The following is a 113,155-nucleotide window of genomic DNA, read 5'->3' on the forward strand; positions in this document are numbered from 1 at the left end:
CGCGCGTAGAGTAAAAAAGTCTACGCTGACTTCAGCGTGACCCTATTCCCGCAGTCTGGTCCCTCCAGGTAGTCGCTCAACGGCCTCGGAGCCCGCCTCAGCTTATGAAGACTCTTCGGATCACCGACGTCCTTCGGCGACGCTGCGGTAGCCATGGACCAGCGGCGGCAGGCGCGCGACGAAGTCGCAGCCCGGCGCGGAGACCCCACCTGGACACGGATGCCTTTGCGCACCTCGCGGGGCGAGCTCCCTGAGAGCCTGTCGCGCGGTACGTCAAATACAACCTCTTCAACTGTTAATTACCCCGCATGAGGCCCGCCCAATGAAGGTAGCCATAATCCACTATTGGTGGATGAGCAATCGCGGCGGCGAGGCTGTCTGCTCCGCAATCGCAGAGCTCTATCCCGATGCGGATATCTTCATTCACGTTTGCGATGAACAGGTCGTGCGTCAGGCATTACCTGCAAACTTCAAGGGAAACCTATACAGGACGTTCATCTCGAAACTGCCGAAGGCGCGCAAGCACTATCAGAAGTACCTGCCCCTCATGCCACTTGCGCTCGAGCAACTTGACCTCACCAACTACGACCTGATCATCAGTAGCGAGTCAGGCCCCGCCAAGGGCGTCATTACCCGTCCCGATTCCGTTCACATCTGTTATTGCCATTCCCCTATGCGCTACGTCTGGGACATGTACCACGAGTACCTGTCCGGCGCGGGACGCTTCGTTCGGACGCTATTCCCGCTCATCGCCCATTGGCTCCGGGTCTGGGACAGGCTCTCGGCGGATCGCGTCGACTACTTCATTGCGAACTCGACCTTCGTTGCCTCACGCATCCGGAAGTTCTACCGGCGTGAATCGGAGATCATCTATCCCCCGGTCAACGTCTCGGACTTCAACCCGAAGCTCGAACGCAGCGATTTCTACCTATGCCTGGGCCAACTGGTGGCCTACAAGCGCGCCGACATGGCCGTCGAAGCCTTCAACAGGCTCGGACTGCCATTGGTCGTGGTCGGCGAAGGCGAGTTGCTCGAACCGCTGAAAAAGATCGCGGGCCCGAACGTCAAGCTGATGGGTCGTCAGCCTTTCTCCGTCATCCAGGATCTTCTGCAACGCTGTCGCGGCCTGATTTTCCCGGGGATCGAGGACTTCGGCATCGTCCCGGTCGAGGCCATGGCGGCAGGTGCTCCCGTGGTGGCCTATGGCAAGGGCGGCGCCCTGGACACCGTCATTCACGGCAAGACCGGCATCCTCTTCCATGAGCAGAGTGTCGAAGCGCTGATCGAGGCGGTCGGCCGGCTTGAGCGCGGCGAGTTCGACTTTTCACCATCGGAAATGCACTTGCATGCGCAGGGTTTCGCCAAACCCGTGTTCCAGCGAAATATCAAAGCCTTCGTCGACAAGGCTCTGGCCACCGCCAACACGCTGCCTCCTGAAGAAGAACATGATTTGAATTCTTCTCACGCAGTCAGACAGCGCACTTGAGGACCGACACATGACTCTTCCCGTCATCATGACTGCGATTTGTCGGGTGATCGGCCATTTCAACACTCACCCATTGCAGGTCTGATATGCGCTGCGCCGTCATCTTCGGGGGCTCCGGCTTCATTGGCGTCTTCTTTGCCAAACATCTGCTTTCAACGGGAGCCTTTGAAAAGGTCTATCTGTTCGACAAGGAACAGGTCTCCGACAAGCCTTTCCCTTATCGCGCCCAACTGGTGCGGGAGTCCGCCGAAATCATCGAGATTGCCGGCGATGTCCGCCAGCCGATCGACTGGGTGCCTCCGGAATCGGTTTCGCTCATTGCGAACTTCGCGGCCGTGCATCGTGAACCCGGACATGACGATTTCGAGTACTACGAAACCAACCTGCAGGGTGCCCAGCACGTATGTGCCTGGGCCGAGCGCGTGGGCTGCAATGAAATGGTCTTCACCAGTTCGATCTCGCCCTACGGGCCGAGCGAAGAACAAAAGGACGAGCGCTCGCTGCCGGTACCGATGACGGCCTATGGCGGATCGAAACTGGTGGCCGAGAAGATGCACCAGGCCTGGCTTGCGGCCGACCAGGAGCGGCGGCATCTGGTGATTGTCCGTCCCGGTGTGGTGTTCGGCCCCGGGGAAGGCGGCAATGTCTCCCGCCTGGTCAAGGCGGTGATACACCATTACTTCTTCTACATGGGCAACCGTGATACGCGAAAGGCCGGCACCTACGTGAAGGAGTTGTGCTCCGCCATCTGCTGGATGCTGGAACGGCAGAAGGCCCAGGGCGAGCACTTCTCGCTGTTCAACATGTCGATGAATCCCGGCCCATCGATCCAGGACTATGTCGACACCGTTTGCCAGGTAGCGGGCGTGAAACGGCGCGTACCGGAGATTCCCTTCCCTCTTCTGCTGGGCGCCGCCCATTGCATCGATCTGGTCGCCCGCCCGCTTCGCATTCGCCACCCCTTCAGTCCGGTACGCATCCGCAAGCTCGTACGCTCCAACAACATTCATCCCGCTCGCCTCGTCGAGCTGGGATATCCCTATCAGTTCGACTTGAAGTCAGCCTTCAGCGACTGGAAGTCCAGCGCACCCGAAGAGTGGCGCTGACCATGGAACCCACCCCTCCCGGCGCGTTCCAATGCGTCGATCCTGTGCGCTGATTCACCACGCCCACGGGTTTTCCCCAACGGCCCGAGTCCGTTAATCTCCCCGCCTCATTCTCCACCTCGACGGCCACACCGGCCGCCGAGCTCCGTTCAAGGAAGTCTCGATGTTGCGAATTCCCGCTCTGCTGGCCGGCGCCCTGCTCTCGGTCAATGCCTTCGCCCTGTCCCTCTCCGACCTCAGCCAGAGCGACGCCTCCGCCGGCCTGAAGGATGCACTGACCCAGGGCGCCCAGGTCGCCGTGCGCCAGCTCAGCCAGCCCGGTGGTTTCAGCAATGACCCGCAGGTACGGATCGAACTACCCGGCAAGCTGGGCAAGGCCGCCAAGACCATGAAGCAGTTCGGCATGGGCGCCCAGGTCGACCAGCTCGAAGCGAGCATGAACAAGGCCGCCGAGGCTGCCATGCCGCAAGCCCAGGCGCTGCTGGTGGACGCGGTGAAGAAGATGACCGTGACCGACGCCAAGGGCATTCTCCAGGGCGGCGAGCACTCCGCCACCGATTATCTGAACCGCAGCAGCCGCGAGCAGCTGCGCGCCAAGTTCCTGCCGATCATCAAGCAAGCCACCGACCAGGTCGGCGTGGCCAAGCAGTACAACGCCTTCGCCAGCCAGGCCGCTGCCTTCGGCGTGGTCGACGCGAAAAACGCCAACATCGAGAACTACGTGACCGAGGAAGCGCTGGACGGTCTGTTCAAGATCATCGCCGAGCAGGAGAAGACCATCCGCCAGAACCCGACCGCCGCAGCGACCGGGATGGCGAAGAAGGTGTTCGGGGTGCTCTGAGTGACAATGCGCCGCGAGCGAAAGAGCGTTCGCGAGGTAAAAAGAAAAGCCCGGCATCTGCCGGGCTTTTTCATGCCTGGGGATTTCAGGCTTCCTTCTTCACCCTGAACCACGCCGCATACAGCGCCGGCAGGAACAACAGGGTCAGCGCCGTGGCGACGATCAGGCCACCCATGATCGCCACCGCCATCGGCCCGAAGAACACGCTGCGCGACAGCGGGATCATCGCCAGCACCGCCGCCAGCGCGGTCAGCACGATGGGGCGGAAGCGCCGCACCGTAGCCTCGATGATCGCGTGCCAGGTGTCCAGGCCGTGGCTGCGGTCCTGCTCGATCTGGTCCACCAGGATCACCGAGTTGCGCATGATCATCCCGGCCAGCGCGATGGTGCCGAGCATCGCCACGAAGCCGAAGGGCTTCTGGAAGATCAGCAGGAACAGGGTCACGCCGATCAGCCCCAGGGGCGCGGTGAGGAACACCATGATCATCCGCGAGAAGCTGCGCAGCTGCAGCATCAGCAGGCTGAGCACCACTACGATGAACAGCGGGATGCCGGCGTTCACCGAGTTCTGCCCCTTGGCGGAATCCTCCACGGTGCCGCCGACGTCCAGCAGATAGCCGTCGGGCAGCTCGGCGCGGATCGGGTCCAGGGTCGGCGATATCTGCTTCACCAGGGTGGCCGGCAGCGAGTCGTCGTAGATGTCGGCACGCACGGTCACGGTGGGCAGGCGGTTGCGCCGCCAGATGATGCCTTCCTCGAAGCCGTACTCCAGGGTCGCCACCTGCGACAGCGCCACGCTGCGGCCGCTGCTGGTCTGCATCGACAGGCTCGGCAGCTGCGACAGGTCATGCCGCTCGCGCTCGTCGCCGCGCAGGAGGATTTCGATCAGCTCGTTATCCTCGCGGTAGTAGCTGACGGTAGCGCCGGTCAGCGAGCTCTGCAGGAACTGCGAGATGTCCGCCGTGCTCACCCCGAGGGCGCGGGCGCGCTCCTGGTCGATGTCGAGGAACACCGCCTTGCTCGGCTCCTCCCAGTCCAGGTGCACGTTCACCACGTGAGGGTTCTCGCGCATCTTCTCGGCGACCTTGCGCGCCAGCGCGCGGACTTCCGGGATGTGCTCGCCGGAGACGCGGAACTGCACCGGGTAGCCCACCGGCGGGCCGTTCTCCAGGCGGCTGATGCGCGTACGCAGCGTCGGGAAGTCCTCGTTCATGTGCTTGATCAGCCACTGGCGGATTTCCTCGCGGGCCTCCAGGTTCTTCGCCAGCACCACGAACTGGGCGAAACTCGCCGCCGGCAATTGCTGGTCCAGCGGCAAGTAGAAGCGCGGCGAGCCGGTACCGACGTAGGCCACGTAGTTGTCGATGCCCGGATGCTCGGCGAGCATTTTCTCCAGGCGGTTGACCTGCTCGGTGGTGGCGGCCAGCGAGTCGCCCTCGGCCAGCTTCAGGTCCACCAGCAGCTCCAGGCGCGCCGATGGCGGGAAGAACTGCTGCGGCACCAGGCGGAACAGCATGATCGAGCCGACGAAGGCCAGCACGGTGAGCAGGATCACCGTCTTGCGATAACGCACGCACCACTCCACCACGCGGCGGAAGCGCTGGTAGAAGGCCGTCGAATACGGGTCATGGCCCTTGTCGGTGCCGCCGTGCTTTTCCGCATAGCGCTTGGCCAGGTCCGGCAGCAGCTTCTCGCCCAGGTAGGGCACGAAGACCACGGCGGCGATCCACGACACCAGCAGCGCGATGGTCACCACCTGGAACAGCGAACGGGTGTACTCGCCAGTGCCCGACTGCGCGGTAGCAATCGGCAGGAAGCCGGCGGCAGTCACCAAGGTGCCGGTGAGCATCGGGAAGGCGGTGCTGGTCCAGGCGAAGCTGGCAGCCTTCAGGCGGTCGTAGCCCTGCTCCATCTTCACCGCCATCATCTCCACGGCGATGATCGCGTCGTCCACCAGCAGACCCAGCGCCAGCACCAGCGCGCCGAGGGAAATCTTGTGCAGGCCGATACCGAAGTAGTACATGCAGGCGAAGGTCATCGCCAGCACCAGCGGAATCGACAGCGCCACTACCAGGCCAGTGCGCAGGCCGAGGGAGAAGAAGCTCACCAGCAGCACGATGATCAGCGCCTCGGCCAGCACGCGGACGAACTCGCCCACGCCCTCGCGTACCGCCGCCGGCTGGTCGGAAACCTTGCGCAGCTCCATGCCCGCCGGCAGCGTCTGCTGCAGGCGCTCGAACTCGGCGTCGAGCTTCTTGCCCAGCACCAGGATGTCGCCGCCGTCCTTCATGGCCACGGCGATGCCGATGGCGTCCTCGCCCATGAAGCGCATGCGCGGCGCGGGCGGATCGTTGAAGCCGCGATGCACTTCGGCCACGTCGCCAATGCGGAAGGTGCGGTCGCCGACGCGGATCGGGAAGGCGCGGATGTCCTCCACCGAATCGAAGCGGCCGGAAACGCGCAGCTGCACGCGATCACTCGCGGTCTCGAAGAAGCCGGTGGCGCTCACCGCGTTCTGTTCTTCCAGCGCCTTCTGTACCGCCGCCAGTGGCAGGCCCAGGGTGGCGAGCTTGGTGTTGGACAGGTCGATCCAGATTTTCTCGTCCTGCAGGCCGATCAGCTCGACCTTGCCCACGTCCTTGATCCGCTGCAGGCGCAATTGCAGGCGGTCGGCGTAGTCCTTGAGTACCGCGTAGTCGAAGCCCTTGCCCGACAGCGCGTAGATGTTGCCGAAGGTAGTGCCGAACTCATCGTTGAAGAACGGCCCCTGGATGCCCTGCGGCAAGGTGTAGCGGATGTCGCTGACCTTCTTGCGGATCTGGTACCAGAGCTCGGGGATGTCGCGGGAACGGAAATCCTCGCGGGCGATGAAGGTCACCTGGGATTCGCCGGGGCGGGAGAAGGAGACGATGCGGTCGTAGTCGCCGGTTTCCATCAGCTTCTTCTCGATGCGCTCGGTCACCTGGCGCGAGACTTCCTCGGCGGTCGCCCCCGGCCAGTTGGTCTTCACCACCATGGCCTTGAACGTGAACGGCGGGTCCTCGCTCTGCCCCAGCTTGGTGTACGACAGCGCGCCGACGATGCCCAGCAGCAACATGAGGAACAGGACGATCTGACGGTTCTGCAGCGCCCAGGCGGAAAGGTTGAATTGCATCGGGCGTTACTCCTTCGCCACCAGCTTGACCGAGCGGTTTTCCCGATCGACCGGCCGTACCTCCTGCCCTTCACGCAATACCTGCACGCCTGCAGCCACCACCCAGTCGTCGCTGTTCAGCCCTTCGAGCACCGGCACGCGGTCCTCGGCGAAGGGGCCGATGCGCACCGGGCGGCGGTGCAGGGTGGAACTCTTCGGATCGACCACCCAGACGAACGGCTGGCCGCCCTCGGCGGTCACAGCCGCCAGCGGTACCGCCAGCGGCACCGTGCCTTCGGCCTGGATGTAGACCCGCGCGCTCTGGCCCAGCTCGGCGGGCACCTTGGCGTCATCGAAGGCGACCCGCGCGGCAAATGTGCGCGACTGCGGATCGGCAGCCGGCGACAGTTCGCGGATCTTGCCGCTGAAGCGTTTGTCGCGCTGCGACCAGAGCTCGACGCTCACCGACTCGCCGATGCGGAAGCGATCGATGGCATGTTCGGGGAAGCTGATCAGCACTTCGCGATCACCATCGGCGGCGAGGGTGAAAACGGTCTGCCCGGCAGCCACAACCTGCCCCACTTCCAGCCGACGGGTGGCGATCACGCCGTCCTGGGGCGCGCGCAGCACCGCGTAGTCCGCCTGGTTGCGGGCCACGTCGTACTCGGCGCGAATCTGTTTCACCCGAGCCTCGCCGGCGCGGTAGGTGTTCTCGATGTTGTCGAACTGCGACTGGCTGACCAGCTGGCGTTCGAGCAGCGTCTTGTAGCGGGTGTATTCGGAACGGACGGTCTGCAGGTTGGCCTCGGCGGCCGCCACCTGGGCGCGGGTCGCCTCCAGTTGCAGGCGCACGTCCTCGGGGTCCAGCTCCGCCAGGGTCTGGTCCTTCTTCACGCGCTCGCCCACCTCAACCAGTCGTCGGCTGACCTTGCCGCCGATACGGAACGCCAGCTCCGGCTCATGTCGGGCATGTACCTCGCCGGGATAGGCTTCGGTAACATCCCGGGCCGGCAACGGCTGCACCACCATCGCCGGGCGCACCGCCGGTTTGGGCGGCTCGCCGGTACCGCAGGCGGTCAGGGACAGGGAAAGGACGGCAGGAAGCGCGACAGACAGAGCATGGCGGAACATGATGTGTGACCTTTCGCAAAGCGCGGTTGAATTCTTATACTCCCCGGTATAGTAAAAATACAGAACCCACCAGTCCAGTATTAGAAATGTAAAATCATGTCACTCACGACTCCCTCCAATGGGCCGGGTCGTCCCAAGGACCCCGCCAAGCGCAAGGCCATCCTCGAAGCCGCGAAGGAACTGTTCATTCGCTACGGCTACGACGGCAGCAGCATGGAAGCCATCGCAGCCGAGGCCGGCGTGTCGAAACTGACCGTCTACAGCCACTTCACCGACAAGGAGACGCTGTTCGTCGAGGCGGTACAGGCCAAGTGCGCCGAGCGCATGCCCGAGCTGTTCGCCGAGCCGCCGGCTGACGCGCCCTTCGAAAGCCTGCTGCTGGCCCTGGCGCGCGGTTTCAACCAGTTGATCAACAGCCCGGAGGCCATCTCCCTGAGCCGGCTGATGGTGGCCCAGGGCGCGGGGAATCCGCACCTGTCGCAACTCTTCTTCGAGGCCGGCCCGCAGCGCGTGCTGGACCAGATGGAGCGCCTGCTGGAGCAGGCCCGCCAACAGGGCAAATTGCAGATGGACAGCCCGCGCCGGGCCGCCGAGCACTTCCTGATGCTGGTGCAGGGATGCGTGCACTTCCGCCTGCTGATCGGTTGCGAAACACCGCCCACGGAAGAAGAAGCCGAGGCGCATGTGCAGGAAGTGGTGGCGCTGTTCCTCAAGGCGTTCCGGCCCTGAAAGCGAACGGTGCACTATCCCTGTAGGAGCGAGCTTGCTCGCGAACGGGTTTCCCCGACCACTCCGATGCTGGGCGGGTTCGCGAGCAAGCTCGCTCCTACAAGTACGACTCGCGGGCAGGCGTAGGGCGTATAACGTTCGACGTTATACGCCGTTTGACCTTGGTCTTAGCGCACTCCGAGATCAGCCCTGGCACCCACGACGTGCCAAGGTGAATCGGCGTACAACCGCGAACGGTTGTACGCCCTACGACATCAACCCTTGAGGCTCTTCAGCGGATAGATGTCGTAGCGGCTGGACTTGCCCTCGAGGCTGTAGCTCGGCTTCTGCCCTTCGATGATCGGCGCCTTGCGCGGGCGCTTGACCACCACGCGGTGGCTGGCCAGCTTCAGGGCCGCTTCCAGCAGCGCCGGGGCGTCGAGGTCATCGCCCACCAGCGGGCGGAACAGGCGCATTTCCTTCTTCACCAGCGCGCTCTTGTCGCGGTGCGGGAACATGGGGTCGAGGTAGATCACCTGCGGCGCCTCCCCTTCCCAGGCGGCCATGCGCTCGATGGCGTTGCCCTGCAACAGGCGCATGCGGGCGACGATGGCGCCCACCTCGAAATCTCCCGCCGCACGGGCCAGACCGTCTTCCAGCAGCGCGGCGATGATCGGCTGGCGCTCGGTCAGGTGCATTTCGCAGCCCAGGGTCGCCAGCACAAAGGCGTCGCGCCCCAGCCCGGCGGTGGCGTCCAGCACATGGGGGCGCACGCCCGGCTGGATGCCGACGGCCTTGGCGATCATCTGCCCGGCACCGCCGCCGAACTGGCGGCGGTGAGCGGTAGCGCCTTCGAGGAAATCCACGCGCACCGGACCGGGCGAGTCTGGCCCCAGTTGCAGCAGCTGCAAGCCCTGCTCGCCCAGTTGCAGGGCGAAGTCCGCATCATCACTCTCGCCCAATGGCAGCCCCAGGCGTTGCGCCCACTGCTCGGCGGCAGTCTGCCAGGCAGGCTCCAGCGCCTGGACGACGATGCGCGGCGGAGTGAGGGTCTCGGTCATGGCGGGGCGATCCTGGAAAAAAACCGCGATTCTAGCGCAGCGCGCCTTGCAACGGGCTCAACAGCGGCTCAACCGCGAAACAGCAGGTTGATGCGGTCGAACGGCATCGCCCCGTTCATCGGTTTCAGATCCCCCTTGGCCAACGCCTCGGCCGCGCTGAAGAAGGCGCCGAAGGCCACGCGCGCCAAGTTGGAACCGACGCTGACGCGCTTCACGCCCAGTTCGGCCAGCTCCTCCAGGTTCACCTGCAGCGCCGGCGACCCCACCAGTACGTTGACCGGCCGCGGCTTCACGGCGCTGACCACTGCAGCGATTTCCTCCCTGGTCTTCAGGCCCGGCGCGTAGAGCACATCGGCGCCCGCTTCGGCGAAGGCCACCAGGCGACGGATGGTGTCGTCCAGGTCGTTGCGGCCATGCAGCAGGTTCTCCGCCCGCGCCGCCAGGGTAAAGGGGAACGGCAGCGCACGAGCGGCCTGCACCGCGGCGCTGACCCGCTCTACGGCCAGCTCCAGCGGGTAGATCGGCGCATCCGGACGGCCGGTGGCATCCTCGATGGAGCCGCCGACCAACCCGCAGGCGGCGGCGAGACGGATGGTTTCGGCACAGTCTTCCGGTTCGTCGCCGTACCCGTTTTCCAGGTCGGCGGCCACCGGCAGCGGCGTTGCCTCGATGATCGCCCGAGCATTGGCCAATGCCTCCTCACGACTGACCGCACCCTCGGCATCGGGCCGGCCAAGGGAGAACGCCAACCCCGCGCTGGTGCTGGCAAGCGCTTCGAAGCCCAGGTGGGCGAGCATCTTCGCCGAGCCCGCGTCCCAGGGATTGGGCAGAACGAACAGACCATCGCGCTGGTGCAGCGCCCGGAACGCTTCGCCGCGCTGTTGTTGAGTGGTCATGGCGACCTCCTTGCCGAATAGGGGAAGGAGCAGGTTAGTCCTGTCGCCGGCGGCGTGCCATGCACAGTTGGCCGCTCAGAGCAGGCCGAGCTGTTCCACTTCCGGCTTCGGCTCGGTCAGCGCCGGCAAGCCCGGCAGGCGCTCGCGCAGTAGCGCGTGGAAGCGCTGCGCCTGCTCGGCGGCGCGGTGGTTGTCCGGGGTGTGCAGGAAAACGTGGGGCGTCAGGCCCTGCTCGATCCACTCCGCCACCTTGGCGATCCACGGCGTGAGGTAGGCGGCGTTGGCCCCCAGGTCCGGCCCGCCGATGAAGCGCAGCTGCGGGCTGTCGCTGAAGGCCGCCGGGCGCACCGGCACCTTCGGCTTCTTCGATTGCGCATGCAGCACTGCCGGATCGTCGGAACGGCAGGCGAACAGCGCACGGGAATCCAGGCAGATGCGCTCGACGCCGCGGTCCAGCAGCAGCCGGTTCAGCGCCCGCTCCTCCTCGCCCTTGGCGAAAAACGCCGGGTGCCGCACTTCCACCGCCAGCCGGCGTTCGGCGAAGGCATCCAGCCAGGCTGCCAGTTCGCCGAGACGATCCGGGCCGAAGCTCGCGGAGACCTGCAGCCACAGCGGTGCGACCCGCTCGCCCAGCGGCGCCAGCAGGTCAAGGAAGTCCTGGGTGTTTTCCAGTTGGCCGCGCAGGTCGCCTTCGTGGCTGATATCGCGGGGCAGCTTGGCGCAGAAGCGGAAGTTCGCCGGCATGGTCTGCGCCCAGCGCTTCAGGGTCTCGGCATTGGGCCGGGCATAGAAGGTGGTGTTGCCTTCCACCGCGTTGAAGACCTGGGAATAGAAGCCCAGCGTCTCGGCGGCGCGCAGGTCGGCGGGGTAGAAGGTGCCGCGCCAGGCCGGCTCGTTCCACGAGGGACAGCCCAGGTAGTACGGCAGACTCATGAAATCAGGCGTAGAGGTCGAGACCCAGGACTTCCTGGCCCTCGTACTGGCCGCCCATGCTGGCGGTGCTGGTGTAGCTGGCGAGCGCCTGGGCCGCGCGGGAGCTCAACGGACGCTGGTAATCGAGGTTGTCGCGCAGGGTGGCCGGCACGCTGTAGCTGCTGGCGTTGCCGGCTTCGACGCGGCGGACCTGTGGCTGCTGCTCGAAGCCCTGGCTGGCCGATGTCGGCGCGGGCTGATCGCGGCGAGACTCGACATCACGCTGCACGTCCCGATAGGGCATGACTGCAGTGCCCGTGCGGGCAGTGCGCTCAGGCGCCTGGGAAGTGGAAACGAGACCGTCGATACGCATGGCGAAAAACTCGGTGGGAATACATTCACTCTAGCGAGCGGGTGCAATCCGGGTCAATTGGCTTGGATCAGGCCTTCTTGGGTGTCGCCACGTTGTCGCGCAGATAAACCGGCTGGGCATGCTCCGCGTCAACCGCCTCGCCGCGCGCCCAGGCGAACTCGGCCAGGGTCAGCAGGTCCTCGGCGTGGGGCAGCAGGCTGGCGTCGTGGGCCGCGACTTTCACCGCCAGGCGCGCTTCGAAACCCCAGCCGGTGCCGGAGCCGAACCATTCACCCTGGGCATCACGCGGCAGCGCCACGCCTTCGGGCGGCAGTACCGCCTCGGCGCCGGCCAGGCGCATCTCGCCCTGCTCCAGGCGATAGCAACCCCAGTACACCTCGTCCATGCGCGCGTCGATGGCCGAGGCCACCTGGGTCGCGCCGTGCTCACGGTAGGCGCGCTGGGCCAGCACGGCCAGGTCGGAGATCGGCAGCACCGGCTTCTGCAATGCGAAGGCCAGGCCCTGGACCACGCCGATGGCGATGCGCACGCCGGTGAAGGCGCCGGGGCCACGGCCGAAGGCGATGGCCTCCACGGCGGACAGCTCGATACCGGCCTCGCCAAGGATGTCCTGCACCATCGGCAGCAGCCGCTGGGCGTGCAGGCGCGGGATCACCTCGTGGCGAACATACCGGTGGCCGTCATGCAGCAGCGCGACGGAACAGGCTTCGGTCGAGGTATCCAGGGCCAGCAGCGTGGGCATGGTTTTATCCAACAGGCGATGAAAAAGGGCGGGCATTATAAACGCCAAAGGCCCGCATTGTGCGGGCCTTTGGCATTGCGCGGGGCAATCAGCTGAGGGCGGCGAACACCTTGGCGGTGATCTGCTCCACCGAGCCGACACCTTCGACGCAGGTGTACTTCGGGGTGCCTTCGACGGCGGCCAGCTTCTGGTAGAAATCGACCAGCGGCTTGGTCTGCGAGTGGTAGACCGACAGGCGGTGACGCACGGTTTCTTCCTTGTCGTCTTCGCGCTGGATCAGGTCTTCCCCGGTCACGTCATCCTTGCCTTCCACCTTCGGCGGGTTGTGCTGGATGTGGTAGACGCGGCCCGAGGCCGGGTGAACGCGGCGACCGGCCATGCGGCCGACGATTTCCTCGTCGTCCACGGCGATCTCGATCACGTTGTCGATGGTGACACCGGCTTCCTTCATGGCTTCAGCCTGGGGAATGGTGCGCGGGAAACCGTCGAACAGGAAACCCTTGGCGCAGTCGGGTTGAGCGATGCGCTCTTTCACCAGGTTGATGATCAGGTCATCGGAGACCAGACCGCCGGCGTCCATCACGCTCTTGGCCTTCAGGCCCAGCTCGGTGCCCGCCTTGACCGCCGCACGCAGCATGTCGCCGGTGGAGATCTGCGGAATGCCGAACTTCTCAGTGATGAAGCGAGCCTGGGTACCTTTGCCGGCACCGGGCGCCCCGAGCAGAATCACACGCATCGATATGCTCCTTAATACTTGTTAAGCGAAATCACGGATCCGCCTCATGGGGCCAATCTCATCATGCTTTAAATGGCGCAAAGGCGCGCCGAAAGGTTGCTCACGATACACAGCGGCCCCCCACCACACAAGCCGCCCCTGGCGACCCTGAAAGCCAGTCGAGGGCCGGCGAATCACCCTCGATCAGCCATCAAATTACCGCCATTTCGCCCTTGCGCAATCCACCATTGGTGGGGGGTCTCACAGCCTCAGCCGGTGTTGCGCAGACCGGCGGCGATGCCTGCCACCGTGACCAGCAGCGCCTGCTCCAGACCGCCGCAGGCGTCGCCCGCGCAACGTCGGGAACGGGCAAGGAGCTCAGCCTGGAGCAGATGCAAAGGGTCCAGGTAGGTGTTGCGCACGCCGATCGACTCGCGGGTCTCGGCGGCGTTGCCGAGCAACTGGGATTGCCCGGTCAGCCCCAGTACCACGCGCACCGACTGCGACAATAGGTCGCGTAAATGTGCACCTAATGGTCGCAGTTCCGATTGCACCAGACGCTCGTCGTAGAGTTGGGCGATTTCCCGGTCGGCCTTGGCCAGCACCATCTCCAGCATGTCGATGCGGGTGGTGAAGAACGGCCACTCCTTGCGCATGCGCCCCAGCAGCGCGCCTTCGCCCCGTTCGATGGCGTTCAGCAGCGCCTCCTCCCAGCCGAGCCAGGCCGGCAGCATCAGGCGCGTCTGGGTCCAGGCGAAGATCCACGGAATCGCCCGCAGGCTTTCCACCCCGCCCTCGCGGCGCTTGGCCGGACGGCTGCCCAGTGGCAGGCGGCCCAGCTCCTGCTCCGGCGTGGCCTCCCGGAAGTAGTCGACGAACTGCGGGTTCTCCCGCACCACCGCACGGTAGGCGGCGAGGCCATCGGCGGCCAGCCGGTCCATCTCCTCACGCCAGGCGGGCTCCGGCACCGGCGGCGGCTGCAGCGTGGCTTCCAGCACCGCGGCGAGATAGAGGTTGAGATTCTGCTCGGCGATACCCGGCAGGCCGAACTTGAAGCGGATCATCTCGCCCTGCTCGGTGGTGCGGAAACGCCCAGCCACCGAGCCCGGCGGCTGCGAGAGGATCGCCGCGTGGGCCGGGCCGCCGCCACGGCCGACGGTGCCGCCGCGGCCATGGAACAGCAGCAGCTCGACGCCGTGGCTGCGGCAGATATCCACCAGCGCCTCCTGCGCCCGGTACTGCGCCCAGGCCGCGGCCAGGGTGCCGGCGTCCTTGGCCGAATCGGAGTAGCCGATCATCACTTCCTGCGGGCCGGCGAGGCCCGTGCGGTAGCTGTCCAGGCTAAGCAGGCGATCGATGCAGGGGCCGGCGTTGTCCAGGTCATCCAGGGTCTCGAACAGCGGCACCACGCGCATCGGCCGCTGCAGCCCGCACTCCTTGAGCAGCAACTGCACGGCGAGCACGTCGGAGGGCTGCCCGGCCATCGAGATCACGTAGGAACCCAGCGACGCCGCCGGCGCCTCGGCCACCACCCGGCAGGTCGCCAGGACTTCGGCGGTTTCCGGCGATGCCGCGTAGTTCGCCGGCAGCAGGGGGCGACGACTGGCGAGTTCTTCCAGGAGGAATTCCTGGCGCACGGCTTCGTCCCACTCGGCGTAGTTGCCCAGGCCGAGGTATTCGGTGATTTCGCTCATTGCCCTGGCGTGGCGCGTGGAGTCCTGGCGCACGTCCAGGCGCACCAGGAACAGGCCGAAGGTGGCCGCGCGGCGCAGGGAGTCGAGCAGCGCGCCGTCGGCGATCACGCCCATGCCGCAGTCCTGCAGCGAGCGGTAGCAGAGCTGCAGCGGTTCGAGCAGCTCGCGGTTGTCCTGCAGCACCTCCGCGCCCGGCGCCTCGCCGCTGTGAATGGCCCGCTCGGCCCAGGCGCGGGTAGCGCGCAGGCGTTCGCGCAGTTGCTTGAGCAGCGCGCGATAGGGTTCGGCAACCTCCCCCACCTCAGCGCGCAGTTCGTCGCTGGCCTGCTGCATGGACAGGTCCGAGGCCAGGCTGTCGACATCGCGCAGGTACAGGTCGGCGGCCATCCAGCGCGCCAGCAGCAGGACTTCGCGGGTGATGGCGGCGGTGACATTGGGGTTGCCGTCGCGGTCCCCGCCCATCCAGGAGGCGAAGCGGATCGGCGCGGCGGAGAGTGGCAAACGCTCGCCCAGCGTCTGTTGCAGGGTGGCGTCGACATGCCGGAGGAAGGCCGGCAGCGCCTGCCACAGGGAATGTTCGATGACCGCGAAGCCCCATTTGGCCTCATCCACCGGGGTCGGCCGGGTGCGGCGGATTTCCTCGGTGTGCCAGGCCTCGGCGACCAGCCGTTGCAGGCGCCCGCGCACCGCTTCGCGCTCCTCCGGCAGCAGGTCGGTGTGATCGTCGGCCGCCAGTTGCGCGGACATCGCGTCGTACTTCTGGATCAGGGTGCGCCGTGCCACTTCCGTGGGGTGCGCGGTCAGCACCAGCTCGATCTCCAGCGCCGCCACCTGCCGCGCCAAGCCTTCGGCACCCAGGCCGGACTTGCGCAGGCGGCCGAGCAGCTCGCCCAGCACGCGGTTCTCGAAGGGCTCCGGCTCCTTGGGCGTGCGCCGGCGGATGCGGTGGTATTGCTCGGCTATGTTGGCCAGGTTGAGGAACTGGTTGAAGGCCCGCGCCACCGGCAGCAGCTCGTCCTCTCCCAGCGCGTCGAGGGTCGCCGTCAGTTGCCGGGCGCCTTCCGCCGAGCCGCGCCGCGCGGCCTTGGCGCCGGTGCGGATGAGTTCGATCTTGTCGAGGAAGCCTTGTCCGTACTGGGCGCGGATGGTCTGCCCCAGCAACTCGCCCAACAGGTGAACGTCCTCGCGCAGGCGCGCATCGATATCCGGCATGACGGGTCTCCTTGTGCTGAGAGTTTTACAGTGCCGCTGGCGACACCGGCTGACAAGCGTGCGACGAACGCCAGCCATCCAGCTCGGACAGCGACTAGGCTCAAAGTGATCCCGAGGCCATCGGGAAAACCTGCCGGCGGACCCACGAGGCCCGTCCCACACGCCCGCCACGAACGGGCTACAGAGGTGAACATGAAAATCCGCGATCTGGTACGCCATTGGGAACAGAACGCCAGGGGGCGCATGACCAAGCATCACTACAGCATCCCGCTGGACGTGGAAACCGCCGCGCGGCTGGCCGCCCTGCATGACATGTATCCCAAGCGCAGCGTTGAGGAGATCCTGGGGGAGCTGGTCGGCTCGGCGCTGGAAGAGCTGGAAGCGAGCTTCCCCTACGTGAAGGGGCAGAAGGTGGTGGCGCAGGACGAACAGGGTGACCCGATCTACGAGGACATCGGCCCGACGCCGCGCTTCCTGCAGCTGTCGCGCAAGTACCTGCATGAATTGACGGAAGCCAAGGAGTCGAACCACTCCTGAAAGAAAGCGCCCCGGCAATCGCCGGGGCGTTTTGCTTTACCTGTAGGAGCGAGCTTGCTCGCGAACCCGCCCAGCCCAGGAGCTATCTGGAAGTGCGTAGGGCGTACAACCGTTCACGGTTGTACGCCGATACACCTCTACCAGCCCTGGCTCCGCAGTTGCACTCGAAGTCCCGTGAAACGGCGTATAACGCGGGGCGTTATACGCCCTTGTTCAATGCCGGCCGTGGACGCCCGGCACGTGCAGATGCCCCGCCTCCGAGCAAGCCTCCGGAATCACCGACGGCTCCGCCGGCTGCTCCAGCTCGCGCAGGATGCCGCAGTCCTCGCTGCTGCCATCGCCGCTGCAACGGGCGCGCAGGTCGCGCAATTGCTGACTGAGCGATTGCAGTTCGGCAATCCGCACCTCGACATGGTGCAGGTGCTCGTCGATCAGCCGGTTGGCGGTGCCGCAGTCGGATTCGGGGCGGTCGCGCAGGCCGAGCAGGATGCGGATTTCGTCCTGGGTCATGTCCAGCGAACGGCAATGGCGGATGAACGACAGCCGCTCCACATGGATCGCATCGTACTGCCGGTAGTTGCCCTCGCTGCGCGACGGCTCCGGCAGCAGGCCTTCGCGCTCGTAGTAGCGGATGGTCTCCACCGGGCAACCGGTCAGTTTCGCCAGTTCACCGATCTTCATCTTCGGCCTCCAGGTTAAAGACAGTCTTGACTCTGTAGTTACTACAGGGTGTGCAATCAGTGGCAACTCGTCAAACAGGAACGGACGACATGACTGCCAATCGCCAGGGGCCGATCATCCACGGCCCCGTCCAGGATCAGCAACACAGCGACGCCGCGAGTTGCTGCGGCTGCGACAAGGGCGCGCTGCTGCGCGCGCCGGCAGCTGCACCTGCCCATCATGACCACGACCACGATCACGATCACGATCACGATCACGGCGAGGATCGCAGTGCGCTGGCCCGTGATGCCGCAACCGCGGCGAGCGGCGCCGCCAGCGGCGAGCTGCGTTGGACCAGCCTGCGCATCGAAGCCATGGACTGCCCCACCGAGGAACGCCTGCTGCGCGACGCCCTCGGTCGCGTTTCGGCGGTAGAAAACCTCGACTTCAACCTGATGCAGCGCCTGCTGCGCGTGCAGCACCGTTTCGACAGCATCGAACCGCTGCAGAAACTGGTGGCTTCGCTGGGCATGCAGGCCGAGCCGCTGGACGACGACGCCCCAGTCGCAGCCCCCGCCGCCAAGCAGAAACCCTGGTGGCCACTGGCGCTGGCCGGCGTGGCCGCGGCGGCATCGGAGTTCTTCGAATGGTTCGCCATCGGCCCGCAGTGGCTGGTAGCGGCGCTGGCGGTGGCGGCCATCCTCGGCGCCGGCCTGCCGACCTACCGCAAGGGCTGGATCGCGCTGAAGAACCGCAACCTGAACATCAACGCGCTGATGAGCATCGCCGTGACCGGCGCCATGCTGATCGGCCAGTGGCCGGAAGCGGCGATGGTCGCCGTGCTGTTCGCCATCGCCGAACTGATCGAAGCCAAGTCCCTGGAGCGTGCGCGCAACGCCATTCGTGGCCTGCTGCAACTGGCGCCGGAACAGGCCACGGTGCAGGTGGACGGTGAATGGAAGGAACTGCCCGCCAAGTCCGTCACCCTCGGTGCGCGGGTACGCGTGCGCCCCGGCGAACGCATCGCGCTGGATGGCGAGGTGCTCGACGGCCGCTCCAGCGTCAACCAGGCGCCCATCACCGGCGAGAGCCTGCCGGTGGAGAAACAGGCGGGCGATACGCTGTTCGCCGGCACCATCAACGGTGAGAGCGCACTGGAATACCGCGTCACCCGCGTCGCCGACGACAGCACCCTGGCGCGGATCATCCACGCCGTGGAAGAGGCCCAGGGCTCGCGGGCGCCGACCCAGCGCTTCGTCGACCAGTTCTCGCGCATCTACACGCCGGTGGTGTTCCTCATCGCCATCGCCACCGCCCTGCTGCCGCCGCTGTTCTTCGGCGGAGCCTGGCTGGACTGGGTGTACCGCGCCCTGGTACTGCTGGTGATCGCCTGCCCCTGCGCCCTGGTGATCTCCACCCCGGTGACCATCGTCAGCGGCCTTTCGGCGGCTGCGCGCCTGGGCATCCTGATCAAGGGCGGGGTATTCCTCGAACGGGGCCGCTCGCTGGACTGGATCGCCCTGGACAAGACCGGCACCCTGACCGAAGGCCGCCCGCGCCAGACCGACTACACGACGCTGCGTGAACTGGCCGGAGCCGATGTGCGCATCCTCGCCGCCAGCCTGGCTGCGCGCTCCGATCACCCGGTCTCACAGGCCGTGGCCCGCGCCGCCGAAGCGGACAATCTCGCGCTCTACGGCGTCGGCGAGCTGACCGCCCTGCCCGGCCGTGGCGTGAAGGGCGAGATCGATGGCCGTCTCTATCACCTGGGCAACCACCGTCTGGTGGAGGAACTCGGTCTCTGCTCGAAAGCGCTGGAAGCCCGCCTCGACGCCCTCGAACAGCAGGGCAAGACGGTGATCGTGCTGCTCGATGCCGAAGGTCCGCTGGCCCTGTTCGCGGTGGCCGATGCGGTGAAGGAAACCAGCCGCGAGGCGGTTGCACAGTTGCATGAGCTGGGCGTGAAAACCCTGATGCTCACCGGCGACAACCCGCACACCGCCGCTGCCATCGGCGCCCAGGTGGGCATCGATGCGGCGCAGGGCAACCTGCTGCCGGAGGACAAGCTCAATGAAGTGAAACAGCATCAGGAAGGCGGCCGCCGCGTCGGCATGGTCGGCGACGGCATCAACGACGCTCCCGCCCTGGCCCGCGCCGACATCGGCTTCGCCATGGGCGCAGCGGGTACCGACACCGCCATCGAAACCGCCGGCGTGGCGCTGATGGACGACGACCTGCGCAAGCTGCCGTCCTTCATCCGCCTGTCGCGCCAGACCCATCGCGTGCTGATCCAGAACATCAGCCTGGCGCTGGGTATCAAGGCGGTGTTCCTGGCCCTGACCCTGGCCGGCGAGGGCACCCTGTGGATGGCGGTGTTCGCCGACATGGGCGCCAGCCTGCTGGTGGTGTTCAACGGGTTGCGGTTGTTGCGTTACCGGGGTGACGTTCTGGTCAGCGAACATCGCTGACGCCGGCCCTGTCGGCGGATCGCGGAGAAGCTCCGCTCCTACAAAAGCTGTACCGGATTCAACCCGTAGGAGCGGACTTTGTCCGCGATGCTTTTCGTTTTGTTTGGGTGTTTCTGCGCCGCTTCGGTGTGCGCTGAGAGATTTTGTTTCGCCCCCTCGGGCGACCTCCTTTGGCAAACGACCCAAAGGAGGCAAAAGTCTCTGCCCCATCATCCGGCCCCGGCTTCGCCGGGGTTCCCTCGCTCCATCGGAGTTTCAGGGGCCCGCGTCGACGGGCCATCCATGGCCCAACGACGCTCTCGCGGCATCCATGCCGCTCAACCCCTGAAACTCCGATTCCACTCGGCCTCCTGAAGGGGCGCTCCGGAGCGTGCGGATGTTTCTCTGGAAGTCTTTAAAGCCAGAGCGGTGCGGTGCGCATGCTCCCGTAGGAGCGGACTCCGTCCGCGATGAGCCGTGGTTCGCGAGCAAGCTCGCTCCTACAGGTTGGCGACAAACCCGGGTGCTGCCCTGTCAGTGCGGATTTCGCCGCGATGGTTTTCGCGGACAAGGTCCGCTCCTACAGGAGTCACGTGTATCCGTCCGCGATGCTCTTGCTTTTCGTCGGGCGAATAACGCAGCGCTATCCGCCTTGATGGGTTTCGCTTCGCTCTACGCCATCCTACGAAGAACACTCACAGTCACCGGCACGCGCAGAGTCCCGTCAGGAATGAGCCTGCGGATAAGCCCTCAGCCCAGCAGTCGCCGGTACAACTCCGCCATCTCGGCCGAGAACGCCACCAGCACCAGTTCCTTCAGCGAGCCTCCCGCCGGACACGCACGGCGCAGCTCATCGACGGCGATCTGCGCCGCCGCTTCGGCGGGGTAGCCATAAATACCGGTGCTGATTGCCGGAAAGGCGATGCTGGCCAGGCCCTTGTCCTCGGCCAGTTGCAGGCTGTTGCGATAGCACTGGGCGAGCAGTTCCGGCTCGCCGTGGCCGCCGCCGCGCCAGACCGGCCCGACGGTGTGGATGACGAAACGCGCCGGCAGGCGGAAGCCGGGGGTGATCTTCGCCTCGCCGGTCCGGCAGCCGCCCAGCGGACGGCAGGCGGCGACCAGTTCGGGGCCGGCGGCGCGGTGGATGGCACCATCGACACCACCGCCGCCCAGCAGCGAGCTGTTGGCAGCGTTGACGATGGCGTCGAGGTCGAGACGGGTGATGTCGCCCTGCCAGACGCGGATTTCAGGGTGGCTCATGCTGCTTCCTCCCTTGTCAGCGGCGCCAGGGTTCTCCCATCACTTCACTTGCTGGGGAGTCTCCTGACCCATGCAGCGTACGGCACGCTTGCGGCCGTCGACCAGCACGCCGGTCAGGCCCTTCTGGGTCATGTCGAACATCACCAGCACGCCGTCGATGCACTGCGCCTGCTGGTCGGCCGGGTCCAGCGCCAGCTTGGTGTCCTGGCCGGGAATGCTCTTCAGCATGGTGAACTGGCTCAGCTCCAGCGCATCCTCGGGTTTGGCGAAGTGCAGGTAACCGTAGTACCAGAGCGTGCCGACCGACACGAAGATGGTGGCGATGACGGTGAGAATGTACGAGATCGGATTGCGGTCGTTCATGGCTTGCCTTGTTCTGTGGAACCCGCTGGGGCGGGTTCCGGCGTTGACGAGTTCGGGACTTCGGCCAGCCGGCGCAATCCGGTGAAGTGCTGCGGATCGTCGAGGAAGCGCAACATCACTTCGCGCCAGACCGGTTCGCCGAAGGTTTCCACGTGGTTGCCGCGGGTCAGCTGGAGGACTTTCGGCGGCGGCGCGGCCTTGTAGAGGCTCAGGCCGTTGTCCAGGGGCACGATGGTATCGTCGATGCTGTGAAAGAACAGCACGGGTGCGCCAGAAAGTCGCGGGATCGAACGAATCGCACTGTCGCCATCCGGCACCACCCAGGACAGCGGCACCTGCAGCGGCCAGGTCAGCCAGGCATTACCCAGGGTGTAGCGCGCCACCTGCCGGTAGCTGGCCGGAACGCCGTCGAGCACCACGGCGTGCAACTGCTTCTGCCGCTGTGGGTGCATGCCCAAATAGTGCACCGCCATGGCACCGCCCAGGCTCTGGCCGAGCAGGACCAACGGCTTGCCCTGTACCTCCGGTGCCTTGTCCAGCCAGGCGAAGGCGGCGTCGATGTCCTGGTAGATCGCCGGCAGGCTCGGCTCGCCTTCGGAATGGCCGTAGCCGCGGTAGTCGACCATCAGCACCTGGTAGCCCTGCTCAGGCAGCCAGTACGTGCCGCCCAGGTGCCAGGCCATGTTGCCGCCGTTGCCGTGCAACTGCAGCACGGTGCCCTTCACCGGCACACCGGCCTTGGCCGGCAGCCACCAGGCGGAGAGTTTCACGCCATCGGCGGTGGTCAGCGTGACGTCGCGATACTCCAGCTTGGCGCGCGTGGGGGTGATGGCGACATCGGGGCTGGGATAGAACAGCAGCGAGCTGCAGCCGGCCAGCAGGGCCAGGCAGGTGACGAGAGCGAGACGCAGGGCGGTCATTCGGAGTTGGTCCTTACCTCTTCACGGGCACGGTAGGTGGCGTCGTAGATGCGCTCGGCCAGGCGCGAGAACGGCAGGCTCTGCAGCCAGACGGTACCGGTGCCCTTGAGGGTGGTCAGCAACAGGCCCTCGCCGCCGAACAGCATGCTGCGCAGGCCGCCGGCCAGCTGCACGTCGTAGTCGATGTCATCGGTGAAGGCCACCAGGCAGCCGGTGTCCACCCTCAGCGTCTCGTCCTTCAGCTCACGGCGGATCACCGTGCCGCCCGCATGGACGAAGACCAGGCCGTCACCCTCCAGCTTCTGCAGGATGAAGCCTTCGCCACCGAAGAAGCCCGCGCCCAGGCGCTTGGCGAAGGCGATGCCGACTTTGGTGCCATAGGCCGCGCAGAGGAACGAGTCCTTCTGGCAGATCAGCTTGCCGCCGACTTCGCCCAAGCGCACCGGCACCACGCTGCCGGGATAGGGTGCGGCGAAGGCAACATGCTGCTTGTCCTGGCTCTCGTTGGTGAAGTGGGTCATGAAGACCGATTCGCCGCTGAACTTGCGCTTGCCGGCACTCCACAACTTGCCCAGCAGGCTGGAGTCCGAACCGTCGCCCATGCGTGCGGCGAAGTGGATGCCGCCGGTCATGTAGTTCATGGCGCCGGCTTCGGCGATCACCGTCTCGCCGGGGTCCAGTTCGATCTCCACGGTCTGCATGCATTCGCCGAGGATGCGGTAGTCGAGGTCATGGCTGGGCATAGCGGGCACTCCTGGCCGCCCGTGCGAATCCGTGCGGGCGCGCCGTTCAGAGGATATTGGCGTAATCCGCCTCGATGCGGTCGAGGCTGAGGTGGTTGAGGAAGTTGGAGAAGCACATCCAGGCCGACAGCGCGTTGAGGTCGCGGAACTGCGGCGGCAGGTACTTGGGCGGCACCACCAGGCCTTCGTCCACCAGCTGGCGCAGGGTGCGCATGTCCTCCAGGGTGGCCTTGCCGCAGAACAACAGCGGGATCTGCTCCAGCTTGCCCTTGCGCACGGCGAGCTGGATGTAGTTGTAGATCAGGATGAAGCCCTTGAGGTACGACAGGTCCTTGGTGAACGGCAGGCCGTCCGGCGTCGAGCCCCGGAACACCCGGCTGGAGTTCTGGTAGCTGCTCTCCATGCTGTAGCCCTGCTCGCGGTAGAAGTGGAATACCTCGAGGAAGTCCGCGCCCTCCTCCGCCATGTGGATGGCGCGGGTACGGTTGGTGAGCTTGCGCAGGCGCGTCGGATAGGAGGCGAAGGCGATCACTTCCATCAGGATCGCCAGGCCTTCCTGGGTCACGGTGGAGGACGGCGGGCCCTTGGCGAGGAAGGTGCAGATCGGCTGGTTGAGCCCGTTCAGGGTGGTGCCCACGTGCACCAGGCCCTCGTGGACCTCCAGCGCGCGCACGTCGCGCTCGTTGAACAGCGCGTCGGCGCGCACCTTGATGTAGTCGGCGCCGGCCGCGGCGTCCGCGACGATGCCGTCGGACTCGAAGACGCGAATGGTGTCTTCCTTGTCGTCGAACACCTTGTTCAGGCGCTCCTGCAGCATCCCCACCACCTGCGTGGCGGTGAGTGTCTTGGGCTCGTCCTTGAGGTCGCCACGGTCGGCGATGTTGTTCAGGTAGTCCGAGAGCATCAGGCCGAGGTCGGCCAGGGTCGGGTCGCCGGCGTGGAAGGCGTCGGAGGCCGAGCCATAGAGCTCCTGGGAGATCAGCCCGAAGTCCTGGGTGCCGCGCGCTTCGAGCATGCGGATCACCATGCGGTATTCCTTGCACATGCGCCGCATGATCTGCCCGACCGGGTTGAACTGCCCCAGGTGGCGGGTGATGTCACGCTCGATGTTCTGGAATTCCTGCTTCTTGGCACTGGCGTCGAAGGCCAGCGGGCGCCCGTCGTAGTAGCTGCGGTCGACCTTGGGCGCGTGCTTGCCGCGGCCCTTGAGGAAGTCGTCACGGATGCCGTCGTCCCACTTGATGGCGTCGAGCACACGGATCGGCGTCTGCGCCTCGACGATGCGGTCGGACAGGCCGCGGATGATCTGCTGGTATTCGGTGGGCGAGGTCTGCTTGCGGCGCGGCGTCATTGCCGTTCTCCCGGAGTCACGCGCGAATAGCGCAGGGCTTCGACGAACACGTCCGAGTTGGCCGGGTCGTTCAGGTAGGCGATCACCTGGGCCAGCGGGCTGGTCACCAGGGCGCCCTCGCCCTGCTCGGTGTCCACCTTCTGCCCTTTCAGGGCGCCTTCGCCCATGTCCTGCAGGATGTGCTCGACATCCAGGTTATAGATCACCAGTTCGTCCTTGTCGGTGATCTCGAAGCCGGCCAGGGCGAAGTTGCCGCCCATGCTCTTGGGCAATCCGGCCGAGAGATACCAGCGCTCGCCGTGGTGGGCGACGGTAAAGCCGAAGTCCTCGACGCTGTCAGTGTTGTCCTTGCTGTCGAGGTAACTGATCGCGCGATAGACGTTGGAGCCGGAACGGGTGACCTCGAGGAACTGCTCCTCGCCGTACTCGTTCACCCGCGACCACTGGCCCAGCAGATGGGCCGGCGCAGCCTCGTTGGCCGGAATCGGGTCCTTGAACGTCACCAGGCAGCCACTGAGCAGGCAAATGCTCAACAGCAGCAGTGCACGCCAGACTTTCATCACGCCCTCCTTAGGTCCCGTCGCCCCTCATATGGGAGGGAAAATGGCGTCGGGAGTTCCGATACGAAAACCCCGCCGGATGGCGGGGTTGCAATGCTGCGATGCTTACAGGCCCATCACCAGGTCGAGGTAGCGGCTAAGGATGGCACGCATTTCGTCGACCTGCAGGTGCTCGGCCCCGTCCAGCAGGCCCTGATACTCCATCTGCAGGATGATGGCCGTCAACACCTTGGCGTCCTGTTCCGGCTGCTTCGAGCCGAGCACTTCGAAGAAATGCACGACGCCCAGGGAAAGGATGCGCCGGTGCCGCTGCGCCAGCTCCACCAGGCTCGGGTTGAGCAGCGCCTCCTGGCGGAACGCCTGTTCGGCCAGCAGGTGCTCGCGGCGCGAGGTGAGTTGCGCCTGCACGTACTTGATCGCCAGCTCGACGATATTGTCGGTCAGCGCGCGGCGTGCGCGGGGGTCGTCCTGGCTGAGGCTTGCGGCCATCGCCTGCAGGTCGTCCTCGACGCTGGCCCAGAAGGCCGAGAGCGCCTCGGCGCTGCGTTCGACGAAGAGCGCGAAGGTGTCGGTGATGAGGTCCTGGATGTCCTTGAAGTAGTAGGTGGTGGCCGACAGCGGCACACCGGCCTCGGCGGCGACGGCACGATGGCGCACGGCGCGCACGCCGTCGCGGACGATGATCCGCAGCGCGGCGTCGAGGATCGCCTGGCGGCGCTGCTCGCTGCCCTGGCGGCTGGCCTTGCGGCCCTGGTATTTGACACTTTCGGCGATGGCGCTGGCGACTTGCGCGGCGCTGTCTCGCGGGGACACTGGGGTCACTGGCATTACCTCCGGCGGCGCGGCCTGATGGCGCATTGTTCGGGCTTTTCGATGGGGAATCAATCGCCGCCTTGCGCTTGTTTCATTGCAACAGCACGGGGCTGGCATGACAACGCGGGCGGCGGAATATCCGGCCTGGGGTGTATGACGTGCTACATGACGTCCGAGCCACTTGTGCGAGTGCACGGTTCGTCGGGAGCCCTTGTAGGAGCGAGCTTGCTCGCGAACGGATTTCCCGGTGGCATCGGCGCTGGGCGGGTTCGCGAGCAAGGACTGGGCGTCCCCCTCGGTCCTACGAAAAGCGTTGTCCCGCCGCGTGCAGGGCTGGCCCCAGGCGCAAACGAAAAAGGCCGCCCAAAGGCGGCCTCTTCCACTGGTTCCAGCGCTTACGCCTGCGGGCGCATGTGCGGGAACAGGATCACGTCGCGGATCGACGGCGAGTTGGTCAGCAGCATCACCAGGCGGTCGATGCCGATGCCTTCGCCGGCGGTGGGCGGCATGCCGTATTCCAGTGCGTTGACGAAGTCGGCGTCGTAGTGCATCGCCTCGTCGTCACCGGCGTCCTTCTCCTTGACCTGCAGCATGAAGCGCTCGGCCTGGTCTTCGGCGTCGTTGAGCTCGGAGTAGGCGTTGGCGATCTCGCGGCCACCGATGAACAGCTCGAAGCGGTCGGTGACGCTCGGGTCGTTATCGTTGCGGCGGGCCAGCGGGGACACTTCGAACGGGTACTGGGTGATGAAGTGCGGCTGCTCCAGCTTGTGCTCGACCAGTTCCTCGAAAATCATCACCTGCAGCTTGCCCAGGCCTTCGTGGCCGAGGACCTTGGCGCCGGCCTTCTTGGCGATGGCGCGGGCCTTCTCGACGTCGTTCAGGTCAGCCGCGGTGAGCTCCGGGTTGTACTTGAGGATGGCGTCGAACACGGACAGGCGGGCGAACGGCTCGCCGAAGTGGAAGACCTTGTCGCCGTAGGGCACGTCGGTGCTGCCAAGCACGGCCTGGGCCAGCTCGCGGAACAGCTCTTCGGTCAGGTCCATGTTGTCTTCGTAGTCGGCGTAGGCCTGGTAGAACTCGAGCATGGTGAACTCGGGGTTGTGCCGGGTCGAAACGCCTTCGTTACGGAAGTTGCGGTTGATCTCGAAGACCTTCTCGAAGCCACCGACCACCAGGCGCTTGAGGTACAGCTCCGGGGCGATACGCAGGAACATGGCCATGTCCAGCGCGTTGTGGTGGGTCTGGAAGGGTTTGGCCGCCGCGCCGCCGGGGATGGTCTGCAGCATCGGGGTTTCCACTTCGAGGAAGCCGCGATCGGACAGGAAGCGACGGATGTGGGCGATGACCTGGGAACGCACGCGGAAGGTGTGGCGGGTTTCCTCGTTGACCATCAGGTCGACGTAGCGCTGGCGGTAGCGCTGCTCGGTGTCGGTCAGGCCGTGGTGCTTGTCCGGCAGCGGGCGCAGGGACTTGGTCAGCAGGCGCACGCTGGTCATCTCGACGTACAGGTCGCCCTTGCCGGAACGGGCCAGGGTGCCTTCGGCGCCGATGATGTCGCCCAGGTCCCAGGTCTTGATCTCGGCCAGGGTTTCTTCCGGCAGGGTCTTGCGGTTGACGTACGCCTGCAGGCGGCCGCTGCTGTCCTGCAGGACGAGGAAGGAACCGCGGTTGAGCATGATGCGACCGGCGACCTTGACCGGGATGGCTGCGGCTTCCAGCTCTTCCTTGGTCGCGGTTTCGTACTGTTTCTGCAGGTCCGCGAAGTAGTCGGCGCGGCGGAAGTCGTTGGGGAAGGCGATGGCCTTGGCTTCACGCACGGCGGCAAGCTTTTCCTTGCGCTGGGCGATCAGCTTGTTTTCTTCCTGTTGCAGTTCGGTAGCGTCGAGTTGTTGGTCGCTCATGGTCGTTCTATCTGCCTGGCGTCTATTTCAAAAGAAGGTAACCGTAGGAGCGAGCTTGCTCGCGAAGCTCTTGACGGGTTCGCGAGCAAGCTCGCTCCTACATGGGGACTCCGCGTCAGAGCCCTTGTTTGAGGCTGGCCTCGAGATACTCATCCAGGTCGCCGTCCAGCACCTTGTCGCAATCGCTGCGTTCCACGCCGGTACGCAGGTCCTTGATGCGCGACTGGTCGAGCACGTAGGAACGGATCTGGTGGCCCCAGCCAATATCGGACTTGGAGTCTTCCAGCGCCTGCGAGGCGGCGTTGCGCTTCTGCATCTCCTGCTCGTACAACCGGGCCCGCAGCATCTTCATGGCGGTGTCCTTGTTGGCGTGCTGGGAGCGTTCGTTCTGGCACGCCACCACGGTGTTGGTCGGTACGTGGGTGATACGCACCGCCGAGTCGGTGGTGTTCACGTGCTGACCGCCCGCGCCGGAGGAGCGGTAGGTGTCGATGCGCAGGTCGGCCGGATTGATCTCGATCTCGATGTTGTCATCGATTTCCGGCGAGACGAACACCGCGGTGAACGAGGTGTGGCGACGGTTGCCGGAGTCGAACGGGCTCTTGCGCACCAGGCGGTGCACGCCGATCTCGGTGCGCAGCCAGCCGAAGGCGTATTCGCCCTTGATGTGCACGGTGGCGCCCTTGATGCCGGCGACTTCGCCTTCGGACAGCTCGACGATCTCGGCGCTGAAGCCGTGCTTGTCGGCCCAGCGCAGGTACATGCGCAGCAACATGTTGGCCCAGTCCTGGGCCTCGGTGCCGCCGGAGCCGGCCTGGATGTCCAGGTAGGCGTTGTTCGGGTCCATCTCGCCGCTGAACATGCGGCGGAACTCCAGCTTCTCGAGGATCTCGCGCAGGCGCTGGACTTCGGTCTCGACGTCGCCGACGGCGCCTTCGTCGTTCTCCTCGACCGCCATGTCCAGCAGGTCGCGGGAGTCGGCCAGACCGCCGGTGAGCTCGTCGAGGGTTTCGACGATCTGCGCCAGCATGGCGCGCTCGCGGCCCAGGTTCTGGGCGTATTCGGGCTTGTTCCAGACCGCCGGGTCTTCCAGCTCGCGGTTTACTTCGATCAGACGATCATGTTTCAGATCGTAGTCAAAGATACCCCCGAATGGACTGGGTACGGTCGGAGAGGTCCTTGATGCTGTTGAGGATCGGTTGGATTTCCATGACGGGCATCTCTCACGGGTAAAGGGCGTAGAAAAGCCGGCAAGTATACGTGATTTTTCGCAAGCCTTTCAGGCTTTACGACAAAGCACCGCCGTCGATTCCTCCGCCCTCCTCCGTCGATCAGCCCGCGATTCCCACCTGGTTGCGGCCGCCGTGCTTGGCGTTGTAGAGCGCCTCGTCGGCCATCTCGATCAACTGGCGGTAAGGCTGGCCGGCCTGCGGCGTTACCGTGGCCACGCCGATGCTGATGGTCAGCGACGCGCCGGGATTCGGCAGTTCGTGGGCGATCCCCAGGTCCTCCACCGAGCGCCGCAGCTTTTCCGCCAGCAGGCGCGCGCCGCCTGGCGAGGTGCCCGGCAGCACCAGGACGAACTCTTCGCCGCCGTAGCGTGCAGGCAGGTCCGACGGGCGGCTGCAACTGGCGCGGATCGCTGCCGCCACCTGGCGCAACGCCTCGTCGCCCTGCACGTGGCCGAAGGTATCGTTGTAGGGCTTGAAGTGGTCCACGTCGATCAACAGGATCGATAGCTGGCTCTGCTCGCGCTGGGCGCGGCGCCACTCCATCTCCAGGTATTCGTCGAAATGGCGGCGGTTGGACAGCCCGGTGAGGCCGTCGGAATTCATCAGCCGCTGCAGCACCAGGTTGGTTTCCAGCAACTGCTGCTGGCTTTCGCGCAACGCACGGTAGGCCTCGTCGCGCTGCAGCAGCGCCAGGTACGAGCGCGAGTGGTAGCGGATGCGCGCCACCAGCTCGATGGCGTCCGGCAGCTTGACCAGGTAGTCATTGGCCCCGGCGGAGAAGGCCGCGCTCTTCACCGACGGCTCCTCCTTGGTCGACAGGACGATGATCGGGATGTCGCGGGTCGCCACGTTGGCCCGGTAGTCGCGCACCAGCGCCAGGCCGTCGGCACCGGGCATCACCAGGTCCTGGAGAATCACCGTCGGCTTGATCTGGATCGCCAGGGCAATCGCCTGCTGCGGATCCGCGCAGAAGTGGAAATCGATGCTGGGATCGTCCGCCAGGGCGCGGCGCACGGCCTCGCCGATCATCGGCTGATCGTCGACCAGCAGCACCATCACGGCGGAATCGCCTGGAGTGGTCACGGGGTAGTTACTCTGTGTCGGGTTCATGAAAGCTCCTAGCCGCAGACGTCGGCGAGACGGCGAGCGATGTCGCCCAGCGCACGTATCTCCACGGCGGCGCCGATCGCCGCTGCGGCCTTTGGCATGCCGTAGACGGCACTGCTGCCCTGATCCTGGGCCAGGGTGAAGAAGCCACGCTCGCGCATGTGCTTGAGTCCTTCGGCACCGTCGCGGCCCATGCCGGTGAGCAGCACGCCAACGGCGTCGCCACCCCAGTTCTCCACCACGCTGTCGAAGAACACGTCGATGGACGGACGGTAGATATGGCTGCTCGGTTCGGCGGTGTAGGCCAGCTCGCCGCTGCCCAGCAGACGGATATGGTGATTGGTGCCGGCCAGCAGCACGCAGCCGGGCTGCGGCGGCTCGCCCTGGCGGGCCAGGCGCACCGGGATGCGTGACTGGGTCGAAAGCCACTCGGCCATGCCGGCGGCGAACACTTCATCGACGTGCTGCACGACGACCACGGCGGCGGGAAAGCTCGCCGGCAACTGGCTGAACAGTTCGGCCAGCGCCGCCGGCCCGCCGGCAGAGGAGCCGATGGCTACCAGCTTGCGCGCGCCGCCACCCTTGCGCAGCGGCTCGATGGTGGTGGTCGGACGGGTATCGCGCGGCGCATTCAGCCAGACAAGGTTCTGCAGCTTGCGCAGCAGCGGACGGGCCGCCTCCTGGGCATCGCCGGTGCCGATGGCCGGGGTGTTCACCGCGTCCACCGCGCCATGGCCCATGGCGTCGAACACCCGGGTCATGTTCTGTTCCAGGTCGACGGTGACCACGATGATCGCGCAGGGGCTCTGGGCCATGATCCGGCGGGTGGCCTCGACGCCGTCCATCACCGGCATCAGCAGGTCCATCAGCACCACATCGGGCTTCTGCGCGGCGCACATCTCGATGGCTTCCGCGCCATTGGAGGCGACCCAGATCACCCGGTGCGCCGGCTCGAACGCCAGCGCGCGGCGCATCGCCTCCACCGCCAGGGGCATATCGTTGACGATCCCTATCCGCACTATGCACCTCCGATCAGGTCGACCACCGCATCCAGCAGGGCCTCGTCGTGGAAGCTGGCCTTGGCCAGATAATAGTCGGCGCCGGCGTCGAGCCCGCGCCGCCGGTCTTCTTCGCGGTCCTTGTAGGAGACCACCATCACCGGCAGCGACTGCAGGCGATTGTCGCGGCGAATCAGGGTCACCAGCTCGATACCGTCCATGCGCGGCATGTCGATGTCGGTGATGACCAGGTCGAAATGCTCCGAACGCAGCGCGTTCCAGCCGTCCATGCCATCCACCGCCACCGCTACATCGTAGCCGCGACCGAGCAGCAGCTTGCGCTCCAGCTCACGCACGGTGAGCGAGTCGTCCACCACCAGCACACGCTTGCGCGCCGCGCCGCTCAGGCGGCTGCTGGAATCGATGCGTTCCAGGCGACCGGTGGCCAGCAGCTTCTCCACCGAACGCAGCATGTCCTCGACATCGAGGATCAGCACCGGCGTGCCGTCGTCCAGCAGGGCGCCGGCGGAAACATCCTGCACCTTGCCCAGGCGCGGGTCGAGCGGCACCACCACCAGGGTCCGCTCGCCGATGAAACGCTCCACCGCCACGCCGTAGGCCATGTCGCGCTCGCGAATCACCACCACGGCGATCTCGTCGTCGCTGGCGGTCCCCTCGGGACGCTGGAGCAACTGACTGGCCGCGACCAGGCCCAGGTGCCGGCCCTCGTGCCAGAACTGCTGGCGGCCTTCGAGCTGGACGATCTCGTCCGGCGCCAAGCGGCGCATGCGCTCGATGTGCGCCAGCGGGAAGGCATAGGCCTCGCCGCCGATGGTCACCACCAGGCTGCGCACCACGGACAGCGTCAGCGGCACTTCCAGGTGGAAGCGCGCGCCCTGCCCGCTCACCTGCTCCATGCGGATGCCGCCGCGCAGCTGGCGCACCATGTGCTGAACGGCGTCCAGGCCGACGCCACGGCCGGAGACCTCGGTGACCTGCTCGCGCATGCTGAAGCCGGGCAGGAACAGGAAGGTCAGCAGCTCGTCCTCGGTCAGCCGCGCCACGGTCTCCTCGGTGGACAGTTGGCGGCGGATGATGGCCGTGCGCAGGCGATCGAGATCCACGCCCGCGCCGTCGTCGTGCAGCTCCAGGACCAGCATTCCGGCGTGGTGCCGGGCCAGCAGCTGGATGGTCCCCTCCTCCGGCTTGCCGGCCTGGCGGCGCGCCTCGGGGGATTCGATGCCGTGATCGACGGCATTGCGCAGCAGGTGAGTAAGCGGCGCTTCGAGCTTCTCCAGCACCTCGCGGTCGACCTGGGTGGAAACGCCCTGCACCTCGAGGCGCACGCTCTTGCCCAGCGAGCGGCCGAGGTCGCGGACCATCCGGGTCTGCCCGCTGAGCACATCGGAGAAGGGCCGCATGCGGCAGGCCAGCGCGGTGTCGTAGAGCGACTGGGCGCGCTGGCCTGCCTTGAAGCTGAATTCGTCGAGCTCGGCGATCTGTTCGCTGAGCAGTTGCTGGCACTCGCCGACCAACCTCCGCGCGTCGGCCAGGTAAGCCTGGGCCTCGGGATCGAGATTGGCGCCGCCGACGGCATCGCGGGCGCCGTCGAGCACGCGACTGGCGCTGGCCTGCACGCGCTTCAGGCGCTGCAGCGAGTCGAGCAGCGGCTTCAGCCGCTGGGATTCCACCAGCGCCTTGCTGGAATAGTCGAGCAGTTGGTTGAGACGTTCAGCGGTGACCCGCAGGACGCGGTCGCCTACCTCATCACTGTCACTGGAGCGGCGACGCGGCGCCGGCTCGACAGCAACTTCGGGCTCGGCCGGCGGCACCGACGCCGCCGCTTCCACGGGCGCAGGCTCTGGAGGCGGAACGGGAGCTGTGGCGCGTACCGGGACCTCCCCGCTCACCAGCGCCTGCAGGCGCTCCACCATGGCCGGGACCTGCTGCTGAGCCCGCTCGGCGCGGTCGGCCTGGGCGTCGGCGATGTGCAGCAGGATATCGGTGCCGGCCAGCAGCGCATCGATGTGTTCCGGCGCCAGCAACAGGCGACCCTCCTGGGCGCCGACCAGGCAGTCTTCCATCACATGGGCGACCTGCACGCCGGCATCCAGCCCGACGATCCGCGCCGCGCCCTTGAGCGAATGGGCGGCGCGCATGCAGGCTTCCAGCTGGTCGGCCTGGGTCGGGTTACGCTCCAGCGCCAGCAGGCCCTGATTGAGCACCTGCGTCTGGGCCTCCGCCTCCAGGCGGAACAGCTCCAGCATCGAGGCATCCTTCATCTGGTCCGGCGTCATGCGAGGCTCCGGGTGGCGGCTTCGAGCAACGCCTCGGGGTCGAGCAGGCGGACACTGCGTCCACTCCACTGCAACACACCGTGGGTGAAGCGATCATTGGCGGCCAGCGACTGCCCGGAAGCGGCGACTACGGCGTCGCTGTCCAGGGTGTGAATGCCGTCCACCTCGTCCACCGGCGACAGCACCGGGCCGCTGGAGGCCGCCAGGATCAGCATGCGTGGCACCACCCGCCGGCCCTCGGTGGCGGCGGTGCGGCGGTCGAGGCCGAGCAGTTCGCCCAGCGAGATGCAGGCCACCAGGGTACCGCGCACGTTCGCCACGCCCAGCAATGCCGGCGAGCGCTGGTGCGGCAGGGAGTGCACCGCCGATTCGGAGGCGACCTCCGCCAGGGCACGGGTCGGCAGCCCCAGCCATTCATCGCCGAGACGGAAGATCAGGTAGGCACGCCCCTCCACCGGCGCCGCTTCATCGGCCTGCGGCGCCCGCGCGGCGGACTCGTCGCCCAGCGAATAGCGGTCCAGCAGGCGAATGGCGGCTGCCGCGTAGACCGGGCAGTTGCGGCAGTGGATGTGCTCGGGCAGGCGCGCGCAGGACTTGTCGCCGCGCACGCCAATACGGTTCCAGCAGTCGTCCACCGGTTCGGCGCGGGCATCCAGTTGTAGTTCGTAGTCGTGCTCAGGCATCGCGCTTCACTCCTCGCGCGGCGCGCTCCTGCAGGCGCCGGGCTCCCTCCGCGTCGCCCTGGGCGGCGAGCAGCGCGGCCAGATGCAGGAGGCTTTCCTGATGATCGGGTTGCAGGTACAGCGCCTTGCGGTAGTAGCCCTGCGCTTGCGCACCCTGCCCCTGGGCGTCGCTGAGCAGCCCCAGCCAGTAGAAAGCTTCGGCGCTGGGCCCCTGCTCCGCGAGCAACGCCTCGCAACGCTGGCGGGCCTCGGCGGTCTGCCCGGAATTGGCGAGCCGGGCGATGTCCGCCAGACCGCTGCTGGCCGGCACGGCGCGCTGGGGCGAGGTGGCAGCGGGTGGCGAGGCGTTTGGCCTGGGGTGGCGCGGGCGAGTCGACACGGCGCTGGGTCTGGGTGGCGCCGGGATGTGTTTGGGCGAGGGCGGCACGAAGGCCGGGCGCGCCGACGGCGCCGGGTTGTCCAGCGGAAAGGCGAAGGACTGCGCCACGCCCAGCGGTCGCAGCCCCTGGCGAGACAACAGGCTGGCCTCGGCGGGGCCAATGAACAGCACCCCGTCCTCGCGGGCCAGGCGGCGCAGCACGTCCACCACCCGCTCCTGGGTGACGCGGTCGAAATAGATCAGCAGGTTGCGGCAGAACACATAGTCATAGGGCGCCTCGTCGGCCAAAAGCGCAGGCGCCAGCAGGTTGCCCACGCGGAACTGCACTTTCGACCGCACCGCCTCGCTGATCTGGAAGTCACCGTTCTCGCCGGTGAAGTAGCGGTCACGGAAGCTCAGGTTGTCGCCACGGAAGGAATTGCGGCCGTAGCGGCCCTCCTCGGCGCGCTCGAGCACCGAGCGGCTGACATCCAACGCGTCGACCTGGAAGGCCGAAGGCGCCAGCCCCGCATCGAGCAGCGCCATGACCATCGAATAGGGCTCCTCGCCCGACGAACACGGCAGACTAAGCAGGCGCAAGGGGCGCGCCCCGGCCAGCTCGCAGACGCGGCGACCGGCCAGTTTGGCCAGCGCGGCGAACGACTCCGGGTAGCGGAAGAACCAGGTCTCCGGAACGATCACCGCTTCGATCAGCGCCTGCACCTCTTCGGCGGACGCCTGCAGGCATTCCCAGTAAAGCCCGACATCGCCCCCGGCAACCTTGGTGCTGCGCTGCCGTATGGCGCGGCCGATCACCGCCTCGCCGACGGACTCCGCATCCAGGCCGATGCGCTCCTTGAGCAGCTGGGCGATGCGCGGGTCGTTCATGCCGCACTCCCGGCGTCACGCAACAGACGCTCGCGCGCCTCATCGGTCAGCAACTGGTCGACTCGTACGCACTGCAACAGCCCCTGTTCGTCCTCCAGCACCGGACCGAGGTAACGGGCGCTGCCGTTTTCCAGTTCATAGTCGCGAAACGCCGCCGGATCGCGACGCAGGGTGTGAGTGGCCTGCTCCAGGATCAGCCCCAGGTGCTGCACGATGGCCTGCGCCTCCACGCGATAGCGCACCAGCACCAGACGCGTGCTGGTGCGCCGGGGCGCGCTGTGGCCGAAGGCGAGCTGGCTGAGGTCGAGCACCGGCAGGAGTTCGCCGCGATGGGCGTACAGCCCGGCGACCCAGGCCGGCGCCTCGGGCAGGCGCTTGAGTGCCGGCAAGGGCAGCACTTCGAGGACGTCGTGCACGTCCAGCGCATAACGGTCCGCGCCGAGGCGGAACTGCAGGTAGAGCCTGCCCGCCACCGACGCGTCAGACTTTGAAGCGGGAGACGCCATTGCGCAGTCCGTTGGCTACCAGGTTCAACTCATCGATGGCGAAGCTGGCCTGGCGCAGCGATTCCACGGTCTGTCCGGTGGCCTCGCCCAATTGCACCAGCGCCTGGTTGATCTGCTCGGCGCCAGTGGCCTGGGCCTGCATGCCTTCGTTGACCATCTGCACGCGCGGCGCCAGCGCCTGCACCTGCTGGATGATCTGCGACAGTTGCTCGCCGACCTGGCCGACTTCGGCGATGCCGCGGCGCACTTCCTCGGAGAACTTGTCCATGCCCATCACGCCGGCGGACACGGCGGACTGGATTTCACGCACCATCTGCTCGATGTCGTAGGTGGCTACGGCGGTCTGGTCGGCCAGGCGGCGCACTTCGGTGGCCACCACGGCGAAACCACGGCCGTACTCGCCGGCCTTCTCCGCCTCGATGGCGGCGTTGAGCGAGAGCAGGTTGGTCTGGTCGGCCACCTTGACGATGGTGGTGACCACCTGGTTGATGTTGCCGGCGCGCTCGTTGAGGATCGCAAGCTTGGCGTTGACCAGCTCGGCGGCGCCCATCACGTGGTGCATGGTCTCTTCCATGCGCGCCAGGCCCAACTGGCCGGAGCCGGCCAGGGTGGAAGTCTGTTCGGCAGCCGAGGACACCTCGGTCATGGTGCGCACCAGGTCGCGCGAGGTGGCGGCGATTTCCCGCGAGGTGGCGCCGATCTCGGTGGTGGTGGCGGCCGTCTCGGTGGCGGTGGCCTGTTGCTGCTTGGAGGTGGCGGCGATCTCGGTCACCGAGGTGGTGACCTGGATGGCCGAGCGCTGGGCCTGCGCCACCAGCGACTTGAGTTCCTCGGCCATGCCGTTGAAGCCGGTTTCGATCACGCCGAACTCGTCGTTGCGCTCCAGCGCCAGGCGAGTGGTCAGGTCACCGCCCCCCATCGAACCCAGCCCGCGTACGACCTGACGCACCGGTTCGGTGATGGCGCGCATCAGCAGGAGGCCGCAGATACCAGCCACGACGATGGCCAGCAGCAACGACACCAGCATGATGAGCTTGGCCCGCTGCACTTCGACGACGATTTTATCAGCCGCCGCATCGGCGATCCGCTTGTTCAGGTCGATCAGTTCGTTGAGCGTCTTGCGTCCCGCATCCCAGGCCGGGTCCAGCTTCTCCAGAATCATCTTGCGTGCCGCGGCGCGGTCATCGCCGTACGTATTCAGCACCTCGGTCAGAAGCGTTTCATAGCTCTGTGCCTCCTGCTTGAAGCGTCCCAGCATCTGGCGGTCGTCATCCTCATGGATGGTCACTTCGTACCTGGCGATGCGCTCGAACAGCACATCATGGTTGGAGGAGAACGCCTGGCGGTCCGTTGCGTCGAGCGGCTTGTCATCGTTCAGGCCGACCAGCATGTGCACCATCAGGATGCTGTCGGTCCAGGCCGAACGCACGGTGGTAAGGGCGTAGGTGCCCGGCATGGCGTCCTCGCTGACCCGCTTCGTACTGTCTTCGACGTCCAGCAGGCGGATATAGGAGATCACCACCATCAGCAGCATGATCGCGATGACGACAGCAAAGCTGGCCAGGATGCGTTGGCGTAGAGTCCAGTTCTTCACAGCGTTCCCCAGAAATGGTCGAGACATGCCGATGGAAGTGCACTCGAAAGAGCTTAGGCCCGCAAATGCAAATTCCTACTAATTCCTCAGCAAGATAAGACATATAGTATCTGGAGACGCATAAAGCTCACCTCCTTATTCCAAATTTTCAGCACATTTTTCCGCCCTGCAAGGTCGCCCCACTTCCCCCATGCTGTCCCTCGCCCTGGCCGCCCATGCCGGCCTGTTCCTCTCGGCCTTCGGCGCCGCCACCCTGCTGCCCCTGCAATCGGAAGCCGTGCTGGTGGGCCTGCTGCTTGGCGGGCAGTACCCGCTCTGGTCGCTGCTGCTGGCCGCAAGCCTCGGCAACGTGCTCGGCTCGCTGGTCAACTGGTTGCTGGGGCGCGGCATCGAGCGCTGGCACGACAAGCGCTGGTTCCCGGTCAGCCGGCAAGCGCTGGAAAAGGCCCAGGTGCGCTACCAGCGCTTTGGTTGCTGGTCGTTGCTGCTGAGCTGGGCGCCGCTGATCGGTGATCCGCTGACCCTGATCGCCGGGGTGATGCGCGAACCGCTCTGGCGTTTCCTGCTGCTGGTGACCCTGGCCAAGGTGGGCCGCTACGCCGTGCTGGCGTGGCTGACGCTGGGCTGAACGACGGGGTGGCGCGATTTGTCGTCTAACCAGGGAATTTTTCCTACGCTGATGTATCCAATGGCCATCATGGAACGCCACGGGGTGGATAGATGAAGGTATTGAAATTGTCGGCCGTACTGGCTGCCGCTGCGCTGTTGAGCGCCTGCGGCGGCGGTAACCAGGCCAAGGTCTGCGGGTCGGACGATGTGAAGAACCAGTTGGTGAAGATCTTCCTCAGTGGTTCGCTGTCCAGTCAGGCCGACGCCCTGACGAAGGCCGAGCTGAAGGACGTGGCGATCATCGAGAAGGACCCGGACAGCGGCGTGCTGGAATGCGTCGGCACGCTGTCGGTGCCGGTGGTTGGGCAGGTAGCGTCCGGCACCCTGAAATACCGCATCGCCCCGGCGGCCAAGTCGGATCACGATTATCTGCTGCTGTTGGCCGATGGCGATCTGGCCAATGCCTTCGCCAAGCGTATCGAGGGCATGATCCCGCGGCAGTGAGGGTCATCCACAGCCAGTAAAAAACCGGCCCATGTGGCCGGTTTTTTATTGGGCGCGTTTTGTCGATGCGTCGAGGACAGAGCCCGCAATTGCGCGGGCGTACGACGCCGGTGTTCACCAGGGGACACCGAGTCATCCGCGATGGATTTCGCGGACAAGGTCCGCTCCTACGAAGAGCACTCCCGCTCTGGCTCTGGCTCTGGCTATTGAGGATTTCCAGCGAAGTATCCGCGCACTCCGGAGCGCCCCTTCAGGAGGCCGAGTGGAATCGGAGTTTCAGGGGTTGAGCGGCATGGATGCCGCGAGAGCGTCGTTGGGCCATGGATGGCCCGTCGACGCGGGCCCCTGAAACTTCGATGGAGCGAGGGGAGTCCCGCGAAGCGGGACCCGGATGATGGGGCAGAGACTTTTGCCCACTTTGGGTCGTTTGCCAAAGTGGGTCGCCCGAGGGGGCGAAACAAAATCTCTCAGCACACGCCGAAGCGGCGCAGAAACACCCAACTCAGAAGAGCATCGCGGACAGAGTCCGCTCCTACGGGAGCCGTGCCGGGCCTGACCGGTATGCCCCCCAAGGCCCCCGTTGAGGACTCAGAACCCTTCCAGATCGATCAACTCTCCCTCGAACGTCAGCCAACCGCCCTGTTCGTTCGCCGCGCCATCGCGGATTTCGCCGTAGTAGGACAACCCGTTGTCCAGCGTCACGCAGACATGGGTGGGCTCCTCCGGCGCATCCAGCTGGCCGTCGAAGCTCAGCTTGATGATGCCCGGCTCCGGCGCGCTCAGGCTGGCCGGCACACGCGCGTTGTCCACCGCCTCGGTTTCACGCCCCCAGTGCTCGGCGCTGACGGTAACGGTGAGTAATGCCTGGCTCATGTTCGCTGGATCTCCGCAAAGGTCCCCGGCGCAACGCGCACCGGGCAATGCGGCAAGGGTATTCCAGCGGCGCCGCCCAGGCGAGCCCGGATCGCGCCGAATGAACACGAAGGGAGCCCGCAGGCGCCCTTCGTGAAAAGCTCACCGATCAATCGGCATGGATGTCGTTGTGGCGCGTCTCGCGCAGGAACAGCAGTGCGCAGACCAGGCTCACGGCAGCAATCAGCACCGGGTACCACAGGCCGTAGAAGATATCCCCGGTGTACACCACCAGCGCGAACGACAGGGTCGGCAGCAGGCCGCCGAACCAGCCATTGCCGATGTGGTAAGGCAGCGACAGCGAGGTGTAGCGGATGCGGGTCGGGAACAGCTCCACCATCAGCGCCGCCAGCGGGCCGTAGCAGAGGCAGGAGATCAGCACCAGCGCCACCAGGATGGTGATCACCATGCCCTTGTTGACCATCGACGAATCCGCCTTGGCCGGGTAGCCAGCCTCCTTCACCGCAGCGCTCAGGGCGGCGGCGTCGAAGCCTTCGATGCGTTTCTCGCCCACCGTCACCACCACGCCGCTACCGGCCGGCGCGGCCTCGCTGCTGTAGGGCACACCGCTCTTCACCAGCAGCGTCTTCACCTGGTCGCAGGGGCTGTCGAATTTGGCCTTGCCCACCGGGTCGAACTGGAAAGTGCAGGTCGCCGGGTCTGCCATCACGGTGATCGGCGCCGTGCGCGAGGCCTGGTCGATCTGCGGGTTGGCGTAATGGGTCAGCGCCTGGAACAGCGGGAAGTAGCCCACCGCCGCCAGCGCCAGGCCCGCCAGCAGCACCGGCTTGCGGCCGATCTTGTCGGACAGCCAGCCGGCCACCACGAAGAACGGCGCGCCGATCACCAGGGCGACGATCAGCAGTTCGTTGGCCAGGGCGCCGTCCACCTTCAGCACCTGGGTGAGGAAGAACAGCACATAGAACTGCGCGGTGTAGAAGGTCACCGCCTGCCCGGCGTTGATGCTGAACAGCGCGGTAAGGACGATGCGCAGATTCTTCCAGTTGGTGAAGGACTCCTTGAGCGGCGATTTGCTGGTCTTGCCCTCGGCCTTCATCTTCAGGAACGCCGGAGACTCCTGCATCGACAGGCGAATCCAGGTGGAAATGCCCAGCAGCACGATCGACAGCAGGAACGGCAGGCGCCAGCCCCAGGTTTCGAACTCATCGCCGGTCAGTTGGCGGCAGGTAAGGATCACCAGCAGCGACAACAGCAGGCCGCCGGTGGCGGTGGACTGGATCCAGCTGGTGTAGCTGCCGCGCTTGTTGGCCGGGGCGTGCTCGGCCACGTAGATCGCCGCGCCGCCGTATTCGCCGCCCAGCGCCAGGCCCTGGAGCATGCGCAGCGCGATGAGGATGATCGGCGCGGCCACGCCGATGGTGGCGTAGGACGGCAGCAGGCCGACGGCGAAGGTCGACAGGCCCATCAGCAGGATGGTGGCGAGGAAGGTGTACTTGCGCCCGATCATGTCGCCCAGGCGACCGAACACCAGCGCCCCGAAGGGCCGGACCAGGAAGCCGGCGGCGAAGGCCAGCAGGGCGAAGATGAAGGCGGTGGTGTCGTTCACCCCGGCGAAGAACTGCTTGCTGATGACCGCCGCCAGCGCGCCGTAGAGGAAGAAGTCGTACCACTCGAACACCGTGCCGAGCGACGAGGCGAAGATCACCTTGCGCTCTTCGCGGCGGGACGACACATGCCGCTCGTATGAACTGGATTGCGCTACATCGGTCATTGCGGGCTCTCCTGCCCCTTCAGGGGCTCTTATTGTTGTTTCGGCCACGACTGCCGCGGTTTTCACACCGCGCGATAGCGTTTCGGCGTTGCTCCTTGTAGGAGCGCTTGCTCGCGAACCGCCTGACACCTCGGCGGCAGGGAGCGGAGTTTCACGTCACAGCAGTGGGCGACGGGATCGCCGTCACGCCACGGGAGCTTGTTGCTGCGCTTGCGCACTAGAGGGGATGACCTCCGGGTTGCGCGCGGGTTCGCTCAAAATCATCTGCGCCGCCTTCTCGGCGATCACCAGCACCGGCGAACAGCTGTTGCCGGAGGTCAGGCTGGGCATGATCGAGGCGTCGGCGATGCGCAGGCCGGGAATGCCGTGCACCCGCAGCTGGCTGTCCACCACCGCCCCCGCACCCTGTCCCATGCGACAGGTGCCGGCGGGGTGGAAGATGGTGGTGCCGATCTCGGCGGCGGCGCGATGCAGGTCTTCCTCGCTCTGGTAATCCGGGCCGGGCTTGAACTCCACCGGGTTGAAGCGCGCCAGCGCGGGCGCCGCGGCGATGCGCCGGGTCAGGCGGATGGCGTCGGCGGCCACCCGCAGGTCTTCCGGGTGGCTCAGGTAATTGGGCTGGATGATCGGCTTGTCGCGCGGGTCGAGCGAGCGCAGCGTCACCGAGCCCCGGCTCAGCGGCCGCAGGTCGCAGACCGACGCGGTGAACGCTGGGAAGCTGTGCAGCGGCTCGCCGAAGCGTTCCAGGGAGAGCGGCTGCACGTGGTATTCGAGGTTGGCCGAGCGCTGGCCCGGGTCGGACTTGGCGAAGGCGCCGAGCTGGCTGGGCGCCATGGACAGCGGGCCGCTGCGCTTGAACAGGTACTCCAGGCCCATGCCCATCTTGCCCCACAGCGTCGAGGCGATCTGATTCAGCGAAGGCGCGCCGCTCATGCGGTAGATCAGGCGCAGTTGCAGGTGATCCTGCAAGTTGCCGCCGACGCCGGACAGCTCATGGCGCACGCCGATGCCGTGCTTCTCCAGCAGGTCGCGCGGGCCGATGCCGGAGCGTTGCAGCAGTACCGGCGAGTTGATCGCGCCCGCGCAGAGGATCACTTCGCGCCTGGCCCGCAGCTCGCGGCGCGCACCCTGCCAGTTCACCTCCAGCCCGGTGGCGCGGCCGTTCTCCAGCAGCACGCGGAGGGCCTCGACGTGGGTCAGCACGGTGAGATTCGGACGGTTGGCGATAGGTCGCAGGAACGCTTTCGACGCATTCCAGCGCACGCCGCTGCGCTGGTTCACCTGGAAGTAGCCGCAGCCTTCGTTGTCGCCGCCGTTGAAGTCCTCCACCGACGGAATACCCGACTGCGCCGCCGCCTCGCGGAAGGCATCGAGGATCGCCCAGGACAGCCGCTGCTTCTCCACCCGCCATTCGCCGCCAGAGCCATGCAGTTCGCTGGTACCTGCGAAGTGGTCCTCCATCTTCATGAACAGCGGCAGCAGGTCGTTCCAGCCCCAGCCGGGATTGCCCTCGGCGGCCCAGCCGTCGTAATCCAGCGCCTGGCCGCGCATGTAGATCATGCCGTTGATCGAGGAGCAGCCGCCGAGCGTGCGCCCACGGGGGTACTTGATGGCGCGGCCGTTCAGGCCCGGCACCTGCTCGGTGTCGAAACACCAGTCGGTGCGAGGGTTGCCGATGCAGTAGAGGTAACCGACGGGTATATGAATCCAGGGATAGTTGTCCGGGCCGCCGGCTTCGAGCAGCAGCACGCGGTTGGCAGGGTCGGCGGACAGACGATTGGCCAGCAGGCAACCGGAGGGGCCCGCACCGACGATCAGGTAGTCATACGCATCCAGTGCCTGAGGCATGGAAAGTCCCTCGTCGTGCTTGTTCTTTTTGTATGAGGACCGAGCCTAGTCGTTCGTTCCTGATAAAAGAACAATCGTTTTGAGTCAGCTATTGTTTGTTTTCTAACAACGAGAGCCACCCATGTTCGACTGGAATGACCTGCGCTACTTCCTGGAGCTGCACCGCAGCGGCCGCCTGCTGACCACCGCCAAGCGCTTGGGCACCACCCACGCCACCGTGGCGCGGCATATCGAGAACATCGAGCGCGACCTCGGCACCCAGCTCTTCGCCCAGCACACCGGCGGCTACCAGCTCACCCCCGCCGGGCAGGCGCTGCTCAAGCACGCCGAGGCCATGGAGAACACCGCCCTGCTCGCCCAGGAGGAGATGAGCCAGGCCATCTCGCCGCTGGGGCAGATCCGCATCGGCGTCACCGAAGGCCTGGGCACCATGTTCCTCGCCCCGCGCATGGGCGAACTGATGCGCCGCTACCCGGGGCTGGAAGTGGAACTGGTCTCGGTGCCGCGCTTCGTCAGCATCACCAACCGCGAGGCGGACATCGCCATCACCCTGGAGCGCCCCAGCGCCGACCTGGTCATCAGCCGCCGTCTCACCCGCTACCGCCTGAGCCTGTTCGCCAGCCCCGCCTACCTCGCCTCCGCCCCACCCCTGCGCGACCGCGAGGACCTGAGCCGGCATCCCTGGATCGGCTACGTCGACGACCTGCTGTTCAGCCAGGAACTGCTGTTCCACCACAGCTTCTGCCGCCACCCGCAGGTGGTGTTCCGCAGCACCAGCGTTGTCGCCCAGCAACAGGCCGCCCAGGCCGGCATCGGTATCGCCATCCTTCCCCAGTACATGGGCCTGCACGACCCGCTGCTGGTGCCGGTGCTGCCGGAGGAATTCATCGAACGGGAATACTGGATGTGCACGCGGCGGGAGCTGCACCGGTCGGTGCGGCTGAGATTGGTGTGGGATTTTCTGCTCGAACTGTGCGAACGCGAACAACAGGTACTGGTCGGCGGCCAAAGCGCATCGCCAACGTAGGGCGTACAACCGTTCGCGGTTGTACGCCGATACACCGCTGCTGAACGACAGCTTCAAGATCGAGTCCGGAGCGCTCTGCAACCAAGGTCAATCGGCGGATAACGTCAGCTGGGCGAGGTGCTCTTGATCTCGTAGGTGCATCCCGTGCGGAGATTGCTGTCGCGGTTTGCGGGCCCGCCCTGACAAAGAGCAAACGACGTCAGACCCGCAACACACCACGGAACCCACGCGCGGCGTAATAGGACTGCGCGCCGTTGTGGTAGACGAACACGGTGTCGTAGCGGCGGTCGCAGAACAGCGAGCCACCGAGCTTGCGAATGGCCGGCGGGGTCTGCACCCAGCTGGAGGTCTTGAGGTCGAACTCGCCGAGCTTCTGCAGTTCGCGATACTGCGCTTCGCTGAGCAGCGAGATGCCCATGGCCTCGGCCTGCTCCACAGCGCTACCGGTGGGCTTGTTCTCTTTCCTGGCGTCCAGCGCCTCGCGATCGAAGCAGAGGCTGCGGCGGCCGGCGGGGCTCTCCGGGGAGCAGTCGACGAAGAGGTATTCGCCGGTGGCCTCGTCCTGGCCGACCACGTCCGGTTCGCCGCCGGTGTTCTCCATTTCCTGCAGCGAACGCAGTTTCTCCGGGCTGGACTCCAGGCGGGTCTGCACCTGGGCCCAGTCGATGCCTGGGTGGCGGTTTGCGTGTTTTTCGAAGCGTGCTTGCAGCAGGCTCACCAGGTCGGTGCGTTGTTTGGCGTTCATCGGGGTCTCCATTCGAGCAGCCAGTCCTTCGAGGGGTCGGCTCAGCGTAGCGGCAATGCTCGTTCGGCGCCTTCTCAGGAGACGGGGCGGCGCCGGGTGCTTGCTCGCGAACGTGTCAGGCTTTGGGGCCGACGAGGCGTTTGTTCGCGAGCAAGCTCGCTCCTACAGGAGACGGGTTACTCGGCGCGGGCGTGCTGGACCTTCTCGGACGCCGACCAGATGCGATAGCGCACTTCCACATCCTTCGGCGCATAGACCACGATCGGCAGCTTGCTGTTGTAGCGCAGCACGAAGCCGTCGCCGACCACCGGCACGAAGTCCTTGCGGGTCTTGCCGTCCGGGCAGGCCATCATCGTGCTGGCGGGGCCACTGACCTTGTCCAGGCGGTAGTAGGAGTAGCCCCAGCCTTCCAGGGTCTTCTCTTCCAGGGTGCCGCCCAGGCGCTGGCGGTTGCAGTCGACAGTCAGCGTCTTGCCGGCCAGGATCTCGACCTTGAAGTCTTCTTCGTGGGTCTGCTTGGGCAGGTGGATGACCTGGCGGACGAAACCGTCCTCGGCCTTGGGATAGGGCGCGACGTCTTCGAGCTTGGCCGCATGGGCCAGGGTGGCGGTGGCGCTGAGCAGCAGCGCAGTGGGGAGGGTGAATCGAATGAACGGCATGAAGCCTCCTTGCAGAATTGAAGAACGAACGCACCGCACGGGTGCGTTCGTCGAAGCGCTCTGACCCTCAAACTGTACGAATGCTCCTACAGCTTTGCCCTGAGTTGTATCAAGCTACTTCGCCACCAGCCTTCGCCTGCTGCTCCAGATGCGCCTGCAGCTCGGGATCGAGGTTGAGGTTGTAGGCGAGTTCGTCGAGGTAGGTACGTTCGGCGTCCTGCTGGTCGTCCACCAACATCACGCTGACCAGGTACATCTCCGCGGCCACGGCGGGATCACCCTGGGCGGCCTGGGCGACTTCGGCGGCATCCAGCGGCTTGCGCATCTCGGCGTCGATCCACGCCTGCAGTTGCGGCTCGCCGGCATGGCGCTGCAACTCGGCCTGGATGGCGGCCTGTTCGCGTTCGTCGATGCGGCCGTCCGCCTTGGCCGCCGCCAGCATGGCCTGCAGGATGGCGTGGCTGTGGGCTTCGGCCTCCGGACCTTCGAGCTGGTCGACGGTGGTCAGCGACGACTGCTGCGCGGCGTTGGCGCTCTGCTGGCGTTGCCAGTTCTGGTAGGCCTGGAAGGCCATCATGCCCAGCGAGGCGAGCATGGCGTAGTTGACGCCACCAGCGCTGGAGCGGCCTTGCGGCATACCACCGCCACCGCTGCCGCCGCCGAGCATGCTGCCCAGTACGCTACCCAGGCCGCCAAGACCACCCGCGCCACCGCTGCTACCGCTGCCGAGGATCGAACCCAGGCCACCGCTGGCGCCGCCACCCAGCAGCCCGCCGAGCAGACCGCCCAGACCACCCAGCGGGTCCGCGCCGCCCTGTTGCTGTTGCGCCGCCGAGCCCTGTCCGGCCCGCAGCAGTTGTTCCAGTAGATCGGTTGTGTTCATGACAAGTCCCTCGCCTTCGCGCGGTGTGCGTTGGGCAACGATAGTCCTGCCACACCGATGCGCCAGCGCTCTCCGCCGGCCGGCCCGCTGTGGTCGGGACGCCCGGCGACGGAGCCTATCGGGCCGACGCGCTCAATACCGGAGCCAGGCGTCCCGGCGCGAGCCATTGCGGGCGATTGCGAGGGGGATCACGCCTTTCATGCCGGCACGGCTTGCAGGGCTTTGCTCGCCTGGGCTTCCAGCTCGACCTTGAGGCCGGCGTCGAGGCTCAGTTGGCGGGCCAGTTCGTCGAGGTAGGCGCGCTCCATGAAATTGGTCTCGTCGACCATCAGCAGGCTCGCGAGATACATCTCGGCGGCCATTTCCTCGCTGGTAGCGGCGCGAGCGACCTCGGCCGGGTCGAGCGGCTTGGCCAGTTCGCGGTCGAGCCAGCCCTGCAGCTCAACGTCGCCGGTGAGCTTGGCGATTTCGCCATCGATCAGCTGGCGTTCGCGATCATCGATATGTCCGTCGGCCTTGGCGGCGGCAACGATGGCCCGCAGGATCGCGTGGCTGTGCTGTTCGGCCTGGGCCGGCGGCAGGCGATCGACGGTCTGCGGTTCGCCGCGCGGGGCGCTGGCCTGCTTCTGTTGCCAGTCACCGTAGGCCTTGTAGGCGAGCACGCCGAGTGCCGCGAGACCGCCGTAGGTGACGACCTTGCCGCCGATCTTGCGCGCCTTCTTGCTGCCCATCAGCAGGCCCAACGCGCCCGCCGCCAGAGCGCCACCACCGGCGCCGGAGAGCAGACTGCCGAGGTCCAGGCCGCCCTTGCCGGATGAAGAGGGCTGGCCACTGTCCTGCCGGGCAACGCCCTTGTTCTGCAGGAGGTCCTGGCCGGATTTGAGCAACTGGTCGAGCAGGCCGCGTGTGTTCATGGCGATCTCCACTGTCTCTTGGAATCGGAAAATGTGGATTCCGACTCTAGCCCGACGGGCGATTCAGACGGAGTGACAGTGTGCTTCCGGATATTGCGGGCCTTTTCCCTGCGGACCCGCAGTGCGATAAGCGGCTTTCCTTCGATAAAAAAGAATGCTCCTATAGATTTTCGATAATCAACAATGAAAAGCGCTGGAGTGCCGTCCTAGAGGCCCGCACTCTGCCATCACCGACTCGCAAGCGGCCCACCGCCCATGATGACGCTCCGCCAGATCCGCCATTTCATCGCCGTCGCCGAGACCGGCTCGATCTCCGCCGCTGCCCAGGCGGTGTTCATTTCCCAGTCGACCCTGACGCTGGCCATCCAGCAACTGGAAGAAGAGATCGGCGTACGCCTGTTCGATCGCCACGCCAAGGGCATGACCCTGACCCACCAGGGCCACCAGTTCCTGCGCCAGGCGCACCTGATCCTGGCCACGGTGGAGAACGCCAAGCGCAGCCTGCAGCAGAGCACCGATCAGGTAGCCGGCAGCCTGACCATCGGGGTGACCAGCCTGGTGGCGGGCTATTACCTGGCGGACCTGATCAACCGCTTCCAGCGCGCCTACCCCAACGTGCAGACCCGCGTGGTGGAGGACGAGCGCCCGTACATCGAGCACCTGCTGGTAAGCGGCGAGATCGACGTCGGCGTGCTGATCCTCTCCAACCTGGAAGACCGCCACGCCCTGCAAACCGAGGTGCTGACCCACTCGCCGCACCGCCTCTGGCTGCCGGCGCAGCACCCGCTGCTGGAGCGCGACAGCATCGCCCTGGCCGATGTGGCCGGCGAGCCATTGATCCAGCTGAACGCCGACGAGATGGGCCTGCACACCCAGCGCATCTGGTCCCGCGCCGGACTGGTGCCGCAGGTGACGCTGCGCACGGCGTCCGTGGAGGCGGTACGAAGCCTGGTGGCGGCGGGGCTGGGGCTGTCGATCCAGCCGGACATGACCTACCGCCCCTGGTCGCTGGAGGGCGACATCATCGAGGCGCGGCCGCTGGTGGACCTGTCCGAACCACTGGACGTGGGCCTGGCCTGGCGGCGCGGCACAGCGCGGCCACCGCTGGTGGACCCGTTCCTCACCGTCGCCCGCGAGCAGCCCAACGCGAAGAAGCTGTCCATTTAGATGTAGGGCGCATAACCGCTTGCGGTTATCCGCCAAGAAGGTTCGGATCTGCGCTGACGGCGGATAACGCTTGTGGCGTTATGCGCCCTACGGGTTCGGCGCAGTAGAGCCAGCCATTCGATTTAATCGAATGCCACTTTCAGTAATTAGAATTTGTAGACCCCACGCCCGGACTCTAGTCTCTGCCTCCATGCAAAGGGCCAGTTCCGGGCACCGCCCCGCCGGAGCACGCACATGGCCCCCGAAAACAAGACAGATAAAAGACGAGTTTCCAAGATGACTGGCGCAACCCTGCATACCGCCTTGCTGATCGACGGCCAACTGGTCGCCGGCGAAGGCATGGCCGAGCCGATCATCAACCCAACCACGGGCGAAACCATCGCCAGCATCGCCGACGGCTCCATCGATCAGGTCGAGCAGGCCATCGCTGCTGCGCATCGCGCCTTCCCCGCCTGGGCCCGTACCACGCCCGCGCAGCGCGCCACCGCCCTGCTCGCCATCGCCGATGCCATCGACAAGCGCGCCAATGATCTCGCCCAGCTGGAATCGCTGAACTGCGGCAAGCCGTTGCACCTGGCACGCCAGGACGACATCCCGGCCACCGCCGACGTGTTCCGTTTCTTCGCCGGCGCCGTGCGCTGCCAGCAGGGCCAGCTCGCCGGCGAATACGTGCCCGGACACACCAGCATGGTGCGCCGCGACCCGGTGGGCGTGGTCGCCTCCATCGCGCCGTGGAACTACCCGCTGATGATGGCCGCGTGGAAAATCGCCCCCGCGCTGGCCGCCGGCAACACGCTGGTGTTCAAGCCGTCCGAGCACACTCCGCTGAGTATCCTGGCGCTGGCCCCGGCCCTGGCGGAAATCCTCCCCGCCGGCGTGATCAACATCGTCTGCGGCGGCGGCGAAGGTGTCGGCAGCCACCTGGTCAGCCACCCGAAGGTGCGCATGGTCTCGCTCACCGGCGACATCGTTACCGGGCAGAAGATTCTCCAGGCCGCCTCGCGCACCCTCAAACGCACCCACCTGGAACTGGGCGGCAAGGCGCCAGTGATCGTCTGCAACGACGCCGACCTCGAAGCCGTGGTCCAGGGCATACGCACCCACGGTTACTACAACGCCGGGCAGGACTGCACTGCCGCCTGCCGCATCTATGCCCAGGCCGGCATCCACGACCGTCTCGTCGCCGAACTGGGCGACGCCGTGGCGAGCATCCGCTTCGCCCGCAAGCGCGACGCCGACAACGAGATCAGCCCGCTGATCAGCGCCCGCCAGCGCGACCGCGTGGCCAGCTTCGTCGAACGCGCCCTCGGCCAGCCGCACATCGAGCGCGTCACCGGTGCCGCCGTGCATTCGGGCCCCGGCTTCTACTACCAGCCGACCCTGCTGGCCGGCTGCAAGCAGCAGGACGAAATCGTCCAGCGCGAAGTATTCGGCCCGGTCGTCACCGTGACCCGCTTCGACCAATTGGAGCAGGCGGTGGACTGGGCCAACGACTCCGAATACGGCCTGGCCTCCTCGGTGTGGACGCAGAACCTGGACAAGGCCTTCCAGATCGCCAACCGCCTGCAGTACGGCTGCACCTGGATCAACACGCATTTCATGCTCGCCAGCGAGATGCCCCACGGCGGGCTCAAGCGCTCGGGCTACGGCAAGGACCTGTCCAGCGACTCGCTGCAGGACTACAGCGTGGTGCGCCACATCATGGCGCGCCACGGCCAGCAACTGGATTGAACCATCCGGCGGGACACCCGCCGGCACATAAGAAACGCCCCGGCGGTACGCCGCGCGAGGGCTGTTGCTCGATTGAACTGCCCCACCAATAGAGACAACAACGAGAGGGAGACACCCGATGCGCAAGACCGCACTGCTCAGTGCCATCACCACCGCCCTGCTGGCCAGCGCCGGCGTCCAGGCCGCCGAGGCCCTGAAGGAAGTCGGCAAAGGCGAAGGCCGCCTGGACATCATCGCCTGGCCCGGCTACATCGAGCGCGGCCAGTCCGACAAGAACTACGACTGGGTGACCCAGTTCGAGAAGGACACCGGCTGCCAGGTTAACGTGAAGACCGCTGCCACTTCCGACGAGATGGTCAGCCTGATGGCCAAGGGCGGCTACGACCTGGTCACCGCTTCGGGCGACGCCTCCCTGCGCCTGATCTACGGCAAGCGCGTGCAGCCGATCGACCCGTCGTTGATCCCCAACTGGAAGAACATCGACCCGCGCCTGAAAGACGCCGCCTGGTACGTGGTCAACGGCAAGACCTACGGCGCACCGTACCAGTGGGGCCCGAACCTGCTGATGTACAACACCAAGGTCTTCCCCACCGCGCCGGACAGCTGGAAGGTCGTCTTCGAAGCCCAGAACCTGCCCGACGGCAAGTCGAACAAGGGCCGCGTGCAGGCCTACGACGGCCCGATCTACGTCGCCGACGCCGCGCTGTACCTGAAGGCGACTCAGCCGGAGCTGGGCATCACCGATCCGTACCAGCTCGACGAGAAGCAATACGCGGCCGTGGTCGAACTGCTGCGCAAGCAGCATGACCTGATCCACCGCTACTGGCACGACACCACCGTGCAGATGAGCGACTTCAAGAACGAAGGCGTCGCCGCTTCCGGCGCCTGGCCGTACCAGGCCAACGCCCTGAAGGCCGAAGGTCAACCGATCGGCACCGTGTTCCCGAAGGAAGGCGTCACCGGCTGGGCCGACACCACCATGCTGCATGCCGAAGCCCAGCACCCGAGCTGCGCCTACAAGTGGCTGAACTGGTCGCTGGAACCCAAGGTGCAGGGCGACGTGGCGGCCTGGTTCGGCTCCGTGCCGGCGGTGCCGGAAGGCTGCAAGGCCAGCACCCTGCTGGGCGGCGAAGGCTGTGCCACCAACGGCTACAACCAGTTCGACAAGATCGCGTTCTGGAAGACCCCGGTGGCCGAGGGCGGCAAGTTCGTTCCCTACAGCCGCTGGACCCAGGACTACATCGGGATCATGGGCGGCCGTTGAGGCAGGGATTTTTCCCAAGCGCCTGACAGCTCCCTCTCCCTTCAGGGAGAGGGTTGGGGAGAGGGAATCCAGGCCCCGTGCCTGAGGCCAGCCCTCTCCCCCTGCCCCTCTCCCTGAAGGGAGAGGGGAGCCAGTCCCGCGCAACGCCCACCCACGAACCACATCCGTACCGATTCACCCGTATCTCAGATTCACGGGCAGGGCCCGGCCGCGCCGGATTCCTGCCCCTTGGAGCGTGCACCATGACCACTCCCGCTGTTCAATTCACCCAGGTCTCCCGCCAGTTCGGCGAGGTGAAAGCCGTTGACCGGGTGTCCATCGACATCAAGGACGGCGAGTTCTTCTCCATGCTCGGCCCGTCGGGTTCGGGCAAGACCACCTGCCTGCGCCTGATCGCCGGCTTCGAGCAACCCACCGCAGGCTCCATCCGCATCCATGGCGAGGAGGCCGCCGGCCTGCCGCCCTACCAGCGCGACGTCAACACCGTGTTCCAGGACTACGCACTGTTCCCGCACATGAGCGTGCTGGAGAACGTCGCCTACGGCCTGAAAGTGAAAGGCATCGGCAAGGCCGAGCGCCTCAAGCGCGCTGAAGAAGCCCTGGCCATGGTTGCCCTGGGCGGCTACGGCGTACGCAAGCCAGTGCAGCTCTCCGGTGGCCAGCGCCAGCGCGTCGCCCTGGCCCGCGCCCTGGTGAACCGCCCTCGCGTGCTGCTGCTGGACGAACCCCTCGGCGCGCTGGACCTCAAGCTGCGCGAGCAGATGCAGAGCGAGCTGAAGAAGCTGCAGCGCCAGCTGGGCATCACCTTCATCTTCGTCACCCACGACCAGAGCGAAGCGCTGTCCATGTCCGACCGCGTCGCGGTGTTCAACAAGGGCCGCATCGAGCAGGTCGACACCCCGCGCAACCTCTACATGAAGCCGGCCACGCCGTTCGTGGCGGAATTCGTCGGCACCTCCAACGTGCTGCGCGGCGACATCGCCCAGAACCTCACCGGCAACGCCCAGCCCTTCTCCATCCGCCCCGAGCACATCCGCTTCGCCAACGGCGAACGCAGCGCCTCGGACATCGAGATCAGCGGCCTGCTGCACGACATCCAGTACCAGGGCGCGGCGACCCGCTACGAGATCCGTCTCGACAACGGCCAGAACCTCTGCCTCAGCCAGGCCAACAGCCAGTGGGCCGACATCGACCTCGCCCACCAGCCGGGCCAGCGCGTGACCGCTCGCTGGGCGCGCGAGGCGATGGTGGTGCTGAACGAGGGCGCGTGAGATGGAACTGACGATGAATGCAGCGCTGCCGGCGGCCAGCAATGGTCCGCTGCGCCGCCTGTCCAACCTGCTCTACCGCAAGCCGACGCTGTACCTCTCGCTGCTGCTGATCCCGCCGCTGCTGTGGTTCGGCGCGATCTACCTGGGCTCGCTGCTGACGCTGCTGTGGCAGGGTTTCTACACCTTCGACGACTTCACCATGACGGTGACGCCGGACCTGACCTGGGCCAACTTCGGCTCGCTGTTCAGTGGCTCCAACTTCGACATCATCCAGCGCACCGTGCTGATGGCGGTCGCGGTGTCCATCGCCAGCGGCGCGGTGGCCTTCCCCATCGCCTACTACATGGCGCGCTACACCACCGGCAAGACCAAGGCGTTCTTCTACATCGCCGTGATGATGCCGATGTGGGCCAGCTACATCGTCAAGGCCTACGCCTGGACCCTGCTGCTGGCCAAGGGCGGCGTGGCGATGTGGTTCGTCCAGCACCTGGGCCTGGAGCCTGTACTGAACCTGCTGCTGGGCATTCCGGGGATCGGTGGCAACACCCTGTCCACCTCCAGCTTCGGCCGCTTCCTGGTGTTCGTGTACATCTGGCTGCCATTCATGATCCTGCCGATCCAGGCCTCCCTGGAGCGCCTGCCGCCGTCCCTGCTGCAAGCCTCGGCGGATCTCGGCGCGCACCCGCGGCAGACCTTCTTCCAGGTCATCCTGCCGCTGTCGATCCCCGGTATCGCCGCCGGCTCGATCTTCACCTTCAGCCTGACCCTGGGCGACTTCATCGTGCCGCAACTGGTGGGCCCGCCGGGCTACTTCATCGGCAGCATGGTCTACGCCCAGCAGGGCGCGATCGGCAACATGCCGATGGCCGCCGCCTTCACCCTGGTGCCCATCGTGCTGATCGCCGTGTACCTGTCCATCGTCAAACGTCTGGGGGCCTTCGATGCACTCTGAGAAAGCATCCTGGGGGCTCAAAGCGGCCGCCTGGGGCGGGCTGGTGTTCCTGCACTTCCCGATCCTGATCATCTTCATGTATGCCTTCAACACCGAGGACGCGGCCTTCAGCTTCCCGCCCAAAGGCTTCACCCTGCACTGGTTCAGCGTCGCCTTCGCGCGCCAGGACGTGCTCGAAGCCATCGAGCTGTCGGTGAAGATCGCCAGCGTCGCCACGCTGATCGCCATGCTCCTGGGCACGCTCGCGGCCGCCGCACTGTACCGCCGCGACTTCTTCGGCAAGGAAGGCATCTCGCTGATGCTGATCCTGCCGATCGCCCTGCCCGGCATCATCACCGGCATCGCGCTGCTGTCGGCGTTCAAGACCCTCGGCATCGAACCGGGCTTCCTGACCATCGTCATCGGCCACGCCACCTTCTGCGTGGTGATCGTCTACAACAACGTCATCGCACGCTTCCGCCGCACCTCCCACAGCCTCATCGAAGCCTCGATGGACCTGGGCGCCGACGGCTGGCAGACGTTCCGCTACGTGATCCTGCCCAACCTCGGCTCGGCGCTGCTGGCGGGCGGCATGCTGGCGTTCGCGCTGTCCTTCGACGAGATCATCGTCACCACCTTCACCGCCGGCCATGAGCGCACCCTGCCGATCTGGCTGCTCAACCAGTTGGGCCGCCCGCGTGACGTGCCGGTGACCAACGTGGTGGCGATGCTGGTGATGATCGTGACCATGCTGCCGATCCTCGGCGCCTACTACCTGACCAAGGGTGGCGAAGGCGTGGCGGGGAGCGGGAAATGACATGGGTGCCATGCACCCTCTCCCCCGCCCTCTCCCTGAAGGGAGAGGGAGTTATCCGTGCCGGCTGACACCCTGGTTTCATCCTGCACCGAACGGTCCCCTCTCCCTTCAGGGAGAGGATTAGGGAGAGGGAAAGCCCCCGCTCCCAACTAACAGAACCCCTCAGGCCCGCCGCCCCCAAACCGGCAGGCCCCCAAGAAGAAACACCCCAACCGAATTTGCACCACGCTCCTGACCAAGAGGACCCAACCATGCAAACCAACCTGCTGATCAACGGCCAACTGGTCGCTGGCGAAGGCGAGAAGCTCGCCGTTGTGAACCCGTCCCTGGGCACCACCCTGGTGGAGATCGCCGAGGCCACTCCGGCCCAGGTCGACGCCGCCGTGCTGGCTGCCGACGCCGCCTTCGACAGCTGGTCGCAGACCGCGCCGAAAGACCGCGCGATGCTCCTGCTGCAACTGGCCGACGCCATCGACGCCAACGCCGAGGAACTGGCCCGCCTGGAATCCAACAACTGCGGCAAGCCCTACACCGCCGCGCTGAACGACGAACTGCCGGCCGTGGCCGACGTGTTCCGCTTCTTCGCCGGCGCCTGCCGTGTGATGCAAGGCTCCGCCGCCGGCGAATACCTGCCGGGCCACACCTCGATGATCCGCCGCGACCCGGTGGGCGTGGTCGCCTCCATCGCACCATGGAACTACCCGCTGATGATGGTCGCGTGGAAACTCGGCCCGGCCCTGGCCGCCGGCAATACCGTGGTGCTCAAGCCGTCCGAGCAGACCCCGCTGACCGCCCTGCGCCTGGCCGAGCTGATGGCCGGCATCTTCCCCGCCGGCGTGGTCAACCTGGTCTTCGGCCGCGGCCCGAGCGTCGGCGAACCGCTGACCACCCACCCGAAAGTGCGCATGGTTTCCCTGACCGGTTCGGTCGCCACCGGCAGCCGCATCATCGCCGGCACCGCCGACACCGTGAAGCGCATGCACATGGAACTGGGCGGCAAGGCCCCGGTACTGATCTTCGACGACGCCGACATCGACGCCGCCGTGGAAGGCATCCGTACCTTCGGCTTCTACAACGCAGGGCAAGACTGCACCGCCGCCTGCCGCATCTACGCGCAGAAGGGCATCTACGCCAAGTTCGTGCAGAAGCTCGGCGAAGCCGTGTCCAGCATCCAGTACGGCGAGCAGGACGACCCGAACACCGAACTGGGCCCGGTCATCACCGAGCAGCACCTGGAGCGCGTGATCGGCTTCGTCGAGCGCGCCAGGCAAGTGCCACACATCGAAGTGGTCACCGGCGGCAAGCGTGCCGATCGTGCGGGCTTCTTCTTCGAGCCGACCGTACTGGCCGGCGCCCGCCAGGACGACGAAGTGGTCCGCCGCGAAATCTTCGGCCCGGTGGTCTCGGTCACCGAGTTCGAGGACGAAGCACAGGCACTGGCCTGGGCCAACGACTCCGACTACGGCCTGGCCTCCTCGGTGTGGACCAGTGACATCGGTCGCGCCCATCGCCTGTCCGCGCGCCTGCAGTACGGCTGCACCTGGGTCAACACGCACTTCATGCTGACCACCGAGATGCCCCACGGCGGCATGAAGCTGTCGGGCTACGGTAAGGACATGTCGATGTACGGTCTGGAGGACTACACCGCGATCCGTCACGTGATGATCAAGCACTGATCCTGACTACCGTCAGTAGAACCCGGCGCCACGCCATGCGTGGCGCCGCACTCATCGGCCGCCCGGCCGACAACCCGCGGGCACGCCCGCAACGGAGGCAAGCATGCGTCACCTCGTCAGAGCGTTTTACCTGCTGTCGCTGTTCACCTTTGCCGGTCTTGTACAGGCAGCAGAGTCACCCAAGCAGATCGTCGACGCCTACATGGCCGCGTGGAACGCCCACGATGCCGAGAAGGCCGCCGGCTACCTGGCCAAGGACGCGGAGTACTTCGACGTCACCGTCGGCACCCCGCAGAAGGGCCGCGAAGCCGCGCGCGACAATGTGATCAAGGTGTTCGTGGGGGCCGTGCCGGACCTGGAATGGAAGATGAATGGCAAGCCGATCGTCGACAAGGACGGCATCGCCTTCCAGTGGACCTTCAGCGGCACCAACACCGGTGCCTGGGATGCCCAGACCCCGGCCACCAACAAGCCGCTGTCGTTCGACGGCGTGAGCTACGTGAAAGTGAAGAACGGCAAGATCGTCTACCAGGGCGACTACTACGACGCCCTGGGCCTGCACAAGCAGCTCGGCTGGTAAGGCCGCCACAGAAAAGCAGGGCGGATAACGCTGCGCGCTGTTCGCCCTGCGTAGCGACCACCAGCCCCTCGCACAGCCGAGCCTCCGGGCGCGGCCGACATTAGAAGAAAGCAGCCCCCACCTTCCCATCTGCCCTCACCCGTCACAGCAGTCGCAAGCCATGCCAACCACACTCGAAAAACGGCCCGCCAAGGCCGAGGACAGCTCCAGCACCCGCTCCACCATCGAACAGGTCAAGCAACTGATCGCTGACCTCAACGTACGTTGGACCGAGATCAGCAAGGTCTCCGAAGTCATCAAGCAGATCGCCAAGAACACCAACCTGGTGGCGCTCAACGCCGCCATCGAAGCCGCCCGCGCCGGGGAAAGCGGGCGCGGCTTCGCGGTGGTCGCCGACGAGGTGCGCCGCCTGGCCACCCAGTCGGCCAACGCCACCGCCGACATCGGCAACGTCGTCGCCTCGATCAAGAGCGAAAGCGCCAAGGCCCTGGCCGACGTCGAACAGGCTGAACATTCAAGCCTGCTGGACACTGCCCGCGTGGTGCTGGCCAGCGAGACCCAGCGCCTGGAAGCGCGCTTTGCCGTGATGGCCACCGCGCTCTACGGCCTGAAGAACTTCCTGATCGGCATGAAGACCCGCAACCTCGGCCCGCAACGCGAGCAGATCGACGCGGTGATGCACGAATACCTGACCCGCAACCCCGACCTGCTGGCCTTCGCCTGCGGCTGCGAACCCAACGCCTTCGACGGCCGCGACGCCGAGTTCGCCAACGCACCGGGGCACGACCCCAGCGGTCGCCTCATGGCCTACTGGCACCGCGGCAGCGGCGTGGCCCAGCGCGAATGCCTGGTCGGCTACGACAAGGCCGATGGCAGCGGCGACTGGTACCAGATCCCCCGCGACAAGGGCCGCGACGTATTCATGGAGCCCTACGAATACAGCGTCGGCGGCAGCACCGTGCTGATGACCTCGTTCATGTCGCCCATGTTCGCCAACGGCCGCTTCCTCGGCATCCTCGGCGCCGACTACACCCTGCACCAGTTGCAGGAAAGCCTCGGCAAGCTCACGCCCATGGGCAACGGCCACTACACGCTGATCTCGAATGCTGGCGTCTACGTCGCCCATCCCGACGCCCGCCGCCTGGGCGACAAGGCCGGCGAACTGCCCGCCGAAGCGCGCACCGCCATCGCCCAGGGCAAGCCCTGGGAACAGGTGAAGGGCCGCTGCGTGGAGCTGCTGCAACCCATCCGCGTGGGCGACAGCGATGCGCCCTGGGCCCTGATGATGAGATTCGAGCTGGCCCAGGCGGGGGAGTGACCGTCGGCAGGGGCGTCCTTCGGGCGCCGGGACACGTAGGGCGTATAACGTTCGACGTTATACGCCGACTGACAGCGGTCCCCGGGCACTCCGAACCTGGCTCCGGAGCCGCCGATACGTTCGGTGTACCGGCGTACAACCGCGAACGGTTGTACGCCCTACGCCCTGTCCGGCAACTCGGTGATGTGGATTTCCGTCACCAGTGTCGGCTTCACCAGCGGCGTACGCGCCAGCAGTGGGCAATAGCGCGCCAGGGCACCGATCAGCTCCCACTGGGTATCCAGCGATTTCGACAACACGTCCACATCCGCCAGCACCCGCTGCCCCACGCGCTGCAGGTGCGGGTCCGGACTGTGGCCGAGCTCCACCGACAGCTGGGTGATCAGGGTGCTGAGGTTGGTCATGTTGCGGGTGGCGAGCGCAAGGATATTCGCCAACAAGGCGATCTCGGATTGCGGGATGGCGACGGGCTTGGCAGGTGCGTCCATGCGTGCTCCGGTGGGTGATTGCGCGGTCCTTGCGCGAGCAGTGCAAGCCTAGCACCGGAATAACAAGTTGTGACATACATCACATTTCATTTTTTTTGCATGACCAGGTCACGCGGGGCTGCCCCTCGTGACCCGGTGAGGCATCAGACCTGCCCGAACGCCTTGCGTTGCGGCGTACCCCGCTGGGCGGCACGTAGATACTGCGGCGGCCACGGGACCGGCTGGCCGCCCAACTCGTCGGCGGCGTGCAAGGGCCAGTAAGGATCGCGCAGCAGCTCGCGGGCCAGCAGGATCAGGTCGGCCTGGCCGGTACGCAGGATGTGCTCGGCCTGGACCGGCTCAGTGATCATGCCAACGGTGCCGCTGGCGACCCCGGCCTCCTTGCGCACGCGCTCGGAGAACTGCGTCTGGTAGCCCGGCCCTACCGGAATCTCGGCGTTCACCGCCGTGCCGCCGGAGGACACGTCGATCAGGTCCACGCCCAGGTCCTTCAGGCGGCGCGCCAGCTCCACCGTCTCGTCGGGGTTCCAGCCATCCTCCACCCAGTCGGTGGCCGACAGGCGGACGAACAGCGGCAATTCCTGCGGCCATACCGCGCGCACGGCCTCGGTGACCTCCAGGAGGAAACGGATACGGTTCTCGAAACAGGTGCCGTACTGGTCGCGGCGCTGGTTGGAGAGCGGCGAGAGGAACTGATGCAACAGGTAGCCGTGGGCGGCGTGCACCTCGACGATCTTGAAGCCGGCGGCCAGGGCGCGCTCGGCGCCGCGCACGAACTGCTGCTTGATGGTTTCCATCTGCTCTTCGCTCAGGGCGATGGGCGCGGTGTGCTGCGGGTCGAAGGCGATGGCGGACGGCGCCACCGGAGTCCAGCCGCCCTCGCTGATCGGCACCGAGCCGTGCTTGCCCAGCCACGGCGCCCAGGTGCTGGCCTTGCGCCCGGCGTGGGCCAGTTGCACGCCGGCCACCGCGCCCTGGGATTCCAGGAAGCGGGTAATGCGGCGCAACGGCTCGATCTGCTCGTCGTTCCAGATGCCCAGGTCTTCAGCGCTGATCCGCCCTTCCGGGGCGACGGCCGTGGCTTCGACGATTACCAGCCCGGCGCCCCCCACTGCGCGGCTCCCCAGGTGGACCAGGTGCCAATCGTTGGCCAGTCCGTCCTGGGCGGAGTACTGGCACATGGGGGAAACGGCGATGCGGTTGGACAGGGTCAGCTGGCGTAGGGTCAAGGGCTCGAACAACTGGCTCATGGCGAAACTCCCTGTGGTCTTCAGTTCTTGTACTACAACTGTAGACCGGGTTCGCCGGACGATGCAGGCAATCGTCGCCCGCTAGCGCGCCTCAGCCGCCGCCCTGGCCGGCAGTGCGCCATCGAAGGCGGGGGCAAGGCTGTAGCGCTTGCGCATATCGCGTACCAGCATGCCGCTCTGGTGCAAGCGGCGCAGGCTCTGGCTGACAGAATCGAAGCCGATCGACGGACCGGAGCCCTGCAGGTGTGCATGCAGCTCGGCGGCGGTGCTGCTGCCCAGCACCGACAGCGCGTCGAGCAGCTTCAGGCGCGGCAGGCTGCAACGCAGCCCGGCCAGCTCCAGCAACTGGCGGGAGCGGCGCTGGCTACGGTGGGCAGAGAACTCTGCGACGACGGTCATGGGCGCGCGCCCATCGGGACGGCACGCACGGGTTCGTAGCGAGGGGAAACAGGCATTCGGGCCTCCGTTCTTATCGTCTGCGTGGCGCCTCGCCGCAGCGAAGCGCACGCTCCTGACTAACAGGACGAATGAGCGGGGCAAAACCTGCAAAAGGATTTCACATCGGCATGTTTCCCTTGCCGGCTCAGCTTGCCGGGTCGCCCGCTTCCGGCGAGATCAGCCGAGCCGGCACATGTCCCTGGCTGTTGCGCGCCAGCAGGTAGTAGGCCAGCGCCGGCAACACCAGGCCGACCAGCCAGGAAATGTCCACGCCGCCCAGCGTCTCCACCATCGGGCCGGAGTAGAAGCCGCTGTCGATGAAGGGCATCTGCACCAGCACGCCGAAGCAGTAGACGCCGATGCCGGTCCAGTTCCAGCGGCCATAGCGCCCGTCCGGGTCGGACAGCGCCGGGATGTCGTAGCGCTCGCGGGTGATGCAGTAGTAGTCCACCAGGTTGATCGCACTCCAGGGGGTGAAGAACGCCAGCAGGAACAGCAGGAACGACTTGAACGCGGCAAGGAAAGAGTGTTGCCCCGCCAGCGCCAGCCCGGTGGACAGGCCGACGATCAGCAGCACGAACAGCAGGCGCTGCAGCCGCGTCACCTCCAGGTGGCCACGGAAGCCACTGATGATGGTGGCGATGCACATGAAGCTGCCGTAGGCGTTGAGTGTGGCGATGGTGACCTTGCCGAAGGCGACGCTGAAGAACAGTGCGGCGGCCATCATGCCGCTGGCGCCCAGGCCGACCACGTAGGCCACCGGTTGGCCGGAGAAGGCCTTGCCGGCCAGCGCCGCGGCGAATACACCAAGCACCATCGAGGTCTGCGAGCCGATCACCGAGCCCAGCCCCACGGCGAGGAAGGTCTTGGGCGACGAGGTCTGGCTGGGCAGGTAGCGCGAGTAGTCGGCGACATAAGGGCCGAAGGCAATCTGCCAGGACGCCGCCAGGGAGACCGCCAACAGGAAGGTGTTCCAGGCGAAGTGGCGGTTTTCCAGCAGCACGCCGATGTCGTTGACCGACAGCAGCCGCACGAACAAGTAGGCGAAGGCGACGATGCCGAGCACGCTGGCGGCCTTGCCCAACCAATGGATCACGCGGTAGCCGCAGACCGTCACCACCACGATCACCGCCGCGAAGACCAGGATGCCGACGGTATCGCTGACATGCGCCAGCTGGCCGACGGCCTGCCCCGCCAGTACGGTCCCGGTGGCATTGAAGCCGACGTACATCACGCACACCAGCACCAGTGGGATGACCGCGCCGAACACGCCGAACTGCACGCGACTGGAGATCATCTGCGGCAGGCCCAGCTTGGGCCCCTGGGCACCATGCAGGGCCATGACCACGCCGCCGAAGAGCTGGCCTATGAGCAGGCCGATCAGCGACCAGAACACGTCGCCGCCCAGCACCACGGCCAGGGCGCCGGTGACGATCGCGGTGATCTGCAGGTTGCAGCCGAACCACAGGGTGAACTGACTGAACAGCCGGCCATGCCGCTCGGATTCGGGAATGTAATCGATGGAACGGGTTTCGATCAGGGACTTACCAGCCATGAAGCGTTCTCCTCGCGGCCGGAGATGCACCCGGCCGCGCTGTTGTTGTTATGCACAGCGTTTCCTGATTCGCCGGGGCGGCCAGGACGGCCGCCCCGTACCTGCCGTCAATGGCGGGCGGCATCCAGCACGGCGCGGGAGATGATGATCTTCTGCACCTCGGAGGTTCCCTCGAAGATCCGCAGGATCCGCGCATCGCGCACGAAGCGCTCCAGCGGCAGGTCGCGGATGTAGCCGTAGCCGCCGTGCAGCTGCAGCGCGGCGTCGGTGATGAAGCCGCAGGCTTCGGCGGCGAACAGCTTGGCGGTCGCCGATTCGAGGCTGAAGCGCTCGCCGCTGTCACGTCGCGCGGCCGCCTGCATGGTCAGCAGGCGCGCTGCCTGGAACTGCGCGTGCATGTCGGCGATGCGCCACTGGGTGCCCTGGTAGGCCGACAGCGGCTTGGGGCCGATCTGCCGCTCGTCCACCCACTTCAGCGCATATTCCATGGCCGCGCGGGCAATCCCCAGGGACATGGCGGCGACTTCCACCCGACCGCGGTCCAGCACTTCCATTGCCGTGCGGAAGCCCTGGTTTTCCTGGCCCAGCAAGGCTTCGGCGGGAAGCCAGCAGTCCAGCGCCAGCTCGTAGATGGTGCTGCCGCGCAGCCCCATGGTCTTTTCCGGGGTGGCGAAGGTGACGCCCGTGGTGCCCTTCGGAATCATGAAGGCGCTGATACCACGGGCGCCGGCGTCCGGGTCGGTCTTGGCATAGAGCACGATGAAGTCGGCTTCGCGGGCGTTGGTGATGTAATGCTTGCTGCCACGGATGCGCCAGCCGCCCTCCTCGCGCACGGCGCGGGTGCGCATGTCCGCCGGGTTGGAGCCCGCCGCCGGTTCGGTGAGGCCGAAGGCCCCGAGCAGTTCGCCGGAAGCACAGCGCGGCAACCATTCCTGGCGCTGCGCCTCGCTGCCGCCGATGAGGATCGAGTCGGTGGCGAGGAAGTGCGCGGTCAGCGCCGAGGCCGTGGAGGCGCAGGCAGCTGAAACCGCCTCGACCACCCGGCTCATGGCCAGGCTGCCGATACCGAAGCCGCCGTAGGTTTCCGGCAGGTTGATACCCATGAAGCCCAGTTCGCCGAGGGCCTGCAGACTTTCCGCGCAGAAGCTTTCCGCTTCGTCGTAACGTTGCGCGTTGGCGGCCAGTACGTCGCGGCAGACCCGCTCGGCGGAGTCGACGATGGCCAGTTCGGTGGCGTCGATGTCGAAGTTCATTGCACAGCTCCTGCTTTTTTCGTGAGGCCGAACGCGGCGTTGGCTTCGCCCAATTGGGGGGCGCGCGTTGCGGCATGGGGCTTGCGCCCGTTGAAGTAGACGGGTTGTGGCACCAGCGGCGGCTGGTCGTCGGCCGGCTGCACCAGCAGTTGGCGCACCTGCGCCTGCTCGCTGCCGGTGGCCTCGGCGAGGTTCCACACCGGGGAGGCCGGTACGCCGGCATCCAGCAGCAGGTCGCAGGCCTGCTCGACACTGCGTTGAGTGGTCCAGGCTTCGATCTCGGCACGCAGCGCCTGCTCGTTGCGGGTACGCGAAGGGTCGTCGGCGAAGCGCGGATCGTCCGCCAGTTCGGCGCGGCCGATGCTTTCGCAGAAGCGCCGGAACAGCTTGTCGCTGGCCACCGCGATCACCACCAGGCCGTCGGCGGCGCGGTAGGTGTCGAAGGGCGTCGATACCGGGTGGCGGTTACCCACCAGGCCCGGAGCCTTGCCGTGGGCGAACAGATTGGACAGGCCGGTCATCTGCAGGCTGACCAGCACATCGAACATCGCCACGTCGATGTACTGCGCGCTGCTGCCCTGATGCTCGCGGGCGAACAGCGCGCTGCTGATTGCCCAGGCCGCATAGACGCCGGCACACAGGTCGCCGAGCGCCTCGCCGCTGCGGGTCGGGCCGGTCTCGGGGAAGCCGCTGACGCTCATCAGCCCGGACATCGCCTGGGCGACGATGTCGTAGGCCGGGCGGCGCGACAGCGGGCCGTTCTGGCCGAAGCCGGAAATGCTCGCGTAGATCAGCTTCGGGTTGTGCCGACGCAGGCTGTCGAAGTCGATGCCCAGGCGCTGGGTGACGCCGGGGCGGAAGTTCTCCACCACCACATCCGCGTCGGCCACCAGTTGGTAGAAACGCTGCAGGTCTTCCGGTGCCTTGAAGTCCAGCTCGACGCTGCGCTTGCCGCGGTTGATCAGGCCGAAATAGACGCTCTCGCCATCCTTGAACGGGCCGAGGTGACGGCTGTCGTCACCGTGCCCGGGCACTTCGAACTTGATCACTTCGGCGCCAAGGTCGGCCAACATGGCGGTGCAGTGCGGCCCGGCGAGCACGCGGCTCAGGTCCAGCACGCGCACGCCGTTGAGCGGCTGCGGCGTGGGCAGTTCAGTCACATTGCTCATGCTCTATTCCTCAGCCAGTGATCATCGGCAGGTTCAGGCCCTGCTCCTTGGCGCAATCGATGGCGATCTGGTAGCCGGCGTCGGCATGGCGCATCACGCCGGTACCCGGGTCGTTGGTCAGTACGTTGGCGATGCGCGCGGCGGCCTCGTCGGTGCCGTCGCAGACGATCACCATGCCCGAGTGCTGGGAGAAGCCCATGCCCACGCCGCCGCCGTGGTGCAGCGAAACCCAGGTGGCGCCGCTGGCGGTGTTCAGCAGGGCGTTGAGCAGCGGCCAGTCGGACACGGCGTCGGAGCCGTCGCGCATGGCTTCGGTCTCGCGGTTCGGGCTGGAGACCGAGCCGGAGTCCAGGTGGTCGCGGCCGATCACGATCGGGGCTTTCAGCTCGCCGCGACGCACCATTTCGTTGAACGCCAGGCCGAGCTTGGCGCGCTGGCCCAGGCCGACCCAGCAGATGCGCGCCGGCAGGCCCTGGAAGCTGATGCGCTCCTTGGCCATGTCCAGCCAGTTGTGCAGGTGGGCGTCGTCCGGGATCAGCTCCTTGACCTTGGCGTCGGTCTTGTAGATGTCCTCGGCATCGCCGGACAGCGCGGCCCAGCGGAACGGGCCGATGCCACGGCAGAACAGCGGGCGGATGTAGGCCGGAACGAAGCCGGGGAAGTCGAAGGCATTCTCGACGCCCTCTTCCTTGGCCATCTGGCGGATGTTGTTGCCGTAGTCGAAGGTCGGGATGCCCTGCTTCTGGAACTCCAGCATGGCGTTGACGTGCACGGCCATGGACTGCTTGGCGGCCTTCACCACGGCGGCCGGTTCGGTCTGCGCGCGGTCGCGGTACTGCTCCCAGGTCCAGCCGGCCGGCAGGTAGCCGTTGAGCGGGTCGTGGGCGGAAGTCTGGTCGGTGACCATGTCCGGGCGCACGCCGCGCTTGAGCAGTTCCGGGAGGATTTCCGCGGCGTTGCCCAGCAGGGCGATGGAGATGGCCTTGCCTTCGGCGGTGTATTGGGCGATGCGCGCCAGGGCGTCGTCGAGGTCCTTGGCCTGCTCGTCGACGTAACGGCTGGCGAGGCGGAAGTCGATGCGGCTCTGCTGGCATTCGATGTTCAGCGAGCAGGCGCCGGCCAGGGTGGCGGCCAGCGGCTGGGCGCCGCCCATGCCGCCCAGGCCGGCGGTGAGCACCCAGCGGCCCTTGAGGTTGCCGTCATAGTGCTGGCGGCCGGCCTCGACGAAGGTTTCGTAGGTACCCTGGACGATGCCCTGGCTGCCGATGTAGATCCAGGAGCCGGCGGTCATCTGGCCGTACATGGCCAGGCCCTTGGCGTCCAGTTCGTTGAAGTGCTCCCAGTTGGCCCAGTGCGGCACCAGGTTGGAGTTGGCGATCAGCACGCGCGGGGCATTGGCGTGGGTCTTGAACACGCCGACCGGCTTGCCGGACTGCACCAGCAGGGTCTCGTCCTCATTCAGCTCCTTCAGGGTCTCGACGATCTTGTCGTAGCACTCCCAGTTGCGCGCGGCGCGACCGATGCCGCCGTACACCACCAGCTCCTTCGGGTTCTCCGCGACTTCCGGGTCGAGGTTGTTCATCAGCATGCGCAGCGGCGCTTCGGTCAGCCAGCTCTTGGCATTCAGTTGGGTGCCGCGCGGGGCACGGATTTCGGTATCGCGGTAACGGCCGGTGGAACTCATCGGGTCTTCCTCGCTTGCGGGTGGTGTCGCCAGTGGATCGCCAGGAGCCATCCCGGCGTGGCGGAAAAAGGGTGCGCAGAAGAGGCCCCGATGCCCTGGTCGGCAACTTGCTCCTCTACTGTCACCTGATATGCATATAGCCTTATATCAACCTGTATATACAACATAATGCAAAGCAAGGGCCAGAAGAGACGGGCAGCCGCCCTGGGGTTCCCAATACTTGAGAAAAGATCTTTTATTTCAAATAGATGAAGTCATCGCAAAACTTCCGGAAGGAAGCTGCACGACGTGCAGGTGGCGAACTTTGAGGCGGGAAGGAGAGGAGAAAAAGTAACAGCGCGGTGCGCGAAGGTAACAAAACGGTGCATCCGGAGCGGCGATTCCGCCCCGGAAAGACCGCGGAACGGTTACTGCCCGAAGCGGCCTTCGAGGCGATAGCGCGATCCCGGATAGACCAGCCGTGCCGCACCCACCTGCCCCTTCGCCGACCAGGTACGCCGGCGAATCAGCAGGCAGGCGTCGCCACGCTTGATCCGCAGCAGCTTGCAGTCCGCCGCCTCGGCATTGATCGCCTCCACCACGTGCTCACCCTCGGTGAGCGGCGCCAGCTGGATCAGGTAGGCGTAGGGCGTGATGCGGGTGAAGTCCTGCTGCAGATACTCGGGCGCGACTTCGGCGTTGACGAAGCGCTCCTCCAGTTGCACCGGCACTTCGTTCTCGTAGTGCACCACCACCGAGTGGAAGATACGGCTGACGTTCTCCAGTTCGAACGGCATGGCCAGGTCCGCCCCTTCGGGGAGCGGCTCGAGCAGCACTACCTCGCAACGGTGCTCATGACCGCGAGCGGCGATCTCCTCGGCAATGTTGTGGATCTCGAAGAGCGCGGCATGCCCCTTCTGCTCGGCGACGAAGGTGCCGACACCCTGCAGACGCACCAGCACTCCCTCGATGGTCAGCTCGCGCAGTGCACGGTTGATGGTCATCCGGCTCACCCCCAGCAGGGTGAACAGTTCGCTCTCCGACGGCAGCTTGGAGTTGGGCTTCCAGACACCGTTGCGGATCTGCTGCAGGATGATCTCCTTGACCCGCGCGTACAGCGGCGCCGGGGTTTCCAGCGCGAACGCGGCCAGGGAGGAATGATCTTGGGACACGGCAGCTCCTGCTCACAGGTGGGGACGACGGTCAGTTTAACCTTCCACCATGGCGCCGCCTATGCGGCGCCACCACAGATCAGCGCGGCGCGATATGCGCCACCATCAGCTGCACGCTTTCATTGCCGCGGAACTCGTTGACGTCGAGCTTGTAGGCCACTTCCGCCCAACGCACGGTGGGGTTGGGCCAGATTTCACGGTCGATGTTGAAGGCGATGGCGTCCAGTTGCAGCGAACCGCATTCGGTCTTGAGCACCAGCTTGAGGTGACGCTCGCCGACCACGCGCTGCTGGACAATCTGGAACACGCCGTGGAACAGCGGTTCGGGGAAGTGCTGCCCCCAGGGACCGGCCTGGCGGATCGCCCGCGCCAGCTCCAGGTGGAACTCCTCTGCGCCGAGTTGGCCGTCGGAGAGCAGGCGACCGGTGAGGTCCTCCTCATCCAGCTGGCGGCGCACCTCGGCATCGAAAGCGGCGGCGAAGGCGCCGAAGTTTTCCTGCGGCAGCGACAGGCCGGCAGCCATGGCGTGGCCGCCGAACTTGCTGATCAGCCCCGGATGACGCGCGGCCACCGCGTCCAGCGCATCGCGGATGTGGAAACCCGGTACCGAGCGCGCCGAACCCTTGAGGCTACCGTCGCCGGCATCGGCGAAAGCAATGGTCGGACGGTGGTAGCGCTCCTTCAGGCGCGAGGCGAGGATGCCGATCACGCCCTGGTGCCACTCCGGGTCGAACAGGCACAGGCCGAAGGGCATCTCCTCCATCGGCAGCTCCTTGAGCTGGGCCAGCGCCTCGCGCTGCATGCCCTGCTCGATGGCCTTGCGGTCCTGGTTGAGCGCGTCGAGCTGCACCGCCATCTCGCGGGCGAGGCCCTCGTCCTCGCAGAGCAGCATTTCAATACCCAGGGACATGTCGTCCAGGCGGCCGGCGGCGTTCAAGCGCGGGCCGAGGATGAAGCCCAGGTCCGTGGAGGTGATCCGCCGGCAATCGCGCCCGGCCACTTCCAGCAGCGCGCGCAGCCCCGGACGGGCCCGGCCGGCGCGAATGCGCGCCAGGCCCTGGTGCACCAGGATGCGATTGTTGGCGTCCAGCGGCACCACGTCAGCGACGCTGCCCAGGGATACCAGGTCGAGCAATTCGGCGAGGTTCGGTTCGGCGATGCCGCGCGCGGCGAACCAGCCGCGCTCACGCAGGCGCGCGCGCAGGGCGAGCATCACATAGAAGATCACCCCAACGCCGGCCATGGCCTTGCTGGGGAAGTCGCAGCCGGGCTGGTTCGGGTTGACGATGGCATCGGCGGCGGGCAGCTCCGGCCCCGGCAGGTGGTGGTCGGTGACCAGCACACGCAGGCCGGCGGCCTTGGCAGCGGCGACGCCGTCGATGCTGGAGATGCCGTTGTCCACGGTCACCAGCAGGTCCGGGCGCTTTTCCAGCGCCACGGCGACGATTTCCGGGGTCAGGCCGTAGCCGTACTCGAAGCGGTTCGGCACCAGGTAATCGACCCAGGCCGCGCCGAGCATGCGCAACGCCAGCACGCCAACGCTGCTGGCGGTGGCGCCGTCGGCGTCGAAGTCACCGACATAGAGAATCCGCTGGCCCTTCTCCAGCGCATCGACCAGCAGCTCCACCGCCGCATCGACGCCCTTGAGCTGCTGATACGGGATCAACCGCGCCAGCCCCTTGTCCAGCTCGGCGGCGCTCTGTACACCACGGGCGGCATAGAGGCGGGTCAGCAGTGGCGGCAGGTCGCCGAGGTCGGGCAATTGCTCCGGGAGCGGACGGGATTCAATGCGCATGGAGGTTCCGGTGATTTCGTCTCAGGCGCCGATCCCGGCGCCCTGGTTACAGCGGGTAACTCTGGCGATCAACGCTCGCCCATCAGCCACTCTACTTGCAGCTCGTGCTGGCCACGCTCGTCGGTGACGAAGATGGTTCCTTCGCTGATCATTACGGTCCAGTTGATCGAGCGCGGCAGGTCGCGGGAGATTTCCTCCAGCGGTTCCTGGGGCATGGCGACGACGTTGAGGTTCTTCAGGTGGCGCACCGTGTCGAGCACCTTGGTGGTCCACACGCGCAGGTTGCCGTAGGCGACCAGGGTCAGCTTCTCGCAGCGGCGCGAGCACCAGGTCAGGCGCTCGGCGTCAGGCTGGCCTACTTCGATCCAGTGCAGGACGCGATCATCCAGGCTCTTTTCCCACAGCGAAGGTTCTTCCACGTCCGACAGACCGCGGCCGAAGGCCAGCTGCTCGTTGTACCAGATGACGTAGGCCAGCAGACGCACCGCCAGGCGCTCCTCGGTTTCCGAGGGGTGGCGGGCGACGGTGAAGCGCAGAGTCTCGTAGACCCCACGGTCGAGGTCGGTCAGGCTGATATCGGCTTTGTAGGGCGTGGCGGACAGGGCCATGGGGATTCCCGGCGAATTTTGGAAGGCGGCAAGTCTACCGCGAAAGCACCGGGTTGGTGGCTCACTCGCGCGTACGGCGGTCGGTTCCCGGCTCCGGAGCGGCCAGCTCGATGCGGTTGCGCCCCTTGGCCTTGGCGGCGTAGAGCGCCTGGTCGGCCAGCGCCAGCAGGCGCGTCAGATCGTGCCCGGCCTCGCGGGTGGTGGCGATGCCGATGCTCACGCTGAGCTGCCCTTCGGCCATGAACGGCAGTTCGGCGAATTCGCGGCGCACCCGCTCGGCCACCTGGCAGGCGCCTTCGGTATCGGCGGACACCAGCAGGCAGGCGAACTCCTCCCCGCCGATGCGTGCGAACAGGTCCTGCTTGCGCATGCGTGAGGCAGTGATGCGGCTGAACTCCACCAGCACCCGGTCGCCGGCGGGATGGCCGAAGGAGTCATTGAGGCGCTTGAAGTTGTCCAGGTCGCAGAGCAGCAGCGAAGCCTGCTCGCCGCGCTCGGCGCACAGGCGCAAGGCGCGCTCGCCGGAATCCATGAAAGCCCGGCGATTGCCGGCGCCGGTCAGTGGATCGCTCAGCGCGGCGCTGCGGAAGCCCAGCTCGGCGCGCTCCTTGACCATCGCCAGGGTCGCGAAGGCGATGCCGATGGCGTAGAGCATGGTTTCGAAGACCAGCAAGGTGAAGAAGGTGCTGCCCTGGCCATTGTTGCTGGCGCTCTCGAAGGGCATGCCACGGTCGACCGCCAGGCGCACCATGTAGAAGCCGCCGTGGAACAGCATCAGCGCCAGGGGCGGACGCAGCTCCACCTCCAGCTTGCGGCGGCTGCGCAGCAGCTCGCTGACGGACGCCAGGCAATAGGCGATGGTGATCGAGGTACTGACGAACACTCGAGCCGACAGGGACTCGTAGAACGCAGGCCAGAGGCACAGCAACGCCCACAGGGCCGCGCCAGCGCCGATCAACGGCCAGTGCGGGCGGCGCCCGGCGAACACCCGCATGGACGTCCAGTTCATCGCCGCGCAAAGGTGCAGGATGACGTTGCCCAGCAGGATCGGCACCAGATCGATGCCCATTCCCCGCAAGGTCCCCAGGAAGGTGCCCAGCGCCCCCAGCAGGAGCATCGCGCTCATGTAGCCGAGCGTCGGCTCGCGGCGGCCGCTGTGCCAGGCGAACGCCATCAGCACCCCGACCAGGGTGAGCACGTAGAGATCGACCACGACCAGCGTTGGCAGGCTCAGGACCATGCCACCCCCTCGCCTTCCGCCTGCACGCATCCCGCAGGGAGCGCCGGAGGGCCGGGGAAGTGGAATGACGGAAGCGCGCGCATCGGGGGTTACCCTGCCCAGAGTCGGACGAGCTGACAGAAGTGTCCTCGGATAAGGTTACTCTACGCGTGCCCATCGTCGGCGCAAAGCTCCGATGGTAGACGGTCGGCCCGGCGGCCTGTTCGAACGTCCGCGCGGGCGGTAAAGTCCGCCGACCACTCGCCGAACGGACCGACCGATGAACACCACCACCAAACCCCTCGCCGGCCTCAAAGTGATCGAACTGGGCACGCTGATCGCCGGTCCCTTCGCCTCGCGCCTGTGCGCGGAATTCGGCGCCGAGGTGATCAAGGTCGAATCACCCGACGGCGGCGACCCGCTGCGCAAGTGGCGCAAGCTCTACGAAGGCACCTCGCTGTGGTGGTTCGTGCAGGCCCGCAACAAACGCTCGCTGACCCTGAACCTCAAACACGAGTCCGGGCGCGAGGTGCTGAAGAAACTGCTGGCTGAGGCCGACATCCTGATCGAGAACTTCCGTCCCGGCGTGCTGGAAAAGCTCGGCCTGGGCTGGGACGTGATCCGCGCGCTGAATCCGAAACTGGTGATGGTGCGCCTGTCCGGTTTCGGTCAGAGCGGCCCCTACAAGGACCAGCCGGGCTTCGGCGCGGTGGGCGAGTCCATGGGCGGGCTGCGCTACATCACCGGCTTCGAAGACCGCCCGCCGGTACGCACCGGCATCTCCATCGGCGACTCCATCGCCGCGTTGTGGGGCGTGATCGGCGCGCTCATGGCGCTGCGTCACCGCGAGGTCAACGGCGGCCAGGGCCAGGTAGTGGACGTGGCGCTGTATGAAGCGGTATTCGCCATGATGGAATCGATGGTGCCGGAGTTCGACGTGTTCGGCTTCATCCGCGAGCGCAGCGGCAACATCATGCCCGGCATCACGCCTTCCTCCGTGCACACCACGGCCGACGGCAAGCACGTGCAGATCGCCGCCAACGGCGACGCGATCTTCCGCCGCTTCATGCTCGCCATCGGCCGCACCGACCTGGCGGACGATCCGCAGTTGGCCGACAACGCCGGACGCGACCAGCGGCGTGACGAGCTGTACGGGGTGATCGACCGCTGGGCCCGCTCCGAGCCCCTGGACACCGTGCTGAAGGTCCTGGGCGAAGCCGAAGTGCCGGCCAGCCGCATCTACTCCGCCGAGGACATGTTCGCCGACCCGCAATTCCTCGCCCGCGAGATGTTCCTCTCGGCGAAGCTGCCGGACGGCAAGCCCTTCCGCATGCCAGGCATCGTGCCCAAGCTCTCCGACACCCCCGGCTCAGCCGACTGGATCGGTCCAGGGCTGGGCGAGCATACCGATGAGGTGCTCGGTGGACTGGGTTATGACGCGGCGGCTATCGCTGCGCTGCGTCAGCAGGGGGCGGTGTAGGGCGTACGCCGTTACGGCCATTCTCCCGGGGAATACGGCTTTTGTAGGAGCGGACTCTGTCCGCTCCTACAAAAGCACGTCCCCGTAGCTACAGACCAGTAACGCAAACGCCGCCCCAGGGGGCGGCGTTTTAACTTGCGCAAACCAGGCCCAATCACATCCCGTAGCTAAGCACCTGAGCACGCTGACGCAGGGCAGCAATGACATCGTCCTCCATCCGCCCCTCCTGGATCAGCAGGTCGCGGCGAACCGACTGGATCGCTTCCTCGCGCTGGTTCTCATCGGCCAGTTGCTGGCCATCGATCACCCGGCGCAATACAACCTCGCCTTCGTCGTTGGTCAGGGTCAGGATGCGGCCGCCATCGGGGCGCGCCAAGCCCAGGGACGGAGTATAGGGAGCGAAGGTCTCGGTCAGCAGTACGCTCAGCCGGTCCATGTCATATCTCCTTGTTGCGAAATGAAAAACCTGAAGAGAAGACATCACCGCCGGCGATTAAGTTCGTCCTGCTTATTACCGCTGGTCCATAAGACCCAGGTAGTCGCCCATGAAAAAGCCCGCCATGAGGCGGGCTTTTTCATCGATCCGTGAGGGATCAGAGCGGCTTGCCACGGTTGCCGTGGGCGCTGACGAAGGTCTGAACCTTGGCCAGTTCGTTCGGCAGCACGGTGCAACGCTCTTCGCGCTGGAACAGGTCGGCCAGGTGCGCCGGCAGTGCCGGAACGGCCTCGATGCCGGCCTTCTCCACCGCTTCCGGGAACTTGACCGGATGCGCGGTGCCCAGGGTGACCATGGGCACGGCCAGGCTGCGGCGGCATTCGCGGGCCGCGCGCACGCCGATGGCGGTGTGCGGGTCCAGCAGTTCGCCACATTCGGCGTAGACCTGGGCGATGGTTTCGCAGGTCTCTTCGTCGCTCACCGCCAGGGAGTCGAACAGGCGGCGGGCTTCGGTCCAGCGGTCATCTTCGACGGCCAGCTTGCCGGTGGCCTTGAAGTTGTCCATCAGCTCGGCGACGGCCTTGCCGTTGCGGCCATGCAGGTCGAACAGCAGGCGCTCGAAGTTGGACGAGACCATGATGTCCATGGACGGCGACAGCGACGCGTGCAGGGTGTCCTTGTCGTAGCGGTTGCCGGACATGAAGCGGTGCAGGATGTCGTTGCGATTGGTCGCGACGATCAGCTGGCTGACCGGCAGGCCCATGTTGCGCGCCAGGTAGCCGGCGAAGATGTCGCCGAAGTTGCCGGTGGGCACCGAGAAGGCCACGGAACGGGCCGGGGCGCCGAGCTGGATGGCGGCGTGGAAGTAGTAAACGATCTGGGCCATGATCCGCGCCCAGTTGATCGAGTTCACCGCCACCAGACGGGTGCCCTTCAGGAAGCCCTGGTCGGCGAAGCTGGCCTTGACCATCTCCTGGCAGTCGTCGAAGTTGCCTTCGATGGCGATGTTGTGGATGTTTTCGCCAAGGATGGTGGTCATCTGACGGCGCTGCACCTCGGACACACGGTTGTGCGGGTGCATGATGAAGATGTCGACGTTCTCGCAGGCCTTGCAGCCTTCGATGGCGGCCGAGCCGGTGTCGCCGGAGGTGGCGCCCATGATCACCACGCGCTCGCCGCGCTTGGTCAGCACATGGTCGAGCAGGCGGCCGAGCAGTTGCAGGGCGAAGTCCTTGAAGGCCAGGGTCGGGCCGTGGAACAGCTCCAGCACCCACTCGTTGCCGTTCAGCTGGCGCAGCGGCGCCACGGCGTTGTGGGCGAAGACACCGTAGGTCTCTTCGAGGATCTTCTTGAAGTCGGCGTCGGAGATGCTGCCGGCAACGAACGGGCGCATCACGCGGAAGGCCAGCTCGTGGTACGGCAGGCCGGCCCAGGAGGCGATCTCTTCGACGGTGAAGCGCGGCAGGTTTTCCGGCACGTAGAGGCCGCCGTCGCTGGCCAGGCCAGCCAGCAGCACGTCTTCGAAGTTCAGCGCGGGCGCCTGGCCGCGGGTACTGATGTAACGCATGGTGTGAAACCTTCGGGTGGGCGGCGGCGCGCAGGCGCCGCCGCGATCGATTCAGTTCAGTTGTTCGACGCGGATGCGTACGACATTGCCGACCACGTCATCCAGCGCTTCCAGCGCGGCGATGGCTTCGATGATGCGGGACTCGAGCACGCGGTGGGTAACCAGGATCATCGGCACCAGACCGTCATGCTCTTCGACTTCCATCTGCATGATCGATTCGATGTTGATGCCGCGCTCGGAGAGGATGGTCGCCACCTGGGCCAGTACGCCCGGATGGTCCTTGGCCTGGATGCGCAGGTAGTAGGCGCTTTCGCAGGCGTCGATCGGCAGGATCGGGTGGTCGGAGAGCGAGTCCGGCTGGAAGGCCAGGTGCGGCACGCGGTTCTCCGGGTCGGCGGTCATGGCGCGAACCACGTCCACCAGGTCGGCGACCACCGAGGATGCGGTGGGCTCCATGCCGGCGCCGGCGCCGTAGAACAGCGTGGAACCGGCGGCATCGCCGTTGACCATGACCGCGTTCATCACGCCGTTCACATTGGCGATCAGGCGGTCGGCCGGGATCAGGGTCGGGTGCACGCGCAGCTCGATACCGCTGTCGGTACGGCGCGCAACGCCCAGGTGCTTGATGCGGTAGCCCAGTGCCTCGGCGTAGTTCACGTCGGCAGTGGTCAGCTGGGTGATGCCTTCGGTGTAGGCCTTGTCGAACTGCAGCGGGATGCCGAAAGCGATGGACGCCAGGATGGTCAGCTTGTGCGCGGCGTCGATGCCTTCCACGTCGAAGGTCGGATCGGCTTCGGCATAACCCAGCGCCTGGGCTTCCTTCAGCACGTCGGCGAAGGCGCGGCCCTTCTCACGCATCTCGGTGAGGATGAAGTTGCCGGTGCCGTTGATGATGCCGGCCAGCCAGTTGATGCGGTTGGCGGCCAGGCCCTCGCGGATCGCCTTGATCACCGGGATGCCGCCGGCCACGGCGGCTTCGAAGGCGACGATGACGCCCTTCTCGCGGGCCTTGGCGAAGATTTCGTTGCCGTGCACGGCGATCAGCGCCTTGTTGGCAGTGACCACGTGCTTGCCGTTCTCGATGGCCTTGAGCACCAGCTCGTGGGCCAGGGTGTAACCGCCGATCAGCTCGATGACGACGTCGATTTCCGGGTTGTTCGCCACGTCGAAGATGTCGGCAGTAATGGGGGTACTGCCGGTATCACACTTCGGATTGGGGCGACGGGCGGCAATCTGCGCAACCTCGATACCACGCCCGGCACGGCGGGCAATCTCCTCGGCGTTGCGTTTGAGTACATTGAAGGTACCGCCACCGACGGTCCCCAACCCACAGATTCCCACTTTCACCGGATTCACGCTGAAACTCCCCATGATTACAGCATCGGGGCGCCTGACACACCGAAGCCCGCAACGAGGCGGGCATGGGAGCAGGCACCAAATCAGAACAGGCGGACTGCCTGTTCCATAGTCAAAAGGAACCGAACATTACGAAGCGGTTCCCCATTAGTCAATGCAAGCGCAGCCCGCGACTTACTTGGCTTCCAGCGCCAGCTTGGCGATCTGGCCGGCCGGCTGGTAGCCCGGCAGCATCTGGCCGTTGGCCAGGATGATCGCCGGTGTGCCCTGCACACCGACCATCTGGCCCAACTCCAGCTGCTTGTTCACCGGGTTGTCGCACTTGGCGGCCTTCACTTCCTTCTCGTGGAACATGTCGCTCATGGCCGCCTGGCGGTCCTTGGAGCACCACACGGCCTGCAGCTGCGCATCACCCGGCGAGTTCGGGCCCTGGCGCGGGAAGGCCAGGTAGCGCACTTCGATACCGCGCTTCTGCAGTTCCGGTACTTCGGCATGCAGCTTCTGGCAGTACGGGCAGGTGGTATCGGTGAACACGGTGATGTGCGCCTTGGTCTCGCCCTTGGCCGGGAAGACCACCATGTCGGCGGTCGGGATGGCGTTGATGGTCTTGGCCACGCCCGCGCTTTCGGCGGCTTCGGTCAGGTTGGTCGGCTTGCCGTCCTTCACCTGATAGATGTTGCCCTGAACGACGAACTGGCCGTCGGCGCTGGCATAGAGCACGCGGCCGCCCTTGAGCTGCACCTGGTAGATGCCTTCGAGGGGGCTCTTGGCGATAGCCTCGATGGGCAGGTCAGGTTGCAGGGACTGCAGGGTGGTGCGGATTGCCTGGTCCGGCTCGGCGGCCAGAGCAAGGGTGCTGACGAGGCCAAGGGCCGCGGCAGCCAGAAGTCGGGACAAACGCATGGAAAACTCCTGATGTCGGTCGGCGAAGACTATCACACCCTACTGGTCAGGCCGAGCCGCAGGCTGTAGCGAGAAGCTTCGGCGTACCGGGGGTTCACGACCGCATCGCAAAGATCGAACAAGGTGTAGACGTCCCTGTCGGTACAGCCTGCCCAAGCGCAACCCGGCCCGGCCATCCATGGCCGGTCGTTTGCGGGGCAACGCATGCGTTGCTAGAGCCCCCGCTCACCCCCTGGGGTGATGCTGTGCATGCAGGTCCTGCAGGCGCGCCCGGGCGATATGGGTGTAGATCTGCGTGGTGGAAAGATCACTGTGCCCCAGCAGCATCTGTACCACACGCAGGTCGGCTCCGTGGTTGAGCAGATGGGTGGCGAAGGCATGGCGCAGGGTGTGTGGTGACAGGCTCTTGCCGATGCCGGCGACTTTCGCGTGCAGCTTGATGCGGTGCCAGAAGGTCTGGCGGGTCATCTGCTCGCCCCGCAGACTGGGGAACAGCACGTCACTGGGGCGCCCGCCCAGCAGGTCCGCCCGCGCTTCGCGCATGTAGCGCTCGATCCACAGGATGGCTTCCTCCCCCAGAGGCACCAGCCGCTCCTTGCTGCCCTTGCCCATGACGCGCACCACGCCCTGGCGCAGGTTGACCTGCTCCAGGGTCAGCCCGACCAATTCACTGACCCGCAGCCCGCAGGCGTAGAGCACCTCCAGCATGGTGCGATCGCGCAGGCCGAGCGGATCGTCGGTCTCCGGCGCCGCCAGCAGCGCTTCGACATCGGCCTCCGAGAGCGACTTGGGCAGCGGCTTGCCCAGTTGCGGCAGTTCCACCAGCAGCGTCGGGTCCTCCTCGATCAACCCTTCTCGCAGGCAGTAACGATAGAAGCCGCGCAGCCCCGAGAGGAAGCGCGCCGTGGAGCGGGCCTTATAACCCTCGCCCAGGCGCCAGGCCAGATGATCGAGGATCACCTCGCGCCCTGCCGACTCCAGCGCCACCCCGCGCTCGTCGAGCCAGCCGTTGAACAGCGCGAGGTCGCTGCCGTAGGCGCTGCGAGTGTTGTCGGAGAGACCCTTTTCCAACCAGAGGGCGTCGAGGAATCGGTCGATCAGTGAATGTGAAACCGGCATCATGTCAGGCTATATCAATAGAAAAGCGTGGAACTAGTCTTCCACAGCCGCCCCCCGCAACTCCACCGTCAACAGCGCAAGGACCCGGCTCCACCATGGACGAACACAGCACTTACTTCGCCTTCGCCGGCATTGGCATCGCCTCCCTGCTCAGCCAGTGGCTGGCCTGGCGCCTGCGCCTGCCGGCGATCCTGTTCCTGCTGCTGAGCGGTATTCTGATCGGCCCTGTCCTGCACCTCCTGACCCCGGAACACCTGTTCGGCCCGCTGCTGTTCCCGGTGGTATCCCTCGCAGTGGCCCTGGTGCTGTTCGAGGGCAGCCTGACGCTGCGCCTGGACGAATGGAAGGAAATCGGCACCGTGGTCCGTCGCATGGTCACCGTCGGCGCGCTCACCACCTGGGGGGTGATCGCCCTGGCGACCCGCTACCTGCTGGACTTCACCTGGGAAATGGCCCTGCTGTTCGGCGCCCTCACCCTGGTCACCGGCCCCACGGTGATCGTGCCGATGCTGCGGGTCGTACGTCCTAACGCGACCATCGCCAACATCCTGCGCTGGGAAGGCATCGTCATCGACCCCATCGGCGCCCTGCTGGCCGTCGTGGTCTACACCTTCATCGCCGCCAGCGACGTCGGCCAGGGCTGGGCCGACAGCCTGCTGACCTTCGTCAGCGTGATCGGCTGCGGCATCGCCTTCGGCCTGGTCGGCGGCCAGGCGCTGGGGGTCGCCCTGCGTCGGCACTGGCTACCGGATTACCTGCATAACCTGGCATCCCTGTCCGTGGTCCTGGGCGTGTTCGTGCTGTCGAACAACGTCATGTCGGAATCGGGACTGCTGGCCGTGACCGTGATGGGCCTGCGCATGGCCAACATGCAGGGCGTCGACGTGAAGCACATCCTGCACTTCAAGGAAAACCTCAGCGTGCTGCTGATCTCCGGGCTGTTCGTGCTGCTGGCCGCGCGCCTGGACATGTCGGCGCTGCTCGGCCTTGGCCCGGTTGCACTGCTGGTGCTGGCGCTGATCCAGTTCGTCGCCCGGCCACTGAGCGTGATGATCTCCACCGCCGGCTCCGCACTGAACTGGCGCGAACGCGCGCTGCTGAGCTGGATCGCGCCACGCGGCATCGTCGCCGCAGCAGTATCGGCAATCTTCGCCATTCGCATGATGGAAGCCGGCCACGCCCAGGCCGGCGTACTGGTGCCCCTCACCTTCCTGGTGATCATCGGCACCGTGGTCCTGCAAAGCGCCACCGCGCGCCCACTGGCCCGCCTGCTGAAAGTCGCCGAGCCGGTGCCCACCGGCTTCCTGATCGTCGGTGCCAACCCGGTGGCGCGGGCCATCGGCGTCGGCCTGCAGAACGCCGGGGTGCAGGTGCTGCTCACCGACTCCAGTTGGGAGAACACCCGCGCCGCGCGCATGGAGAACCTGCCAACCTACTTCGGCAACCCCGCCTCGCAACATGCCGAGGCGCACCTGGACCTGATCGGCCTGGGGCATTTGCTGGCGCTGTCCCCCAACGCCGAGCTGAATGCCCTGATGTGCATGAGCTTCCGCCACGAATTCAGCCCCTGGCAGCGCTTCATCCTGCCCAGCAGCCAGGACAGCCGCCGCAGCCAGAAGCATCGTGTCAGCGACCGCCATCGCGGCCATCCCCTGGGCCAGACGCCCATCACCTACCCGCAGATGGCCGGCTTGATCGCGCGCGGCGCGGAAGTCCGCTCGACGCTGCTCAGCGACAACTTCGGCTGGGAGGAATACCAGGCCCAGCACGGCAGCCGGGCGCTGCTGCTGTTCGCCCGCGACCCGAACGGCCGCCTGCACATCGCCAGCCCGGACCGGCCGCTGACGCCCGGCACCGGCTGGACGGTGATCTCACTGGTGGAGGAAGCCCCGGAAAATGTCGCGGGTACAAATGAAACAGCGCAAGCCGCAATAACCTGACAATCGGCCGCGTCAGCCTATCTTTAGGTGGGTGACAGAATTCGTCTGACAGACAATGATTGCATCACGCCATCATTGCACCAATGAAGCTTACCGCCATGCCCAGTCAGCAGAACTCCCGCCTCGGTCAGATCCTGGTCAGCAAGGGACTGATCACCTCCCAACAGCTGGACCACGCCATCCAGCTCCAGCTCAGCAACGGGTTGCGCCTGGGCGAAACGCTGATCCAGCAGGGCTGGATCAGCGAACGCCAGCTCGGGCGGGCCCTGAAGAAGCAGAACAACGTGCGCCTGGCGGCGACGCTCCTGGCGGCATTGCTCAGCCCGTTTCAGCTGGCCAGCGCGGACGTGCAGCGTCAGGCTCCGACCAGCATCACCCGCCATGAAGCGCCCCACGGCCTGAAACCGCTCAGCGACCATGAGATGAGCAACATCAACGCCCAGGGCTTCGATGACACCCTGCAAAGCCTCCTGGTCAGTGCCGAAGGCGGCGACGGCGTGGGCACCGTCAAGCAGCTCGCGCGCCTGGTGCTGCCGGTAGTGGACAGTCTGAACGCCGAAACCTCCATGCGTGACGTGCAATACGACACCGCGCACGCCTCCTCGACCTTCAATGCCGACGGCTCGATCAACGTGCGCCTGCCCAGCTCCATCGGCGAAGTGCGCTTCGACAACATCCGTGTCGCCGGCGCGCCCAAGACCCAGAGCATGGGCAGCCTGAGCCTGCAGAACATTGACCTGTCCCAGGCTTCGCTGAAGATCAGCCTGCGCCACTGAGTCTTTTGTGTAGGAACGAGCTGACCGACATCGAAATGAAAGAAGGCGCCCACGGGCGCCTTCTTGCGTATCAGGCCTCGAAACCCGGCAGGACCGGCACCGGGCGCTTCTCATCATCGATGGCGACGAAGCTGAACAACCCGTGAATGGCCTTCTCGCGGCCGTCGGCGGACATGCTCTCGACGAACACCTCGACCTCGACCTTCAGGCTGGTGTTGCCGACCTTCACCACCCGGCCAATCAGCTCGACGATGGAGCCGGCGGGGATCGGGTGCTTGAAATCGATGCGGTCGGTGGACACGGTCACCAGTGGCAGGCGGCAGAAGCGCGTCGCGGCGATGAACGAGACTTCGTCCATCCAGGCCAGCGCGGTGCCGCCGAACAGGGTGTTGTGGTGGTTGGTGGTGGGCGGGAAGATCGCCTTGGTCACGCGGGTTTCCGAAAGCGTCGTGCGGCGAAGGATTTCTTGCTCTCTGGGGCTCATGCCACTGCTACCTGATGCATTGAAGGTGGCTGCCGGTGCTGCGGATGTTGTGCTTGTCGTGCGCTGCCGGGGGCAGATGGGAACGGGGCCGAAGTGGCCAGCCGGCAAACGCCGGGCAAGAAAAAAGCAGCCCGTGGGCTGCTTTTTTCGGGAAAGACCGGTGACTTAGACCAGTTTTTCCTTGATGCGCGCTGCCTTGCCGGACAGTTCGCGGAGGTAGTACAGCTTGGCCTTGCGCACGTCGCCGCGACGCTTGACGGAAACGCTGTCTACCAGCGGGCTGTAGGTCTGGAAGGTACGCTCTACGCCTACGCCGTTGGAGATCTTGCGAACGGTGAACGCGCTGTTCAGGCCGCGGTTGCGCTTGCCGATGACAACGCCTTCGAAGGCCTGCAGACGCTGACGGTCGCCTTCCTTCACTTTAACCTGGACGATTACGGTGTCGCCGGGGGCGAACGCCGGAATCTCTTTGTTCATCTGTTCAGCTTCGATCTGCTGAATGATCTTGTTGGTCATTTCAGTGCTCCTAAGACAAGCGCTCGGCGCTCGCCATCGATACGTTAACTATCGTTCCGCTGGCGGATATATTCCTCCAGCAGCTTCTTCTCTTCTCCAGAAAGCGAGCGGCAATCCAGAAGATCGGCACGTCGTTCCCAGGTCCTGCCTAAGGACTGCTGCAAACGCCAGCGCCGGATGTGTTCGTGGTTGCCGCTGAGCAGCACCTCAGGAACACGTTTGTCTGCGTACACCTCGGGTCGGGTGTAGTGCGGACAGTCGAGCAGGCCATCCGTGAAGGAGTCCTCCTCGGCGGAGTCCACGTGGCCCAGTGCACCGGGCAACAATCGCGTGACCGCGTCAATCAGCACCATGGCCGGAAGCTCACCCCCGGACAGGACATAATCGCCAACTGACCATTCCTCATCGACATGCTCTTCAATGAAGCGCTCGTCGATGCCTTCGTAACGCCCGGCGATCAGGATCAGTCGTTCCTCGTTCGCCAGTTCCTTCACGGCCGCTTGCGTGAGCTTGCGACCTTGCGGCGAGAGGTAGATCACCTTCGCCGGTCCGCCTGCGGCTTGCCGGGCATCGCCCAGTGCGCCTTCAAGCGGCTTGATTTTCATCACCATGCCGGGACCACCGCCGAAAGGCCGGTCATCCACCGTCTGGTGACGGTCCTCGGTGTTGCTCCGCGGGTTGAAGCACTGAAGCTGAATCAGCTCCTGCTTGACCGCGCGACTCGTGATGCCATAGTCGCTGATGGCGCGAAACATCTCCGGGAAGATGCTGATGACTCCAATCCACATGAATTAGAAGTCCGCGTCCCAGTCCACCCGAATCTCGCCAGCTTCCAGGTCCACCGCTTGCACGCACTGATCCGTATACGGGAGCAGGCGTTCACGGTCGTCCAGGCTGCCTGCGCAGGGCTTGACTACCATCACATCGTTGGCGCCGGTCTCCAGCATGTGGTCGAGAATCCCGAACAGTTGCCCGTTCTGGTCGATCACCCTGAGACCTTCCAACTGGCTCCAGTAGAATTCGCCATCGTCCAGCACCGGCAGCTCGCTGCGCGGAACCAGGATTTCGAATTCAGCGAAGGTGCGGGCGATCTCGCGATCATCCAGTCCCTTCAGCTTCGCGACCAGGACATTGCCCTGCACGCGACCTTGAACCAGCTCAGCCTGTCGAACCTCGTTGCCACGCTTGAGCGTCCAGCGACGGTAATCCAGCAGGTTGTCCAACGGATCGGTAAAGGAATACACCTTCACCTCACCACGAATGCCGTGCACCGATACGATCTTGCCGAGAACGATCATCTCCTCGGCGGGAGCAGGCTTCGTGTTCATCGATCTCAGGCAGCCTTGGCGGCTTCCTTGATCAGCTGAGCAACACGCTCAGACGGTTGAGCGCCTTGGCTCAGCCAGTAGTTCAGACGCTCCTGGTTGATCGAGACCTTGACCTCGGCACCAGTTGCAACAGGGTTGAAGAAGCCGACGCGCTCAACGAAACGGCCGTCACGAGCGTTGCGGCTGTTGGTCACGGTCAGGTGATAGAACGGGCGCTTCTTGGAGCCGCCACGAGCCAGACGAATGGTTACCATGCGTACGTTGTTCCTATGGTTTGCTTGCAAAAAAGAAATGCAGCCCCCGGGCACAGAGCCCGAAAGGCCGCATATTCTATGAGCTAAAGCCCCGCGCCGCAAGCCGCAGCGCGTCCGGCCCGCCGGGCGGCGGGCCGTCTGGGGTCACATCTTGGGCATGCCGCCGGGGAACATGCTGCCCATGCCGCGCATCATCTTCGCCATGCCACCCTTGGCGGTGACCTTCTTCATTACCTTCTGCATCTGCTTGTGCTGCTTGATGAGACGGCCGACATCCTGAACCTGGGTACCGGAACCCAGGGCGATGCGGCGCTTGCGCGAACCACTGATCACTTCCGGGTCACGGCGCTCGGCCGGGGTCATGGAGTTGATGATCGCCTCCATCTGCTTGAACTGCTTCTCCGCCGCGTTCTGCGCGTTGCCCATCTGCGACAGGTTGACGCCGCCGAGCATCGGCAGCTTGTCCATCAGGCTGCCCAGGCCGCCCATGTTCTTCATCTGCTGCAGCTGGTCGCGGAAGTCTTCGAGGTCGAAGCCCTTGCCCTTCTTGATCTTCTTCGCGAGCTTCTCGGCCTTCTCGCGGTCCATGTTCTGCTCGGCCTGCTCGATCAGGCTGAGCACGTCGCCCATGCCGAGGATGCGCGAGGCCACGCGGTCGGGGTGGAACGGATCGAGCGCTTCGCTCTTCTCGCCCATGCCGAGGAACTTGATCGGCTTGCCGGTGATGGCGCGCACGGACAGCGCGGCACCGCCACGGGCGTCGCCGTCGACCTTGGTCAGCACCACGCCGGTCAGCGGAAGGGCGTCGTTGAAGGCCTTGGCGGTGTTGGCAGCGTCCTGACCGGTCATGGCGTCGACCACGAACAGGGTTTCCACCGGCTTGATCGCCGCGTGGACCTGCTTGATCTCGTCCATCATCTCGGCGTCGACGTGCAGGCGACCGGCGGTATCCACGATCACCACGTCGATGAACTTCAGCTTCGCCTCGCGGATCGCAGCTTCAGCGATGGCCACCGGCTTCTGGCTGGTATCGGACGGGAAGAAGGTCACGCCGATGTCATTGGCCAGGGTTTCCAGCTGCTTGATCGCCGCCGGGCGGTAAACGTCGGCGGATACCACCAGCACGGACTTCTTCTTGCGCTCCTTGAGGAAGCGCGCCAGCTTGCCGGCGGTGGTGGTCTTGCCCGCGCCCTGCAGGCCGGCCATCAGGATGACCGCCGGTGGAGCGGCGGCGAGATCGAGGTCCTCGTTGGCCGCGCCCATCAGCTCGACCAGTTCGGCCTGGACGATCTTCACGAAGGCCTGGCCCGGGGTCAGGCTCTTGGAAACCTCGGTGCCGACCGCGCGATCCTTGATCTTGGCGACGAAGTCCTTGACCACCGGCAGGGCCACGTCGGCCTCCAGCAGGGCCATCCGCACTTCGCGGAGCGTGTCCTTGATGTTGTCCTCGGTCAGCTTGGCCTTGCCGGTAACGTGGCGCAGCGTTTGCGAAAGGCGATCTGTAAGGTTTTCGAACATGCGCGTTCCTAATCAGACCCGGTCGGGTCAGGGTTTGGCTTGTCAGCAAGCCGGCGATTATAGCGAAGTGCGGCCAGCGCCAACACCGCCGATGATCCCTCTGTGACGGACCGCGCCCAGGCTAGAAGCGAACTGTTCTCAGCGGCTTTCTAGACCCGGCCGTTCTGTGCCACACTCACGGCCTTTCGGGTCCCCCTTCCAAGGACTGTTCCAAGGACTTATGCAACCTCTGCTGCCCAGCCTGATCGCCGCCGTCCTCTATATCGGCACTACCGTCTACCAGAGCGTTAGCCTGGCCCGCCGCACCCCGCCGCAGAAACCGCTGCTCCTCCTGCTGGGCCTGGCCGCCCTGCTCTGCCAGGCCTACAGCCTGAGCCAGGAGCTGCTGACGCCCGGCGGCCTGGTGCTGGACTTCTTCAACGCCGCCAGCCTGATCTCCGCCGCGGTTACCGCACTGACGCTGCTGGCCTGCCTGCGCATCCCGGTGCACAACCTGCTGATCTTCCTCTATCCGCTGGGCGCCCTGACCACCCTGCTGGCGGCGTTCGTGCCCCACGGCACCATCGAGCCGATCAATGAACAGCCGGGCATCCTCGCGCACATCCTGCTGTCGATCCTCGCCTACGGCCTGCTGACCATCGCCGTGGTCCAGGCGCTGCTGTTGCTGGTGCAGGACCATCAGCTCAAGCACAAGCACCCGTCGGGCCTGATCCGCAACTTCCCGCCGCTGCAGACCATGGAAAGCCTGCTGTTCGGCTTCCTCTGGGGCGGCTGGTCGCTGCTCTCGCTGTCGCTGATCTCCGGCTGGCTGTTCGTCGACAACCTGTTCGCCCAGCACCTGGCGCACAAGACCATCCTCTCCTGCTTCGCCTGGATGGTGTTCGCCGTGCTGCTGTGGGGCCGCCACCAGCTCGGCTGGCGTGGTCACAAGGCCATTCGCTGGACCCTGGCAGGTTTCTGCCTGTTGATGCTGGCCTATTTCGGCAGCAAGCTGGTCAAGGAATTCATCCTGCACATCTGACGCTGGCGGCGGTGCCGCACCGCCGCGAAACGCCGAAGGAACCCGACGCATGGGCGACATCCACCCCGGCTACATGATCGGCCTGCTGGTCTTCCTGCTGGTGTGTTCCGCGTTCTTCTCCAGCGTCGAGACCGGCGTCCTGAGCCTCGATCGCTACCGCCTGCGCCACCTGTCCAAGCAGGGCAACCGCGGTGCACGGCGCACCAGCTGGCTGCTGCTGCGCACCGACCGGCTGTTGGGCACCATCCTGATCGGCAACAACTTCGTCAACATCGTCGCCTCCGCCCTGGCCACCCTGCTGGCCCTGCGCCTGTGGGGCGAGGCTGCCGTCGCGCCGACCACCATCGTCCTGACCCTGGTGCTGCTGATCTTCGGCGAGATCACCCCCAAGACCTACGCCACGCTGCGCCCGGAAAACGTCGCCTTCCCCGCCAGCCTGCCGCTGCTGTGGCTGCAGAAGCTGTTCAGCCCGCTGCTGTGGCTGATGACCGGGGTGAGCAACCTGCTGCTGCGGGCCTGCGGCCTCGACCCGACCCAGCGTGTCAGCAAGCCGCTGAGCAGCGAGGAGCTCAAGAGCGTGGTCAGCGAGTCCAGCGAGAAGCTCACCGCCAACCGGCAGAACATGCTGCTGAGCATCCTCGATCTGGAAAAGATCACCGTGAACGACCTGATGGTGCCACGCAACGAGGTGCAGGGCATCGACCTGGACGACGAGCTGGAAACCATCATCGGCCAGCTGCGCAACACCACCCACACCCGCCTGCCGGTGTTCCGCAATGACATCAACCAGGTCGAGGGCGTGGTGCACATGCGCCAGATCGCCCGCCTGCTGACCCACAACCAGCTGACCAAGGACAGCCTCAAGGCCGCGTGCCTGGAGCCCTACTTCGTGCCCGAGAGCACGCCGCTGTCGACCCAGCTGATCAACTTCCAGAAGCAGAAGCGACGCATCGGCATCGTCGTTGACGAGTATGGCGAGGTGATCGGCATCATCACCCTGGAAGACATCCTCGAAGAGATCGTCGGCGAATTCAGCAACCAGGACGCCCTGCGCAACCCCGATATCCACCCGCAGGCCGATGGCACCTATGTGATCGACGGCTCGGCCAACCTGCGCGACCTCAACCGCGCCCTGGGCTGGCAACTGCCCAGCGACGGCCCCAAGACCCTCAACGGCCTGGTCACCGAAGCCCTTGAACAGATTCCCGACTGCGCGGTGTGCCTGAAGATCGGCCGCTACCGCCTGGAAATCCTCCAGTCCGGCGAGAACCGCGTGAAAAGCGTGCGCGTCTGGCAACCCGGCATTCCTACACCACCCGCGCCGCACCGCGACGAGCTTGCCTGAGCGGCCCCACCCGCCCCTATAATCCGGACGGCTTACCCAGCCTCCCGCCAGCGCCCGCCGCTACCCACGACACCCCGCTGGCCAGTCAATCGCACGCCCCGCCGAGCCTCGACCCCGCGTCGTTGCCTTGCGAAGCAGCCGGCCTCGCCCTGACCCGCCGCGAGCCGCGTCCCCCTGCCCCGACCCGGGCCGCGCTTCCTTCTCGCGCCACGGCGATGCCTCTTCATGATGCCGGACACGACCGCAGAGTCGTCGCCGAGCAGGACTGCCAGGGACCGACCCGCATGACCAGCACCACCTTCGACGCCGAACAGCCGGCCGAACAGACCAACTCCACCACCCGTGTCGCAGTGGCCAGCTTCATCGGCACCGCCATCGAGTTCTACGACTTCTACGTCTACGCCACCGCCGCCGCGCTGGTAATCGGCCCAGTGTTCTTCCCACAGACATCGGGCACCGCCCAGGCGCTGAGCGCCTTCCTCACCTTCGGCATCGCCTTCCTCGCCCGCCCGCTGGGCTCGGCGCTGTTCGGTCACTTCGGCGACCGCATCGGACGCAAATCCACCCTGGTAGCCTCGCTGCTGCTGATGGGCGTGTCGACCACCCTGATCGGCCTGCTGCCGGGCTATGACAGCATCGGTGCCTGGGCGCCCATCCTGCTCTGCGTGCTGCGCTTCGGCCAGGGCCTGGGGTTGGGCGGGGAGTGGGGCGGCGCCGCGCTGCTAGCCACGGAGAATGCGCCGAAGGGCCGTCGCGCCTGGTTCGGCATGTTCCCGCAGATGGGCCCGTCGATCGGCTTCCTCGCCGCCAACGGCCTGTTCCTCTGCCTGGCCATGCTGCTCAGCGAGGAGCAGTTCCGCGCGTGGGGCTGGCGCATCCCGTTCATCCTCAGCGCCGTGCTGGTGATCGTCGGCCTGTACGTGCGCCTGAAGCTGGTGGAAACCCCGGTGTTCGCCAAGGCCATGGCGCGTCACGAACGCTCCAGCCTGCCGATCGCCGAGCTGTTCGCCAGACATTGGCGGCCGACGCTGCTCGGCGCCCTGGCAATGGTGGTGTGCTACGCCCTCTTCTATATCTCCACGGTGTTCTCGCTGAGCTACGGCGTGACCAGCCTGGGTTACAGCCGCGAACAGTTCCTTGGCCTGCTGTGCTTCGCCGTGCTCTTCATGGCCGCCGCCACGCCGCTCTCCGCCTGGCTGAGTGACCGCTTCGGGCGCAGGCCGGTGCTGATCGTTGGTTGTATCGCTGCGATCACCTCCGGCTTCGCCATGCAGCCACTGCTGAGCCAGGGCTCCTCGGTCGAGGTGGCGATCTTCCTGGCACTGGAGCTGTTCCTGATGGGCGTTACCTTCGCCCCCATGGGCGCGCTGCTGCCGGAGCTCTTCCCCACCCACGTGCGCTACACCGGCGCTTCGGCGGCCTACAACCTGGGCGGCATCCTCGGTGCCTCGGTGGCGCCGTACATCGCGCAGAAGCTGGTGGGCATGGGCGGACTGAGCTGGGTGGGTGGCTACGTTTCGGTGGCGGCGGCACTCAGCCTGCTGGCCGTGCTGTGCCTGCGGGAGACGCGCGAGAGCGATCTGGACAACATCGACTGAAGTCCGACCTGCAGGAGCGAGCGTGGTCGCGAACAGAGGTATCCGGCTACTTCAGCGCTGGGCGGTTCGCGAGCAAGCTCGCTCCTACAACATGCAAGGCGCTCCGGGCTCAGCCCCGGAGGCGCGGCAGACCAAGGTGTATCGGCGTACAACCGCGGACGGTTGTACGCCCTACGACTGCACCAGCCACTGCGCCAGGTGTTCGCCCCAGACCTGATAGCCCAGCGCCGAGGGGTGATAACCGTCGATGGCGAGGAACTGCGGCTGCATTTCCAGGCTGACCTCGCAATAACCGGCGCCCTGCGTCAGGGCCAGCGTACCGAGCTGGCGATCCAGCAACGCCGCGCGCCAGCCCAGTAGTTGCCGCAACAGCCACGGCAGCGCGGTGAAATGCTGCAGCGGCGGCACCGCCGTGCATACCACGCGCGCGCCACGGGTTCGGAAATGCCCGATCAGTTGTTTGAGAGAGCCCAACCAGCGCTGGCTGGAACTGAAGTGGGTCGTATCGTTGACGCCGAAGACCAGCGCCACCAGGTCGTAATCCTGATCCGCCGCCATTGGTAACAAGCGCTCACAGGCCTCGCCGGCGGTAATACCGTTCTCCCCGATCGCACGCCAGGCGACGGGACGCTCCAGCCGACAGGAAAGCGCCAGCGCCAGGCGCCCGGCCAGGGCAAAATCCAGGCAGGATGCGCCGACTCCGGCGACCGTGGACTCACCCAGCAGTAGAAGACGAAAGGGTTCGCCTGGCTTCTCGATGCCGGCGACGCCTTCGCAGACACCCGCCGCGGGAGCCAGGCGCAAGGCCGTGCGCCGGGTGCGCACGGCCATGGGCAGGGCCAGCGGCAGCAGCGGCAATGCCGCCGCCCACCACATCAACCCCGCCCAGCGGCTCACAGCTCGACGTTGACCGCCTGGGCCGAACGGGTCGCCTTGGCGCGGGCCGCGTCGATCGACTCGTCGCGCGCCAGGGCCACGCCCATGCGGCGCTGACCGTCGACTTCCGGCTTGCCGAACAGGCGCAGCGCGGTATCCGGCTCGCTCAGGGCGGCGCCGAGGTTGGCGAAGGCCACCTTGTCGGACTTGCCTTCCACCAGAATCACCGCCGAGGCGGAATCGCCCAGCTGGCGGATCACCGGGATCGGCAGACCGAGGATGGCGCGGGCGTGCAGGGCGAACTCGGAAAGGTCCTGGGAAATCAGGGTCACCAGGCCGGTGTCATGCGGGCGCGGCGAGACTTCGCTGAACCACACCTGATCGCCCTTCACGAACAGTTCCACGCCAAACAGGCCGCGACCGCCCAGCGCCTCGGTGACCGCCTTGGCCACGCGCTCGGATTCGGCCAGCGCCTTTGGGCTCATGGCCTGGGGCTGCCAGGACTCGTGGTAGTCGCCCTTCACCTGGCGGTGGCCGATGGGGGCACAGAAGGTGGTGCCGCCGATGTGACGAACGGTCAGCAGGGTGATCTCGTAGTCGAAGTCGATGAAGCCCTCGACGATCACCCGGCCCTTGCCGGCGCGGCCACCCTCCTGGGCGTAGTCCCAGGCGGCCTTCAGGTCGGCATCGGATTTCAGCACGCTCTGGCCCTTGCCGGAGGAGCTCATGATCGGCTTGACCACGCAGGGGTAGCCCACGGCAGCAACACCGGCGGCATATTGCTCGTAGGTATCGGCGAAGTGATACGGCGAGGTGGGCAGGCCCAGTTCCTCGGCGGCCAGGCGACGGATGCCCTCGCGGTTCATGGTCAGCTGTGCGGCGCGGGCGGTGGGGACGACGGTGTAGCCTTCGCTCTCCAACTCGACCAGGGTCGCGGTGGCGATGGCTTCGATCTCCGGCACGATGTAGTGCGGTTTTTCCTGCTCGATCACCGCGCGCAGGGCCCCGCCGTCGAGCATGCTGATCACATGGCTACGGTGCGCCACCTGCATCGCCGGTGCGTTCTCGTAACGGTCAACGGCGATCACCTCGCAACCCAGGCGCTGCAGTTCGATCGCCACTTCCTTGCCCAGCTCGCCGGAGCCACAGAGCAGTACACGGGTCGCGCTCGGCGACAGGGGAGTTCCAATACGGGGCATTGCGTGAAACCTCGGGAAGGGAAAGTGTTGAAACGAAAAAGCTCGGCGGCGTGCTAGATCAGCACGCCCTGCTGGCGGGCGCGCTCTTCGCAACGCCGGAGCACCTCGCGGCGTTCGGCGTTGTCCATGCGCCCCCAGCGGGTGATTTCGTCGGCGCTGCGCTGGCAGCCCAGGCAGATGTCGGCGTCATCCAGCGCGCAGACATGCACGCAGGGCGAGGCCACGGGACGTTCTACTGTCATTCTTCCTGCTCGGCCAACTCGCGGGCGTAACGCTGGGCGTTGTGCACGTAATGGGCGGCGCTGGCTTCGAGGATCTTCTTCTGCGCCTCGGTCAGCTCGCGCACCACCTTGCCGGGCGAGCCCATCACCAGGGAGCCGTCGGGAATTTCCTTGCCCTCGGGGATCAGCGCGTTGGCGCCGATGATGCAGTACTTGCCGATCTTCGCGCCGTTGAGGACCACCGCGTTGATGCCGATCAGGCTGTAATCGCCCACCTGGCAGCCGTGCAGCATGGCGTTGTGGCCGATGGTCACGCCCTTGCCCAGGGTCAGCGGGAAGCCCATGTCGGTGTGGATCACGGTGCCATCCTGCACGTTGCTGTTCTCGCCGATGTGGATCAGCTCGTTGTCGCCACGCAGCACGGCGTTGAACCACACGCTGGCGCCGGCATCCAGGCGAACCTTGCCGATCACCGTGGCCGTGGGGGCGATCCAGCTTTCCGGATGGGTTTCGACTTGGGACGAGCCCAGGCGGTACTTCATGGGTTTCTCCTCAGGCGGGGGCCGCTCGTTCGGCTCTTTATAGGCGTCAGCTCAGCTTGATGAACTGCGCGGGCGGTTGGTGCAGGTCGATGCGGGCGTCATACAGCAGATTGACCAACTCGACCAGCATGATCGCCGACAACCCCCAGATCTTGTACCCCTCGTAGAGGTAGCTGGGGACGTACCAGCTGCGGCCGAAATAATCGATGCGATGAGTGGTTTCCCGCGGGTCGCCACGGAAGAACTCCAGCGGCACCTTGAAGACTTCGGCAATCTCGCCGTCATTGGGGCGGTACTCGACGAAGTCCGGGACGAAGCCGACGAATGGCTTGACCAGGATACCGTGACGGGACAGCAACGTGCTCAACGGCCCGACCACTTCCACCAGCCCGGGCGGCAGGGCGATCTCCTCTTCCGCCTCGCGCAGGGCGGTATGGATCAGGTCGACGTCCTCGGGGTCGCGTCGCCCACCGGGGAATGCCACCTCGCCGCTGTGGGTGGACAGCCCCGTCGCGCGCAACGTGAGCACGAGTTCTTCCTGGGGAGTGATGGGGAGCAGGACCGCCGCTTCCGGGAAGCTGCGGTCCGTTTCGAAGTCGCGAGGCGTGTGCGCCTGTATGCGTTGGCGCAGCTGGTCCAGCATGCCGAACATCCTGCGGGAAAGGGCCGATTCTTTTAATTGAACGATCATGGCACGAAAGACCGAACTGCCCAAGCCCCGCCCCTTGCTGCGTGCCCGGCGCAGCGCGCAAGATGGGCGCATATTCGAACAAGGAAACGGCATGAAATTCTGCAGTCAGTGCGGCGCTCCCGTGAGCCTGCGCATCCCCAGCGGCGACAACCGCCCGCGCTACGTCTGCGACCAGTGCCATACCGTGCATTACCAGAACCCTCGCATCGTCGCCGGCTGCCTGCCGGTGTGGGAAGGGCGCATCCTGCTGTGCCGTCGCGCCATTCAGCCGCGCCAGGGCTTCTGGACCCTGCCCGCCGGCTTCATGGAGAACGGCGAGACCCTGGAGCAGGCCGCTGCGCGGGAAACCCTCGAAGAAGCCTGCGCCCGCGTCCACGACCTGCAGCTCTATACCCTCTACGACCTGCCGCACATCAGCCAGGTGTACATGTTCTTCCGCGCCGAACTGGCCGACCTGGACTTCCGCGCCGGCGAGGAGAGCCTGGAGGTAAAACTGTTCGAAGAATCCGACATCCCGTGGGGTGAGCTGGCTTTCCCCACCGTGGGCCGTACCTTAGAATGCTACTTTGCGGACCGGATCAAGCGGAGCTTCCCGGTGCGCAACGAAGCCATCGCACCGATGCTGGCACAGAAAAAGAACTAAAAGACCTGTACACCGCCTCTAAGGCATTAGGATCACTGGGGAATACGTTTCAATGCGCTGGCTGATCGCCGTCCTTTGTCTTACCTTCGCCGCGTTCTCGAACGCCAGTGCGACGCCTACGCTCGACGGTCATATCGACAAGATTCTCGTGCTCAAATCCGAGCGCAAACTGCACCTGATGAGCAACGGCAAGATCCTCAAGAGCTACCGTGTGTCCCTGGGCAAGCGGCCGCAAGGACCGAAGCTCGCCGAGGGCGACAACCGCACGCCGGAAGGCTTCTACTGGATCGACTGGCGCAAGACCAGCGACAAGTACAACCTCTCCATGCACATCTCCTACCCCAACGCGCGTGATGTGGCCAAGGCGCGGGAAAAGAACCTGTCGCCGGGCGGCATGATCATGATCCACGGCACCCCGCTGGATGAGGAATACCCCGAGTGGTACTTCTCCACCCTCGACTGGACCAACGGCTGCATCGCCATGACCAACGCCGACCTGCGCGAGGTCTGGAGCCTGGTGAAGGACGGCACGCTGATCGAGATCCGTCCCTGACCGGACACACCAATGAAAAAGGCGCCTTTGGGCGCCTTTTTCATTTACGTCAGAACACCATGTCCGACAACCGCCACACCTCGAAGGCCGGCGTCTCATAAGGGTGCGCGGCCTTCAAGGCCTTGACCGAGTCATGGATCAGCTCGTCCGCCACCACCATCTCGACCTTCCATTCGGCCACCTGCTCGACGGTGCCCGCCTGGCCGATGAACGGATTGCTGCCCTGCAACGGCCGGAATTGCCCCTGTCCCAGCGCCTGCCAGCAGCAGCTGTCATAGGCACCGATGCGTCCAGCACCCGCGGCAAATACCGCCTTCTTGACCGGTTCCAGGTGACTCTCCGGAACGTAGAAACAAAGTTTGTACATCGAATGCTCCGAAACAGGGAGATCGAAACAGGAAACGCCGTGGCGAATGACGCCACGTATGACAAATGCTGCCATAAGTAGTGGCACATTGCCTCTTATGACTCACGAGTCATCGGGAAAGTTCGACCGCCTGGTGCCGTGGGCGTTCGCCCTCAGGCGACTTTGTCCGAAATCTGTGACCGACTTCGAGATCAGCGCCCCATGAAGCGCTGCCAGCGAGCTCTCAAGCCCGGCGCGTCCGGCGCATGGGAACCATCGCAATAAGGCAGATTAGCCGAACGACCGCAGCGGCAGAGCAACAGGTGACGCTCGCGCCCCACGCTCAGCTCCAGCGTGTCCACACAGCCTTCGGCGGCATCCGGGAGGCACAGGCACCGCCCGCAGCGGCACAGGCGTAGCCTCTGCCCAGGCTCGACCGAGCGGACTTCAGGAAGCATCTGATTCGCCAAAGCCCACTCCTCCTCCCAACGGCGTATAACGTTCGACGTTATACGCCGTTTGACCTTAGCCTAAGAGCACTCCGGGCTCAGCCTTGGAGCCTACAACTTACCAGGGTGAGTTGGCGTACAACCGCGAACGGTTGTACGCCCTACGGGCAAAGAAAAAGGGGAAAGCCGCAGCTTTCCCCTTTTCGTGTCTCCCCCGGAAACCGGACTCAACCCACCCAGACGCGGGCGTTGCGGAACATGCGCATCCAGCCGCCGTTCTCCTCCCACTCATCCGGACGCCAGGAGTTCTGCACGGCGCGGAACACGCGCTCCGGGTGCGGCATCATGATGGTGACGCGGCCGTCGCGGCTGGTCAGGCCGGTAATGCCACGGGGCGAGCCGTTCGGGTTGGCCGGGTAGGCTTCGGTGACCTTGCCCTGGTTGTCGACGAAACGCAGTGCCACGGTGCCGGACAGATCGGATTCCAGCAGCGCCTCCTCGCTCTCGAACTCCGCATGGCCTTCGCCGTGGGCGATGGCGATCGGCAGGCGCGAACCGGCCATGCCCTGCAGGAAGATCGACTGCGATTCCTGGACCTGGACCATCGCCACACGCGCTTCGAACTGCTCGGAGCGGTTACGCACGAAGTGCGGCCAGAACTCGGTGCCGGGGATCAGCTCGTGCAGGTTGGACATCATCTGGCAACCGTTGCACACGCCCAGGGCGAAGCTGTCCTTGCGCTCGAAGAAGGCCTGGAAACCATCACGGGCACGGGTGTTGAAGAGGATGGACTTGGCCCAGCCCTCGCCGGCGCCCAGTACGTCGCCGTAGGAGAAGCCGCCACAGGCCACCAGGCCCTTGAACTGCTCCAGGCTGACACGGCCGGAGAGGATGTCGCTCATGTGCACGTCGATCGCGGCGAAGCCGGCGCGGTCGAAGGCGGCAGCCATTTCCACCTGGCCGTTGACGCCCTGCTCGCGCAGGATGGCCACCTGCGGACGCACACCCTTCTTGATGTACGGCGCGGCGATGTCGTCGTTGACGTCGAAGCTCAGCTTCACCGACAGGCCCGGATTGCTCTCGTCGAGCAGGCCGTCGAATTCCTGGTCGGCGCAGTCGGCGTTGTCACGCATGCGCTGGATGCGGTAGCTGGTCTCGCTCCAGATGCGCTGCAGGTCGCGGCGCTGGGCATTGAAGACCTGCTCGCCGTTGAAGGCCAGTTCGATGTCGGCGCCGTTGACCGGCTGGCCGATGACCGCGACACAGTCTTCCAGACCGGCGGCGCTGAACTGGGCAAGCACTTCCGGAGTGGCGCCGCTGCGAACCTGGATGACGGCACCCAGCTCTTCGTTGAACAACGCAGCAACCAGTTCCTCGCGGCTTTCGGCCAGTGCATCGAGGTTCAGGTCCAGGCCGCAGTGGCCGGCGAAGGCCATCTCGACCACGGTAGCCATCAGGCCGCCGTCGGAACGGTCGTGGTAGGCCAGCAGGTGGCCGTCGGCGTTCAGGCCCTGGATCACGGCGAAGAAGGCCTTCAGGTCTTCGGCGTCGTCGACGTCCGGCGCAGCGCGGCCGATCTGGCCGTTGACCTGGGCGAGGATGGAGCCACCCATGCGGTTCTTGCCACGGCCGAGGTCGATGACGATCAGGTCGGTCTCGCCCTTGTCCAGGCGCAGCTGCGGGGTCAGGGTCTTGCGCACGTCGCTGACCGGAGCGAAGCCGGAGATGATCAGCGACATCGGCGAGGTGACGCTCTTCTCGGCATCGCCATCCTGCCAGCGGGTCTTCATGGACATGGAGTCCTTGCCCACCGGGATAGTGATGCCCAGCGCCGGGCACAGCTCCATGCCGACAGCCTTGACGGTGTCGTACAGGCGCGCGTCCTCGCCCGGGTGCCCGGCAGCGGCCATCCAGTTGGCGGAGAGCTTGATCTCGGAAATCTTGTCGATGCTGGCGGCGGCCAGGTTGGTGATGGTCTCGCCAATCGCCATGCGGCCGGAGGCCGGGGCGTCGATCAGGGCCAGCGGGGTGCGCTCGCCCATGGCCATGGCTTCACCGGTGTAGACGTCGAAGCTGGTGGCGGTGACGGCGCAGTCGGCCACCGGGACCTGCCACGGGCCGACCAGCTGGTCGCGAGCAACCAGGCCGGTGATGGTACGGTCACCGATGGTGATCAGGAAGTTCTTGCTGGCCACGGCCGGGTGACGCAGAACGCGCTCGGTAGACTCGGTCAGGTCGAGGCCGGCGGCAGCGAAGTCATCGCCCAGCTCGGCTTCGCGGGTGACCGAGCGGTGCATGCGCGGCGGCTTGCCCAGCAGCACTTCCAGCGGCATGTCCACCGGCTTGTTGCCGAAGTGGCTGTCAGCGACGGTCAGTTGCTTCTCTTCGGTGGCTTCGCCGACCACGGCGAACGGGCAACGCTCGCGCTCGCAGATGGCCTTGAAGGTCTCGAAGTCGGCGGCGTCGACGGACAGGACGTAACGCTCCTGCGACTCGTTGCACCAGATTTCCAGCGGGCTCATGCCCGGCTCGTCGTTGGGCACGGCGCGCAGTTCGAAACGGCCGCCACGGCCACCGTCGTTGATCAGTTCCGGCAAGGCGTTGGAGATGCCGCCCGCGCCCACGTCGTGGATGAACTTGATCGGGTTGTTGTCGCCCAGCTGCCAGCAACGGTCGATGACCTCCTGGCAGCGACGTTCCATTTCCGGGTTCTCGCGCTGCACCGAAGCGAAGTCCAGGTCAGCGGCGGAAGCGCCGGTGGCCATGGAGGATGCGGCGCCGCCGCCCAGGCCGATCAGCATGGCCGGGCCGCCGAGCACGATCAGCTTGGCGCCGACCGAGATCTCGCCCTTCTGCACGTGGTCTTCGCGGATGTTGCCCATGCCGCCGGCGATCATGATCGGCTTGTGGTAGCCACGGACTTCCTCGCCGCGCGGGGTGGCGATGGCCTGCTCGAAGGTACGGAAGTAGCCGGCCAGGTTCGGGCGGCCGAATTCGTTGTTGAACGCGGCGCCGCCCAGCGGACCTTCGATCATGATGTCCAGCGGGGTGACGATGCGCTCGGGCTTGCCGTAGGGCACTTCCCAGGGCTGCTCGAAACCGGGGATGTTCAGGTTGGAGACGGTGAAGCCCACCAGGCCGGCTTTCGGCTTGGCGCCACGGCCGGTCGCACCTTCGTCGCGGATCTCGCCGCCGGAGCCGGTGGAGGCGCCGGGGAAGGGAGCGATGGCGGTCGGGTGGTTGTGGGTTTCCACCTTCATCAGGATGTGCACCGGCTCTTCGCTGGCGCCGTACTGGCGGGTTTCCGCGTTCGGGTAGAAGCGGCCGGCGACGTAGCCCTTCATGACCGCGGCGTTGTCCTTGTACGCGGACAGCACGCCTTCGCGGTGCATTTCATAGGTGTTCTTGATCATGCCGAACAGGCTCTTGTCTTGAGCCTGGCCATCGATGTCCCAACTGGCGTTGAAGATCTTGTGGCGGCAGTGTTCGGAGTTGGCCTGGGCAAACATCATCAGTTCGACGTCGTGCGGGTTGCGGCCCAGCTCGACGAAGCTTTTCACCAGGTAGTCGATCTCGTCTTCGGCCAGGGCCAGGCCCAGGTCGAGGTTGGCCTTCTCCAGCGCGGCGCGACCGCCGGCGAGGATGTCCACTACGGTCAACGGCTTGGGCTGGGCGTGGCTGAACAGGGCGGAAGCTTCTTCGAGCTGGTTCAGGACCAGTTGGGTCATGCGGTCATGCAGGCGGGCGGCGACGGCTTGCGCGTCGGCCTCGCTCAGTTCACCACTGACGTAGTAGGCGATGCCGCGCTCGATACGCTCGATCTTGGCCAGGCCGCAGTTGCGGGCAATGTCCGACGCCTTGCTCGACCAGGGCGAGATGGTGCCGAAACGCGGTACCACCAGGAACAGGCGACCGGCGGGTTCCTGTACCGAGACGCTCGGGCCGTATTTCAGCAGGCGGGCGAGGACCTGTTCTTCCTCGGCGTTGAGGGCTCCGGTGACCTCGGCGAAGTGCGCAAACTCGGCATACAGCCCGGTGACGGCGGGCACCTGCTGGGTCAGCAGGTCGAGCAGTTTGCCGTGGCGGAAAGCGGAAAGGGCGGGAGCACCGCGCAGGATCAGCATTGTCGGAACAGCCTCTGGAGACGGGGAAGTGTGTGGGGCCGGGCGGGCCGGCCCACAGAGGCCGTGCATTCTACCGTAAAGCGCGGGGCGGCGGCACCTGTCCAGCGCCTTCCTCGCCACCATCGCCATCCAATCGGTTTTTAACCTTCGAACAGCTTCGACCGGCCCCTTCCCAGCCCGCCTGGCCCGGTGTTATGCGCCAAAATGCCGACGAACGGCACGTCAGCTAGCAGAGAAGCGTCAAGCTGTCGATATATGGCGCCGCACGGCCTTTGCGTATACTGCCTCGATGCTTGCCCTGACTGCGTCCCGCGTGCGTCGCACCGCCTGGTTCTTGGCGACCTGTATCTTTCTGCTGCTTTCCGGCTGTACCGAGGCGAAAGTCCCGACAGCCCTGGAGCGTGTGCAGAAGGACGGCGTCCTGCGCGTGATCACCCGCAACAGCCCCGCTACCTACTTCCAGGATCGCAACGGCGACACCGGCTTCGAATACGAGCTGGCCAAACGCTTTGCCGACAGCCTGGGGGTCTCGCTGCAGATCGAAACCGCCGACAACCTGGACGACCTCTATGGCCAGCTCGGCCGCGACGGCGGCCCCAACCTCGCCGCCGCGGGCCTGACGCCAGGAGGCGACCGCAGCTCGCAGGTACGCTACTCGCACTCCTACCTCGATGTAACGCCGCAAGTCGTCTACCGCAACGGCGAGCAGCGCCCTACCCGCCCCGAAGACCTCGAGGACAAGCGCATCGTCGTGCTCAAGGGCAGCAGCCATGCCGCCCAGTTGGCCGAGCTGAAGAAGCAGTTCCCCAAGATCACGTATCGCGAATCCGACGCCGACGAAATGGTCGACCTGCTGCGCATGGTGGATGTCGGCGAGATCGACCTCACCCTGGTCGACTCCAATGAACTGGCGATGAACCAGGTGTACTTCCCCAACGTCCGCGTCGCCTTCGACCTCGGCGACTCCCGCGGCCTGGCCTGGGCGCTGCCGGCCGGCGACGACAACAGCCTGCTGGAGAAGGTCAACGCCTTCCTCGACAAGGCCAAGCAGGACGGGCTGCTGCAGCGCCTGAAGGACCGCTACTACGGCCACGTCGACGTACTGGGTTATGTCGGCGCCTACACCTTCGCCCAGCACCTGCAGCAACGCCTGCCCAAGTACGAACCGCACTTCCGCCAGAGCGGCCAGAAGCTCGAAGCCGACTGGCGCCTGCTGGCCGCCATCGGCTACCAGGAATCCATGTGGCAGCCCGATGCCACCTCCAAGACCGGCGTGCGCGGCCTGATGATGCTGACCAACCGCACTGCGCAGGCGATGGGCGTGGCCAACCGCCTCGACGCCCGGCAGAGCATCCAGGGCGGCAGCAAGTATTACATCCAGATCAAGGACGAATTGCCCGAGAGCATCCAGGACCCGGACCGCACCTGGTTCGCCCTGGCCGCCTACAACATCGGCGGCGCCCACCTGGACGATGCGCGCAAGCTCGCCGAGCAGGAGGGCCTGAACCCGAACAAGTGGCTCGACGTGAAGAAGATGCTGCCGCGCCTGTCGCAGAAGCAGTGGTACCGCAAGACCCGCTACGGCTATGCGCGCGGCGGCGAGACGGTGCACTTCGTACAGAACGTGCGGCGCTACTACGACATCCTGACCTGGGTGACCCAACCGCAGATGGAAGGCGGCCAGCTCGCCGAAAGCGGCCTGCACCTGCCGGGCGTGAACAAGACCAAGCCACAGGACAATACGCAGGACGAGAAGCTCTGAGCCCCCCCGCGAAAGAGCATCCAGACATGAAAAAGCCCGGCATCAGCCGGGCTTTTTCATGGCGCGATCGAGCGACTCACCAGCCCGAAGGCAGCAGGTTCAGCGCACTGCAGATCGCATAGACAGCACTGGACAGGTAGATCAGCACGATCACCACCTGGATCGCCGGGTGGGCGATCCAGCCGCATTTCCAGGCCGGTTCGAAGTCACCGCTCCTGCGCGCCGAACGCAGCATCAGGATCGGCATGATCGACAGGATCACCCCGCTGAAGGCACCGGCGAAGTACAGCGCGTTGACGAAGCCCACCAGGCCGCTGTAGGCCAGCACGAACGGCGGCAACGCCACGATGGCCAGCACCAGCAGGCGGGTCTTCGGCTGGCTTTCCGGACCGAGCTTGTGGAACTTGTCGAAGATGTTGGTCAGGAAGCTGCCGCCCAGGCCCCAGTACGAAGTCAGCATGGCGCACAGGGCGAAGGTGTTGGCGGTGAAGAACGCCCACTGCCCCAGTGCCTGGCCCCAGGCCAGCGTTGCAACCTCGGACTGGTTCTCAAGGCCGGTCAGCGCAATCACCGACATCGGCACCACGCTCAGCAGGACGAAGGTGGTCAGCATCCCGGTGATCACCGCCCTGGGCAACTGCCTGGGCGCATGACTGAAGCCCCTTGCCATCTCCGGCACGATGTACTGGGCGGAGAAGCAGAACACCGCGATGTTGAACACCGGCACCATGTAGATCCAGTCACCTTCGAGCAGGCGGACGAACTCGGTGTTCTCGTTCAGCAGGGTGGCGGCCACCAGGATCAGGATCATGCTGACCATGCCGATGCTGATGAACTTCTCGCCCTTGCCGATGGCGCCCAGGCCCATGTAGAGCACGGCGGCGGCCGGGATGAAGAACAGCAGGCTGCCCAGCGCCGGGCTGATGCCGAAGAAGGCCGCGAGAATCTTGCCGCTGCCGCTCATGTAGGCGATCAGCGCACCGATACTGTTGACCGCCACCGAGAGGAAGATCGCCCAGGCGCCGAAGGAACCGACATAGCGCTGCGCCAGGCCGCTCAACTGGTTGTGGGTGCGAGTACGCAGCGCCGTCTCGGAGACGTAGAGCATCGAGATGGTGGTGAAGATGCCGGCAACCGCCAGCCACAGCAGCAACGGCATGAAACCGGCCTTGCGACTGGCGTAGGCCATGGACAGCACGCCGGCGCCGATATTGGTGCCGACGATCATCGCCACGGCTTCGAGGAAGCTCAGACGCTTGACCTCTAGGCCCGACGAATCCACCGCTTCGCTGGCGGTGGGGTCCTGGAACGTGGGGTTCCCGGATTGGCTCATAACAAGTCCTCTACATGTTAATGACGAGCTCCGGGGCGACCAGCGTCGGCGTGCTGATGGCCTTCCAGGACAACGGCATTGCAGAACAGCGAGGAAAAGGGGCGCCTCCGGGTCGTTCATGGGCAGCATGAATCGTTGGAGTACCGCAGGCGTCCTGGCTTTTGTTCTTGGACTTGCGCGCCTGTCAGCGCCGCCGCGATGGCGGACGTGCAAAATAACACACAGAAAACAGGAGTCCGGGAGGCGAGATACGACTTTAGGCGCAGAAAAGGCGCCTCAATAATTACAGCAAGTTACTGAAACATATGAAATTCAGTGAATGCACTCGATCAAGATCGCCCAGGACCGAGCGTTCACCCAATCGAACAACTCAACCGACTGGAGGCTTGTTCGCCCGGCGCGCCTTGAAGAAGGCGGAGAGCATGGCACTGCACTCCTCGGCCAGCACGCCGCCCTCCACCAGTACACGGTGGTTGAGGAAGTCCTGCTCGAAGAAGGCACCGCGGCTGACCACCACGCCCGACTTGGGCTCAGTGGTGCCGTACACCACGCGCTGGATGCGCGAATGGACGATCAGTCCGGCGCACATGCTGCACGGTTCAAGGGTGACGTACAGCGTGGCGCCCGGCAGGCGGTAATTCTGCGCCGCGGCGGCGGCCTCGCGGATGGCGACCATTTCGGCATGGGCGCTGGGATCATGGGAGGTGATCGGCCGATTGAAGCCACGCCCGATCACTTGGCCATCCAGCACCAGCAGCGCGCCCACCGGCACCTCGCCCAGGGCCGCACCCTGCTCGGCCAGCGCCAGGGCTTCGCGCATGAAGGGGATATCCTGGCTGCGGTCGATGATCGGCCGCAGCCCCTTCACAGTCGGATGTCCCTTGCTGTTGGTCAGCCGCACCATGCCTCGCCCACCGCGATGGTTCCCATCAGACCGGTCTCCATGTGATCGATCACGTGGCAGTGGAACATCCACAGGCCGGGGTTATCCGCCACCAGCGCCACGCGTGCCGTCTCATTCTTGCCCAGCAGGTAGGTGTCGGTGAAGTACGGGATGATGTCCCGGCGGTCGGAGTCCAGCACCTTGAAGGTCATGCCATGCAGATGAATCGGGTGCTGGTACTGGGTCATGTTGCGCAGCACGAAGATGTAGCTGTTGCCTTCCTTGAGCTTGGCCAGGGGCGGCGCGTTGTGCTTGTGCTCCTCGCCACCCTGCCAGGCTACGCCGTTGATCTGCCACAGCGAAGGCGCCGACTGGCCCTTGGAGTAGTCGGAGATGGCACCGACCCACTCGAACTTGAAGTTGATGGTCTCGGCGTTCTTCAGGTCCGGCTCGGACACCGGGTTGTGCGGCAGCGCGGCAGGCCACTTGGCCGTGGGCGCCTTCGGGTTAGCCACGCCACGGATGGTTGCCAGGCGAACCGGCCCGTTGCGCAGCGACAGTTCGGCACCTTCGGCCGGACCACGGATACCCAGCTCCAGGCGCATGCCGGGGCCGATCCAGTACTGGTCCTTCGGACCCTTGCCGAAATCGCGCGGCTCCACCGGGTGGCCGTCGATGGCGTAGATCTTCGCCTCGGCGTCCGGCAGGTTGAGGCGATAGGTCACGGTGTTGTCGACGTTGAGCAGGCGCACCCGGACGATCTCGCCGGCCGGCAGCTCGATCACCGGCGTGCGTTCGCCGTTGATGGTCGACAGGCGCCCGCGGGTGCCTTCACGCGCGGCTTCGCGGGGCACGCTGAAGGGCGTGAAGTTGCCCTCCTCGTCCACGTGCCAGGTCTTCAGGCAGAGTGTCTTCTCGCTGCTGAACTCGGTGGGCTCGCGCTCGTCGATGATCAGCGGCCCGACCAGGCCACGGCCCAGCTGCTCGCTGCTCATCAGGTGCGGGTGGTACCAGTAGCTGCCGGCATCCGGCGTCTTGAACTGATAGATGAAGCTCTCGCCCGGCTGCACCGGCGGCTGCGAGATATAGGGCACGCCGTCCATCTCGATGGGCAGGCGAATGCCGTGCCAGTGGATGGTAGTGGGCTCGTCCAGCTTGTTGGTGAAGCGCACCCGCAGCCAGTCGCCCTGGCGCGCGCGGATTTCCGCGCCCGGCGCCTGGCCGCCATAGCCCAGTCCGGGGCTCTTGTGGCCGGGCACCAGCTCCAGGTCCAACGGGGCAGCGATCAGCTCGTAATCATGCTCGGCGGCAATCTGCGGGCGGGCCAGCCAGATGCGCGCGCCACCGGCGCCCAGGCCGAGCACGGCCAGGCCGGCGAGACCGCCGAGTACTTGTCTACGGGTAAACGACATGGGTCCAGATCCTCGAACAAGGGACTCAAGGGACTTGCGACCCCATCGGCTTTCACGGAGGTTGGCGCGTTTGCGCCCGGCGCCAGGCTCTTGCGGCCGGCTGCACGGAGGTGACTCTGCACGAGGACGGCGGCGCCGCTCATGCGTCAGGTCAAGGACGGGCTCTCACCCGCCCCGCCTGCTGAAGAAGGCGGCGAGCATGCCGCCCTCTTCATTAAGGGGATGTTAAATCTCCCCGATCATTCCCACTCGATGGTTGCCGGCGGCTTGCTCGACACGTCGTAGGTGACGCGGGAGATGCCTTCGATCTCGTTGATGATGCGGTTCGAGACCTTCTCCAGCAGCTCGTAGGGCAGGTGCGCCCAGCGCGCGGTCATGAAGTCGATGGTTTCCACGGCGCGCAGGGCCACGACCCAGGCATAGCGACGACCATCGCCGACCACGCCGACGGATTTCACCGGCTGGAAGACCACAAAGGCCTGGCTGGTCTTGTGGTACCAGTCGAAGTTGCGCAGCTCTTCGATGAAGATGTGGTCCGCGCGACGCAGCAGGTCGGCGTATTCCTTCTTCACTTCGCCGAGGATGCGCACGCCCAGGCCCGGGCCCGGGAACGGGTGGCGGTAGACCATGTCGTAGGGCAGGCCCAGCTCCAGGCCGATCTTGCGGACTTCATCCTTGAACAGCTCGCGCAGCGGCTCGACCAGTTCGAACTGCATGTCTTCGGGCAGGCCGCCGACGTTGTGGTGCGACTTGATCACGTGGGCCTTGCCGGTCTTGGCGCCGGCCGACTCGATCACGTCGGGGTAGATGGTGCCCTGGGCGAGGAACTTCACGTCCTGCAGCTTGGTGGCTTCCTCGTCGAAGACCTCGATGAAGGTCTTGCCGATGATCTTGCGCTTCTGCTCCGGGTCGGAGACGCCAGCCAGGCGGCCGAGGAACAGCTCTTCGGCATTGGCGCGGATCACTTTCACGCCCATGTTCTCGGCGAACATGGCCATCACCTGGTCACCTTCGTGCAGGCGCAGCAGGCCGTTGTCGACGAACACGCAGGTCAGCTGGTCGCCGATGGCCTTGTGCAACAGGGCCGCGACCACCGACGAGTCCACGCCGCCGGACAGGCCCAGCAGCACCTTGGACGAACCCACCTGGGCGCGAACGGTGGCGATGGCGTCGTTGACGATGTTGGACGGGGTCCACAGGGCTTCGCAGCCGCAGATGTCCAGCACGAAACGGGAGAGGATGCGGCCGCCCTGCTTGGTGTGGGTCACTTCCGGGTGGAACTGCACGCCGTAGTAGCCGCGGGCGTCGTCCGCCATGGCGGCGATCGGGCAGCTCGGGGTACTGGCGAGGATGTGGAAGCCTTCCGGAATCTCGGTGACCTTGTCGCCGTGGCTCATCCACACGTCGAGGCCGAACACGCCGTCTTCATCAACGTGGTCTTCGATGCCGTCCAGCAGGCGGGCCTTGCCGACCACGTCGACACGGGCATAACCGAACTCGCGCAGGTCCGAACCCAGCACCTTGCCACCCATCTGCTCGGCCATGGTCTGCATGCCGTAGCAGATGCCGAACAGCGGTACCTTGAGGTCGAACACGGCCTGCGGCGCGCGCGGGCTGTTGGCTTCATGCACCGACTCCGGGCCACCGGCCAGGATGATGCCGCGCGGGGCGAAGGCACGCACCTCGTCGTCGCTCATGTCGAACGGGTGGATCTCGCAGTACACGCCGATCTCGCGAACGCGGCGGGCGATCAGCTGGGTGTACTGGGAGCCGAAGTCGAGGATCAGGATCCGGTGAGCGTGAATGTCTTGGGACATGGCCATCTCTCGTAGCGAAATTCTTAAACGACACGGGGCTGTATCAACCAGCCCCGTGTCCGACTCATTAACCTGAAACCCTTAACCTACGCGGTAGTTCGGGGCTTCCTTGGTGATCTGTACGTCATGCACATGGGACTCGGCCATGCCGGCGCCGGTGATGCGCACGAACTGCGGCTTGGTGCGCATGTCCTGGATGTTGGCGCTGCCGGTGTAGCCCATGGCGGCGCGCAGGCCCCCCATCAGCTGGTGGACAATGGCGGTCAACTGGCCCTTGTACGGCACGCGGCCTTCGATGCCTTCCGGAACCAGCTTCTCGGCGCCGGCGGAGGCGTCCTGGAAGTAGCGGTCGGAGGAACCGGTGGAGCCGGCCATGGCGCCCAGGGAGCCCATGCCACGGTAGGACTTGTAGGAACGGCCCTGGAACAGCTCGATCTCGCCCGGCGCTTCTTCGGTACCGGCGAACATCGAACCCATCATCACGCAGTAGGCGCCAGCCACCATGGCCTTCGCCAGGTCGCCGGAGAAACGGATGCCGCCGTCGGCGATCAGCGGAACACCGGTACCTTCGAGGGCTGCGGCGACGTTGGCGATGGCGGAGATCTGCGGCACACCAACGCCAGCGACGATACGGGTGGTGCAGATGGAGCCCGGGCCGATACCGACCTTGACGGCGTCGGCGCCGGCGTCAGCCAGTGCCTTGGCGGCTTCGCCGGTGGCGATGTTGCCGCCGATGACCTGTACGTGCGGGAAGGTTTCCTTCACCCAGCGAACGCGGTCGATCACGCCCTTGGAGTGGCCGTGGGCGGTGTCGACGACAACGACGTCAACGCCGGCGGCGACCAGTGCGGCAACGCGCTCGCCGGTGTCGGCGCCGGTGCCGACGGCTGCGCCGACGCGCAGGCGGCCTTCGTCGTCCTTGGAGGCCAGCGGGTAGGTCTTGGCCTTCTCGATGTCACGGAAGGTCACGAGGCCCGTCAGGCGGAACTTCTCGTCGACGATCAGCATCTTCTCGATGCGGTTCTCGTAGAGCGCGGCCTTGATCTCTTCCAGGGCAGTGCCTTCGCGGGCGGTAACCAGCTTGTCCTTCGGGGTCATGATCGCGGAAACGCTGTCGCCGACGTTCGGCTTCACGCGCAGGTCGCGACCGGTGACGATGCCGACCAGCTCGCCCTCTTCCACCACCGGGAAGCCGGAGAAGCCGTATTCACGGGCAATCTGCAGCAGCTCGATGATCTTGGTCGACGGGGTTACGGTGATCGGGTCGCGGACGATCGCGGTCTCGTGCTTCTTGACCTTGCGAACCTCGGCGGCCTGCTGCTCGATGCCCATGTTCTTGTGGATGATGCCGATGCCGCCTTCCTGCGCCATGGCGATCGCCAGGCGGGATTCGGTCACGGTATCCATCGCGGCGGACACCAGCGGGATGTTCAGTTCGATGCCACGGGTCAGTCGGGTTTTCAGGCTCACGTCCTTGGGTAGGACTTCCGAATAACCGGGAATCAGGAGGACGTCGTCGAAAGTGAGGGCTTCTTGGCTGATGCGCAGCATGGCGGGGGCTCCCGATCGGGAAAAATGGAAGCGCGGCATTATATCCCAGCAGGGGCGTGCGGCTCAACGTAACCAGACGATCTGAATAAAGCTCTTCTGAACCTTGCGCGCTGGCCCCTGTCCGCGGGCGCGCTTATCATCCTTCGCCATGCAGAATGATCCCTTCCAACGGCTGGGCCTCGACCGCGAGGTTCTGACCGTCAGCCAGCTCAACCAGCGCGCCCGCCACCTGCTGGAGGACGTGTTCCCGCAGGTCTGGGTCGAGGGCGAGATTTCCAACCTCGCCCGCCCCGCGTCCGGCCACATGTATTTCACCTTGAAGGACAGCAACGCCCAGGTGCGCTGCGCGCTGTTCCGGCAGAACGCCCTGCGCGTGCGCCAGGCCCTGCGCGACGGCCTGGCCGTGCGGGTGCGCGGCAAGGTCTCGCTGTTCGAGGGGCGTGGCGACTACCAGTTGATCGCCGATGCGGTCGAGCCGGCCGGTGACGGCGCCCTGCGCCTGGCCTTCGAGGCGCTGAAGGAGAAACTCGCCGCCGAGGGCCTGTTCGCCGCCGAGCGCAAGCGTGAGCTGCCGGCACATCCACGGCGCATCGGTATCGTCAGCTCGCCCACCGGCGCGGTGATTCGCGACATCATCAGCGTGTTCCGCCGCCGCGCACCACAGGTCGAGCTGACCCTGATCCCCACCGCCGTGCAGGGCCGCGAGGCCATCGGGCAGATCGTCCGCGCGCTGAAGCTGGCCGACGCCCAGGGCTTCGACGCGCTGATCCTGGCCCGTGGCGGCGGCTCGCTGGAGGACCTCTGGTGCTTCAACGAGGAACCGGTGGCCCGTGCCATCGCCGCCTGCGTGACGCCCATTGTCAGCGCCGTGGGCCATGAGACCGACGTCTCCATCAGCGATTTCGTCGCCGACGTGCGCGCGCCGACGCCTTCGGCCGGCGCCGAACTGCTGGCGCCCCACAGCGGCGACCTGCAACAGCGCCTGGACGGCCTGCGCCGCCGGCTGATCCTGCGCATCCAGGACCGCCTGACCCGCGAGCGCCTGCGCCTGGAAGGCACCGCCCGGCGCCTGCGCCACCCCGGCGAACGCCTGCGCCAGCAGGCCCAGCGCCTGGACGACCTGGACATGCGCCTGCGCCGCGCCTTCGAGCGCCAGCTGCACATCCGCCAGGAGCGCGTCGCGCGCCTGGATACCCGCCTTGCGGCCCAGCACCCCGGCCGTAACCTCGCCCTGCTGCGCCAGCGCCTGGAGAACCTCAGCGCCCGTCTGCCGCGCGCCACCCATGCCATCCTGCGCGAACAGCGCCAGCGCCTGGACAGCCTGATGCAGACGCTGCACATCGTCAGCCCGCTGGCGACCCTCGGGCGCGGCTACAGCATCCTGCTGGACGACCGTGGCCAGGCGATCCGCAGCGCTGCGCAGACCAAGAACGGCCAACGCCTGAAAGCCCGTCTGGCGGAAGGCGAACTGGAGGTGCGGGTGGAGGACAACCACCAGGCACCCGTCACCCTGTCGCTGCTGGACTGATCAACCATGACCGACCTGCTCGCACCGATTCTGCCGCAGCCCGAACCGGACTGGGCCGAGGCCTTCCGCATGCCCATCGTCGAATGCGGCCAGCCACTGCAGGCGCTGAGCATCGCCACCGGGTTCGCGGTGTGGCCGGCCTATCACCGCCTGGGTGTCCCCAATGCACAACCGGAGTGCTACGCCCGCAGCGAAGTGTTCGAGCGCCTGTTGCAGGCCGCCAGTCTGCTGCCGGACGGTCTGCGCCTGGTGATCCTCGATGCCTGGCGGCCGTTCGCGGTGCAGCAGCATCTGTACGACACGCTCTATGACATCCTCCGCCAGCACGAACCGGACGCCGATCCGGCCGAGCTGACCCGCCGTACCCGAGAGTTCGTCGCCCCGCCCAGCACCCGTGCCGAATCACCCAGCCCGCACCTCACCGGCGGCGCCATCGACCTCACCCTGTGCGACCGAGATGGCCGCTGGCTGGACATGGGCAGCCTGTTCGACGAGGCCACACCACGCTCCTATACCCGTCATTACGAAGAGATCACCGCGCCGGACGAGCAACAGCGGCAGATCCGCGACAACCGCCGAATCCTGTTCAACGCCATGAGCGCAGCGGGCTTCAGTAACCTGTCCAGCGAGTGGTGGCATTACGATTACGGCGACCAGTTGTGGGCGGCGCACCTGGGCAAGCCCCACGCTATCTATGGCCCGGCGCAGGTGCTGCCGCTGGAGCAACTGTGGCGCCAGCAACTGGAAGGCCTGCGCCGGTAGCTTTTCGCTCCTACAAGATCAAGGGCCCCTCACCCTAACCCTCTCCCGCAAGCGGGAGAGGGGACTGTTCGGTACAGGATGAAACCGTAGTGTCAGCCGGCACGGACGGCTCCCTCTCCCTGAGGGAGAGGGCTGGGGTGAGGGGGAAGCGCAGGCAGGGATTAACCCGGTAGAAGACAGTTGCTCCTACGAAGAGCCGCCGTGCCACGACGTTCCGCTTTCGACGAAATCGCCCCGCCCGCTGAACAGGCCCGTGTAGACTGCCCGCTTCATCCGCCGACACGTCCACGGATCGCAAAATGTTCCGACCCTTCTGCCTGTTCATCGCCACCCTTCTCGCCCTGCCCGCCCACGCCGAAGGCTTCATCAGCCGCACCCTGAACAAGCCGGTGCCCGGCGGCGTCGCCGTGGTGCAACTGGGCCAGGACGCCGCCGTGCCCACCGCCACCTACCAGGGCAAACCGGTGCTGGTGGTAAAGGAGGAAGGCCGTGACTGGATCGCCATCGTCGGCATTCCGCTGACCACCAAGGCCGGCAGCCAGCAGATCGTCGTGAAACAGGCCGGCGCCAGCCGCAACCTCGGCTTCAGCGTCGAGAGCAAGCACTATAAAGAGCAGCACATCCGACTTTCGAACACTCGCCAGGTGAACCCGCTGCCGGAGGACCTCAAACGCATCAACCGCGAACTGGCCGAGCAGACCGCCGCCTACCGCAGCTTCAGCCCCGGCACGCCGAGCAACCTGGTGCTGGACAAGCCGGTCAACGGCCCGCTCTCCAGCCCCTTCGGCCTTCGCCGCTTCTTCAACGGCGAGGAGCGCAACCCGCACTCGGGCCTGGACTTCGCGGTGCCCGCCGGTACCCCGATCAAGACGCCGGCCGCCGGCAAGGTGATCCTGATCGGCAACTACTTCTTCAACGGCAACACCGTATTCGTCGACCACGGCCAGGGCTTCATCAGCATGTTCTGCCACATGTCGAAGATCGACGTGAAACTCGGCGACCAGCTCCCGCGCGGCGGCGTGGTCGGCCGCGTCGGTGCCACCGGCCGGGCCACCGGGCCGCACATGCACTGGAACGTCAGCCTGAACGACGCCCGCGTCGACCCGGCGATCTTCATTGGCGCGTTCAAGCCCTGATGCGTTTGCGCTTCCATCTGCCCAGCGCGCTCTTCGCGCTGCTCTGGTTCGCCGTGCTGGTCTGGCTGGCCACGGCCGGCGCCCAGCTCGGCTGGCTGCGCGGCTTCGGCGGCGACGTGCTGGCGGTTATCTGGCTGTACTGCCTGCTGCGCGCCGCGCTGGAAGCGCCCGCACACTGGCTGGCCAGCGCGGCGCTTACCTGCGGGTTGCTGATCGAGTTCGGCCAGTTTCTGGCGGCGACGCTGCACTGGCAGATCGGCAATCGCGCGCTGCGTATCGTGCTGGGCGCAACGCCGGACTGGCTGGATGTGCTGGCCTACTGCATCGGCTTCGTCCTGATCCTCGCGGCGCGCCGGACGCGCCTGGCCGTCAAGCCAGCGGGGAACTGAAGAACAGCGCCGTCACGCCTTGAGGAACGCCCAGAGGCGAATCAATAGCCGCCCTCGTGCTGCGGCTTCCTGGGCACACGCTCCAGTTCGTAGAGCTGGCCGATCTGGCAAGGCTCGGGGATGCCCGCCGAGTCGACCGAGATGATGCGGTCGAGCGTCGTGACCGACCCCACCGTGTTGCTGATATTCAACCGATTGCTGAACGCCAGGTTGTTGCACGGCGCGGAAAAGACCACCAGGTAACGCCGCCCCGGCGATTGGCCAAGGATGATGTGGCCCTTGTCGAGGTATTCCCAGTCCGCGGTATCCCATACCGGGATTGACTTCACCGCCTCGCCCTGGCGCAGGCCGAGTTTGTCCAGGTGCCGGTCCAGCGGGAGTTCGTCATCATGCAGGCCGGACTGGCTGCAGGCGCTCAGCAGTGAAATAGCCGCCAGCAGGACGGCACCGTGTACGCTGCGCATGCTGCACCTCCCGGCCACGGGCGGTGGCCATTGGCCGGATCACCTGGGATCCGGCCCCATTTTCCCACCAAGCCGCCACCGCGGTGCGTAGCCGGCCGGGCGGTCAGTCCATCTTCATGCCGTGCATGTCGTGGCCCATGTCGGTGCCGCCGGTTTCTTTGGGAGCTTCCTTCTGCACGGCGACCTCGACCTTCACGTCGCCGGCCTGCTGGAAGTGCAGGGTCAGCGGGAAGCGCTCGCCATCGGCCAGCGGCTTCTTCAGGCCGAACAGCATCAGGTGGTACTGGCCGGGTGCGAAGACCAGCTTGCCGCCAGCGGGGACGTCCACGCCCTCGACCTTCTGCATCTTCATCATGCCGTCCTTCTCCACGTGCTGGTGGATCTCGGCGCTGGCGGCGCGCTCGGTGTCGGCGCCGAGCAGGCGGTCGGCTTCCTTGCCGTGGTTTTCCACGACGAAGTAGGCGGCGCCGTTCACCGAATTGGCCGGCAGCAGCAGCGACCATGGGTGGTCGATGTGCAGGTTGCCGGCCTCGTATTCGTGGGCCATGGCGGCGCCGGAGAAGCCCAGCAGGACAGCGAAAGCGAGCAGGGTTTTACGCATGTTCGAGACTCCAGTTGTGCTTGTGATCAGATCCGCCACTGCGGCGGGGGAAACATCGAGCCGCAGGCGCAACGATCGCGCCGCAGCATAGCCTGCCTCTTGGCAGGCGTCAGGGTGGAAAACCGCTTCACCCTCAACCCAGTGCCGGGCTGCGCGGTTTGAAGCGCGACAGCACGGCCCAATCCAGCGCCCATACCAGCAGCAGCGAGGCTCCCACCAGTGGGAAGGCGACGCCGAGGATGAGCATGATCACCACGCCGCCCTTCCACACCGGCAGCGCGTGGGGCATCGGTGGCACGCCGAGGCGGCCCTGAGGGCGACGCTTCCACCAGATCCACAGGCCGCTGACGGCGCTGAGCAGGATCATCAGGCAGACGCCGAGCATGAGCAGCTGGTTGAACAGGCCGAACATCTTGCCTTCGTGCAGCATCACGCCGGATTCGACGCCCTTGGCCACCAGCCCGTAGTCCTTCCAGCGCACGTCGGCGAGAACCTTGCCGGTGTACTGGTCGATATGCAGGGTGGCGTCGTTGCGCGAGTCGTCGGCGAACACCGAAACGGTGAACACGCCTTCCGCCCCCTTGGGCAACGCGATGGCATAGCCCGGTGTCACGCCGGCCTGGTCGGCGCTATCGACCACCTGCTGCAGGCTGATCTGCGGCATGGCCATGCCGCCGGAGCCGTGGGCCATGTGCTCGGCGTGGGCGCCGCCCGACATCGGCATCGGCGTGTTTTCCATGGCCCAGGGGATGGTCTGGCGGTGCGCCTCGTTGAGCGTGCGCGCCTCCAGGTCGGACTTGGGCACCTCGTTCCACATGGCCGCCGGGAAGCGATTCCACACGTCGGCGAAGGATTTGCCCCAGAAGCCGGTCCAGGTCATGCCGGTGAGCAGCATGAACAGCATCAGCAGCGAGCCCCAGAAACCGACCACCACGTGGACTTCCCGCCACAGCGCGCGACCACGACGCGACAGGTCCGGCCACAGCAGCACGCGCAGCGAACGCTTGCGCGGCCACCACAGGTACAGGCCAGACACCACCAGCACGATGCCCCAGCCGGCGGCCAGCTCGATCAGCCGGTCACCCACGGTGCCGATCATCAGCTCGCCGTGCAGCGCGCGGGCCATGGCCTGCAGGTTGGATTTGGCATCCTGCAGGCCGAGCAGCTTGCCGCTATAAGGATCAACGAAGGCGTTCACCTCGCGCCCGTCGAGCTGGGCAACGAACTGCGCGCTGCGATCGGCCGCCGGTGCCGGCAGGTACTGACTGACCTGCAGCTGCGGGTTCTGCTGATGCAGGTGCATCAGTTGCTCGTCGGCGGACAGCCGCACTTCGCCCGGTTTCACCTGCAGCAGGTCGCTGTACATCAGCGGGTCGAGCTGCGGCTTGAACAGGTAGATGATCCCGGTGATCGACAGCAGGATCATGAAGGGCGCGACGAACAGCCCAGCGTAGAAGTGCCAGCGCCAGGCCAGGTTGTAGAAATCGAATGGTTTCTTCTGCATTCGTAATGTCCCCACGCAAGGAGGCCCCGACTGGCGGGGCCAGTCAGGTTCAGAAGGAGAAGTCCACTTTGGTCCAGAGCGTGCGCCCCGGTTCGTGGATCGATTCGGGGTTGTCCGCCGGGTAGCCAAAGCCGGCGTTGCCCGCCAGGTTCAGGTGCTCGGCGTAGTCCTTGTCGAACAGGTTGTCGACGCCGGCGCTGACCTTGAAGTGCTGGCTCAGCTTGTAGGCGCCGTTGAGCGAGAACACCGCGAAGCTCGGGCTTTCGTCGAAGTCGTAACCAACGACGTTACCCTGGCCCTCG

Annotated in this window: 103 protein-coding genes and 1 pseudogene (1 of these 104 running past the window's edge); 32 read left to right on the forward strand and 72 right to left on the reverse strand. The window is 65.8% G+C overall.

Features of this window, described 5'->3' with window-relative positions:
* The first annotated feature begins 322 nt into the window (after positions 1-322).
* From SD196_RS20715 to SD196_RS20725, 3 genes are all read left to right on the forward strand, one after another.
* Positions 323-1,486 carry a glycosyltransferase gene (locus tag SD196_RS20715; protein ID WP_343572292.1) on the forward strand — a complete coding sequence of 388 codons (1,164 nt, stop codon included), beginning with the start codon at positions 323-325 and terminating at the stop codon, positions 1,484-1,486.
* Positions 1,487-1,572: 86 nt separating this feature from the next.
* Positions 1,573-2,592, forward strand: coding sequence for an NAD-dependent epimerase/dehydratase family protein (locus tag SD196_RS20720; protein ID WP_275608259.1), 1,020 nt, complete (start codon positions 1,573-1,575; stop codon positions 2,590-2,592).
* A gap of 163 nt (positions 2,593-2,755) precedes the next feature.
* Positions 2,756-3,433, forward strand: a complete 678-nt coding sequence (locus SD196_RS20725; RefSeq protein WP_331316838.1) for a DUF4197 domain-containing protein — start codon at positions 2,756-2,758, stop codon at positions 3,431-3,433.
* Positions 3,434-3,518: 85 nt separating this feature from the next.
* Here the strand turns inward: SD196_RS20725 and SD196_RS20730 are convergent, their stop codons facing one another.
* Both SD196_RS20730 and SD196_RS20735 read right to left on the reverse strand, forming a co-directional pair.
* Complete coding sequence (locus SD196_RS20730; RefSeq protein ID WP_331316836.1) at positions 3,519-6,587, reverse strand: efflux RND transporter permease subunit; 3,069 nt, start codon at positions 6,585-6,587, stop codon at positions 3,519-3,521.
* Positions 6,588-6,593: 6 nt separating this feature from the next.
* Positions 6,594-7,697: an efflux RND transporter periplasmic adaptor subunit gene (locus SD196_RS20735; RefSeq protein ID WP_275608262.1), complete on the reverse strand. Its 1,104-nt coding sequence runs from the start codon at positions 7,695-7,697 to the stop codon at positions 6,594-6,596.
* Between the two features lie 96 nt (positions 7,698-7,793).
* On the opposite strand from SD196_RS20735, the gene SD196_RS20740 reads away from it, so the two are divergent.
* Complete coding sequence (locus tag SD196_RS20740; protein ID WP_275608263.1) at positions 7,794-8,426, forward strand: TetR/AcrR family transcriptional regulator; 633 nt, start codon at positions 7,794-7,796, stop codon at positions 8,424-8,426.
* A 254-nt stretch (positions 8,427-8,680) separates the two neighbouring features.
* Here SD196_RS20740 and SD196_RS20745 read toward each other — a convergent pair whose 3' ends face one another.
* From SD196_RS20745 to ppc, 7 genes are all read right to left on the reverse strand, one after another.
* A complete protein-coding gene (locus tag SD196_RS20745; protein ID WP_343572286.1) occupies positions 8,681-9,466 on the reverse strand; it encodes a class I SAM-dependent methyltransferase in 786 nt (261 codons plus the stop codon).
* A gap of 68 nt (positions 9,467-9,534) precedes the next feature.
* On the reverse strand, positions 9,535-10,362 hold the full coding sequence (locus SD196_RS20750) for an isocitrate lyase/phosphoenolpyruvate mutase family protein (RefSeq protein ID WP_343572284.1): 828 nt from the start codon (positions 10,360-10,362) through the stop codon (positions 9,535-9,537).
* Between the two features lie 75 nt (positions 10,363-10,437).
* Entirely contained in the window at positions 10,438-11,295 is an 858-nt protein-coding gene (locus SD196_RS20755; protein ID WP_343572282.1) for a DUF72 domain-containing protein, read from the reverse strand.
* A gap of 4 nt (positions 11,296-11,299) precedes the next feature.
* Positions 11,300-11,647 carry a hypothetical protein gene (locus SD196_RS20760; RefSeq protein WP_416310614.1) on the reverse strand — a complete coding sequence of 116 codons (348 nt, stop codon included), beginning with the start codon at positions 11,645-11,647 and terminating at the stop codon, positions 11,300-11,302.
* Positions 11,648-11,714: 67 nt separating this feature from the next.
* Positions 11,715-12,389 (reverse strand): tRNA (adenosine(37)-N6)-threonylcarbamoyltransferase complex dimerization subunit type 1 TsaB, encoded by a 675-nt coding sequence (gene tsaB / locus SD196_RS20765; protein WP_343572278.1) that lies wholly within the window; start codon positions 12,387-12,389, stop codon positions 11,715-11,717.
* An 88-nt stretch (positions 12,390-12,477) separates the two neighbouring features.
* The gene (adk, locus tag SD196_RS20770) at positions 12,478-13,125 is read right to left on the reverse strand and encodes an adenylate kinase (protein WP_275608269.1); all 648 of its coding nucleotides are present in this window, start codon (positions 13,123-13,125) and stop codon (positions 12,478-12,480) included.
* A 248-nt stretch (positions 13,126-13,373) separates the two neighbouring features.
* Positions 13,374-16,010 carry a phosphoenolpyruvate carboxylase gene (gene ppc, locus SD196_RS20775; RefSeq protein WP_275608270.1) on the reverse strand — a complete coding sequence of 879 codons (2,637 nt, stop codon included), beginning with the start codon at positions 16,008-16,010 and terminating at the stop codon, positions 13,374-13,376.
* A gap of 192 nt (positions 16,011-16,202) precedes the next feature.
* Here ppc and SD196_RS20780 point away from each other — a divergent pair, with 192 nt between their 5' ends.
* Positions 16,203-16,547, forward strand: coding sequence for a pilin assembly protein (locus SD196_RS20780; RefSeq protein ID WP_275608271.1), 345 nt, complete (start codon positions 16,203-16,205; stop codon positions 16,545-16,547).
* A gap of 213 nt (positions 16,548-16,760) precedes the next feature.
* Here the strand turns inward: SD196_RS20780 and cadR are convergent, their stop codons facing one another.
* The gene (cadR, locus tag SD196_RS20785) at positions 16,761-17,228 is read right to left on the reverse strand and encodes a Cd(II)/Pb(II)-responsive transcriptional regulator (protein WP_275608272.1); all 468 of its coding nucleotides are present in this window, start codon (positions 17,226-17,228) and stop codon (positions 16,761-16,763) included.
* 89 nt (positions 17,229-17,317) lie between these two features.
* Here cadR and SD196_RS20790 point away from each other — a divergent pair, with 89 nt between their 5' ends.
* Positions 17,318-19,675 (forward strand): heavy metal translocating P-type ATPase, encoded by a 2,358-nt coding sequence (locus SD196_RS20790; protein WP_416310615.1) that lies wholly within the window; start codon positions 17,318-17,320, stop codon positions 19,673-19,675.
* A gap of 729 nt (positions 19,676-20,404) precedes the next feature.
* Here SD196_RS20790 and SD196_RS20795 read toward each other — a convergent pair.
* From SD196_RS20795 to SD196_RS20870, 16 genes are all read right to left on the reverse strand, one after another.
* A complete protein-coding gene (locus SD196_RS20795; protein WP_343572274.1) occupies positions 20,405-20,914 on the reverse strand; it encodes an O-acetyl-ADP-ribose deacetylase in 510 nt (169 codons plus the stop codon).
* Between the two features lie 39 nt (positions 20,915-20,953).
* A complete protein-coding gene (locus SD196_RS20800; protein ID WP_275608275.1) occupies positions 20,954-21,277 on the reverse strand; it encodes a hypothetical protein in 324 nt (107 codons plus the stop codon).
* Positions 21,274-22,197, reverse strand: coding sequence for an alpha/beta hydrolase (locus SD196_RS20805; protein ID WP_343572272.1), 924 nt, complete (start codon positions 22,195-22,197; stop codon positions 21,274-21,276). Before SD196_RS20805 ends, SD196_RS20800 begins: the two co-directional genes overlap by 4 nt.
* Positions 22,194-22,940: a TIGR00266 family protein gene (locus SD196_RS20810; RefSeq protein WP_343572270.1), complete on the reverse strand. Its 747-nt coding sequence runs from the start codon at positions 22,938-22,940 to the stop codon at positions 22,194-22,196. The genes SD196_RS20805 and SD196_RS20810 overlap by 4 nt, the downstream gene beginning before the upstream one ends.
* Before the next feature lie 46 nt (positions 22,941-22,986).
* On the reverse strand, positions 22,987-24,291 hold the full coding sequence (locus SD196_RS20815; protein ID WP_275608278.1) for a flavohemoglobin expression-modulating QEGLA motif protein: 1,305 nt from the start codon (positions 24,289-24,291) through the stop codon (positions 22,987-22,989).
* Positions 24,288-24,851 carry a hypothetical protein gene (locus SD196_RS20820; protein WP_343572267.1) on the reverse strand — a complete coding sequence of 188 codons (564 nt, stop codon included), beginning with the start codon at positions 24,849-24,851 and terminating at the stop codon, positions 24,288-24,290. Before SD196_RS20820 ends, SD196_RS20815 begins: the two co-directional genes overlap by 4 nt.
* 105 nt (positions 24,852-24,956) lie before the next feature.
* Positions 24,957-25,673 carry a TetR/AcrR family transcriptional regulator gene (locus tag SD196_RS20825; RefSeq protein WP_275608280.1) on the reverse strand — a complete coding sequence of 239 codons (717 nt, stop codon included), beginning with the start codon at positions 25,671-25,673 and terminating at the stop codon, positions 24,957-24,959.
* Between the two features lie 386 nt (positions 25,674-26,059).
* Positions 26,060-27,565 (reverse strand): lysine--tRNA ligase, encoded by a 1,506-nt coding sequence (gene lysS, locus SD196_RS20830; protein ID WP_275608281.1) that lies wholly within the window; start codon positions 27,563-27,565, stop codon positions 26,060-26,062.
* Between the two features lie 115 nt (positions 27,566-27,680).
* A protein-coding gene (prfB, locus tag SD196_RS20835) for a peptide chain release factor 2 (RefSeq protein ID WP_275608282.1) occupies positions 27,681-28,776 on the reverse strand; the annotation gives its coding sequence in 2 pieces (ribosomal slippage) (positions 27,681-28,703 and positions 28,705-28,776; 1,095 coding nt in all).
* A 120-nt stretch (positions 28,777-28,896) separates the two neighbouring features.
* Positions 28,897-29,907: a PleD family two-component system response regulator gene (locus SD196_RS20840; protein WP_343572264.1), complete on the reverse strand. Its 1,011-nt coding sequence runs from the start codon at positions 29,905-29,907 to the stop codon at positions 28,897-28,899.
* A gap of 8 nt (positions 29,908-29,915) precedes the next feature.
* Positions 29,916-30,923 (reverse strand): chemotaxis response regulator protein-glutamate methylesterase, encoded by a 1,008-nt coding sequence (locus tag SD196_RS20845; protein WP_343572262.1) that lies wholly within the window; start codon positions 30,921-30,923, stop codon positions 29,916-29,918.
* A complete protein-coding gene (locus SD196_RS20850; protein ID WP_275608285.1) occupies positions 30,923-33,199 on the reverse strand; it encodes a hybrid sensor histidine kinase/response regulator in 2,277 nt (758 codons plus the stop codon). The genes SD196_RS20845 and SD196_RS20850 overlap by 1 nt, the downstream gene beginning before the upstream one ends.
* Positions 33,196-33,882, reverse strand: coding sequence for a chemotaxis protein CheW (locus SD196_RS20855; protein WP_416310616.1), 687 nt, complete (start codon positions 33,880-33,882; stop codon positions 33,196-33,198). Before SD196_RS20855 ends, SD196_RS20850 begins: the two co-directional genes overlap by 4 nt.
* On the reverse strand, positions 33,875-35,128 hold the full coding sequence (locus tag SD196_RS20860; protein ID WP_416310617.1) for a CheR family methyltransferase: 1,254 nt from the start codon (positions 35,126-35,128) through the stop codon (positions 33,875-33,877). Before SD196_RS20860 ends, SD196_RS20855 begins: the two co-directional genes overlap by 8 nt.
* Entirely contained in the window at positions 35,125-35,634 is a 510-nt protein-coding gene (locus SD196_RS20865) for a chemotaxis protein CheW (protein ID WP_416310618.1), read from the reverse strand. Before SD196_RS20865 ends, SD196_RS20860 begins: the two co-directional genes overlap by 4 nt.
* Entirely contained in the window at positions 35,609-37,228 is a 1,620-nt protein-coding gene (locus SD196_RS20870) for a methyl-accepting chemotaxis protein (protein ID WP_275608289.1), read from the reverse strand. Before SD196_RS20870 ends, SD196_RS20865 begins: the two co-directional genes overlap by 26 nt.
* 190 nt (positions 37,229-37,418) lie before the next feature.
* Here SD196_RS20870 and SD196_RS20875 point away from each other — a divergent pair, with 190 nt between their 5' ends.
* Positions 37,419-37,856: a YqaA family protein gene (locus SD196_RS20875; RefSeq protein WP_275608290.1), complete on the forward strand. Its 438-nt coding sequence runs from the start codon at positions 37,419-37,421 to the stop codon at positions 37,854-37,856.
* Between the two features lie 92 nt (positions 37,857-37,948).
* The gene (locus tag SD196_RS20880; protein WP_343572253.1) at positions 37,949-38,341 is read left to right on the forward strand and encodes a hypothetical protein; all 393 of its coding nucleotides are present in this window, start codon (positions 37,949-37,951) and stop codon (positions 38,339-38,341) included.
* A gap of 588 nt (positions 38,342-38,929) precedes the next feature.
* Here SD196_RS20880 and SD196_RS20885 read toward each other — a convergent pair.
* The 3 genes from SD196_RS20885 to SD196_RS20895 form a co-directional block, all read right to left on the reverse strand.
* Positions 38,930-39,214, reverse strand: a complete 285-nt coding sequence (locus tag SD196_RS20885; RefSeq protein WP_275608292.1) for a hypothetical protein — start codon at positions 39,212-39,214, stop codon at positions 38,930-38,932.
* Between the two features lie 148 nt (positions 39,215-39,362).
* The gene (locus tag SD196_RS20890) at positions 39,363-40,985 is read right to left on the reverse strand and encodes an MFS transporter (protein ID WP_343572250.1); all 1,623 of its coding nucleotides are present in this window, start codon (positions 40,983-40,985) and stop codon (positions 39,363-39,365) included.
* A gap of 183 nt (positions 40,986-41,168) precedes the next feature.
* Complete coding sequence (locus SD196_RS20895; protein ID WP_343572248.1) at positions 41,169-42,833, reverse strand: GMC family oxidoreductase; 1,665 nt, start codon at positions 42,831-42,833, stop codon at positions 41,169-41,171.
* A 121-nt stretch (positions 42,834-42,954) separates the two neighbouring features.
* Here SD196_RS20895 and SD196_RS20900 point away from each other — a divergent pair, with 121 nt between their 5' ends.
* Positions 42,955-43,860 carry a LysR family transcriptional regulator gene (locus SD196_RS20900; protein ID WP_275608295.1) on the forward strand — a complete coding sequence of 302 codons (906 nt, stop codon included), beginning with the start codon at positions 42,955-42,957 and terminating at the stop codon, positions 43,858-43,860.
* A 199-nt stretch (positions 43,861-44,059) separates the two neighbouring features.
* Here SD196_RS20900 and SD196_RS20905 read toward each other — a convergent pair whose 3' ends face one another.
* The 4 genes from SD196_RS20905 to SD196_RS20920 all read right to left on the reverse strand — a co-directional run bounded on the left by SD196_RS20905 (position 44,060) and on the right by SD196_RS20920 (position 47,061).
* Complete coding sequence (locus SD196_RS20905) at positions 44,060-44,605, reverse strand: DUF4256 domain-containing protein (protein WP_331316787.1); 546 nt, start codon at positions 44,603-44,605, stop codon at positions 44,060-44,062.
* 176 nt (positions 44,606-44,781) lie between these two features.
* Complete coding sequence (eco, locus tag SD196_RS20910; RefSeq protein ID WP_331316785.1) at positions 44,782-45,264, reverse strand: serine protease inhibitor ecotin; 483 nt, start codon at positions 45,262-45,264, stop codon at positions 44,782-44,784.
* Positions 45,265-45,373: 109 nt separating this feature from the next.
* Positions 45,374-46,147, reverse strand: coding sequence for a tellurite resistance TerB family protein (locus SD196_RS20915; RefSeq protein ID WP_275608298.1), 774 nt, complete (start codon positions 46,145-46,147; stop codon positions 45,374-45,376).
* Between the two features lie 197 nt (positions 46,148-46,344).
* The gene (locus SD196_RS20920; protein ID WP_275608299.1) at positions 46,345-47,061 is read right to left on the reverse strand and encodes a tellurite resistance TerB family protein; all 717 of its coding nucleotides are present in this window, start codon (positions 47,059-47,061) and stop codon (positions 46,345-46,347) included.
* A gap of 255 nt (positions 47,062-47,316) precedes the next feature.
* Between SD196_RS20920 and SD196_RS20925 the strand changes: the two genes are divergently transcribed.
* The 10 genes and pseudogenes from SD196_RS20925 (at position 47,317) to SD196_RS20970 (ending at position 57,816) form a co-directional block, all read left to right on the forward strand.
* Positions 47,317-48,228 (forward strand): LysR family transcriptional regulator, encoded by a 912-nt coding sequence (locus tag SD196_RS20925; protein WP_259756729.1) that lies wholly within the window; start codon positions 47,317-47,319, stop codon positions 48,226-48,228.
* A 276-nt stretch (positions 48,229-48,504) separates the two neighbouring features.
* Positions 48,505-49,959: a gamma-aminobutyraldehyde dehydrogenase gene (locus tag SD196_RS20930; RefSeq protein WP_370599921.1), complete on the forward strand. Its 1,455-nt coding sequence runs from the start codon at positions 48,505-48,507 to the stop codon at positions 49,957-49,959.
* A 118-nt stretch (positions 49,960-50,077) separates the two neighbouring features.
* On the forward strand, positions 50,078-51,223 hold the full coding sequence (gene ydcS, locus SD196_RS20935; protein ID WP_275608301.1) for a putative ABC transporter substrate-binding protein YdcS: 1,146 nt from the start codon (positions 50,078-50,080) through the stop codon (positions 51,221-51,223).
* A gap of 242 nt (positions 51,224-51,465) precedes the next feature.
* Positions 51,466-52,494 (forward strand): ABC transporter ATP-binding protein, encoded by a 1,029-nt coding sequence (locus SD196_RS20940; RefSeq protein ID WP_275608302.1) that lies wholly within the window; start codon positions 51,466-51,468, stop codon positions 52,492-52,494.
* 1 nt (position 52,495) lies between these two features.
* Entirely contained in the window at positions 52,496-53,446 is a 951-nt protein-coding gene (locus SD196_RS20945) for an ABC transporter permease (protein ID WP_038803387.1), read from the forward strand.
* Positions 53,436-54,242 carry an ABC transporter permease gene (locus SD196_RS20950; RefSeq protein ID WP_138212584.1) on the forward strand — a complete coding sequence of 269 codons (807 nt, stop codon included), beginning with the start codon at positions 53,436-53,438 and terminating at the stop codon, positions 54,240-54,242. Before SD196_RS20945 ends, SD196_RS20950 begins: the two co-directional genes overlap by 11 nt.
* Positions 54,243-54,493: 251 nt before the next feature.
* Entirely contained in the window at positions 54,494-55,918 is a 1,425-nt protein-coding gene (locus SD196_RS20955; protein ID WP_343572230.1) for a gamma-aminobutyraldehyde dehydrogenase, read from the forward strand.
* Between the two features lie 103 nt (positions 55,919-56,021).
* Positions 56,022-56,498, forward strand: a complete 477-nt coding sequence (locus SD196_RS20960; protein WP_343572228.1) for an ester cyclase — start codon at positions 56,022-56,024, stop codon at positions 56,496-56,498.
* Positions 56,499-56,658: 160 nt separating this feature from the next.
* Positions 56,659-56,952, forward strand: a pseudogene (locus SD196_RS20965) (methyl-accepting chemotaxis protein); the annotation flags it as partial.
* 33 nt (positions 56,953-56,985) lie between these two features.
* On the forward strand, positions 56,986-57,816 hold the full coding sequence (locus SD196_RS20970; RefSeq protein ID WP_373276858.1) for a chemotaxis protein: 831 nt from the start codon (positions 56,986-56,988) through the stop codon (positions 57,814-57,816).
* A 158-nt stretch (positions 57,817-57,974) separates the two neighbouring features.
* On the opposite strand, the gene SD196_RS20975 is transcribed toward SD196_RS20970, so the two are convergent.
* The 11 genes from SD196_RS20975 to SD196_RS21025 form a co-directional block, all read right to left on the reverse strand.
* On the reverse strand, positions 57,975-58,304 hold the full coding sequence (locus tag SD196_RS20975; protein WP_275608306.1) for a hypothetical protein: 330 nt from the start codon (positions 58,302-58,304) through the stop codon (positions 57,975-57,977).
* 143 nt (positions 58,305-58,447) lie between these two features.
* Positions 58,448-59,554, reverse strand: coding sequence for an NADH:flavin oxidoreductase/NADH oxidase (locus SD196_RS20980; RefSeq protein WP_275608307.1), 1,107 nt, complete (start codon positions 59,552-59,554; stop codon positions 58,448-58,450).
* Between the two features lie 81 nt (positions 59,555-59,635).
* Positions 59,636-59,953: a transcriptional repressor gene (locus SD196_RS20985; RefSeq protein WP_275608308.1), complete on the reverse strand. Its 318-nt coding sequence runs from the start codon at positions 59,951-59,953 to the stop codon at positions 59,636-59,638.
* A gap of 184 nt (positions 59,954-60,137) precedes the next feature.
* The gene (locus tag SD196_RS20990) at positions 60,138-61,547 is read right to left on the reverse strand and encodes a purine-cytosine permease family protein (protein WP_331316769.1); all 1,410 of its coding nucleotides are present in this window, start codon (positions 61,545-61,547) and stop codon (positions 60,138-60,140) included.
* 107 nt (positions 61,548-61,654) lie between these two features.
* Positions 61,655-62,800, reverse strand: a complete 1,146-nt coding sequence (locus SD196_RS20995; protein ID WP_416310619.1) for an acyl-CoA dehydrogenase family protein — start codon at positions 62,798-62,800, stop codon at positions 61,655-61,657.
* Entirely contained in the window at positions 62,797-63,969 is a 1,173-nt protein-coding gene (locus tag SD196_RS21000; protein ID WP_275608311.1) for a CaiB/BaiF CoA transferase family protein, read from the reverse strand. The genes SD196_RS20995 and SD196_RS21000 overlap by 4 nt, the downstream gene beginning before the upstream one ends.
* Positions 63,970-63,979: 10 nt before the next feature.
* A complete protein-coding gene (gene hutU, locus SD196_RS21005) occupies positions 63,980-65,653 on the reverse strand; it encodes a urocanate hydratase (protein ID WP_416310620.1) in 1,674 nt (557 codons plus the stop codon).
* Between the two features lie 407 nt (positions 65,654-66,060).
* The gene (gene hutC, locus SD196_RS21010) at positions 66,061-66,804 is read right to left on the reverse strand and encodes a histidine utilization repressor (protein WP_275608313.1); all 744 of its coding nucleotides are present in this window, start codon (positions 66,802-66,804) and stop codon (positions 66,061-66,063) included.
* A gap of 79 nt (positions 66,805-66,883) precedes the next feature.
* Positions 66,884-68,599, reverse strand: a complete 1,716-nt coding sequence (gene recJ / locus SD196_RS21015; RefSeq protein WP_331319074.1) for a single-stranded-DNA-specific exonuclease RecJ — start codon at positions 68,597-68,599, stop codon at positions 66,884-66,886.
* Between the two features lie 68 nt (positions 68,600-68,667).
* Positions 68,668-69,207, reverse strand: coding sequence for a YaeQ family protein (locus SD196_RS21020; RefSeq protein ID WP_152225232.1), 540 nt, complete (start codon positions 69,205-69,207; stop codon positions 68,668-68,670).
* 61 nt (positions 69,208-69,268) lie between these two features.
* Positions 69,269-70,447 (reverse strand): sensor domain-containing diguanylate cyclase, encoded by a 1,179-nt coding sequence (locus tag SD196_RS21025; RefSeq protein WP_275608315.1) that lies wholly within the window; start codon positions 70,445-70,447, stop codon positions 69,269-69,271.
* Between the two features lie 259 nt (positions 70,448-70,706).
* Between SD196_RS21025 and SD196_RS21030 the strand changes: the two genes are divergently transcribed.
* Positions 70,707-71,906 (forward strand): CaiB/BaiF CoA transferase family protein, encoded by a 1,200-nt coding sequence (locus SD196_RS21030; RefSeq protein WP_416310621.1) that lies wholly within the window; start codon positions 70,707-70,709, stop codon positions 71,904-71,906.
* 154 nt (positions 71,907-72,060) lie between these two features.
* On the opposite strand, the gene SD196_RS21035 is transcribed toward SD196_RS21030, so the two are convergent.
* From SD196_RS21035 to xerD, 5 genes are all read right to left on the reverse strand, one after another.
* On the reverse strand, positions 72,061-72,342 hold the full coding sequence (locus tag SD196_RS21035; RefSeq protein WP_275608317.1) for a DUF3509 domain-containing protein: 282 nt from the start codon (positions 72,340-72,342) through the stop codon (positions 72,061-72,063).
* A gap of 157 nt (positions 72,343-72,499) precedes the next feature.
* Positions 72,500-73,909 carry a threonine synthase gene (thrC, locus tag SD196_RS21040; RefSeq protein WP_416310622.1) on the reverse strand — a complete coding sequence of 470 codons (1,410 nt, stop codon included), beginning with the start codon at positions 73,907-73,909 and terminating at the stop codon, positions 72,500-72,502.
* Positions 73,910-73,960: 51 nt separating this feature from the next.
* Complete coding sequence (locus SD196_RS21045; RefSeq protein WP_207888031.1) at positions 73,961-75,265, reverse strand: homoserine dehydrogenase; 1,305 nt, start codon at positions 75,263-75,265, stop codon at positions 73,961-73,963.
* 174 nt (positions 75,266-75,439) lie between these two features.
* Entirely contained in the window at positions 75,440-76,168 is a 729-nt protein-coding gene (locus SD196_RS21050) for a DsbC family protein (RefSeq protein ID WP_275608319.1), read from the reverse strand.
* A gap of 225 nt (positions 76,169-76,393) precedes the next feature.
* A complete protein-coding gene (xerD, locus tag SD196_RS21055) occupies positions 76,394-77,290 on the reverse strand; it encodes a site-specific tyrosine recombinase XerD (RefSeq protein ID WP_343577726.1) in 897 nt (298 codons plus the stop codon).
* A 92-nt stretch (positions 77,291-77,382) separates the two neighbouring features.
* Between xerD and SD196_RS21060 the strand changes: the two genes are divergently transcribed.
* Together SD196_RS21060 and SD196_RS21065 are read left to right on the forward strand one after the other, a co-directional pair.
* Positions 77,383-79,227 carry a cation:proton antiporter gene (locus tag SD196_RS21060; RefSeq protein ID WP_275608321.1) on the forward strand — a complete coding sequence of 615 codons (1,845 nt, stop codon included), beginning with the start codon at positions 77,383-77,385 and terminating at the stop codon, positions 79,225-79,227.
* A gap of 98 nt (positions 79,228-79,325) precedes the next feature.
* The gene (locus SD196_RS21065; RefSeq protein ID WP_416310623.1) at positions 79,326-80,003 is read left to right on the forward strand and encodes a hypothetical protein; all 678 of its coding nucleotides are present in this window, start codon (positions 79,326-79,328) and stop codon (positions 80,001-80,003) included.
* A gap of 70 nt (positions 80,004-80,073) precedes the next feature.
* On the opposite strand, the gene SD196_RS21070 is transcribed toward SD196_RS21065, so the two are convergent.
* The 6 genes from SD196_RS21070 to ffh form a co-directional block, all read right to left on the reverse strand.
* Positions 80,074-80,487 (reverse strand): acyl-CoA thioesterase, encoded by a 414-nt coding sequence (locus SD196_RS21070; protein WP_275608323.1) that lies wholly within the window; start codon positions 80,485-80,487, stop codon positions 80,074-80,076.
* 165 nt (positions 80,488-80,652) lie between these two features.
* The gene (rplS, locus tag SD196_RS21075) at positions 80,653-81,003 is read right to left on the reverse strand and encodes a 50S ribosomal protein L19 (RefSeq protein WP_009616363.1); all 351 of its coding nucleotides are present in this window, start codon (positions 81,001-81,003) and stop codon (positions 80,653-80,655) included.
* 44 nt (positions 81,004-81,047) lie between these two features.
* Entirely contained in the window at positions 81,048-81,791 is a 744-nt protein-coding gene (trmD, locus tag SD196_RS21080) for a tRNA (guanosine(37)-N1)-methyltransferase TrmD (protein WP_152225264.1), read from the reverse strand.
* Between the two features lie 3 nt (positions 81,792-81,794).
* Entirely contained in the window at positions 81,795-82,331 is a 537-nt protein-coding gene (gene rimM / locus SD196_RS21085) for a ribosome maturation factor RimM (protein WP_275608324.1), read from the reverse strand.
* A 5-nt stretch (positions 82,332-82,336) separates the two neighbouring features.
* A complete protein-coding gene (rpsP, locus tag SD196_RS21090; protein ID WP_015478455.1) occupies positions 82,337-82,585 on the reverse strand; it encodes a 30S ribosomal protein S16 in 249 nt (82 codons plus the stop codon).
* Positions 82,586-82,729: 144 nt separating this feature from the next.
* Positions 82,730-84,103 carry a signal recognition particle protein gene (ffh, locus tag SD196_RS21095; protein WP_275608325.1) on the reverse strand — a complete coding sequence of 458 codons (1,374 nt, stop codon included), beginning with the start codon at positions 84,101-84,103 and terminating at the stop codon, positions 82,730-82,732.
* A gap of 220 nt (positions 84,104-84,323) precedes the next feature.
* Between ffh and SD196_RS21100 the strand changes: the two genes are divergently transcribed.
* The 3 genes from SD196_RS21100 to SD196_RS21110 all read left to right on the forward strand — a co-directional run bounded on the left by SD196_RS21100 (position 84,324) and on the right by SD196_RS21110 (position 88,067).
* Positions 84,324-85,124 (forward strand): cytochrome C assembly family protein, encoded by an 801-nt coding sequence (locus SD196_RS21100; protein WP_416310624.1) that lies wholly within the window; start codon positions 84,324-84,326, stop codon positions 85,122-85,124.
* Between the two features lie 49 nt (positions 85,125-85,173).
* The gene (locus tag SD196_RS21105; RefSeq protein WP_275608327.1) at positions 85,174-86,469 is read left to right on the forward strand and encodes an HlyC/CorC family transporter; all 1,296 of its coding nucleotides are present in this window, start codon (positions 85,174-85,176) and stop codon (positions 86,467-86,469) included.
* 284 nt (positions 86,470-86,753) lie between these two features.
* Positions 86,754-88,067, forward strand: coding sequence for an MFS transporter (locus SD196_RS21110; RefSeq protein ID WP_416310625.1), 1,314 nt, complete (start codon positions 86,754-86,756; stop codon positions 88,065-88,067).
* Positions 88,068-88,238: 171 nt separating this feature from the next.
* Here the strand turns inward: SD196_RS21110 and SD196_RS21115 are convergent, their stop codons facing one another.
* From SD196_RS21115 to SD196_RS21135, 5 genes are read right to left on the reverse strand one after another with little or no spacing between them, the layout of a single operon-like run.
* Entirely contained in the window at positions 88,239-88,964 is a 726-nt protein-coding gene (locus tag SD196_RS21115; protein WP_343577709.1) for an SGNH/GDSL hydrolase family protein, read from the reverse strand.
* Entirely contained in the window at positions 88,961-90,142 is a 1,182-nt protein-coding gene (gene purT / locus SD196_RS21120; RefSeq protein WP_416310626.1) for a formate-dependent phosphoribosylglycinamide formyltransferase, read from the reverse strand. Before purT ends, SD196_RS21115 begins: the two co-directional genes overlap by 4 nt.
* Before the next feature lie 53 nt (positions 90,143-90,195).
* Complete coding sequence (locus tag SD196_RS21125; RefSeq protein WP_275608331.1) at positions 90,196-90,384, reverse strand: DUF1289 domain-containing protein; 189 nt, start codon at positions 90,382-90,384, stop codon at positions 90,196-90,198.
* On the reverse strand, positions 90,381-90,905 hold the full coding sequence (locus tag SD196_RS21130) for a gamma carbonic anhydrase family protein (protein WP_275608332.1): 525 nt from the start codon (positions 90,903-90,905) through the stop codon (positions 90,381-90,383). The genes SD196_RS21125 and SD196_RS21130 overlap by 4 nt, the downstream gene beginning before the upstream one ends.
* 46 nt (positions 90,906-90,951) lie before the next feature.
* Positions 90,952-91,548, reverse strand: a complete 597-nt coding sequence (locus SD196_RS21135; RefSeq protein ID WP_370599932.1) for a CoA pyrophosphatase — start codon at positions 91,546-91,548, stop codon at positions 90,952-90,954.
* Between the two features lie 139 nt (positions 91,549-91,687).
* On the opposite strand from SD196_RS21135, the gene SD196_RS21140 reads away from it, so the two are divergent.
* Together SD196_RS21140 and SD196_RS21145 are read left to right on the forward strand one after the other, a co-directional pair.
* On the forward strand, positions 91,688-92,239 hold the full coding sequence (locus SD196_RS21140; RefSeq protein WP_275608333.1) for an NUDIX hydrolase: 552 nt from the start codon (positions 91,688-91,690) through the stop codon (positions 92,237-92,239).
* Positions 92,240-92,291: 52 nt separating this feature from the next.
* A complete protein-coding gene (locus tag SD196_RS21145; protein ID WP_207887455.1) occupies positions 92,292-92,792 on the forward strand; it encodes a L,D-transpeptidase family protein in 501 nt (166 codons plus the stop codon).
* A gap of 49 nt (positions 92,793-92,841) precedes the next feature.
* Here the strand turns inward: SD196_RS21145 and SD196_RS21150 are convergent, their stop codons facing one another.
* From SD196_RS21150 to purL, 3 genes are all read right to left on the reverse strand, one after another.
* Complete coding sequence (locus tag SD196_RS21150; RefSeq protein ID WP_207887456.1) at positions 92,842-93,159, reverse strand: YqfO family protein; 318 nt, start codon at positions 93,157-93,159, stop codon at positions 92,842-92,844.
* A 191-nt stretch (positions 93,160-93,350) separates the two neighbouring features.
* Positions 93,351-93,596, reverse strand: a complete 246-nt coding sequence (locus SD196_RS21155) for a CDGSH iron-sulfur domain-containing protein (protein WP_416311761.1) — start codon at positions 93,594-93,596, stop codon at positions 93,351-93,353.
* Between the two features lie 218 nt (positions 93,597-93,814).
* Entirely contained in the window at positions 93,815-97,711 is a 3,897-nt protein-coding gene (gene purL, locus SD196_RS21160; protein ID WP_416310627.1) for a phosphoribosylformylglycinamidine synthase, read from the reverse strand.
* 289 nt (positions 97,712-98,000) lie between these two features.
* Between purL and mltF the strand changes: the two genes are divergently transcribed.
* Positions 98,001-99,473 (forward strand): membrane-bound lytic murein transglycosylase MltF, encoded by a 1,473-nt coding sequence (gene mltF, locus SD196_RS21165; RefSeq protein ID WP_275608335.1) that lies wholly within the window; start codon positions 98,001-98,003, stop codon positions 99,471-99,473.
* Between the two features lie 76 nt (positions 99,474-99,549).
* On the opposite strand, the gene SD196_RS21170 is transcribed toward mltF, so the two are convergent.
* The 5 genes from SD196_RS21170 to guaB all read right to left on the reverse strand — a co-directional run bounded on the left by SD196_RS21170 (position 99,550) and on the right by guaB (position 106,469).
* Positions 99,550-100,806: an amino acid permease gene (locus tag SD196_RS21170; protein WP_275608336.1), complete on the reverse strand. Its 1,257-nt coding sequence runs from the start codon at positions 100,804-100,806 to the stop codon at positions 99,550-99,552.
* A gap of 370 nt (positions 100,807-101,176) precedes the next feature.
* Positions 101,177-101,710 carry a tRNA adenosine(34) deaminase TadA gene (gene tadA / locus SD196_RS21175; protein WP_370599934.1) on the reverse strand — a complete coding sequence of 178 codons (534 nt, stop codon included), beginning with the start codon at positions 101,708-101,710 and terminating at the stop codon, positions 101,177-101,179.
* Positions 101,698-103,101, reverse strand: coding sequence for a multicopper oxidase family protein (locus tag SD196_RS21180; RefSeq protein ID WP_331319121.1), 1,404 nt, complete (start codon positions 103,099-103,101; stop codon positions 101,698-101,700). Before SD196_RS21180 ends, tadA begins: the two co-directional genes overlap by 13 nt.
* Before the next feature lie 239 nt (positions 103,102-103,340).
* The gene (guaA, locus tag SD196_RS21185; protein ID WP_275608338.1) at positions 103,341-104,918 is read right to left on the reverse strand and encodes a glutamine-hydrolyzing GMP synthase; all 1,578 of its coding nucleotides are present in this window, start codon (positions 104,916-104,918) and stop codon (positions 103,341-103,343) included.
* Positions 104,919-104,999: 81 nt separating this feature from the next.
* Positions 105,000-106,469, reverse strand: coding sequence for an IMP dehydrogenase (gene guaB / locus SD196_RS21190; protein ID WP_275608339.1), 1,470 nt, complete (start codon positions 106,467-106,469; stop codon positions 105,000-105,002).
* Between the two features lie 148 nt (positions 106,470-106,617).
* On the opposite strand from guaB, the gene xseA reads away from it, so the two are divergent.
* The 4 genes from xseA (at position 106,618) to SD196_RS21210 (ending at position 110,284) form a co-directional block, all read left to right on the forward strand.
* Positions 106,618-107,997, forward strand: coding sequence for an exodeoxyribonuclease VII large subunit (gene xseA, locus SD196_RS21195; RefSeq protein WP_275608340.1), 1,380 nt, complete (start codon positions 106,618-106,620; stop codon positions 107,995-107,997).
* Positions 107,998-108,003: 6 nt separating this feature from the next.
* On the forward strand, positions 108,004-108,759 hold the full coding sequence (locus SD196_RS21200; RefSeq protein WP_275608341.1) for a M15 family metallopeptidase: 756 nt from the start codon (positions 108,004-108,006) through the stop codon (positions 108,757-108,759).
* 299 nt (positions 108,760-109,058) lie between these two features.
* On the forward strand, positions 109,059-109,895 hold the full coding sequence (locus tag SD196_RS21205) for a peptidoglycan DD-metalloendopeptidase family protein (RefSeq protein WP_343577697.1): 837 nt from the start codon (positions 109,059-109,061) through the stop codon (positions 109,893-109,895).
* Positions 109,895-110,284 carry a DUF2809 domain-containing protein gene (locus tag SD196_RS21210; RefSeq protein ID WP_343577695.1) on the forward strand — a complete coding sequence of 130 codons (390 nt, stop codon included), beginning with the start codon at positions 109,895-109,897 and terminating at the stop codon, positions 110,282-110,284. The genes SD196_RS21205 and SD196_RS21210 overlap by 1 nt, the downstream gene beginning before the upstream one ends.
* A 41-nt stretch (positions 110,285-110,325) precedes the next feature.
* Here the strand turns inward: SD196_RS21210 and SD196_RS21215 are convergent, their stop codons facing one another.
* The 4 genes from SD196_RS21215 to SD196_RS21230 form a co-directional block, all read right to left on the reverse strand.
* A complete protein-coding gene (locus SD196_RS21215; RefSeq protein ID WP_343577693.1) occupies positions 110,326-110,748 on the reverse strand; it encodes a DUF6491 family protein in 423 nt (140 codons plus the stop codon).
* 103 nt (positions 110,749-110,851) lie between these two features.
* Positions 110,852-111,349: a copper chaperone PCu(A)C gene (locus SD196_RS21220; RefSeq protein WP_275608345.1), complete on the reverse strand. Its 498-nt coding sequence runs from the start codon at positions 111,347-111,349 to the stop codon at positions 110,852-110,854.
* 133 nt (positions 111,350-111,482) lie between these two features.
* Entirely contained in the window at positions 111,483-112,853 is a 1,371-nt protein-coding gene (locus tag SD196_RS21225) for a PepSY domain-containing protein (RefSeq protein ID WP_343577691.1), read from the reverse strand.
* A 49-nt stretch (positions 112,854-112,902) separates the two neighbouring features.
* On the reverse strand, positions 112,903-113,155 hold the 3' end of the coding sequence (locus SD196_RS21230; RefSeq protein ID WP_343577689.1) for a TonB-dependent copper receptor. It continues 1,841 nt past the right edge of the window; only the last 253 of its 2,094 coding nucleotides appear in the window; its start codon lies beyond the right edge, outside the window; it ends in the stop codon at positions 112,903-112,905.

Origin of the sequence: Pseudomonas macauensis, from assembly GCF_047902425.1 — a bacterium.
GTDB lineage: Bacteria > Pseudomonadota > Gammaproteobacteria > Pseudomonadales > Pseudomonadaceae > Pseudomonas.

What these genes read in the sequence shown, in the direction of transcription:
- SD196_RS20715 (WP_343572292.1), top strand. Translation starts at nt 323, where the DNA reads ATGAAGGTAGCCATAATCCACTATTGGTGGATGAGCAATCGCGGCGGC.
- SD196_RS20720 (WP_275608259.1), top strand. Translation starts at nt 1,573, where the DNA reads ATGCGCTGCGCCGTCATCTTCGGGGGCTCCGGCTTCATTGGCGTCTTC.
- SD196_RS20725 (WP_331316838.1), top strand. Translation starts at nt 2,756, where the DNA reads ATGTTGCGAATTCCCGCTCTGCTGGCCGGCGCCCTGCTCTCGGTCAAT.
- SD196_RS20730 (WP_331316836.1), bottom strand. Translation starts at nt 6,587, where the DNA reads ATGCAATTCAACCTTTCCGCCTGGGCGCTGCAGAACCGTCAGATCGTC.
- SD196_RS20735 (WP_275608262.1), bottom strand. Translation starts at nt 7,697, where the DNA reads ATGTTCCGCCATGCTCTGTCTGTCGCGCTTCCTGCCGTCCTTTCCCTG.
- SD196_RS20740 (WP_275608263.1), top strand. Translation starts at nt 7,794, where the DNA reads ATGTCACTCACGACTCCCTCCAATGGGCCGGGTCGTCCCAAGGACCCC.
- SD196_RS20745 (WP_343572286.1), bottom strand. Translation starts at nt 9,466, where the DNA reads ATGACCGAGACCCTCACTCCGCCGCGCATCGTCGTCCAGGCGCTGGAG.
- SD196_RS20750 (WP_343572284.1), bottom strand. Translation starts at nt 10,362, where the DNA reads ATGACCACTCAACAACAGCGCGGCGAAGCGTTCCGGGCGCTGCACCAG.
- SD196_RS20755 (WP_343572282.1), bottom strand. Translation starts at nt 11,295, where the DNA reads ATGAGTCTGCCGTACTACCTGGGCTGTCCCTCGTGGAACGAGCCGGCC.
- SD196_RS20760 (WP_416310614.1), bottom strand. Translation starts at nt 11,647, where the DNA reads ATGCGTATCGACGGTCTCGTTTCCACTTCCCAGGCGCCTGAGCGCACT.
- tsaB (WP_343572278.1), bottom strand. Translation starts at nt 12,389, where the DNA reads ATGCCCACGCTGCTGGCCCTGGATACCTCGACCGAAGCCTGTTCCGTC.
- adk (WP_275608269.1), bottom strand. Translation starts at nt 13,125, where the DNA reads ATGCGTGTGATTCTGCTCGGGGCGCCCGGTGCCGGCAAAGGTACCCAG.
- ppc (WP_275608270.1), bottom strand. Translation starts at nt 16,010, where the DNA reads ATGCCGGATATCGATGCGCGCCTGCGCGAGGACGTTCACCTGTTGGGC.
- SD196_RS20780 (WP_275608271.1), top strand. Translation starts at nt 16,203, where the DNA reads ATGAAAATCCGCGATCTGGTACGCCATTGGGAACAGAACGCCAGGGGG.
- cadR (WP_275608272.1), bottom strand. Translation starts at nt 17,228, where the DNA reads ATGAAGATCGGTGAACTGGCGAAACTGACCGGTTGCCCGGTGGAGACC.
- SD196_RS20790 (WP_416310615.1), top strand. Translation starts at nt 17,318, where the DNA reads ATGACTGCCAATCGCCAGGGGCCGATCATCCACGGCCCCGTCCAGGAT.
- SD196_RS20795 (WP_343572274.1), bottom strand. Translation starts at nt 20,914, where the DNA reads ATGAGCCACCCTGAAATCCGCGTCTGGCAGGGCGACATCACCCGTCTC.
- SD196_RS20800 (WP_275608275.1), bottom strand. Translation starts at nt 21,277, where the DNA reads ATGAACGACCGCAATCCGATCTCGTACATTCTCACCGTCATCGCCACC.
- SD196_RS20805 (WP_343572272.1), bottom strand. Translation starts at nt 22,197, where the DNA reads ATGACCGCCCTGCGTCTCGCTCTCGTCACCTGCCTGGCCCTGCTGGCC.
- SD196_RS20810 (WP_343572270.1), bottom strand. Translation starts at nt 22,940, where the DNA reads ATGCCCAGCCATGACCTCGACTACCGCATCCTCGGCGAATGCATGCAG.
- SD196_RS20815 (WP_275608278.1), bottom strand. Translation starts at nt 24,291, where the DNA reads ATGACGCCGCGCCGCAAGCAGACCTCGCCCACCGAATACCAGCAGATC.
- SD196_RS20820 (WP_343572267.1), bottom strand. Translation starts at nt 24,851, where the DNA reads ATGAAAGTCTGGCGTGCACTGCTGCTGTTGAGCATTTGCCTGCTCAGT.
- lysS (WP_275608281.1), bottom strand. Translation starts at nt 27,565, where the DNA reads ATGAGCGACCAACAACTCGACGCTACCGAACTGCAACAGGAAGAAAAC.
- SD196_RS20840 (WP_343572264.1), bottom strand. Translation starts at nt 29,907, where the DNA reads ATGAACCCGACACAGAGTAACTACCCCGTGACCACTCCAGGCGATTCC.
- SD196_RS20850 (WP_275608285.1), bottom strand. Translation starts at nt 33,199, where the DNA reads ATGACGCCGGACCAGATGAAGGATGCCTCGATGCTGGAGCTGTTCCGC.
- SD196_RS20855 (WP_416310616.1), bottom strand. Translation starts at nt 33,882, where the DNA reads ATGCCTGAGCACGACTACGAACTACAACTGGATGCCCGCGCCGAACCG.
- SD196_RS20860 (WP_416310617.1), bottom strand. Translation starts at nt 35,128, where the DNA reads ATGAACGACCCGCGCATCGCCCAGCTGCTCAAGGAGCGCATCGGCCTG.
- SD196_RS20865 (WP_416310618.1), bottom strand. Translation starts at nt 35,634, where the DNA reads ATGGCGTCTCCCGCTTCAAAGTCTGACGCGTCGGTGGCGGGCAGGCTC.
- SD196_RS20875 (WP_275608290.1), top strand. Translation starts at nt 37,419, where the DNA reads ATGCTGTCCCTCGCCCTGGCCGCCCATGCCGGCCTGTTCCTCTCGGCC.
- SD196_RS20880 (WP_343572253.1), top strand. Translation starts at nt 37,949, where the DNA reads ATGAAGGTATTGAAATTGTCGGCCGTACTGGCTGCCGCTGCGCTGTTG.
- SD196_RS20885 (WP_275608292.1), bottom strand. Translation starts at nt 39,214, where the DNA reads ATGAGCCAGGCATTACTCACCGTTACCGTCAGCGCCGAGCACTGGGGG.
- SD196_RS20890 (WP_343572250.1), bottom strand. Translation starts at nt 40,985, where the DNA reads ATGACCGATGTAGCGCAATCCAGTTCATACGAGCGGCATGTGTCGTCC.
- SD196_RS20895 (WP_343572248.1), bottom strand. Translation starts at nt 42,833, where the DNA reads ATGCCTCAGGCACTGGATGCGTATGACTACCTGATCGTCGGTGCGGGC.
- SD196_RS20900 (WP_275608295.1), top strand. Translation starts at nt 42,955, where the DNA reads ATGTTCGACTGGAATGACCTGCGCTACTTCCTGGAGCTGCACCGCAGC.
- SD196_RS20905 (WP_331316787.1), bottom strand. Translation starts at nt 44,605, where the DNA reads ATGAACGCCAAACAACGCACCGACCTGGTGAGCCTGCTGCAAGCACGC.
- eco (WP_331316785.1), bottom strand. Translation starts at nt 45,264, where the DNA reads ATGCCGTTCATTCGATTCACCCTCCCCACTGCGCTGCTGCTCAGCGCC.
- SD196_RS20915 (WP_275608298.1), bottom strand. Translation starts at nt 46,147, where the DNA reads ATGAACACAACCGATCTACTGGAACAACTGCTGCGGGCCGGACAGGGC.
- SD196_RS20920 (WP_275608299.1), bottom strand. Translation starts at nt 47,061, where the DNA reads ATGAACACACGCGGCCTGCTCGACCAGTTGCTCAAATCCGGCCAGGAC.
- SD196_RS20925 (WP_259756729.1), top strand. Translation starts at nt 47,317, where the DNA reads ATGATGACGCTCCGCCAGATCCGCCATTTCATCGCCGTCGCCGAGACC.
- SD196_RS20930 (WP_370599921.1), top strand. Translation starts at nt 48,505, where the DNA reads ATGACTGGCGCAACCCTGCATACCGCCTTGCTGATCGACGGCCAACTG.
- ydcS (WP_275608301.1), top strand. Translation starts at nt 50,078, where the DNA reads ATGCGCAAGACCGCACTGCTCAGTGCCATCACCACCGCCCTGCTGGCC.
- SD196_RS20940 (WP_275608302.1), top strand. Translation starts at nt 51,466, where the DNA reads ATGACCACTCCCGCTGTTCAATTCACCCAGGTCTCCCGCCAGTTCGGC.
- SD196_RS20945 (WP_038803387.1), top strand. Translation starts at nt 52,496, where the DNA reads ATGGAACTGACGATGAATGCAGCGCTGCCGGCGGCCAGCAATGGTCCG.
- SD196_RS20950 (WP_138212584.1), top strand. Translation starts at nt 53,436, where the DNA reads ATGCACTCTGAGAAAGCATCCTGGGGGCTCAAAGCGGCCGCCTGGGGC.
- SD196_RS20955 (WP_343572230.1), top strand. Translation starts at nt 54,494, where the DNA reads ATGCAAACCAACCTGCTGATCAACGGCCAACTGGTCGCTGGCGAAGGC.
- SD196_RS20960 (WP_343572228.1), top strand. Translation starts at nt 56,022, where the DNA reads ATGCGTCACCTCGTCAGAGCGTTTTACCTGCTGTCGCTGTTCACCTTT.
- SD196_RS20975 (WP_275608306.1), bottom strand. Translation starts at nt 58,304, where the DNA reads ATGGACGCACCTGCCAAGCCCGTCGCCATCCCGCAATCCGAGATCGCC.
- SD196_RS20980 (WP_275608307.1), bottom strand. Translation starts at nt 59,554, where the DNA reads ATGAGCCAGTTGTTCGAGCCCTTGACCCTACGCCAGCTGACCCTGTCC.
- SD196_RS20985 (WP_275608308.1), bottom strand. Translation starts at nt 59,953, where the DNA reads ATGACCGTCGTCGCAGAGTTCTCTGCCCACCGTAGCCAGCGCCGCTCC.
- SD196_RS20990 (WP_331316769.1), bottom strand. Translation starts at nt 61,547, where the DNA reads ATGGCTGGTAAGTCCCTGATCGAAACCCGTTCCATCGATTACATTCCC.
- SD196_RS20995 (WP_416310619.1), bottom strand. Translation starts at nt 62,800, where the DNA reads ATGAACTTCGACATCGACGCCACCGAACTGGCCATCGTCGACTCCGCC.
- SD196_RS21000 (WP_275608311.1), bottom strand. Translation starts at nt 63,969, where the DNA reads ATGAGCAATGTGACTGAACTGCCCACGCCGCAGCCGCTCAACGGCGTG.
- hutU (WP_416310620.1), bottom strand. Translation starts at nt 65,653, where the DNA reads ATGAGTTCCACCGGCCGTTACCGCGATACCGAAATCCGTGCCCCGCGC.
- recJ (WP_331319074.1), bottom strand. Translation starts at nt 68,599, where the DNA reads ATGCGCATTGAATCCCGTCCGCTCCCGGAGCAATTGCCCGACCTCGGC.
- SD196_RS21020 (WP_152225232.1), bottom strand. Translation starts at nt 69,207, where the DNA reads ATGGCCCTGTCCGCCACGCCCTACAAAGCCGATATCAGCCTGACCGAC.
- SD196_RS21025 (WP_275608315.1), bottom strand. Translation starts at nt 70,447, where the DNA reads ATGGTCCTGAGCCTGCCAACGCTGGTCGTGGTCGATCTCTACGTGCTC.
- SD196_RS21030 (WP_416310621.1), top strand. Translation starts at nt 70,707, where the DNA reads ATGAACACCACCACCAAACCCCTCGCCGGCCTCAAAGTGATCGAACTG.
- SD196_RS21035 (WP_275608317.1), bottom strand. Translation starts at nt 72,342, where the DNA reads ATGGACCGGCTGAGCGTACTGCTGACCGAGACCTTCGCTCCCTATACT.
- thrC (WP_416310622.1), bottom strand. Translation starts at nt 73,909, where the DNA reads ATGCGTTACATCAGTACCCGCGGCCAGGCGCCCGCGCTGAACTTCGAA.
- SD196_RS21050 (WP_275608319.1), bottom strand. Translation starts at nt 76,168, where the DNA reads ATGCGTTTGTCCCGACTTCTGGCTGCCGCGGCCCTTGGCCTCGTCAGC.
- xerD (WP_343577726.1), bottom strand. Translation starts at nt 77,290, where the DNA reads ATGATGCCGGTTTCACATTCACTGATCGACCGATTCCTCGACGCCCTC.
- SD196_RS21060 (WP_275608321.1), top strand. Translation starts at nt 77,383, where the DNA reads ATGGACGAACACAGCACTTACTTCGCCTTCGCCGGCATTGGCATCGCC.
- SD196_RS21065 (WP_416310623.1), top strand. Translation starts at nt 79,326, where the DNA reads ATGCCCAGTCAGCAGAACTCCCGCCTCGGTCAGATCCTGGTCAGCAAG.
- SD196_RS21070 (WP_275608323.1), bottom strand. Translation starts at nt 80,487, where the DNA reads ATGAGCCCCAGAGAGCAAGAAATCCTTCGCCGCACGACGCTTTCGGAA.
- rplS (WP_009616363.1), bottom strand. Translation starts at nt 81,003, where the DNA reads ATGACCAACAAGATCATTCAGCAGATCGAAGCTGAACAGATGAACAAA.
- trmD (WP_152225264.1), bottom strand. Translation starts at nt 81,791, where the DNA reads ATGTGGATTGGAGTCATCAGCATCTTCCCGGAGATGTTTCGCGCCATC.
- rimM (WP_275608324.1), bottom strand. Translation starts at nt 82,331, where the DNA reads ATGAACACGAAGCCTGCTCCCGCCGAGGAGATGATCGTTCTCGGCAAG.
- rpsP (WP_015478455.1), bottom strand. Translation starts at nt 82,585, where the DNA reads ATGGTAACCATTCGTCTGGCTCGTGGCGGCTCCAAGAAGCGCCCGTTC.
- ffh (WP_275608325.1), bottom strand. Translation starts at nt 84,103, where the DNA reads ATGTTCGAAAACCTTACAGATCGCCTTTCGCAAACGCTGCGCCACGTT.
- SD196_RS21100 (WP_416310624.1), top strand. Translation starts at nt 84,324, where the DNA reads ATGCAACCTCTGCTGCCCAGCCTGATCGCCGCCGTCCTCTATATCGGC.
- SD196_RS21105 (WP_275608327.1), top strand. Translation starts at nt 85,174, where the DNA reads ATGGGCGACATCCACCCCGGCTACATGATCGGCCTGCTGGTCTTCCTG.
- SD196_RS21110 (WP_416310625.1), top strand. Translation starts at nt 86,754, where the DNA reads ATGACCAGCACCACCTTCGACGCCGAACAGCCGGCCGAACAGACCAAC.
- purT (WP_416310626.1), bottom strand. Translation starts at nt 90,142, where the DNA reads ATGCCCCGTATTGGAACTCCCCTGTCGCCGAGCGCGACCCGTGTACTG.
- SD196_RS21125 (WP_275608331.1), bottom strand. Translation starts at nt 90,384, where the DNA reads ATGACAGTAGAACGTCCCGTGGCCTCGCCCTGCGTGCATGTCTGCGCG.
- SD196_RS21130 (WP_275608332.1), bottom strand. Translation starts at nt 90,905, where the DNA reads ATGAAGTACCGCCTGGGCTCGTCCCAAGTCGAAACCCATCCGGAAAGC.
- SD196_RS21135 (WP_370599932.1), bottom strand. Translation starts at nt 91,548, where the DNA reads ATGCTGGACCAGCTGCGCCAACGCATACAGGCGCACACGCCTCGCGAC.
- SD196_RS21140 (WP_275608333.1), top strand. Translation starts at nt 91,688, where the DNA reads ATGAAATTCTGCAGTCAGTGCGGCGCTCCCGTGAGCCTGCGCATCCCC.
- SD196_RS21145 (WP_207887455.1), top strand. Translation starts at nt 92,292, where the DNA reads ATGCGCTGGCTGATCGCCGTCCTTTGTCTTACCTTCGCCGCGTTCTCG.
- SD196_RS21150 (WP_207887456.1), bottom strand. Translation starts at nt 93,159, where the DNA reads ATGTACAAACTTTGTTTCTACGTTCCGGAGAGTCACCTGGAACCGGTC.
- SD196_RS21155 (WP_416311761.1), bottom strand. Translation starts at nt 93,596, where the DNA reads ATGCTTCCTGAAGTCCGCTCGGTCGAGCCTGGGCAGAGGCTACGCCTG.
- purL (WP_416310627.1), bottom strand. Translation starts at nt 97,711, where the DNA reads ATGCTGATCCTGCGCGGTGCTCCCGCCCTTTCCGCTTTCCGCCACGGC.
- mltF (WP_275608335.1), top strand. Translation starts at nt 98,001, where the DNA reads ATGCTTGCCCTGACTGCGTCCCGCGTGCGTCGCACCGCCTGGTTCTTG.
- SD196_RS21170 (WP_275608336.1), bottom strand. Translation starts at nt 100,806, where the DNA reads ATGAGCCAATCCGGGAACCCCACGTTCCAGGACCCCACCGCCAGCGAA.
- tadA (WP_370599934.1), bottom strand. Translation starts at nt 101,710, where the DNA reads ATGGTGCGGCTGACCAACAGCAAGGGACATCCGACTGTGAAGGGGCTG.
- SD196_RS21180 (WP_331319121.1), bottom strand. Translation starts at nt 103,101, where the DNA reads ATGTCGTTTACCCGTAGACAAGTACTCGGCGGTCTCGCCGGCCTGGCC.
- guaA (WP_275608338.1), bottom strand. Translation starts at nt 104,918, where the DNA reads ATGTCCCAAGACATTCACGCTCACCGGATCCTGATCCTCGACTTCGGC.
- guaB (WP_275608339.1), bottom strand. Translation starts at nt 106,469, where the DNA reads ATGCTGCGCATCAGCCAAGAAGCCCTCACTTTCGACGACGTCCTCCTG.
- xseA (WP_275608340.1), top strand. Translation starts at nt 106,618, where the DNA reads ATGCAGAATGATCCCTTCCAACGGCTGGGCCTCGACCGCGAGGTTCTG.
- SD196_RS21200 (WP_275608341.1), top strand. Translation starts at nt 108,004, where the DNA reads ATGACCGACCTGCTCGCACCGATTCTGCCGCAGCCCGAACCGGACTGG.
- SD196_RS21205 (WP_343577697.1), top strand. Translation starts at nt 109,059, where the DNA reads ATGTTCCGACCCTTCTGCCTGTTCATCGCCACCCTTCTCGCCCTGCCC.
- SD196_RS21210 (WP_343577695.1), top strand. Translation starts at nt 109,895, where the DNA reads ATGCGTTTGCGCTTCCATCTGCCCAGCGCGCTCTTCGCGCTGCTCTGG.
- SD196_RS21215 (WP_343577693.1), bottom strand. Translation starts at nt 110,748, where the DNA reads ATGCGCAGCGTACACGGTGCCGTCCTGCTGGCGGCTATTTCACTGCTG.
- SD196_RS21220 (WP_275608345.1), bottom strand. Translation starts at nt 111,349, where the DNA reads ATGCGTAAAACCCTGCTCGCTTTCGCTGTCCTGCTGGGCTTCTCCGGC.
- SD196_RS21225 (WP_343577691.1), bottom strand. Translation starts at nt 112,853, where the DNA reads ATGCAGAAGAAACCATTCGATTTCTACAACCTGGCCTGGCGCTGGCAC.